The sequence below is a fragment of the Paludibacter sp. genome (assembly GCF_009712605.1).
Classification (GTDB): domain Bacteria; phylum Bacteroidota; class Bacteroidia; order Bacteroidales; family Paludibacteraceae; genus Microbacter.
This window is the reverse complement of sequence record NZ_WASO01000011.1, coordinates 57,672-159,301: the sequence shown is the minus strand read 5'-3', so window position 1 is coordinate 159,301 and position 101,630 is coordinate 57,672. Positions and strand designations below refer to the sequence as shown.

93 protein-coding genes and 1 pseudogene (1 of these 94 only partly in view) are annotated in these 101,630 nt (G+C 42.4%); 37 read left to right on the top strand and 57 right to left on the bottom strand.

What is annotated here, in order from left to right:
• Positions 1 to 346 precede the first annotated feature (346 nt).
• Positions 347 to 2,218: an NACHT domain-containing protein gene (locus F8N35_RS10240; protein WP_293052300.1), complete on the top strand. Its 1,872-nt coding sequence runs from the start codon at positions 347 to 349 to the stop codon at positions 2,216 to 2,218.
• A gap of 159 nt (positions 2,219 to 2,377) precedes the next feature.
• Here F8N35_RS10240 and F8N35_RS10235 read toward each other — a convergent pair whose 3' ends face one another.
• From F8N35_RS10235 to F8N35_RS10170, 14 genes are all read right to left on the bottom strand, one after another.
• Complete coding sequence (locus F8N35_RS10235; RefSeq protein ID WP_363928380.1) at positions 2,378 to 3,220, bottom strand: FAD/NAD(P)-binding protein; 843 nt, start codon at positions 3,218 to 3,220, stop codon at positions 2,378 to 2,380.
• 174 nt (positions 3,221 to 3,394) lie between these two features.
• Positions 3,395 to 3,643, bottom strand: a complete 249-nt coding sequence (locus F8N35_RS10230) for a four helix bundle protein (protein WP_293052295.1) — start codon at positions 3,641 to 3,643, stop codon at positions 3,395 to 3,397.
• 61 nt (positions 3,644 to 3,704) lie between these two features.
• Positions 3,705 to 4,703 (bottom strand): 4Fe-4S dicluster domain-containing protein, encoded by a 999-nt coding sequence (locus tag F8N35_RS10225; RefSeq protein ID WP_293052292.1) that lies wholly within the window; start codon positions 4,701 to 4,703, stop codon positions 3,705 to 3,707.
• Positions 4,704 to 4,869: 166 nt separating this feature from the next.
• Positions 4,870 to 5,670 carry a 4Fe-4S dicluster domain-containing protein gene (locus F8N35_RS10220; protein WP_293052289.1) on the bottom strand — a complete coding sequence of 267 codons (801 nt, stop codon included), beginning with the start codon at positions 5,668 to 5,670 and terminating at the stop codon, positions 4,870 to 4,872.
• Positions 5,671 to 5,767: 97 nt separating this feature from the next.
• Positions 5,768 to 6,247 (bottom strand): hydrogenase iron-sulfur subunit, encoded by a 480-nt coding sequence (locus F8N35_RS10215; RefSeq protein ID WP_293052286.1) that lies wholly within the window; start codon positions 6,245 to 6,247, stop codon positions 5,768 to 5,770.
• A gap of 166 nt (positions 6,248 to 6,413) precedes the next feature.
• The gene (locus F8N35_RS10210) at positions 6,414 to 8,414 is read right to left on the bottom strand and encodes a CoB--CoM heterodisulfide reductase iron-sulfur subunit A family protein (RefSeq protein ID WP_293052283.1); all 2,001 of its coding nucleotides are present in this window, start codon (positions 8,412 to 8,414) and stop codon (positions 6,414 to 6,416) included.
• 405 nt (positions 8,415 to 8,819) lie between these two features.
• Complete coding sequence (locus tag F8N35_RS10205) at positions 8,820 to 9,668, bottom strand: CoB--CoM heterodisulfide reductase iron-sulfur subunit B family protein (protein ID WP_293052281.1); 849 nt, start codon at positions 9,666 to 9,668, stop codon at positions 8,820 to 8,822.
• A gap of 130 nt (positions 9,669 to 9,798) precedes the next feature.
• A complete protein-coding gene (locus tag F8N35_RS10200) occupies positions 9,799 to 10,341 on the bottom strand; it encodes a 4Fe-4S dicluster domain-containing protein (protein ID WP_293052278.1) in 543 nt (180 codons plus the stop codon).
• Positions 10,342 to 10,704: 363 nt separating this feature from the next.
• A complete protein-coding gene (locus tag F8N35_RS10195) occupies positions 10,705 to 11,673 on the bottom strand; it encodes a hypothetical protein (protein WP_293052275.1) in 969 nt (322 codons plus the stop codon).
• A 19-nt stretch (positions 11,674 to 11,692) separates the two neighbouring features.
• Positions 11,693 to 12,145 (bottom strand): DUF6108 family protein, encoded by a 453-nt coding sequence (locus F8N35_RS10190; RefSeq protein WP_293052272.1) that lies wholly within the window; start codon positions 12,143 to 12,145, stop codon positions 11,693 to 11,695.
• Between the two features lie 15 nt (positions 12,146 to 12,160).
• Positions 12,161 to 12,640, bottom strand: a complete 480-nt coding sequence (locus F8N35_RS10185) for a hypothetical protein (protein ID WP_293052269.1) — start codon at positions 12,638 to 12,640, stop codon at positions 12,161 to 12,163.
• On the bottom strand, positions 12,640 to 13,137 hold the full coding sequence (locus tag F8N35_RS10180) for a sigma-70 family RNA polymerase sigma factor (RefSeq protein WP_293052266.1): 498 nt from the start codon (positions 13,135 to 13,137) through the stop codon (positions 12,640 to 12,642). The genes F8N35_RS10185 and F8N35_RS10180 overlap by 1 nt, the downstream gene beginning before the upstream one ends.
• A 180-nt stretch (positions 13,138 to 13,317) precedes the next feature.
• Positions 13,318 to 14,124 (bottom strand): helix-turn-helix transcriptional regulator, encoded by an 807-nt coding sequence (locus F8N35_RS10175; protein WP_293052263.1) that lies wholly within the window; start codon positions 14,122 to 14,124, stop codon positions 13,318 to 13,320.
• 73 nt (positions 14,125 to 14,197) lie between these two features.
• Positions 14,198 to 14,554 (bottom strand): VOC family protein, encoded by a 357-nt coding sequence (locus F8N35_RS10170; protein ID WP_293052260.1) that lies wholly within the window; start codon positions 14,552 to 14,554, stop codon positions 14,198 to 14,200.
• 184 nt (positions 14,555 to 14,738) lie between these two features.
• Here F8N35_RS10170 and F8N35_RS10165 point away from each other — a divergent pair, with 184 nt between their 5' ends.
• From F8N35_RS10165 to F8N35_RS10135, 7 genes are all read left to right on the top strand, one after another.
• The gene (locus F8N35_RS10165) at positions 14,739 to 15,560 is read left to right on the top strand and encodes a nitroreductase family protein (RefSeq protein WP_293052258.1); all 822 of its coding nucleotides are present in this window, start codon (positions 14,739 to 14,741) and stop codon (positions 15,558 to 15,560) included.
• Between the two features lie 6 nt (positions 15,561 to 15,566).
• Positions 15,567 to 16,106, top strand: coding sequence for a CDP-alcohol phosphatidyltransferase family protein (locus tag F8N35_RS10160; protein WP_293052255.1), 540 nt, complete (start codon positions 15,567 to 15,569; stop codon positions 16,104 to 16,106).
• Positions 16,107 to 16,184: 78 nt separating this feature from the next.
• Positions 16,185 to 16,799 carry a class I SAM-dependent methyltransferase gene (locus tag F8N35_RS10155; RefSeq protein ID WP_293052252.1) on the top strand — a complete coding sequence of 205 codons (615 nt, stop codon included), beginning with the start codon at positions 16,185 to 16,187 and terminating at the stop codon, positions 16,797 to 16,799.
• Positions 16,799 to 17,212 carry a DUF134 domain-containing protein gene (locus tag F8N35_RS10150; RefSeq protein ID WP_293052249.1) on the top strand — a complete coding sequence of 138 codons (414 nt, stop codon included), beginning with the start codon at positions 16,799 to 16,801 and terminating at the stop codon, positions 17,210 to 17,212. Before F8N35_RS10155 ends, F8N35_RS10150 begins: the two co-directional genes overlap by 1 nt.
• A gap of 33 nt (positions 17,213 to 17,245) precedes the next feature.
• On the top strand, positions 17,246 to 17,626 hold the full coding sequence (locus tag F8N35_RS10145; RefSeq protein WP_293052246.1) for a NifB/NifX family molybdenum-iron cluster-binding protein: 381 nt from the start codon (positions 17,246 to 17,248) through the stop codon (positions 17,624 to 17,626).
• Between the two features lie 235 nt (positions 17,627 to 17,861).
• A complete protein-coding gene (locus F8N35_RS10140) occupies positions 17,862 to 18,554 on the top strand; it encodes a TonB-dependent receptor plug domain-containing protein (RefSeq protein ID WP_293052243.1) in 693 nt (230 codons plus the stop codon).
• A gap of 220 nt (positions 18,555 to 18,774) precedes the next feature.
• Positions 18,775 to 19,179, top strand: coding sequence for a septal ring lytic transglycosylase RlpA family protein (locus F8N35_RS10135; RefSeq protein ID WP_293052241.1), 405 nt, complete (start codon positions 18,775 to 18,777; stop codon positions 19,177 to 19,179).
• Between the two features lie 10 nt (positions 19,180 to 19,189).
• On the opposite strand, the gene F8N35_RS10130 is transcribed toward F8N35_RS10135, so the two are convergent.
• From F8N35_RS10130 to F8N35_RS10115, 4 genes are read right to left on the bottom strand one after another with little or no spacing between them, the layout of a single operon-like run.
• Positions 19,190 to 19,825: a WbqC family protein gene (locus F8N35_RS10130; RefSeq protein WP_293052310.1), complete on the bottom strand. Its 636-nt coding sequence runs from the start codon at positions 19,823 to 19,825 to the stop codon at positions 19,190 to 19,192.
• Between the two features lie 28 nt (positions 19,826 to 19,853).
• Positions 19,854 to 21,320 carry an aminoacyl-histidine dipeptidase gene (locus tag F8N35_RS10125; protein WP_293052239.1) on the bottom strand — a complete coding sequence of 489 codons (1,467 nt, stop codon included), beginning with the start codon at positions 21,318 to 21,320 and terminating at the stop codon, positions 19,854 to 19,856.
• A gap of 17 nt (positions 21,321 to 21,337) precedes the next feature.
• Positions 21,338 to 22,378: a S41 family peptidase gene (locus F8N35_RS10120; protein ID WP_293052237.1), complete on the bottom strand. Its 1,041-nt coding sequence runs from the start codon at positions 22,376 to 22,378 to the stop codon at positions 21,338 to 21,340.
• 9 nt (positions 22,379 to 22,387) lie between these two features.
• Entirely contained in the window at positions 22,388 to 23,236 is an 849-nt protein-coding gene (locus tag F8N35_RS10115; RefSeq protein ID WP_293052235.1) for a DUF3316 domain-containing protein, read from the bottom strand.
• Between the two features lie 310 nt (positions 23,237 to 23,546).
• Here F8N35_RS10115 and mnmG point away from each other — a divergent pair, with 310 nt between their 5' ends.
• From mnmG to F8N35_RS10080, 7 genes are all read left to right on the top strand, one after another.
• On the top strand, positions 23,547 to 25,421 hold the full coding sequence (mnmG, locus tag F8N35_RS10110) for a tRNA uridine-5-carboxymethylaminomethyl(34) synthesis enzyme MnmG (RefSeq protein WP_293052233.1): 1,875 nt from the start codon (positions 23,547 to 23,549) through the stop codon (positions 25,419 to 25,421).
• A 105-nt stretch (positions 25,422 to 25,526) separates the two neighbouring features.
• On the top strand, positions 25,527 to 26,051 hold the full coding sequence (locus tag F8N35_RS10105) for an adenine phosphoribosyltransferase (protein WP_293052231.1): 525 nt from the start codon (positions 25,527 to 25,529) through the stop codon (positions 26,049 to 26,051).
• Positions 26,052 to 26,072: 21 nt separating this feature from the next.
• Positions 26,073 to 27,893 carry an excinuclease ABC subunit UvrC gene (gene uvrC / locus F8N35_RS10100; RefSeq protein ID WP_293052228.1) on the top strand — a complete coding sequence of 607 codons (1,821 nt, stop codon included), beginning with the start codon at positions 26,073 to 26,075 and terminating at the stop codon, positions 27,891 to 27,893.
• A gap of 193 nt (positions 27,894 to 28,086) precedes the next feature.
• Positions 28,087 to 29,031 (top strand): bifunctional riboflavin kinase/FAD synthetase, encoded by a 945-nt coding sequence (locus F8N35_RS10095; protein ID WP_293052225.1) that lies wholly within the window; start codon positions 28,087 to 28,089, stop codon positions 29,029 to 29,031.
• Between the two features lie 39 nt (positions 29,032 to 29,070).
• Positions 29,071 to 31,167 (top strand): M3 family metallopeptidase, encoded by a 2,097-nt coding sequence (locus F8N35_RS10090; protein WP_293052223.1) that lies wholly within the window; start codon positions 29,071 to 29,073, stop codon positions 31,165 to 31,167.
• 52 nt (positions 31,168 to 31,219) lie between these two features.
• Entirely contained in the window at positions 31,220 to 32,194 is a 975-nt protein-coding gene (locus F8N35_RS10085; protein WP_293052221.1) for a DUF6427 family protein, read from the top strand.
• The gene (locus F8N35_RS10080) at positions 32,178 to 32,621 is read left to right on the top strand and encodes a YqaA family protein (protein ID WP_293052219.1); all 444 of its coding nucleotides are present in this window, start codon (positions 32,178 to 32,180) and stop codon (positions 32,619 to 32,621) included. The genes F8N35_RS10085 and F8N35_RS10080 overlap by 17 nt, the downstream gene beginning before the upstream one ends.
• Here the strand turns inward: F8N35_RS10080 and dusB are convergent, their stop codons facing one another.
• Complete coding sequence (gene dusB / locus F8N35_RS10075) at positions 32,622 to 33,614, bottom strand: tRNA dihydrouridine synthase DusB (RefSeq protein WP_293052217.1); 993 nt, start codon at positions 33,612 to 33,614, stop codon at positions 32,622 to 32,624.
• A 197-nt stretch (positions 33,615 to 33,811) separates the two neighbouring features.
• On the opposite strand from dusB, the gene F8N35_RS10070 reads away from it, so the two are divergent.
• The gene (locus F8N35_RS10070; protein WP_293052215.1) at positions 33,812 to 34,834 is read left to right on the top strand and encodes an adenosine deaminase; all 1,023 of its coding nucleotides are present in this window, start codon (positions 33,812 to 33,814) and stop codon (positions 34,832 to 34,834) included.
• Between the two features lie 11 nt (positions 34,835 to 34,845).
• Positions 34,846 to 35,556, top strand: a complete 711-nt coding sequence (locus F8N35_RS10065; protein WP_293052212.1) for a type 1 glutamine amidotransferase — start codon at positions 34,846 to 34,848, stop codon at positions 35,554 to 35,556.
• A gap of 80 nt (positions 35,557 to 35,636) precedes the next feature.
• Here F8N35_RS10065 and F8N35_RS10060 read toward each other — a convergent pair whose 3' ends face one another.
• The 3 genes from F8N35_RS10060 to F8N35_RS10050 form a co-directional block, all read right to left on the bottom strand.
• Positions 35,637 to 36,413, bottom strand: a complete 777-nt coding sequence (locus tag F8N35_RS10060) for a TPM domain-containing protein (RefSeq protein WP_293052209.1) — start codon at positions 36,411 to 36,413, stop codon at positions 35,637 to 35,639.
• 2 nt (positions 36,414 to 36,415) lie between these two features.
• Complete coding sequence (locus F8N35_RS10055) at positions 36,416 to 36,856, bottom strand: TPM domain-containing protein (protein ID WP_293052207.1); 441 nt, start codon at positions 36,854 to 36,856, stop codon at positions 36,416 to 36,418.
• 72 nt (positions 36,857 to 36,928) lie between these two features.
• Positions 36,929 to 37,519, bottom strand: coding sequence for a LemA family protein (locus tag F8N35_RS10050; RefSeq protein ID WP_293052205.1), 591 nt, complete (start codon positions 37,517 to 37,519; stop codon positions 36,929 to 36,931).
• A 210-nt stretch (positions 37,520 to 37,729) separates the two neighbouring features.
• On the opposite strand from F8N35_RS10050, the gene mnmA reads away from it, so the two are divergent.
• From mnmA to F8N35_RS10035, 3 genes are all read left to right on the top strand, one after another.
• Positions 37,730 to 38,794, top strand: coding sequence for a tRNA 2-thiouridine(34) synthase MnmA (mnmA, locus tag F8N35_RS10045; RefSeq protein WP_293052202.1), 1,065 nt, complete (start codon positions 37,730 to 37,732; stop codon positions 38,792 to 38,794).
• A 64-nt stretch (positions 38,795 to 38,858) separates the two neighbouring features.
• The gene (locus F8N35_RS10040; protein WP_293052307.1) at positions 38,859 to 40,085 is read left to right on the top strand and encodes a peptidase U32 family protein; all 1,227 of its coding nucleotides are present in this window, start codon (positions 38,859 to 38,861) and stop codon (positions 40,083 to 40,085) included.
• A 17-nt stretch (positions 40,086 to 40,102) separates the two neighbouring features.
• Positions 40,103 to 41,494, top strand: a complete 1,392-nt coding sequence (locus F8N35_RS10035; RefSeq protein ID WP_293052199.1) for a DUF4403 family protein — start codon at positions 40,103 to 40,105, stop codon at positions 41,492 to 41,494.
• Here F8N35_RS10035 and F8N35_RS10030 read toward each other — a convergent pair.
• Together F8N35_RS10030 and nadA are read right to left on the bottom strand one after the other, a co-directional pair.
• Positions 41,491 to 42,120, bottom strand: coding sequence for a phosphatase PAP2 family protein (locus F8N35_RS10030; RefSeq protein WP_293052196.1), 630 nt, complete (start codon positions 42,118 to 42,120; stop codon positions 41,491 to 41,493). The genes F8N35_RS10035 and F8N35_RS10030 overlap by 4 nt on opposite strands.
• Before the next feature lie 19 nt (positions 42,121 to 42,139).
• Positions 42,140 to 43,120, bottom strand: coding sequence for a quinolinate synthase NadA (gene nadA / locus F8N35_RS10025; RefSeq protein ID WP_293052193.1), 981 nt, complete (start codon positions 43,118 to 43,120; stop codon positions 42,140 to 42,142).
• A 499-nt stretch (positions 43,121 to 43,619) separates the two neighbouring features.
• On the opposite strand from nadA, the gene F8N35_RS10020 reads away from it, so the two are divergent.
• Positions 43,620 to 44,099: an Lrp/AsnC ligand binding domain-containing protein gene (locus tag F8N35_RS10020; RefSeq protein ID WP_293052190.1), complete on the top strand. Its 480-nt coding sequence runs from the start codon at positions 43,620 to 43,622 to the stop codon at positions 44,097 to 44,099.
• Positions 44,100 to 44,128: 29 nt separating this feature from the next.
• Positions 44,129 to 44,947, top strand: coding sequence for a lysophospholipid acyltransferase family protein (locus tag F8N35_RS10015; protein ID WP_293052187.1), 819 nt, complete (start codon positions 44,129 to 44,131; stop codon positions 44,945 to 44,947).
• A gap of 62 nt (positions 44,948 to 45,009) precedes the next feature.
• Here F8N35_RS10015 and tsaE read toward each other — a convergent pair whose 3' ends face one another.
• Positions 45,010 to 45,423 carry a tRNA (adenosine(37)-N6)-threonylcarbamoyltransferase complex ATPase subunit type 1 TsaE gene (tsaE, locus tag F8N35_RS10010; RefSeq protein WP_293052184.1) on the bottom strand — a complete coding sequence of 138 codons (414 nt, stop codon included), beginning with the start codon at positions 45,421 to 45,423 and terminating at the stop codon, positions 45,010 to 45,012.
• Between the two features lie 13 nt (positions 45,424 to 45,436).
• The gene (locus F8N35_RS10005) at positions 45,437 to 46,432 is read right to left on the bottom strand and encodes a D-alanine--D-alanine ligase (protein ID WP_293052181.1); all 996 of its coding nucleotides are present in this window, start codon (positions 46,430 to 46,432) and stop codon (positions 45,437 to 45,439) included.
• A 139-nt stretch (positions 46,433 to 46,571) separates the two neighbouring features.
• Here F8N35_RS10005 and F8N35_RS10000 point away from each other — a divergent pair, with 139 nt between their 5' ends.
• Positions 46,572 to 47,006, top strand: a complete 435-nt coding sequence (locus tag F8N35_RS10000; protein ID WP_293052178.1) for a hypothetical protein — start codon at positions 46,572 to 46,574, stop codon at positions 47,004 to 47,006.
• Positions 47,007 to 47,705: 699 nt separating this feature from the next.
• Here F8N35_RS10000 and F8N35_RS09995 read toward each other — a convergent pair.
• From F8N35_RS09995 to menC, 12 genes and pseudogenes are all read right to left on the bottom strand, one after another.
• Positions 47,706 to 47,858: a DUF4295 domain-containing protein gene (locus F8N35_RS09995; RefSeq protein WP_084252236.1), complete on the bottom strand. Its 153-nt coding sequence runs from the start codon at positions 47,856 to 47,858 to the stop codon at positions 47,706 to 47,708.
• A 12-nt stretch (positions 47,859 to 47,870) separates the two neighbouring features.
• Complete coding sequence (gene rpmG / locus F8N35_RS09990) at positions 47,871 to 48,059, bottom strand: 50S ribosomal protein L33 (protein ID WP_068701964.1); 189 nt, start codon at positions 48,057 to 48,059, stop codon at positions 47,871 to 47,873.
• 18 nt (positions 48,060 to 48,077) lie between these two features.
• Complete coding sequence (gene rpmB, locus F8N35_RS09985; RefSeq protein ID WP_068701966.1) at positions 48,078 to 48,317, bottom strand: 50S ribosomal protein L28; 240 nt, start codon at positions 48,315 to 48,317, stop codon at positions 48,078 to 48,080.
• Between the two features lie 154 nt (positions 48,318 to 48,471).
• Positions 48,472 to 51,111: an AsmA-like C-terminal region-containing protein gene (locus F8N35_RS09980; protein ID WP_293052170.1), complete on the bottom strand. Its 2,640-nt coding sequence runs from the start codon at positions 51,109 to 51,111 to the stop codon at positions 48,472 to 48,474.
• A gap of 81 nt (positions 51,112 to 51,192) precedes the next feature.
• Positions 51,193 to 51,543 (bottom strand): aspartate 1-decarboxylase, encoded by a 351-nt coding sequence (gene panD, locus F8N35_RS09975; protein WP_068701969.1) that lies wholly within the window; start codon positions 51,541 to 51,543, stop codon positions 51,193 to 51,195.
• Between the two features lie 86 nt (positions 51,544 to 51,629).
• Entirely contained in the window at positions 51,630 to 52,472 is an 843-nt protein-coding gene (panC, locus tag F8N35_RS09970) for a pantoate--beta-alanine ligase (protein WP_293052165.1), read from the bottom strand.
• 88 nt (positions 52,473 to 52,560) lie between these two features.
• A complete protein-coding gene (pyrH, locus tag F8N35_RS09965; protein ID WP_293052162.1) occupies positions 52,561 to 53,271 on the bottom strand; it encodes a UMP kinase in 711 nt (236 codons plus the stop codon).
• A gap of 174 nt (positions 53,272 to 53,445) precedes the next feature.
• A complete protein-coding gene (locus tag F8N35_RS09960; protein ID WP_293052160.1) occupies positions 53,446 to 54,273 on the bottom strand; it encodes a metallophosphoesterase in 828 nt (275 codons plus the stop codon).
• 14 nt (positions 54,274 to 54,287) lie between these two features.
• Positions 54,288 to 55,535: a nucleoside permease gene (locus F8N35_RS09955; RefSeq protein ID WP_293052158.1), complete on the bottom strand. Its 1,248-nt coding sequence runs from the start codon at positions 55,533 to 55,535 to the stop codon at positions 54,288 to 54,290.
• A 147-nt stretch (positions 55,536 to 55,682) separates the two neighbouring features.
• On the bottom strand, positions 55,683 to 56,813 hold the full coding sequence (locus F8N35_RS09950) for an ATP-binding protein (RefSeq protein WP_293052155.1): 1,131 nt from the start codon (positions 56,811 to 56,813) through the stop codon (positions 55,683 to 55,685).
• A 135-nt stretch (positions 56,814 to 56,948) separates the two neighbouring features.
• Positions 56,949 to 57,968 (bottom strand): AMP-binding protein, encoded by a 1,020-nt coding sequence (locus F8N35_RS14575; RefSeq protein ID WP_363928379.1) that lies wholly within the window; start codon positions 57,966 to 57,968, stop codon positions 56,949 to 56,951.
• Positions 57,969 to 58,058: 90 nt separating this feature from the next.
• Positions 58,059 to 59,078, bottom strand: a pseudogene (gene menC / locus F8N35_RS14570) (o-succinylbenzoate synthase); the annotation flags it as partial.
• A gap of 155 nt (positions 59,079 to 59,233) precedes the next feature.
• Here menC and F8N35_RS09940 point away from each other — a divergent pair.
• Entirely contained in the window at positions 59,234 to 60,220 is a 987-nt protein-coding gene (locus tag F8N35_RS09940) for a histidine kinase (RefSeq protein ID WP_293052149.1), read from the top strand.
• A gap of 6 nt (positions 60,221 to 60,226) precedes the next feature.
• Positions 60,227 to 60,976, top strand: coding sequence for a response regulator (locus F8N35_RS09935; RefSeq protein WP_293052146.1), 750 nt, complete (start codon positions 60,227 to 60,229; stop codon positions 60,974 to 60,976).
• A gap of 3 nt (positions 60,977 to 60,979) precedes the next feature.
• Here F8N35_RS09935 and F8N35_RS09930 read toward each other — a convergent pair whose 3' ends face one another.
• From F8N35_RS09930 to F8N35_RS09875, 12 genes are all read right to left on the bottom strand, one after another.
• On the bottom strand, positions 60,980 to 63,157 hold the full coding sequence (locus F8N35_RS09930) for an ATP-binding protein (RefSeq protein WP_293052144.1): 2,178 nt from the start codon (positions 63,155 to 63,157) through the stop codon (positions 60,980 to 60,982).
• A gap of 739 nt (positions 63,158 to 63,896) precedes the next feature.
• Positions 63,897 to 64,721 (bottom strand): 1,4-dihydroxy-2-naphthoyl-CoA synthase, encoded by an 825-nt coding sequence (gene menB, locus F8N35_RS09925; RefSeq protein ID WP_293052141.1) that lies wholly within the window; start codon positions 64,719 to 64,721, stop codon positions 63,897 to 63,899.
• Between the two features lie 70 nt (positions 64,722 to 64,791).
• Entirely contained in the window at positions 64,792 to 65,625 is an 834-nt protein-coding gene (locus tag F8N35_RS09920; protein WP_293052138.1) for a hypothetical protein, read from the bottom strand.
• Positions 65,618 to 67,333: a 2-succinyl-5-enolpyruvyl-6-hydroxy-3-cyclohexene-1-carboxylic-acid synthase gene (menD, locus tag F8N35_RS09915; RefSeq protein ID WP_293052135.1), complete on the bottom strand. Its 1,716-nt coding sequence runs from the start codon at positions 67,331 to 67,333 to the stop codon at positions 65,618 to 65,620. The genes F8N35_RS09920 and menD overlap by 8 nt, the downstream gene beginning before the upstream one ends.
• A gap of 51 nt (positions 67,334 to 67,384) precedes the next feature.
• A complete protein-coding gene (locus tag F8N35_RS09910; RefSeq protein ID WP_293052132.1) occupies positions 67,385 to 68,503 on the bottom strand; it encodes an isochorismate synthase in 1,119 nt (372 codons plus the stop codon).
• Positions 68,500 to 68,919: a PaaI family thioesterase gene (locus F8N35_RS09905; protein ID WP_293052129.1), complete on the bottom strand. Its 420-nt coding sequence runs from the start codon at positions 68,917 to 68,919 to the stop codon at positions 68,500 to 68,502. The genes F8N35_RS09910 and F8N35_RS09905 overlap by 4 nt, the downstream gene beginning before the upstream one ends.
• Positions 68,920 to 69,505: 586 nt before the next feature.
• Positions 69,506 to 70,513, bottom strand: a complete 1,008-nt coding sequence (locus F8N35_RS09900; protein ID WP_293052126.1) for a glycosyl hydrolase 53 family protein — start codon at positions 70,511 to 70,513, stop codon at positions 69,506 to 69,508.
• Positions 70,514 to 70,869: 356 nt separating this feature from the next.
• Complete coding sequence (locus F8N35_RS09895) at positions 70,870 to 71,676, bottom strand: hypothetical protein (RefSeq protein ID WP_293052123.1); 807 nt, start codon at positions 71,674 to 71,676, stop codon at positions 70,870 to 70,872.
• Positions 71,673 to 73,274: an ATP-binding protein gene (locus tag F8N35_RS09890; RefSeq protein WP_293052120.1), complete on the bottom strand. Its 1,602-nt coding sequence runs from the start codon at positions 73,272 to 73,274 to the stop codon at positions 71,673 to 71,675. Before F8N35_RS09890 ends, F8N35_RS09895 begins: the two co-directional genes overlap by 4 nt.
• On the bottom strand, positions 73,271 to 74,833 hold the full coding sequence (locus tag F8N35_RS09885) for a restriction endonuclease subunit S (protein WP_293052118.1): 1,563 nt from the start codon (positions 74,831 to 74,833) through the stop codon (positions 73,271 to 73,273). The genes F8N35_RS09890 and F8N35_RS09885 overlap by 4 nt, the downstream gene beginning before the upstream one ends.
• Positions 74,830 to 76,239, bottom strand: a complete 1,410-nt coding sequence (locus tag F8N35_RS09880) for an N-6 DNA methylase (RefSeq protein WP_293052116.1) — start codon at positions 76,237 to 76,239, stop codon at positions 74,830 to 74,832. The genes F8N35_RS09885 and F8N35_RS09880 overlap by 4 nt, the downstream gene beginning before the upstream one ends.
• 117 nt (positions 76,240 to 76,356) lie before the next feature.
• The gene (locus tag F8N35_RS09875; protein WP_293052114.1) at positions 76,357 to 77,538 is read right to left on the bottom strand and encodes an MFS transporter; all 1,182 of its coding nucleotides are present in this window, start codon (positions 77,536 to 77,538) and stop codon (positions 76,357 to 76,359) included.
• A gap of 281 nt (positions 77,539 to 77,819) precedes the next feature.
• Between F8N35_RS09875 and F8N35_RS09870 the strand changes: the two genes are divergently transcribed.
• Together F8N35_RS09870 and F8N35_RS09865 are read left to right on the top strand one after the other, a co-directional pair.
• Positions 77,820 to 78,833 carry an aldo/keto reductase gene (locus F8N35_RS09870; RefSeq protein ID WP_293052111.1) on the top strand — a complete coding sequence of 338 codons (1,014 nt, stop codon included), beginning with the start codon at positions 77,820 to 77,822 and terminating at the stop codon, positions 78,831 to 78,833.
• A 168-nt stretch (positions 78,834 to 79,001) separates the two neighbouring features.
• The gene (locus tag F8N35_RS09865; protein WP_293052108.1) at positions 79,002 to 82,253 is read left to right on the top strand and encodes a S41 family peptidase; all 3,252 of its coding nucleotides are present in this window, start codon (positions 79,002 to 79,004) and stop codon (positions 82,251 to 82,253) included.
• A 62-nt stretch (positions 82,254 to 82,315) separates the two neighbouring features.
• Here the strand turns inward: F8N35_RS09865 and F8N35_RS09860 are convergent, their stop codons facing one another.
• Complete coding sequence (locus tag F8N35_RS09860) at positions 82,316 to 83,626, bottom strand: ATP-binding protein (protein WP_293052105.1); 1,311 nt, start codon at positions 83,624 to 83,626, stop codon at positions 82,316 to 82,318.
• 254 nt (positions 83,627 to 83,880) lie between these two features.
• Here F8N35_RS09860 and F8N35_RS09855 point away from each other — a divergent pair, with 254 nt between their 5' ends.
• From F8N35_RS09855 to F8N35_RS09830, 6 genes are all read left to right on the top strand, one after another.
• Complete coding sequence (locus F8N35_RS09855; protein WP_293052102.1) at positions 83,881 to 85,029, top strand: pyridoxal phosphate-dependent aminotransferase; 1,149 nt, start codon at positions 83,881 to 83,883, stop codon at positions 85,027 to 85,029.
• A 149-nt stretch (positions 85,030 to 85,178) separates the two neighbouring features.
• Positions 85,179 to 86,072 carry a phosphatidylglycerol lysyltransferase domain-containing protein gene (locus F8N35_RS09850; protein WP_293052099.1) on the top strand — a complete coding sequence of 298 codons (894 nt, stop codon included), beginning with the start codon at positions 85,179 to 85,181 and terminating at the stop codon, positions 86,070 to 86,072.
• A gap of 159 nt (positions 86,073 to 86,231) precedes the next feature.
• Entirely contained in the window at positions 86,232 to 86,906 is a 675-nt protein-coding gene (locus F8N35_RS09845; RefSeq protein ID WP_293052096.1) for a DUF3800 domain-containing protein, read from the top strand.
• Between the two features lie 8 nt (positions 86,907 to 86,914).
• A complete protein-coding gene (locus F8N35_RS09840) occupies positions 86,915 to 87,442 on the top strand; it encodes a hypothetical protein (RefSeq protein ID WP_293052093.1) in 528 nt (175 codons plus the stop codon).
• A 311-nt stretch (positions 87,443 to 87,753) separates the two neighbouring features.
• Positions 87,754 to 88,773: a phenylalanine--tRNA ligase subunit alpha gene (locus F8N35_RS09835; RefSeq protein WP_293052090.1), complete on the top strand. Its 1,020-nt coding sequence runs from the start codon at positions 87,754 to 87,756 to the stop codon at positions 88,771 to 88,773.
• Positions 88,774 to 88,955: 182 nt separating this feature from the next.
• A complete protein-coding gene (locus F8N35_RS09830) occupies positions 88,956 to 90,215 on the top strand; it encodes an MFS transporter (RefSeq protein ID WP_293052088.1) in 1,260 nt (419 codons plus the stop codon).
• 11 nt (positions 90,216 to 90,226) lie between these two features.
• Here F8N35_RS09830 and F8N35_RS09825 read toward each other — a convergent pair whose 3' ends face one another.
• A complete protein-coding gene (locus F8N35_RS09825) occupies positions 90,227 to 91,321 on the bottom strand; it encodes an acyltransferase family protein (RefSeq protein ID WP_293052085.1) in 1,095 nt (364 codons plus the stop codon).
• A gap of 148 nt (positions 91,322 to 91,469) precedes the next feature.
• Between F8N35_RS09825 and F8N35_RS09820 the strand changes: the two genes are divergently transcribed.
• The 3 genes from F8N35_RS09820 to F8N35_RS09810 all read left to right on the top strand — a co-directional run bounded on the left by F8N35_RS09820 (position 91,470) and on the right by F8N35_RS09810 (position 94,043).
• Positions 91,470 to 91,916: a MarR family transcriptional regulator gene (locus F8N35_RS09820; protein ID WP_293052082.1), complete on the top strand. Its 447-nt coding sequence runs from the start codon at positions 91,470 to 91,472 to the stop codon at positions 91,914 to 91,916.
• Positions 91,917 to 91,964: 48 nt separating this feature from the next.
• Positions 91,965 to 92,600, top strand: a complete 636-nt coding sequence (locus tag F8N35_RS09815; protein WP_293052079.1) for an NAD(P)H-dependent oxidoreductase — start codon at positions 91,965 to 91,967, stop codon at positions 92,598 to 92,600.
• 210 nt (positions 92,601 to 92,810) lie between these two features.
• Positions 92,811 to 94,043: a TCR/Tet family MFS transporter gene (locus tag F8N35_RS09810; protein ID WP_293052076.1), complete on the top strand. Its 1,233-nt coding sequence runs from the start codon at positions 92,811 to 92,813 to the stop codon at positions 94,041 to 94,043.
• Positions 94,044 to 94,092: 49 nt separating this feature from the next.
• Here F8N35_RS09810 and asnA read toward each other — a convergent pair whose 3' ends face one another.
• On the bottom strand, positions 94,093 to 95,130 hold the full coding sequence (asnA, locus tag F8N35_RS09805; protein ID WP_293052072.1) for an aspartate--ammonia ligase: 1,038 nt from the start codon (positions 95,128 to 95,130) through the stop codon (positions 94,093 to 94,095).
• 119 nt (positions 95,131 to 95,249) lie between these two features.
• Positions 95,250 to 96,485 (bottom strand): M48 family metallopeptidase, encoded by a 1,236-nt coding sequence (locus F8N35_RS09800; RefSeq protein ID WP_293052068.1) that lies wholly within the window; start codon positions 96,483 to 96,485, stop codon positions 95,250 to 95,252.
• Between the two features lie 336 nt (positions 96,486 to 96,821).
• Here F8N35_RS09800 and F8N35_RS09795 point away from each other — a divergent pair, with 336 nt between their 5' ends.
• The gene (locus tag F8N35_RS09795) at positions 96,822 to 98,603 is read left to right on the top strand and encodes an oxaloacetate decarboxylase (RefSeq protein ID WP_293052065.1); all 1,782 of its coding nucleotides are present in this window, start codon (positions 96,822 to 96,824) and stop codon (positions 98,601 to 98,603) included.
• A 175-nt stretch (positions 98,604 to 98,778) separates the two neighbouring features.
• Here the strand turns inward: F8N35_RS09795 and F8N35_RS09790 are convergent, their stop codons facing one another.
• The 3 genes in view from F8N35_RS09790 to F8N35_RS09780 are tightly spaced (at most 37 nt apart) and all read right to left on the bottom strand, a layout consistent with a single transcriptional unit that may run on beyond the window.
• Positions 98,779 to 100,323 (bottom strand): STN and carboxypeptidase regulatory-like domain-containing protein, encoded by a 1,545-nt coding sequence (locus F8N35_RS09790; protein ID WP_293052062.1) that lies wholly within the window; start codon positions 100,321 to 100,323, stop codon positions 98,779 to 98,781.
• Positions 100,324 to 100,360: 37 nt separating this feature from the next.
• Positions 100,361 to 101,218 (bottom strand): FecR family protein, encoded by an 858-nt coding sequence (locus F8N35_RS09785; RefSeq protein WP_293052059.1) that lies wholly within the window; start codon positions 101,216 to 101,218, stop codon positions 100,361 to 100,363.
• An 11-nt stretch (positions 101,219 to 101,229) separates the two neighbouring features.
• Positions 101,230 to 101,630 carry the 3' portion of an RNA polymerase sigma-70 factor gene (locus tag F8N35_RS09780; protein WP_293052056.1) on the bottom strand. It continues 160 nt past the right edge of the window, so only the last 401 of its 561 coding nucleotides appear in the window; its start codon lies off the right edge, out of view; the stop codon is at positions 101,230 to 101,232.

The window sequence follows — 101,630 nt, the reverse complement described above, 5'->3', positions numbered from 1 at the left end:
CAATCGGTTCTTGCATCAATTGCCCGACTTGACAATAACGTAGAAGTCAGAAAACTGGCGGTAACGCGATTGAAGTAATTCCACTAAAAACAGACAAACAAGCAGGGGTCAGGAGTCTCGCCCCTTTTGGAGCAAGACTTGGAAGGAAGCAGATCCCCGTTCAAGCTTAATGAAGTATAGCCTGGACGCAAACAACGTTCAGCGAAGCTAAAATAAAAGCAGTTTGGAGCTGATTGTAGATGAAATCCATTCTGGTTTTAGGTACAAGTTACGCTATTGCCAAACTTGCACCAGTTGGGATCAGGAGAGCCACGACAGCAAAGGAATATTTAAATTGATTGAAAATATGAATGAATTTCTAGAAAGTATAAAGGCAATTGATTATGCTGACATTATTGAAAAGAAAATTGTTCCTAAAGTAGTCGAAAAAGGAATTGTTAGTGTTAATAAATTATTCAAGTTAGCATCAAAGAAAATAATTGAAAAAGCAAGGAAAGAATTGCCAAAGGAAGATTATGAATATTTTTCTGATAATTATGATTTGGAAATTGAAGAATCATTTGTGCTAAGACGAATAGCAGATAATCTAAAAAAAACCAATAATTGGGCAAAAGAGATATATTTCAATACAGCATTAACGTCCAAAAGGTTAAATAAAGTATTTGTTGAAATTGACTTGTTTTTGTCTCCATTAAAGTTCCGGTTTGATGAATCTGAAAAAACAGAGAGAGTAAAAGGAACTACAATTATAAAAAGATATGATAAACATAAGATAATTTATGGAGGTGCCGGAGCAGGAAAGACTACATTTATTAAAAAGATATGTACTGAATTTCTAGAAAATCCAGATAAAAATCCATTTTCATGCCCAGTGGTGATTCGTTTTAGAGACATTGACTATAGTAATAACAATTATGGAAATCATTTTGGATTATTCCCAATTTTAATAGACATCTTGGGAATACAAATTAAGTTTCCAATTGACAAAATAGACCTTTTCTATAACGAATATCACAGCGTAATTAAACAAGCAGTTGTCAGCTTCTTAGATGATTGTAATATCTTATTAATAGCTGATGGTTTTGATGAAATTCCAAATACATCCTTAAAAAATAAAATTGAAAAAGAATTTCATGAATTGTCTCTATCTCTTGAAAGTGCCAGATTTATTTTAACATCCAGAAATAATGATTTCATACTTAAACTTCCTCAAACAGAAGAATATGAGATATGCCCACTTAACGACAATCAAATTAAGAAAATAATTAAAAATTGGTTAGGGGATAAGAAACAGTCAGAAGACTTATATGAACAAATAAGAAAATCTCCGTATTATGATACTACAATGAGACCTCTAACATTATCTCATTTATGTGCAATTTATGAAAGGAGAAAAACGATTCCGCCGAAACCAAGATACATTTATGATTTTGTGCTAAATCTACTTTTGGAATCTTGGGATCAACAGAGAAGTATTGTTAGACCATCTGAATATGCTGATTTTTATATTGAAAAGAAGAAAGAATTTTTAGCTCATTTATCTTATTGGTTTTCATATCATTTGGAGAAAAATGTTTTTTCAAGCGAGGATTTAAAAAAATGTTATAATAAGATTTATAAAACTCACAATCTTCCACCTTCGCAATCAAAGAAAGTCGTGATTGAACTTGAAAATCACACAGGGTTGTTAGTCCAGATTGGATATAATTCATATGAATTTTCTCATAAATCATTGCAGGAATTCTTGACAGCAAAATATATATATTCTTTGCCCAAAATTCCAGAATATTCAATTTTGAAAGAACTGCCAAATGAAACTGCAATTGCCATTTGTCTATCATCATCGCCTAATGCATATTTTGAAAATTTCATCAAAGACTATAAAAGATATGATGAAAATTTCTGGAATATATTCTTAGATAGATTAGTTGATGAAAGTCCTGATTTTAATGAGAATCCATCTGTTCTTGTATTTTTCTTTATAACAATAAAAGAAACAGAAATACCAATATTTAGAAGAACTCTTAAAGCTCTACTTGAACACACAAATTTGAAAATATCTATCTCAAATTTTAATAAGATTTACACAGAACGAATTGCATACAAAACTGAAACTAGATACACACATAAAAATATTAGTATATCAGTTGCTGACAGAAATAATTTTCCAGGAACTTTAATTATTGGAAATGATATTGTAGAACTGATTAATAAATAGTAAACTTCGTTTTCACTTCCTTGTTTATGTAGCATGTAATACAGTTATCATGGCCCGATTTTTTCCATCTAAAAAAAGGCGAGGCCACCATCAAACGACAGCAGCCTCATCCTAAACACAATAAATAATAAATAGAGCTTCTTTTAAAACAGAGAGTTGTTAATATTCAGGGGGTAAAGCCTGTAATTCAGCTCCGGTAAATACAGGCCCGTCTTTACACACGTATAATTTTCCCACGTTGCAGCGACCGCACTTCCCTACCCCGCATTTCATACGGTTTTCGAGCGTGGTGTAGATATTTTCGGGTTTGAAACCGAGTTTCTCCAGCACCGGGAAGGTAAACTTAATCATCACCGGAGGACCACACACAATGGCCACGGTATTTTCGCTCGATGGATTCATCTTTTCGAGTACGGAAGGCACAAAGCCCACTTCGCCTTTCCAATCAGGTGTTTCTCCACCCGGATCTACTGTTGTGATCAGCTTCACATCGGGACGATCTTCCCACTCTTTCAGTTCGTGTTTGTAGACCAGATCGGCTACCGATTTGGCACCATATAGGATGCTCACGTCCTTAAAATTCTCGCGGGTATCCAACGCATTCCAGATCACGCAACGCATGGGAGGAAGCGCAATACCACCGGCAATAAAGAGGAGGTTTTTACCTTTCCACTGGTCAATGGGGAAAGTATTTCCAAACGGACCACGGAAACCCATGGTATCACCTTCTTCGAGTCTGGCCAGTGACGAAGTTACCTTACCGGCTTCGCGGAAGGTACACTCGATATAGCCTTTGCGGGTTGGAGCCGAAGCAATACAAAAGGTGCTTTCGCCATCGCCAAACGCCGAGTATTCACCGAACTGACCGGCTTTGAACGAGAACTGTTCTGCTGCCTCCTCATCCTGAAACTTCAAACGGAAAGTCTTCACGCCGGGAGCTTCCTGCGTCACTTTCTCGACGGTCATCAGATAAGGCGTGTACAGATTTGAAGATGTGGAGATTTGGGGATTTGAGGATGTGGTAATACCGTTCTCCTCAATATGTTGTAAATTATCCATAAGCGTACGTCTTAATCAGTTCTTTTTTGATGTGATGATTATTTTTGAAATCACGTTGTGTATTGAGTTCAGTTTTTCTTTCAGAGATGAAGGATCGGGATAATTTTTTGATTTTTCTCAAAGAATCAGCCAATACTCCGTTTCGTCAGCTTCTTTTGCTGCTATTTTCAGTTTGTGAATAAAGTCAACCTTGCTTTCTGCATTTTGCGCTTCGCGAACATTAGCCCCAATGGACGTTCCAGACTTGAGCAATTGATTGGCAATGACAAATTTCCGATTCTCTTCAAACAATTCACAGTATTCAATTATTGCTAATGCAAATTCTACCGAAAGGTTGACTATCAAATTATCTTTGTCATTTTTCATTTTTCATAATCAATACAATCTAAGGCTGTTTCCATCTTCAAATTTCCACATTACCAAATCCTCAAATTGAGCTCAGATGCTCGGATAAATTCATATCCACCGGACAAGCCCGTGAACAGCGGCCGCAACCGGTACAACCGCGCACCGAAAGGCGGTCGGGCATGTAGGAGAATTTGTGCAAAAGACGTTGACGCCACCGTTGTGCCTGCGTTTGGCGGGGATTGTGTCCCGAGGTGTGCAGAGTAAACAGCGCGAAACCGCACGAATCCCAGCAACGGAGACGTTTTCCCTTGGTGCCGTGCGCGTCTTCCTGAATATCGAAACAGGCGCAGGTAGGACAAACGTAGGCACACGCTCCGCAACCGATACAGCGTTGCGACTGTGCTTTCCAGATCGGACTTTCGAAGGCGGTCTGCAACTTCTCCTGAACGGCTTTGACATCGAATTTCTCCGGTAGTTTCACCAAAAATTCTTCTTTTACATCTCCACGATCGGCTTCAAAAGCGGCCTCATCGGCTTTCATCAGGGCTTCGCCCTTTTCGGTCAGGATTTCGGCCAGAAAACCGTCCTTAACCGGTGTAAGCTGTATGTCGCTTCCGGCGGTATTTCCCGGGCCTCCGTTGACCGAAGTACAGAAACAGTACTCATCGGCTTTGGTACAGGCCAGCGTCACCACCACGGTGCGTTGCAGACGGGCATTGTATATTTCGTCTTTGTAATCCCAGTTGAAAATAGCTCCCAGCGGATTGAAACCGGCAGCATCGCAGGGATGCAGTCCGAACACCACCGTTTCGGGATAAGCGGTCAGATCGGCATTTTCGAGTTGTACCTTGCCTTTCTCTTTCTCGTACGAAAAGAGCACATCGGTACGGGGAAATGCCACCGACTTGGCCGATTGGGTGGTCTGGATATGATCGAATACGATGTCGTCGGCCGAAGTGGCACGCCCGAAATCAACGCGATCGCCCTTTTTTACCGGAGCATAGAGATGTTTCCCGTCGTTGACAATTTTTGTGAGCCAGCGGTTAATCGATGCCTGAGTAATGAAACGTTTTTCCATATTATCAACAACCCCCTAAATCCCCCTCAAGGGGGACTTAAAGAATCTGTATTTTAAATTGATTCTTGTTTATATATCCGTTCTATTTCTTTTTTCTATAAAAATGTCTGTTCTCACTAAAGCAGATTAACAAGTCCCCCTTGAGGGGATTTAGGGGGTTGCGGTTCTATCGTATAAAATTCTCCTTATCCTCCGGTTTGAAGGTTGAGAGGGCATTGTCGCCCGACACGGCCTGATTGACATCCAGCGCAAAGTTATCGGTCACCTCCTGCACAATCTGGTGGCTGAGCAGATGGATCGGCAACCCAAGCGGACAAGCGGCTCCACAGGCTCCACAGTCGGCACAACGGCCGGTCATGTGCATGGCGCGGTTGATGTGCCACTCGATATTGGCCAGCGTACTTGCCCACGGCTGTATCCATTGCGGACGGTTCTCTTCCACAATACATTTGGTACAGTAGCACATCGGACATGCAGCCCGACAAGCGTAGCACTTAAAACATTTCGAGAGTTCGGCCGACCAGAATTCCCAACGCTCTGCGGGACTCATGGCGTTGAGTTTCTCGATCAACGCTTTATCATCTTCGCGTGCAGGAACAGGTGCGGTTTGCAGGTAAGCCGTAATATCGTCGGTGGTAGCAAACTGAATCACCTCTTTCTCTGCCGAAACGGTGAGTACAACCAGCTTATCGAGTTGAATCTGATGTTCGGTCAACAATCGCAGGATGCTACGCAGGGCAAAATAGGATGCCGTGATGGCAATTTTTTGTCCGCCTATCAGCTCTTTGTGTGTCAGGTAAACAGCCAGATTGCCGGTGCAACGGTCGTCGTATATCAGTTTGGCGGCATCGTCTGCCGAAGAGATAAAGCAGGGGCGTGGATGACGGGTACCTTCTTCGTAACCGATCACCATCTGTACTTCGCCCGACTGCAGCAGCTCAGCAGCCTTTTTTCTCAGTTCTTCCATTGGAAATTTCTTTTTTTGCAAAATAACCTGTTCCCCTGTCAAACCGTTTTTACCGATTGCCCCTCTCTTGGGGAGAGGGGTTGGGGAGAGGTTGTATTTATTTTATTATCATCGCTTCCTGACCGTCAATAATACTCTGATCCTGTTGTGCCAGATAGTCGGCTGCCTTGCGGTATTGCGTATATGGTCCCAGTTCACGGACAGCGGTCACGGTGCTGTTCACCACGTCGGCCCATTTGGCTCCTTCGGCTGCCGACACCCACGAAAACTGGATGCGGTTCACATCGATGCCCATAAAATTGAGCAATCCGCGGAAAATCACCCAGCGGCGACGCGCGTGGAAGTTACCCGAGGTGTAGTGGCAATCGTTGGGGTGGCACCCCGACACGATAATACCGTCGGCACCTTCGGCAAAGGCTTTGAGCAGCAGCATGAAGTCGATGCGGCCGGTACACGGGAAACGGACAATCTTCACGTTGGAAGCGTATTTGATACGGCTCGTCCCCGTCAGGTCGGCACCCGCGTAGGTACACCAGTTGCAGACAAACGCAACGATCTTCGGTTCAAATTCTGACATCTTTTTATTTACAATTTATTCATTTACAATGTACTATTTTTCAACACAAAGTCACGAAGGCACAAAGACAAATTTCAGATTCTTCGGGACAAGCGACTTGGAAGTCGCTTGAAAAATATAATCTCAAATAAAGCGACTTGGAAGTCGCTTCACCTTTCACATCCTTTTACTCATTCAACAGCGCCATAACCTCGGCAAACATCTGTTCGTTTGAGAAGCCCTGCATGTCGATGGCTTTCGAGCGGCAGAAGGCCACACAGGTTCCGCATCCCTGGCACAACCCCGGGTTGACTTTCGCTACGGTTTTGATTACGCTGCCGTCTCGCCCTTTGATCTCTTCGCGTTCGATGGCGTTGTACGGACAGGCCGTCTGGCACATAAAACAACCCACACAGGTAGAGAATACCGGAGGAGCCGAACGGTTCACCACGGCGATCAACGGTTCGCGGGTCAGTTCGCTGTTCGAGAAAAGGCCAATCACCTTGGCAGCAGCACCAGAGGCCATTCCCACCGTTTCGGGAATATCTTTGGGAGCCTGACAGGCGCCACAAAGGAAAATACCTGCCGTGTTGGTTTCTACCGGTTTCAGTTTCGGATGCGCTTCGGCAAAGAACTTGTAAGCATCGTACGATACGTGCATTTTCTGTGCCAGTTCCTCGGCTCCAGGATTGGAAACGCCTGCGGTAGCAAGCACCACCATGTCGGCTTCAATCTCCACCGGTTTGGATCCGAGCAGAGTATCGGCACCTTTCACAATGTATTTGCCGTCTTTTTCGTAGATGCGGGCTACGCGTCCACGGATATAATTCACGCCGTCGTCTTCGATGGCACGGCGCACAAACTCTTCATAGTTTTTGCCGCCTGCACGAATGTCCATATAGAAGACATACGATTCGCCGTCATGCACTTTGTGCTGGTAAAGCATGGCATGTTTGGCGGTGTACATACAGCATATTTTGGAGCAGTAAGGAATGCCTTTGGCCGGGTCGCGCGATCCGGAGCAAGCGATGAATACGATCTTTTTAGGCACCTTGCCGTCTGACGGGCGACGAATCTCGCCCAGAGTTGGTCCCGATGCCGAAGCCAGACGTTCGAATTGCAATCCGGTAAGCACATCGGCATATTTGCCGTAACCGTATTCAGGGAAGAAGTCGGTTTTCAGTACGTTGAATCCAGTGGCAATTACCACGGCCCCGATATCTTCGGTAATAAACTGGTCGGGAAGGTCGTATTGAATAGCACCTGTGGGGCATACTTTTTCGCATACCTTACATTTGCCTTTTTGGTAGTAGGTACAATTAGCCCGGTCGATCACCGGTTTGTTGGGCACCGCCTGCGGAAACGGCGTGTAGATGGCCGTACGCATGCCCAATCCTTCGTTGAATTCGCTGGGAATTTTCTTGCTCGGACATTTGGTGGTACACAATCCGCAACCGGTACAAAGCTTATAGTCCACGCTTTTTGCCTTCAGGCGGATCGTCGCTTTGAAATTACCGATAAAACCGTCGAGATGCTCCAGTTCGGCGTAAGTGTAGAGGGTAATATTCGGATGTTGTGCCACCTCCACCATGCGGGGGGTAAGGATACACTGCGAACAGTCAAGCGTAGGGAATGTTTCGGAGAGCTGCGACATGTGGCCGCCGATGGAGGGTTCTTTCTCCACCATGATGACCTGCTGACCGGCATTGGCAATGTCGAGTGCCGCCTGGATTCCGGCAATACCACCACCGATCACCAGTGCTTTTTTGGTAATGGGCACCTTGATCGCATTCAGCGGTTTGTTTTTTTTCACCTTCTCCACCAGCATCTTCACTAAGTCGATCGCCTTTTCGGTGGTCTGCTCGTTCTTTTCGTGCACCCACGAGCAATGCTCGCGCAGGTTCGACATTTCGCAGAGGTAGGGATTCAATCCTGCTTCAGCACACGCTTTACGGAACGTCGGTTCGTGCATACGCGGCGAACAGGCGCCTACCACGACACCGGTCAGCCCTTTTTCCTTAATGGCGTTTTTAATGAGTGTTTGCCCCGGATCGGAACACATGTATTTGTAGTCGGTGGCAAATTCCACCCCGTCCATTTTTCCGGCTTCGGCGGCTACTTTTTCGCAATCGACTGTAGCGCTGATGTTTTCTCCGCAATGGCAAATAAATACTCCTATTTTCGACATGGATTCAATTTGAAAATTTGGGAATTTGAAAATTTGAAGATGAAACAGCAATCGGGTTTCACTCAGTTTTCGCAATCTCAGATAAATTTTTTTTTCAACACAAATTAATAGCAATACTTGTCATAGCCTTAGGCACATAAACAAGAATAACAGATATAAAACACATTGAAACACTATTTTCAGCGTTGTATCTTCTTTAATTAAATAACTGATTATTAATGTAATAACATAAAATACAGCAAAGAAAATTAATGTACCTAATGCGATCAGTGATCCAGCAAATTCGGCACTACCAGAAATGTATATGATTTTAAGAAACGTAATTAGCCCTCCAATAATTAGCCCCACAATTGCAAATGTAGAGCGAATAGGAGCTTCTTTAAATAAAAAATTCACGTTTTGGCTTCAATTAATTTCTACCGGTACAAAGTGTTTTTGCAAACCGACCTCTTTCGGATTCAGGCCCACAGCAAGGCCAATGGCCTGGGTAATGTACAATACCGGAATATCGATTTTTTGTTTCAGGTATTCGTTGATGGCAGGACGGCGCATATCGAGATTCGACTGGCACATGGGGCATGCCACTATAATGGCTTCGGCTCCACGGTCGGCAGCATCTTTCACGATGTTGCCCGAAAGTTTGGCCACCACATCGGTGCGCGATACGGAGAATCCGGCTCCGCAGCATTCTGTTTTGAAACCCCATTCGATGGGATTCGCTCCCGAACGTTTCATCAGAATATCCATCGATTGTGGATCTTCCAGACGGTCGAATTTGAGGATATTGTGCGGGCGAACCAGCAGACAACCATAGTAGCAGGCCACTTTGTTCCCGAACGGTGTCGTCACCTTCTCTTCAAGTCGGTCGGCCACGTATTTATCAATCAGCTGCATCACATTCAGTACTTGCAGGCTGCCACTAATCGGCATTTCGATAATATCGCAAACACGCTGTTTGAGGGCTTCGTCTTTGTTCAGTTCGTGCTGGGTAACCGTCAGGCGGTTGTAGCAAGCTGCACAAGGCACCACGATCTCCTCCATTCCCTGCTTTTCGGCCAATGCCAGAATACGAGCGGAAAGAGAGAGAGCCAGTTCCTTGTTCATGTTGTGAGCAGCAGTCGCGCCACAGCAGTTCCAGTCGTTGATCTCTTCCAACTCAATGTCGAAAGCTTTCGCCACGGCCAGCACCGATTGCGCATATTCCGAAGAAGAGCCCTTCAACGAACAGCCAGGATAAAATCCTAATTTCTTCATAATTAATCTGTATTAACCGCAAAAATAAAGTTTTACCATTAAGAAATTAAGGATTTAAGATTTCACTTCATCCTCTTAATGCCTTAATGGTTAGATCATAATCAGGCTACAAATGCCGTTTATTTTGCGGTTATATCTTTGTTTTTGAGAAAATTCCTTTGATATTTCGGGTTCCTTTAATCATCTCGGGCACCAACGGCAATTTACCTTTGGCATACATTTTCGGAGCCAGCTTTACATCCTGAGTCAGATGGAAGGTACGCGTCTTATAACCGGCTATCAGGCCGATTTCGTAAAGACGTCCGGTATATTTGATGGAATCGAGGAAGGCGCGATGGAAAGCGACGATGTCGCGGGATTGATGATTGATTTTGTGTTCGCCAGCCGATTTTTCGCGGAGATAATCCATGATCTGAGGTATGTCGATGGACATCGGGCAACGTTCGATACAGTTTTGACACGATACGCAAAGCCATATCGTTTTCGAATTCAACAGTTGCTGAAACAGCTCCTCATCTCTGGTTTGCAACATGTGCATTACCATGCTCGGAGGAAAATCCATTTCTTCGGCTAACTGACATCCGGCGGTACATTTGCCGCATTGATAACAACGGTTTACATTCACACCGGTGTGTTGCTGCAATTCCAGTATTGATTCTTGGTTGGTTATCATATTGGTTTTTGAAACATTATGCCATTTTACCGTGCACAATTGTACGAATTGTGAGCAATTCATGTGATTTTTTCATCAAAATGGCAACTCTACTTTTCACAAAACGATGCAATTTGCAATCTGTAGTTTGCAAACGGCAGCAAAATTAATCGTTTATCCTGATAGTTGTACCTGTTTTGGTTGACCAATTTTATGTTGTAAAACATATTTCCTGGTATAATCGTAAAAAACAGAGCTTTAAGCGCCCTTAATTTAGCTAGAAACTGCCCAAAATGGAATAAAATGTGTAATTTTTAACACAACAAAGGCCGAAACCACCCCAAAATGTGATGATTTCGGCCCTTGAATTAATTGTTTCGTATGCTAAAAGTGGAGCATCAAACCTAAAGATACAGCTCTGACATCAGGCCCTTTCCCGCTCTGAAAAATCTTAACCAAACCGTATTTTGCAAAAACGCTGAAATCGCCGTAACCAGCCTGTGCAATCAGATCGATAGAAACAGGATTTGTATTCAATCCTTTGTCTTCTACGCGATTAATGGTATTTCCTTCGGCATCATTATACTTCACTTTATACGAGCAGAACGTCTTAATGCCTCCCTCTAAACCGGCAGCAACATAGGATTTATGGTCGTGTCCGAAAGTAGGCTGCCATTCAAGCATCAACGGTAAAGTAAGATGCACGATTTTCAAACGGCTATATTGATACTTTATTCCGGCAGGAGCATTATAAACGCCCGTCACTCCATCAACATCCACCAAATGGGTATTGTTGTCGAGGCGGAATGTTTTCCAGTTCATTCCTAACCCTGTAGTGATACCGAAAGTATTGCGATAAATCGGCAAAATATGTTCGAACAGGTTGATAAACCATTCTGTCGATTGATCGGGTTTGATGGCCAACCCATTGACGTTGGTCAGTTTGGAGTGCGAATCATTGGTAATGTTTGCATAGGCAATCCCGAAACCTGCATAATGCGGTTGCATACTATAACTTTTACGATAATACTTCTCGCCATGTTTCTTGTTCAGGAAAGGCAATTGCAGGCCAACTTCTTCCATCACCGTCCATTTTTCATAACTTTTACCATCGCTGAATATGCCTTCGTAAAGTTGTTTGTATGGAACTGAGTCATTGCCCTGATCATAGACCTTTATCTTTACTTGCTCGGCATTATCCTCTATTTTCACTGTCTTGCTGTTAAAGTGGATAGTGGTATCGAGCGGCAAAACAGCTGCTTTTGCTCCGAAAGCCATTGAGACAATCAAAGCCAGTACGAATATGGTTCTCATTCGTACTACATTCGTTGATAATGAATAAAATCGTTTCATAGGATAGTTTATTTATGTGTTATTTCTTTTTCAATAATAGATTCAGGACATCATCTACTTCATCGCTACTCTCAAGATAGACCAGCGTAATTTTGTATCCTGACGAAGTAGCATTGTAAAGTATCAGACGATTGAGCCGACCTTTGCGGGGAAGTTGCAGAATTATCATGGAGAGGCTTCCGCTTGAAATTACCTGTTTCACCTTTTTGGCTCCTTCCTGATCTTTGGCCAGACACTTACGGATAAAATCTCCGGCAGCAGGATCATCATTGATCACAATGCTTTTGAACAACGAGAGGTTATAGTCACCCAGCATTTCGCCCGAAAGCTCTACCATGGTTACCCCCTTCTTTTTACCGTAAATATCGAACACCTTGCTGATTTGCAAATCTTTCTGTGCCGCCAGATGCTGTGGCAAAGCCAATGCCATCATCGCAAACAGAAGAAAACAAAGTTTAGTTGAGCGTCTCATTTTATTTTGGTTTTATTAGTTTCCTGAAAATACAGATAGTTGATCTTTTATAACTTGTTCGGTTTTGAACTGCTTTGTTGTTTGTTCCACTTCGTCGGGTCCGGAAGCAACCTCACTTATCGATTGCATTGCCTCAGCCTTCACGGCCGTCACATCGGTTACTTTTACGCCATCTACGTAGGCATAACATCGAGGTTGTTCCATCATCAGCGATTTTACCAAGAAGATACCTCCGACTAAAGCAGCTGCCACGCTTACCCAACGAATCATCGGTATAATTACAGGTTTTTTCGTTGGTTTGACCGCTTGCTTTTCGCCTGCAAAATAACCCATCATGGCACGGTCGGCCTCATACTGCACGGGCAAATTCGGTTGCGACAAAAACAGATGCAACTGCCGCTCTTCCTCAGCCGAAGTAAATCCCTCGTAGTATTTCTCCAGAAGCGCATCGGCCTCTGTAGCGCTGATTGTCTTATTTTTGCTGAATAGTTGCATTATTTTGTCCATTTTAAATACTCCTCTCTCACTTTTTTCCGTGCCCTCGACAGGTTCATCCGCACGGCTTCTATTTGTGTGCCGGTTATTTCGGCAATTTGTTCTACTTCGTATTCCTCAATATCTTTCATTCGTATAATTGCCTGTTGTAGCGGCGGAAGCCTGTCAATTATAAACCGAATGATCTCGTCACTGTTTTTCCGTTCCAGTTGCAGGTAGGGATTGTCGGGCCCGGCCTGCCGGTATATCTCATCGTCGAGTGATGTCTCTCTTCCCCTGATCCGGATTTTGTCAACACAGATGTTCTTGGTTACCGTGGTGGCAAAAGCCGGAATACTGTCATACTTGTCGAGCGAATCGCGAATGTGCCAGAGCTTGAGAAATACCTCTTGTACGGCATCCTCAGCATCTTGCTCTTCCTCAAGCATTTTCCATGCTATATGTAAGAGCTTTTCACGTAGCGGCACGACTTCCGCTTTAAATCGTTCGGGATTCATTTTACAATATGACGAAGCTATCACTCATTTATAACATTCCAACAATAAAAAAATTTCAAAAACACTCAAATACAGCACAAAAGTACTAATTCACAGCATAATGTATAAAATTACGGAGGACTGACCATTTTTGATCAGACAAAAACAACTACTTTTTTAGGACTGTCTGAAGTCCCAGCTTCAAAAATAATCAGAATAAGGAGCCTCACACTCAGAAAAATATTGACCGGGAGTAATGCCGGACAACTGACGAAAATCGTTGATCATGTGCGATTGGTCGAAATAGCCGCAACGATACGCCAGTTCGGTAAGTGTGTCGCCGGGAAATTGCTGATGGGCATAAAGAGCCGACTGAAACCGGATGACCTTCAGGTATTGTTTGGGAGATAACCCAACCATTTTTTTGAATTCCCGTTCTTGCTGTTTTCGGCTCATGCAGGCTGCATCTGCCAGTTCTGAAACAGAAATCACTCCTTTTGCATTATTAATCAGATGGATGGTATGGCAGATACGATTCCATTGGTAGGTCGTATTTCGAGAAAGAAGATGCAAAAGAAAACGCTCGATGTGTGCAACCCGCTCTTCGAGCGACGATAAATCTTGGAGCTGTTCTTCCAGTTCTCGGGCAACAGTTCCCACAGCATCCTCCAGATGAAGAGAATAATCAGCCAATTCGCTGACCGGAAACGGGAAGAAAAGGCCGGCGCTATGTGGGTAAAACTGTACAGAGAGCATTTCGGTCCGTCCGGTAGGGAGCACATCAAAGAAACCGGTCTTTTGTCCGCTGATAATGATTCCCGGCTGCATTTCGCAGGTTTCGCCAATCCTCATCAATCGATCGGAGAAATGAAACGTCATCTCCACAAAGCCATTCGGCACTACCCGCTCCGTTTTTTGCATCCCCTCCCGGGCATCCATCTCCAGATACCAGTATTGCCGGATGTAAGGAGCCAACAAAGGCGAGGGTTTTATCAGTCGGAACTGCATTGTAGCTAAATTGATTGTGTAAAGGTAAAGAAAAAAATGCCAGCCTGTCGACTGGCACTTAATGAGATGAATATTAATCTCCGTATAAGCCCAACCGGTTACCTTCGGTGTCGATAAAAAGGGCACAGTAGCCAAAACCTTCTGCCTGAATCTTCGTTTTAGGGAAGACGATTTTGCCGCCATTATTTTCAACATACCTGATGCGGTCGTCCATTTTTTTGCCCACATTCAAACTGATGATAGTTCCCTGTTCGGAGGGTTGGTATCCCGGAGCCGAGAAAACACACCCGACATTGCCCGGTAAACAGGCCATTTTTTCCGTTTCGTACACCGATTTTTCGAGTTGTACCTCCAACAATCCGCTGTAAAAGTCCACAGCTCGATCAAAGTCGGTCGAAGGAATCTCGACCCACGCAATTAATCTGTCCATAATAGTTTTATTTTTAATGATTTACGCGACAAAGGTAACAACATCAAAAATGACGGGATTGGAAAAAAGAGACATTCTGCACAGATGCCAATTTTCACCCCTTGATTTTTTAAAAACACTTCATACCTTTATTTCATTATTCAAGAGATAGTAAACCTCTCATTATCCACCTGAAAAATAATTTATGAGCCTACTGACGATCAACAACGCTGCGTGTAAAGGATGCGGCATTTGCGTGCAAGCATGTCCCGTTTCAATCATTGCCATGAGTAACAACAAAACTCCTTTTGTTTCTGCCGAAAAAGAGAAACGCTGCGTGCTTTGCGGCCATTGCGAATCGATCTGTCCCGACTCGGCTCTAAAGCATAATTATCTTCCGGAGATGACACCTATACGACGCGAAAAACTCAAAGAGGTAACGTCCGAAAATATTGCTGAATATTTCCGCAGCCGCCGATCAATTCGTGCATTTTTACCGAAGAAAGTAGACAAAGAGGTGTTGGAAGAAGTTATCGACATTGTGCGCTATGCCCCTACGGGAGTCAACCGGCAGATGAATCGCTGGGTTGTAGTGAGCGATCCACAAACCATCCGCCAACTGGGAGAAGGGGTTATTTCCTGGATGAAAACAATGATTCAGGCCAATCCCGAGCTGGCCAACCGGCTTAACTTTGTCGGGCTGGTTACCGCATTCGAACGGGGAAACGATGTAATTTGCCGCAATGCTCCACACTTGATAATCGGTTATACCGAAACAGCTTATTCCACCGGGGCAAAAGACAATACCATTGCCGCCTCTCATCTCGAACTGCTGCTTCCCGCTTTCGGATTAGGCGGATGCTGGGCCGGTTACCTGATGGTTGCCCTTCAGTATTCTCCCGACCTAAAAAAAGTGATCGGGCTCGACGATTCGTACACCGTGCACTCGGCTTTGATGGTAGGATACCCGAAATATCGCTATTTCAAAACGCCTCAACGCAAAGAAGCCCAGGTGAACTGGATGTAGATTGTAATGCAACTGAAACAAATTCCGAATATATTGTCGATTTGCCGTATTGGGTTTTCGGGGATGCTTCTGCTTTTCTCCGGGAACTCAATTCCTTTTCTGATAATCTATCTGCTGGCCGGAATCACCGACGTGGCAGACGGGTACATCGCCCGCAAATACGGATGGACCAGCCACACCGGTGCCCTACTCGACTCCCTGGCCGATGCAATCTTCTTTCTCTGCATTATGCTGATTGTCTGGCTAAACTACAAAACGGTAATTACTGATAATCTGTTTTGGCTAATCCTGATTCTGACCTTCAAATTGTGTTCTCTGATTACCGGGATAATCCGGTTTCGGAAAATAGTCTCTATTCATACCATTGCCAACAAAGTAATCGGACTACTGCTGTTTTTTTCTATTCCTCTCATTTTATTCTCTATTCCCGGTTTTTTCATCAAAGTCATTTTCATCATTTGCCTTCTACCTGCAATAGAAGAATTTTTCATTATCTTGTTTTGCAAAGAACTGAACCTGAACAGGAAGAGCATATTTAGTAAATAAAAAAATATCTATATAAAGCAAATATTTTGAGCATATGTTCAAAATAAAATATATATTTGCATTCAAAATTATTCAATTATGACAAACTTTGATTTGGCTGCTGCCGGATGGGATGGCAATTCTATTCATTGGGAACGTTCGCAGGCAATTGCCAACGATATAAAAACAATATTGCCCATTGATAACGACTGGCGGGTATTGGAATACGGAGCCGGCACGGGTATCCTGAGCTTCATGCTGAAAGATGATGTGAAAGAGATCGTTATGCTGGACAGTTCGGAAGAGATGGTAAAAGTGATGCAGCAAAAAGTTGCTGATAGCAATGCAAGTAATCTCCACCCTACGCTTTTCAACATGGAGAAAGATGATTTCGCCGGAGAAAAGGTCGATCTTATTGCAACACAAATGGTACTTCATCACGTTGCTAAAATAGAACCTTTGCTGGATAAATTTTACGCGTTACTGAATCCCGGTGGATATATCGCCATTGCCGATCTGTACACGGAAGACGGGTCTTTTCATGGCAAAGGATTTGACGGACATAACGGATTCGATCCGAAGGAAATGGGAGAAATGCTTGTTGCTGCCGGTTTCAAAAATCCGCAATATAAAACCTGTTTTGTGATGAGCAAACCCGTTGAAAGCGGAGAGATAAAAGCATTCCCGGTATTCTTTTTAACAGCACAAAAATAATGCCTCGCCCTAAATGTCAACGGCGGATCGGTTGTCCCCCAGCAATGGAGGGATTCAAACCGTTTGGAATTCACAGAAATGGAAAAGAGACGGTTACCCTGCTTTTTGAAGAATACGAAGCACTTCGCCTCACTGATTACGAAGGTTTAACTCAGGAACAGGCTGCCGAAAAGATGCAGGTTTCCCGTCCTACTTTTACCCGGATATACGAACAGGCCCGCAAAACAATCGCAAAAGCGTTTGTTGAAGGCTCAGCCATAATAATTCAAGGCGGAGATGTTCAGTTTGATAAGAAATGGTATCGATGCAGAACCTGTCATCGCCTTGTGGAGGGAATAGAAAATCATACTCGTTGTCACGGATGCACAAAATATAGTGATGACGAACTGAAGGAGATAACGAGTTATATATGATTTGTTTGTATTGTTAATTATAATTATTTACTAATGAAAAAAATAGCAGTTCCAACAAAAGAAAATCTGGTAGATGACCATTTCGGTCATTGCGATGCCTATACCGTTTTTTCTATCAATCAGCAAAACCAGATTGAAGGTGCTATTATTGTACCTTCGCCTGCAGGATGCGGTTGCAAAAGCAACATCGCATCGACTCTGCAGCAAATGGGAGTAACAACGATGCTGGCCGGAAATATGGGCGATGGCGCTTTGAACAAACTCAAAAGTCACGGCATTGATGTCCTGCGCGGATGCTCAGGGAATGTACGCGTTGTCGTGGAAAATTACATCAGCGGTAAAACGGTGGATTCTGGCATTGGATGCAATCATAATCACGAAGATGGAGAACACTCCTGCAACCACGGGAGCTAATCATTCATTCCCTTTCGCTTATTTCAAACAAAAAGGTCTCTGTTCAGGAGACCTTTTTTGATTTGAACCCAGCTTTATCATGAAGTCATCTTGACCTATTCTTTGATATGAGATTTTGTTTCATTTTTCCATTTCGCTCAATACCGGACTCGTAAAAAGAAAAATGGCGATTAATCATTTAAAATACATACATTTGTATTTCAGTGAATAAGCCACCTTTTAATCTATCTCCGTCATGAAAACAACATCGTTCCTTAAAGCCGTCGGTGTCACTACCCTATTGCTGACACTCATTACCTCTTACACATTTTGTCAGGAAATCACAGTCAGGGGTCTAATAAAAGATATCTTCAACAACCCGATTGAAGGTGTAAGCGTAAAAATAAAGGGAAGTTCGGTTGTAGCAGTGTCCGACACAAACGGCATTTATCAAATTGCGGCACCGGCAAAAGGGAAACTTATTTTCTCACGCAAAGGATATGTCACGCAAAAAGTGGCTGTAAATAATCAGAATACAATCACCATTTTCTTGCCGTATGACATGGATGATCCCGATAAAGAGATCAATATTGGTTACGGTAAGGTTCAAAAATCGAAGATGACCCAATCTGTAAGCTCTGTTGATGAGAAGCTAATTACACGAAATAACACTGGGGATATCGAGATGCTTTTCAAAACAGTTCCCGGTGTTGAGGTCGTTCACTCGGGCAGCGATATCAAACTGCGTATTCGCGGAATCTCGACCATTAACAACACTTCCGATCCTCTGATTATTCTGGATGATATCCCTTATTCCGGTGCTCTCAGCACATTAAATCCTAATGATATAAAATCAATCGACGTACTGAAAGATGCCGCAGCGACGGCCATTTACGGAGTACAGGGAGCTAACGGCGTGATTTTGATAACAACCAAAAAAAGTCGGTAAAAGAACGAAATAAGCCATATTTGTTTAACATATTTACCAAATAAACGATAATAAACCCTGAGAAACTGGAAATATAGAGGAGAAAATTGCCGGAAATCCGAATAAAATTGCTTAATTTGTAAATCTAAATCGTTTGGCTATTCTCTTTTGCCCGAAAAAAAGAGGTAATCAGGCAGTCTCTCTTACTTGTATCAGATGCTGCCAGTCACCCACCAAGACAATGAAACTAACCATACGACTACTGCTTCTTTTCATTCTATTCAGCGTAGGATTCTCATATGCCCAGGAGCACGGAAATGCAACTTATTACAACAAAAAAATGCATGGACGTAGAACTTCTGATGGTAGCAGATATAACAAAGACAGTCTGACATGCGCTCATCGCACTTACCCGCTGGGAACGTTATTAAAAGTGCGAAATCCAAAAAACAACAAAGAAGTAATAGTAAAAGTGACCGACCGTGGTCCTCATCGCCGTAATCTAATCATCGATCTCTCTTATGCAGCTGCAAAAGAGATAGATATCGTGCGTTTTGGCATTGCTCCCGTCGAAATATCCAAAATTGACGCTGCTGATGCTATGTCAACACCTAACGATTCTATCGCGTTGCACGAACGTAAATAGGTATCGGCAATTACAACACAATCATCTTTTTCAGGACTTCTTTCGACTCGGGGCCCATATTGAACAGTAAATCAACAATGCTCATGTTGGGAATAAATCCGAATTTCTGATCAAATACCTGATAGTAAGGAACAACTCTATATGCCGGATCTTCTGATTCCGGCATTTTTTTTGGGTGTATCCCTTCACGAAGATCCAACTCTCCTTCTCCGAACGCAGTTTTATAGTCGTCAGTAAATCCGACAGTAATTTCAGCATCAATCAGTTCCAGAATTTTTGACTGGATGCTGATATTGAAATCGAACAGGAAATCCCATTTTTTCTCATAAAACGGGAGAAGATCGTCTGTATAATATTCGAAAAACGGGGATGAATTGTAAGCTGCCACCAGCGAGCGCCAATGGAGTGTTTGCCAGTCGGTGTGAGAAGAAAGGCGAATGTCGCGGGAAAGACATTTCACACTCTCTCCTTTATCAACAGGAATGGAAAGTGGAATGACACCGTTTCCCGTTACGATTTGGCAACGGTTACGGTAAGTCTGTTTCAGATAGTTATCATGCTGCTCGATAAATACATTTCGTGCCGACAGCATTCGGGCATAATAATGCAAAGGAGCCAGATAAGCAACTGACATCCAGACGTTCATTCCACTTTCCATCAATTATTTTTCAAGATCATTTTGCGGGGATCGCTTTCAAAACAGCGGTCAGATAATCCCAGAACTTAGCTACAGTGGCAATGTTCACCTTTTCATCAGGTGAATGCGGGTGACGAATGGTTGGTCCGAATGAAATCATATCCAGTCCGGGAACGGCAGAACCGATAATTCCGCATTCCAATCCGGCATGAATTACTTTAATTTCGGGAGTATTCCCAAATTTATCGGCATAAACCTGCGACATCACCTTCAGGATCGGAGAATCGAAATGAGGTTGCCATCCGGGATAACCTCCTGAGAATTCAACTTTTGCTCCCGCCAGAGAGAAAACGCTCTCAATCATCGAGCAAAGTTCTTCTTTCATTGATTCTACCGAACTTCTTACCAGACAAGCTACTTCTACATGCGAACCATCCGATTTTACAATTGCAAGGTTAGTGGATGTTTCTACCACCTCAGGCATTTCGGGCACAAAGCGTAACACGCCGTTCGGACAAGCAGTTATACCGTTAATCAGGTCATCCTGAACAAATTCTGGTAACATTCCTTCCGGAAGTTCAACCTCTTCGGCAATAATCTTCAAATCAGGTTCAACCGAAGCATATTCCGATTTGAAAATCGCTTCCATTTCGGAAATAGCCTCCAGAAGATCGTCCTGACCTTCTTCCGGAACAGTCACCACGGCAAATGCCTCACGAGGAATGGCATTGCGGAGATTTCCTCCTTCTATCGATGCAAGACGCGCTTCGAACGAAGAAACTAAATATTTCAGTAAGCGGAAAAGCAATTTATTGGCGTTGGCACGGCCGAGATTAATATCCAATCCGGAGTGTCCGCCCTTCAGGCCTGTAAGACTGATCTTATAGGCTACATCGCCATGATAAACAGGCTCTTCTTTATATGCAAAAGAAATGTGAGCATTTATACCGCCTGCACAACCCACATACAGTTCACCTTCGTCTTCAGAGTCGAGATTAAGCAATACTTCGCCTTTCAAAGTTCCGTTTTTCAAACCTACAGCACCAAACATTCCGGTTTCTTCATCAGCTGTAATCAGCACTTCTACAGGGCCATGAGTTAAATCCTTCGCTTGTAGCACAGCTAATGCCGAAGCCACACCAATGCCATTGTCGGCTCCCAGTGTGGTCTGGTTGGCTCGTACCCACTCGCCATCAACAAATGCGTCGATAGGATCTTTCTCAAAATCATGCGCCACGGCTGCATTTTTCTGAGGAACCATATCCATGTGAGCCTGAAGCACAACACCTTTCAGTTTTTCCAAACCCGGAGTTGCCGGCTTACGGATAATGACATTTCCGGCTTCATCTTCAAAAGACTCTAACCCAAGATTTTTGCCAAAATCTACCAGATACTTTGTTATCAGATCACGCTTCCCCGAAGGACGTGGAATTTGAGTTAACGCTTTGAAATTTTGCCATACAGCTACCGGCTGTAACTGTTCGATGGCACGATTCTTTTCCATATTGTTTGAATAAATGGTTAATTTACTTTATGTTGTTTCAAATAAGTAATTGCAGATTCAATAATGGTGTCAATCCCTTTGGCAATATCTGCCGGGCTCATATCTACTTTAATATCCGGTGAAATCCCGAATTCGATATTATTCATGTCAGCATCGTACATCGGGCATGCCGAATATCTGACCATCCATCCGTTAGGCAGCTCACTATTCATCGGAAGTCCACCACCGCCGCCGGTCTGATCTCCGATAATCACCACATTAGGCAGTTGCTTCATAATACAAACAAAATCATTCGTTGCACTGTAACAAGAACGGTTTGTCAGAACCACCACTGGCTTTTTCACCCAATTCGTTGCTATTGAACTGGTTGAAAACGGAGTCAGGGTTTGAGCAATCGGGGATGAAAATTGGTCATGACCAGTACCTGTTTTATGCCGGATATAACCGTAAGTCAACGATTGTGTGGTAAACCTGGAAGCAATGTCCTCGGCATAGGTCAACATCCCTCCCCCATTGTTACGAACATCAATAATTAATCCCTGACAGTTCCCTAACATGCCAATTGCATATGAAAGATTGGCACCGGAAAACCCGTCAGAGAAATCGCCGTAATAAATATATCCGATGGCCGATTTCGGCAAAACATTGTACTTAAAACCACCTGCAATGTAATAATTCTTTCCCAGATAACGGTCGCTGTACAAAATAGTTGAACTGAAATTATCGGGATAATCTAAGTACCATTTCCAGTAACGTGCCACATCAAACGACGAGACCAGATTAACGTGCCCATCCTTCAATTCTGAAAGCATATTGCCACAAATTCTGAAGAACTGGATGTAATTGAGAGTATCTGAACGTTGAAGTTTGGCTCTGTAAACATTTCCAATAGAATCCCAGTTGATCTTTTTATACGTAAAATAGCAATAATGGTCGTCCATTATCTTCCAGAGAGCCTCAAAATTTGTCTTGTAATCGTTGATATTCGATGGTTCGTCTACCGACATCTTACAAGATGCAAAGCTAATGGCTATTATTAAAATCAGTATCTGTCGCATGACCGGAATTTACTTGTTTATATCGTTATATGAGGCTGGAGCTTTACGCTTTCCCCGGTCAAACGTCGAAAAATTTATCACAGTTCCTATCGAAAAAACATTTTGCATCGACTCAAAATGCAAAGAATTGGCGTGATGCTTTTCATAATCATGGGTATATGATAATCTTAGAATCATCCGCTTAAACATAAGGTCGGCAGATAAACTGCTATTCCACGCAAATGAATTGTTTAGCGATGCAAAATGGATGGCATTTCCAAGCTTACCCAACGTAAACATCTCATAATAAGAGGATCCGTATTCCGGCACAAACATCACTCCTGCCAGAGGAGACCGCGTTGAATATCGAAATATAACCTGAAATTTCTTGATATTCATGGTATATTGTGCTATTGCAGAAGCATTTAATTGAGTTGAAATATCGGCCGAATATGGATTATTCCCGTTATTAAAACTATACTTGCTGGCAAAGAAAACATCCCAAACACCCCCCACCAGAATCTTCAGATTCGTCACGGGACGAAAATGGTAATGAACACCAATTCCGGGGCGCAAAGCAAGATAAAAAATTGAGTTTGTCTTCGCCTCATTATCCGTCATTCCACCCGAAACCATAAGCGTCCGCTGCAAAGAAACCTTATTGTTCGAATCAGAGATAAAACGCATTGATTCGTAATCGGCTCTAAACAGAGTTCCCGTATAAACCAAAGGCGATAAATACTCATCATGAACACTTACACCTCCGATACCCAACGACCAGCCACCACTCGTAATCGTGTTTTTGGGTTCCTGGGCAAAAATGGATGTAAGCGACAATAAGACAAAAAACAGTATAGTCTTTGCTCTGAATTTCACCATATCGTTGGATTTCAAATTAGAAGAACAAAAGTACATGATTTTTTTTATTTTCATTTCGGCTTCAAAAGTTTTGGCAGTAAATATATCCAAATTATTATTTATTTGTAATACAGCTATTTAATTTCATAAAACTTCAAAAGAATAAAGCAAGAAGCCGCATTCCATGAACGATAAAAAGAGTTCATTATTATATAACACACTCATTTATTCAATTGTATATAGATAAACAAGAAAATGCCACTGAAAATAGTAACGCAGGGTGACGGTATATTTTTTGTAATTTTGCAGGTTATAACTGAATATAAATCAAATGACTTTACAATACGACGTTATCGTGGTAGGCGCCGGACATGCCGGTTGCGAAGCTGCTTGTGCGGCAGCCAATCTTGGTTCAAAAACATTGCTGATAACAATGGACATGAACAAAATAGCACAAATGAGTTGTAATCCTGCAGTTGGAGGAATAGCAAAAGGACAAATTGTAAGAGAGATTGATGCATTGGGAGGATTCACCGGTATCGTCGCCGACAAAACTGCGATCCAGTTCCGACTACTTAACCGTTCAAAAGGACCGGCCATGTGGAGCCCCCGCACGCAAAACGACCGCCAGCAATTTATCATAGAATGGAGAAATATCGTTGAAAACACAAAAAATCTTGACATCTGGCAGGATCAGGTTCTTGAAGTGATAACACAACAAGACCAGATTTGCGGCGTAAAAACGAGTTTGGGTGTTGAGATATTTGCAAAGAGTGTAGTGCTCACAAACGGAACTTTTCTCAACGGTCTGCTCCATTTCGGGGCAAAACAAATTCCCGGTGGACGCATTGCCGAACCGGCTGCGAAAGGATTAACCGAAAGTTTGGTGGAATTAGGCTTCACTGCCGGACGCATGAAGACCGGCACACCGGTCAGAATCGACGGTCGTTCCGTTGATTTTTCAAAAATGGGACAACAAGACGGCGACGATGATTTCCACAAATTTTCTTACCTTTCATCGTCAAAAAGAGAACTTCCGCAATGTAGTTGCTGGATTACCTACACCAATGAAAAAACGCACGACATTCTTCGTGGCGGATTAGAATTTTCTCCTCTTTTCAACGGACAAATAAAAAGTATCGGGCCACGCTATTGCCCCAGTATTGAAACAAAAATTGTCACTTTTGCAGATAAAGAACGTCACCAGCTATTTTTAGAACCGGAAGGAGCAAATACGCAGGAATATTACCTGAACGGTTTTTCGTCATCTCTTCCCATCGACGTTCAGATAAATGCACTGCACACCATTGAAGGTTTCGAAAATGTACGTATTTATCGGCCGGGTTATGCTATCGAGTACGATTTCTTCCCCCCTACCCAACTGAAACATTCGTTAGAAACGAAACTGATAAAAAACCTCTTTTTCGCCGGTCAAATCAATGGAACTACCGGATATGAGGAAGCTGCAGGACAAGGTTTGATTGCCGGCATTAATGCACATATTGCATGTCACGGCGGTGAACCGTTTGTATTAGGTAGAGACGAAGCCTACATTGGCGTTCTCATCGATGATTTGGTAACAAAAGGGGTAGATGAGCCCTACCGTATGTTCACTTCGCGTGCCGAATATCGCATTCTCCTTCGCCAGGACGATGCAGACATTCGCCTTACAGAAAAATCGTACCAGCTCGGACTTGCTTCCAAAGAACGATACTACGAACTCATCGAGAAAAAAGCGAACAGAGACAATCTTATCAGCTTTATTCGCGAAACATCAGTAAAGCCTGATGAAATCAACAATTATCTCGAACAAATCGGATCCTCGCCGGTACGACAAACAGTAAAATTGCTTGATCTTGTTTTAAGACCTCAAATAACTATTTCAGAACTTTCTGATCAGATTTCATCTCTAAAATCAAAGATTTCGGAAATAAAAAACCAGCAACAAGAGGTTGTAGAAGCTGCTGAAATAACACTAAAATATCAGGGCTATATCGAACGCGAAAAAACAATAGCAGAAAAGCTTCAACGCCTCGAACATATTAAAATCAAAGACAAATTCGATTATTCTACAATTTTGTCGCTTTCAACAGAAGCCAGGCAAAAGCTTGCGAAAATAAATCCCGAAACCATCGGACAAGCAAGCCGTATTTCAGGAATTTCGCCGAGCGACATCAATATTCTCCTGGTTCTTCTGGGAAGATAGCCATTTGTTCCACGTGGAACGGAAATTTCACGCGGACATTTGCAAAAAATCGGATCGCAAACTAAAAAATATAAATTGTTCCACGTGGAACACAACATAAATTTCATGAGTTTAGAAAGAATAAAAGCAGGAATCAGAGATGTGCCAGACTTTCCTCACCCTGGCATTATGTTCAAAGATCTAACAACAGTGTTCAAAAACGGCAACGATTTACAAGAAATTGCCAGCATGTTGTATGATAAATATAAAGAAACGGGTCTCACAAAGATTGTAGGAATTGAATCCAGAGGCTTTATTACTGGCCCAATTCTTGCAGAAAAATTGGGAGTAGGATTCGTCCCCGTTCGCAAAAAAGGAAAATTACCGGCAGATACAATTGAAGAAAGTTATTCAAAAGAATACGGAGTTGACATAATTCAGATCCACAAAGACGCTCTAAATGCCGACGACGTTGTCCTATTGCACGACGATTTGCTTGCTACGGGAGGAACAATGAAAGCCGCGTACAACCTGGTGAAAAAATTTGGAGTAAAAACTGTCTATGTAAATTGCCTTGTTGAGCTCGATTTTCTAAAAGGAAGAGATACACTGGAAGAAGCTGATGAAGTATATTCGCTCATACATTTCTAATTTCACACCCCTACCCTACGCATGGACGAACGCCTTAACATAAAAGAAAATCTCCAACTTATTCTTAGTACACTTCCGGAAAAACCGGGAGTGTACCAGTATTTCGATAAGGACGGTAAAATTATTTACGTAGGGAAAGCGAAGAATCTAAAAAAGCGAGTCTCTTCTTACTTTACAAAAAAACACGACAGCCCTAAAGTATCTGTCCTTGTAAAGCAAATTGCGACCCTAAAGTATATTGTAGTTGACACGGAAGAGGATGCTTTACTTTTGGAAAACAATTTAATCAAGGAGCACCAGCCCAGATACAACATAATGCTGAAGGATGACAAAAGTTATCCCTGGCTTTGTATCACAAACGAGCCGTTTCCAAGAGTTTTCAAAACACGCAAAATTTTCAAAAACGGAGCAAGATATTTTGGGCCTTTTAGTTCTCTATCTACCCTTCATGTCCTGCTTTCATTTATTGGCGAAATTTATCCGTTGCGTACCTGCAAGCTGAATTTATCGGACGAAAACATTAAATCCGGCAAGTTCAAAGTATGCCTGCAATATCACATTCACAAGTGCAAAGGGCCGTGTGAAGGCCTGCAGTCAGAAGCAGAGTATCTACAAATGATTTCGGAAGTAGCGGAAATTGCTAACGGAAATGTAAACGCAATTTCAACTTATTTGCAAAATCAAATGCAGGCTCTTGCTGCAGAATTAAAATTTGAGGAAGCGCAAATAATCAAGGAAAAATACGCTGCAATTGAAAATTATAAGTCAAAATCTATCGTAACTACCCTTACACAGGATGATTACGATGTGTTTGCTTACGACGAAGACGACAAATCAGCTTATATCAACATTTTACGCATTTCAAAAGGTTCTATCATTCAAGGATATACCATTGAGTATACGAAACGCCTGGATGAGCCGAAGGAAGAAATTCTGGCAATGGCCATCGTTGAGCTAAGAACAAAACTAAAGAGTAGGACAAAACAATTACTCGTACCATTTCTTCCCGATCTGGAATTAGCTAACGTAACATGTTCAATTCCTTCGCGTGGAGATAAAAAGAAATTGCTCGATCTTTCCATGCAAAATGTAAGGGAATATAAACTTGAAAAATTGAAGCAGGCAGAAAAGCTCAACCCTGACCATCGGATGATGCGCATTCTCAACACTTTGCAAAAAGATCTTAAAATGAGCAATTTACCAATGCATATCGAATGTTTCGATAATTCAAACATTCAGGGAACAAATCCGGTAGCTGCATGTGTCGTTTTCAAAAAGGCCAAACCTGCCAAAAAAGACTATCGCCATTTCAATATCAAAACGGTTGAAGGACCTAACGATTTTGCGTCGATGGAAGAGGTGGTGTACCGCCGTTACCGCAGGATGCTCGATGAAGGCACTCCCCTACCCCAACTGGTGGTGATCGATGGAGGCAAAGGTCAGCTTGGAATGGCGATGAGCGCTCTTCGTCAATTAGACATCTCGGCCCGGATTACAGTAATCGGCATTGCAAAACGGTTGGAAGAAATCTATTTCGCTGAAGATCCTATTCCGCTTTACCTGGACAAAAATTCAGAAAGCCTGAAATTGATTCAGCAACTTCGAGATGAAGCTCACCGATTCGGAATCACTCACCACCGAAACAGGAGAAGCAAAGCACAGGTGAGCTCGGAACTGGATTCGATACCCGGAATTGGAGAAAAAAGCAAAAAAGAGCTGCTGACTCATTTCAAAAGCGTAAAACGACTTAGATTGGCTTCAAATGATGAAATAACCGAAATTGTGGGAAGCAAAAGAGCTTCAATCATTTATAAGCATTTTCATCCTGATTTGAGCCTCTGAGAATTGAATATTTAATTTGCGACGAGTATTTGCCCGGCAAATATTCAATTCTGACACTGTTGAAGCACCATTTTTAATTCAGCTTCGGATAATCGAATCGAAAATTTCAAATCAATAAAAGATAATGAACGCCATTTGTTATTGTACTTCCATTTCGTAACTTTGCGCCGTTTATCATATCAAACTTTACTACGTGCAAATAATAACTAACATACAAAATGCTCCGGAAGAACAACTGGCCATCACGGTTGGTTTTTTTGATGGTGTTCACCGCGGCCACCGTTTCTTAATTGAGAACCTAAAACAGGTAGCGTCCGAAAAAGGACTCAAAACTGCAGTACTGACTTTTCGTGAACATCCCCGCAAAGCGCTGCACAGCGATTTCGTTCCGGAACTTCTGACTACTTGTGAAGAAAAAATGGCTCTACTGGCTCAAACCGGTCTAGACTATTGCATTCTTCTCGATTTTACTCCCGACATTCAGAATTTAACAGCTGAAGAGTTCATCAAGAATCTTTTGCATGATACCTTGCATGTAAAAGTGCTTCTAACTGGTTACGATAACAGAATCGGTAAAGGCCGTGTCGATGGATTTGAACAATATGTGGTTTATGGTCACGAAGTCGGGTTGCTTGTTCAAAAAGCAGAAGAATTTTCTTATAAAGGGAAACAAATAAGTTCTTCCGAAATAAGGCGTTTGATTGACGAAGGGGATATTGCAATTTCCAATCAATTAATGGGTTCCACATATAAGATTGATGGTAAAGTAGTTACTGGTCAACAAATTGGAAGAACCATCGGTTTTCCAACGGCCAATATTCATGTTTCCAATACAGAAAAAAAGATACCTCAACTGGGTGTTTATGCCTGCTGGGTGCAAATTGATGATGACCGCTATAAAGGGATGCTAAACATAGGTTTACGTCCTACATTAATACCTGAAAATCAGAGAGCTACCATTGAAGTAAACATCATAGACTTCGATCAGGATATTTATGGAGAACATATCACTCTTGAGATAATCAAAAAAGTGAGAGACGAAAAAAGGTTTCCGGATCTTGAAACGCTAAGAAAACAGATAGAAGAAGATAAACTGCAAATAATCAATATTTTAGATAAATTTACTCCTTATCAATAAATTCAATTTACTGGTTTTCAGATACAAACAAAACAACCAATGAAAAAATTATTTCTAACACTAATTTCTCTTATTATGCTTACATCCGGCGTATTAAAAGGAGAAAACAATCCTTTCTTCACTCCTTACAAAACAGCATTCGGCGTTCCGCCGTTCGATAAAATTAAAACCGAGCATTATCTTCCTGCCTTTATAGAAGGAATTAAACAGCATCAAAAAGAAATAGATGCCATTGCCAACAATCCTGCACCGGCAACCTTTGCCAATACAATGGCTGCAATGGAATATTCAGGCAAACTCCTGACAAAAGTTTCCATGGTATTCTTCAACCTTGAAGAATCGATGCACAGCGCTGAAATGCAGTCAATTGCTGAAAAAGTAACACCCATGCTTACAGAGCATTCGGACAATATTCTGTTGAATGAAAAGCTATTCAAACGCATTGAAACTTTGTATAACAACCGAGCAAAAATCCGCCTGACAGCAGAACAAAGACGTGTAATTGAAGAACAATACAAAAAATTCATACATAACGGGGCAGCACTGAATGAGCAACAAAAGAAAGAGCTAAGGGAAATCAATAAAAACCTGGCAATGTTGCAATTAAAGTTTGGTAATAACCTTCTTGCTGAAACAAACAATTTCAAAATGGTTATCGACAAAGCAGAAGACCTTGCCGGCTTGCCTGAAAGCGTGAAAGCTGCTGCTGCAGAAGATGCCAAAGCTGCCAACATGCCCGGAAAATGGGTTTTCACTGCTCAAAAAACAAGCTGGATTCCATTTCTGACTTATAGTACCCGTCGCGATCTTCGTGAAAAATTGTACAAAGGCTACTGGATGAGAGGCGATTACGGAAATGCTACCGACAACAAACAGGTTATTCTGGACATTATGAAAAACCGTATCGCTCTGGCCAATTTGCTTGGATTCAAAACTCCGGCCGATTATATTTTAGACAATACAATGGCTAAAACTCCGGCAAGAGTTGATGCGCTTCTTCAGTCTATCTGGACTCCGGCTGTTGCCAAAGCGAAAGATGAAGTGAAAGAAATGCAGTCGATTATCGACAGCGAAAACGGCGGTTTCAAGCTGGCAATGTGGGACTGGTGGTATTATGCCGAAAAAGTACGCAAAGCTAAATATGACCTGAATGAAGACGAATTAAAACCGTATTTCAAGCTTGAGAACGTTCGTAAAGGCGTGTTCGAAGTTGCTCATAAATTGTATGGACTAAACTTTGAAAAACTCAAAAATGTTCCTGTTTACCATCCTGATGTTGAAGCATTTAAAGTTTCAGATGCTGATGGAAAACTTATCGGAATTCTCTACACCGATTACTTCCCCCGCGCAAGTAAAACCGTAGGTGCCTGGATGAACAATATTCGCGATCAATACATCGAAAAAGGGGTAATGGTACGCCCTGTTATCGTAAATGTTGGTAACCTGGCGAAACCTACTGCGACTTCACCATCGCTCTTAAGCATGGATGATGTGGGAACTCTCTTCCACGAATTCGGACATGCTTTACACGGACTTTTATCTCAATGCACATATCCAAGCGTTAGCGGAACAAGTGTGCCCCGCGATTTTGTAGAATGTCCTTCTCAATTCATGGAAAACTTTGCTTTCCAGCCGGAAGTGATGAAAATGTATGCATTTCATTATAAAACAGGCGAATTGATGCCTGAATCTTTAATGAAAAAAATACAGAACTCTACCTATTTCAATCAGGGTTTTGAAATGACAGAACTGGTTGCTGCTTCTATTCTCGATATGAAATGGCATGAACTTACCAGCATAGACGGCATAGACGTTGACAAGTTTGAAAAAGAACAAATGGACAAAATCGGATTAATTCCGGAAATTTTGCCCCGCTATCGTTCAACTTACTTCAAACATATCTTTAATGACGGATATTCAGCTGGTTACTACAGCTATCAATGGGCATCTGTGTTTGAAAAAGATGCATTCGAATTGTTCAAGGACAAAGGCATTTTTGACCCTGCCACCGCAACATCGTTCCGCAAAAACATACTGGAACGCGGTAACAGCGATGACCCAATGAAATTCTACGTTAAATTCCGTGGTCATGAGCCGACTTCCGATGCACTCCTGAAAAGCAAGGGATTGAAATAAGAAACAGATAGGGCAAAGTTACAGCTTTGCCCTACATTTTAACTATCTAACTATGAGCGTTCGTTTTAAAGAATTGATACACCCGAACATTGTAAATTTTACACTTTCCTTTGTTGTTGCCGGATTGCTGTGGATTAAAGAATTTTTTCTACCAGTCCAGAGTACTCCCCTACTCCATCTTTTCAATGTTTCTCTTTTGCCTCAATATTCTGTCTGGTTTGGACTCCTATTGAGCCTGGGTGTAGCGTATCTTTTATTCCGTCTGTTGGAAACATATACTTTTTTACAGCAACGCACATTTCTTCCATTCTTGTTTTTTATCTTACTATCAGGGTCTTATCCTCTTTTTCATTATCTTACAAATGCCCTCATTGCTGCATTATTGCTGCTAATGTGTTTATGGCAGATATTCTCTGCCTTCCATAAAAATATTCCAATCAGAGAAGCTTTTAATGCCGGTATGTTCCTTTCATTGGGGTACTTCTATTGTTTCGATTTTATATTCCTTATCCCAATCATATTCATCACGTTACACATTGTAAACAACATGAATATCCGGGTATTTTTTTCTACAATGCTCGGATTACTGGCACCTGCGGCATTGGTTTTCGGAATCAGTTTCTTCATTGGAAAATTGAATAGTCAGACATACTATTTCATGAGCAATATCATCTTCCATTTTGAATACTGGACCTCAAATATTGCATTGATCGTACTTTTGGGAATATTCACCATCATATCGTGTATTGCCATCACCGGCTGTTTGCAAAATCGTTTCAGCTCGAGTATTGCCGAACGAAAAAATCTACAGGTATTGGTTTGGTTCTATTTTGGAATACTTACCATACTTTGGGTGAAAATGGGACATATCAGCGACTTGATGCTGCCGTTTTTAATGATTTGCAGTCTCATTTTTTCTATCTTCTTCTCCACCCGCGTTTCAAAACAAAATACCATCATCTTCTCCATTTTGATTGTATTCCAGATAGTAACGCTAATACTTGGCCTTAGTGGAACACTTCGCTGAATTTGGTTATATTGGCCTTTTTCTGGCTGCATTTCTGGCTGCAACAGTTCTTCCGTTAGGCTCGGAAGTTGTTTTTGCCACGCTCATTTATGCAGGCTGGGACATGTGGACATGCGTTGCCGTGGCTACGGTTGGCAATACCCTTGGAGGCATTACTTCCTACTGGATAGGACGCATGGGAAAGATTGAATGGATAGAAAAGTACCTGAAAATCAAGAAAGAAAAAATAGAAAAATTTGAAAAACGAATGTACAACCGGGGTGACTGGTTGGCGTTTTTCTCTTTTGTTCCGGGAGTTGGCGACATAATCGTAGTTGCTTGCGGATATTTCCGGTGCAACTTTCTGGGCACGGCAATAGCCATGACCATCGGTAAATTTTCACGCTACGTGTTGTGGATGTATGCTCAGGGAATGCTGATGAAATAATCACTCAGCATCCCCGAAATAAGTCGTTTTTACGTTGTCCAGAATTGCAAAAAGGTCTGTCAGGTTGTCGGTACGCAACATGGCAATACGGGTGTCTCTAAAGTGCGGTATACCCTTGAAAAGAGGTGTATTAGCCAGATGACGACGCGTGTGAACAATACCTCTCCGCTCATCCAGCCACTCTATACTGCTCAATATTTGCTTCTTAACAATGTCAAATTGTTCGGATACAGGCATTGACGGAAGCAATTCACCTGTTTGCAAATAGTGCTTCACTTCTTTGAATATCCAGGGTTTGCCAATTGATCCGCGGCCAATCATCACCGCATCCACGCCATATCTGTCGAAACATTCCTTTGCCTGTTCAGGAGTTGTCACATCACCGTTACCGATAATAGGAATCTTCATTCGGGGATTGTTCTTCACTTCGCCAATCAACGTCCAGTCGGCATCTCCGGTGTACATCTGAGCACGCGTACGACCGTGAATAGCCAACGCGGCAATGCCACAATCCTGCAACTGCTCGGCCAAATCGACTATTATTTTTGAATTATCGTCCCAACCAAGGCGGGTTTTTGCCGTAACGGGAACATTCACCGATTTTACCACTTCTTTTGTAATGGCCAGTAATTTTGGTACATCCCTCAAAAGGCCCGAACCGGCACCTTTACCAGCCACTTTTTTCACCGGACAACCGAAGTTCAGATCGATGATCTCAGGATTGGCAGTTTCGGCAATTTTAGCAGCCTCAGCCATGGCTTCAGGTTCACGCCCGTACAGCTGAATGGCAACCGGACGTTCGCCTTCAAAAATGGTCAATTTTTGTTCCGTCCGCTTCACGTTCCGAATCAACGCGTCGGCCGAAATAAATTCGGTATACACCAAATCGGCACCAAATTGCTTACAAAGCAGGCGGAAAGCCGGATCGGTTACGTCCTCCATTGGAGCCAAAAACAAAGGATATTCTGGAAATATAATGTTGCCTATCTGCATATTACAATCAATTTCAGTTCAAATAAAAAGAGATGCAAAGATACGGCTAATTTCTCTTTCGGTAAAAATCATAAAACACAGAATACATAACATTTAGATTTAATGAGAAATCCGATTTGCAATCACTTGCCAATTTGTCGTATTTTTGCAGGCAATAAATATTCAGAAACTAATTGTATCTGAAAAAACAATTGATTATGAGTGATCTGTCTATACACGATTTTATACGTCAAATTCCGAAAGCGGAACTTCACCTTCACATCGAAGGAACATTCGAGCCGGAGCTGATGTTTGAAATAGCCCGGCGAAATAAAGTTGCTATCCCCTATTCATCGGTAGAAGAGGTACGCAAAGCTTATCAGTTCGGCAATTTGCAGGATTTTCTGGACATCTATTATGCCGGAGCTGCCGTTTTACAAGAAGAGCAGGATTTTTATGACCTGACAATGGCCTACCTCCGGAAAGCAAAAGAAGAAAATATCGTTCATACCGAAATTTTCTTCGATCCTCAAACGCACACAGAGCGCGGAATTGCGTTCAAAACCGTAATCACAGGTATCCATAAGGCCCTTTTAGACGGCGAAAACAAGCTTGGAATCACTTCGGGGCTCATCTTATGCTTCCTGCGCCATTTAAGCGAAGAATCGGCCTTAAAAACGCTTGAGCAGGCGTTGCCGTACAAGGATTGGATCACGGCAGTCGGTCTGGACTCTTCTGAAGTGGGAAATCCGCCCTCAAAATTCCAAAAAGTGTTCGAAAAAGCCGCTGAAAACGGTCTTCTTAGTGTTGCTCACGCCGGCGAAGAAGGAAATGCCGAATATGTGAAGGAAGCCTTAGATGTCTTGAAAATTGACCGTATTGATCATGGAAACCGCTCACTTGAAGATCCAAATCTGGTAAAAGAGATCATTGAAAGAGGCTTGGCTTTGACTGTTTGTCCGCTCTCCAATCTTAAATTACAAGTAGTAAAATCACCTGATTTACACCCCCTTAAAAAGATGCTGGAGCTGGGTATGATGGCGACAGTCAACTCGGACGATCCTGCCTACTTCGGCGGTTATCTCAACGCAAATTTTATTGTAATGACCGACGCTCTTGGACTTTCCAAAGAAGAAATTGCCCGGTTAGCCAAAAATTCGTTTGCAGCCAGTTTTCTTTCCGAAGAGGAAAAACAGAAAAAAATAGCTGAAGTAGAAACCTTTTACAATAAAAATAATTGAATATCAACAATATGAAGAAAATACTGATTGTTAGAAACGAAAGCAGCGAAGGGGGCGGGTTGCTTTACGATGTACTCCGCGAAATGAACATTTCTGCCGATGAAATCGATCTTGCCGCCGGGATGCCCTTCCCTTCCCTACTCGATTACGCTGCTTTGATTGTTCTTGGTGGCCCGGACAGTGCCAATGACACGACAGAGAAGATGACCACCGAAATAGTCCGTATTCAGGAGGCACTACAAGCCGGGATTCCATACCTGGGAATCTGTCTCGGACTGCAAACTTTGGTGAAATCGGCCGGTGGAAAGGTGGTAAAAAGCCCCGTGAAAGAGACCGGTTTTCGCGGACCTGATGGTGAACTGTTCCGCATTGAACTGACCGAAGCAGGCAAAAACGATCCGCTTTTTGAAAACCTTGGAGACAATTTTCCAGTATTTCAACTACACGGAGAAACGGTAGAACCTATTGATTCAATGACAGTTTTGGGAACCGGAAAACTTTGCCGCAATCAAATTGTGAAGGTCGCAGATAAAGCCTATGGCATTCAGTGCCATTTTGAGCTGACCCGCGAAATGTTTGTAAACTGGATGGATGAAGTGGAAGATCTGAAAGCTATAGATCAGGAGAAATGTGTGGAAGATTTTTGCTCGTTCTTCGAAGAATACATGTTTACAGGAAAACAATTGTTCCGCAATTTTTTGAAAATAGCTGGATATAAATAAGATAGAACAAAGATAAAAGAGCAAAGAGTAAAGATGTGCTAAGCATGTCTTTACTCTTTGTTCTTTATTCTTTTCTCTTGTTACCAGCTTCCGCTGGCACCTCCGCCGCCGAAATCGCCGCCGCCAAAGCCACCGAAACCTCCAAAATCGGAGCCTCCGCTGTCGCCAAAACCACCTCCTCCACCACCAAATCCGGGGAAAAAGATGAAAGGTGCCCCACCACCGGAACCATTGGAACCATAGCTGGAATAACGGTTTCTACGAACAAACCCGATTATAAACAGAATAAAAAGAGGAATCAGAAAGAATATCCATGAGTAATTTTTATCCTTTTTCTTTATCTGATCGGCTTTGAATTTACCCGAACATATCCCGATTACAATGTCAACTCCTTTATTTACACCTCCATAAATATTATTATTGCGGAATTCCGGAATCATCACATCGTTGATGATTTTACTCGAAATGGCATCGGTAATGTGCTCTTCCAGTCCATAACCGACAGAAATCCGCACATGTCCCCTATCTCCGTTAGCGTGCTTGGGAACAATCAGAATCATCAACCCATTGTTGATTCCTTTTTGCCCCACTTTCCAGTCCATCGCCAAACGATCCGTAAAATCAGTAATATCATATCCTTTTATATCACTGATGGTTACAACAGCAATCTGTGTCGAAGTAGAATCATTGTAGGCTACTAATTTTCTTTCAAGAGCATCGGCTTGTTCAGGAGAAAAAAGGTTTGCCAAATCATTTACCAACCGTGGAGGATCAGGACGCTTCGGAAAATCCTGAGCAAATGACGTTTGCCCCAACAGCAAAAGCAATAAAATTGCTATATATTTTATAGTTCTCATATTCAATGTTTTCCAAATGAAATTTCGTCCGGCAATTCGTTAACATCATCACTTTGATAAGGAAAATATTCTTTCAATTTTTGACCGGTTGCAAGAATTCCTGATGTCAACCCCTCTTTGTAATGATTTTCTGCAAACATATCCAACATACTGGATTTCAGTTCATCCCAATATTGTTGCTTTACATGTTCGTGTATTCCGCTATCGCCCACAATTGCCAGTTTTTTGCTTTTAACAGCCAGATAAAACAACACACCATTATGCTGTGCCGTGTTAGTCATTCCAAGCTTCTTAAAAACTTTTGTGGCACGCTTCAATGCATTGCCAAAGCAATAATTTTCGAGATGAACACGTATTTCGCCGGATGTATTTTTTTCAGCTTCGGCAATCGCTTCCATGATTTCTCCCTGCTCGTGAAGAGAAAAAAATTCAGTAACATCCATATTTAATTGATTTATAGGTAAAAAAATGACACATAAGCACAATAAATATGCACTTATGTGTCAAAAAATATCTTAGAATTTAACCTGAGGTGCTTTTTCTGCGCCTTCAGAAGCTTTGAAATAACCCTTTTGTTCAAAGCTACCCATACCTGCAATTATGTTAGCAGGAAAACGACGGATAGAAGCGTTAAATGCCTGAGCTGCTTCGTTATATTTACGCCGTTCAACCGCAATACGGTTCTCTGTGCCTTCCAGTTGCGATTGCAAAGCAAGGAAGTTTTCATTTGCTTTCAGGTTAGGATACTGTTCCACACTTACCATCAAACGCGATAAAGCGCCAGAAAGACCATCCTGAGCTTTCTGAAAAGCAGCTATATTGCTTTCATTCAACTTTGTAGGATCAATAGTTACAGAAGTTGCTTTCGCACGTGCTTCAATTACTTCAGTCAACGTTTTTTCTTCGTGAGTGGCATAACCTTTCACGGTTGCTACCAGGTTCGGAATCAGGTCGGCACGACGCTGATACACGTTTTCCACATTCGACCACTGAGCTTTAACACCTTCTTCCTGAGATACAAAGCCATTGTATTTTCCTACTCCCCAAAAAATAAATATGGCAATTACAGCTACAACTGCCACCAAAATAATCAATCCTTTTTTCATACATTAATAATTTATTTTTCTGAATTAATTTTGACTTTCTATTTGTTACAAAGATACATCAAAACAATTCTAATACAACAAATTGTATACCAGTAAAAAAAAACTGACATACCGCATTTTTTGAGTATTTTTGCATCGTCGTTTCTTTGAAGTAAAAAAGAAAACAAATTATTAATAATCAATACATTACAATATTTTTAGAATTAAAGAATGAACATTGCCGCGTTAGTTTCAGGAGGAGTAGACAGTTCCGTGATGGTACATCTGCTCAAAGAAGCGGGCTATGACCCCACCATTTTTTACATCCGAATCGGAATGGAAGAAGAAGATGGTTTCATCGATTGCCCCTCAGAAGAAGACATTGAAATTACTACATACATTGCCAAAAAATATGGTTGTAAATACGAAGAAGTTTCTCTCCACGAAGAGTACTGGGAAAACGTTGTAAGTTATACAATTGAAGCCGTAAAACGCGGTTTGACTCCCAACCCCGACATGATGTGCAACAAGCTTATTAAGTTTGGTTGCTTTGAACAAAACTGGGGAAAAGAGTTCGATAAAACAGCTACCGGTCACTACGCCCGCACTGCCGAAATTGATGGAAAAACTTACCTCGCCACTGCTGCCGATCATGTAAAAGATCAGACCTATTTTTTGGGACAAATTGATTACCTGCAAGTTAGCAAACTGATGTTTCCTATTGGACATCTGCAAAAAAGCGAAGTACGCCAAATTGCCGCAGATGCCAAACTTCCAAGTGCCGAACGCAAAGATAGTCAGGGTATTTGCTTCCTTGGAAAAATAAATTACAACGATTTTATCCGTCGTTACCTTGGCGAAAAAAAGGGAAAAATCGTTGAACTGGAAACCGGAAAAATTCTGGGTACACACAATGGTTACTGGTTTCACACTATTGGCCAACGTAGAGGTTTACGATTGGGTGGAGGACCGTGGTTTGTGGTAAAAAAGAATGTAGAAGAAAATATCGTTTACGTTTCAAACGGATACGACCCTGAAACACAATATGGTAAAGTAATCAATTTACAAGGATTCCAGTTTATTACCGAAGATTGGTGGGGCAATTTTGAAGGCGAAAAAGATATTAATTTCAAAATTCGTCACACTCCCGAATTTACCAAAGGCAAACTGGTTAAAATAAACGATATCTACCGCATTTACTCTGAAGATAAAATTCAGGGCATTGCTTCAGGACAATTTGGCGTTATTTACGACAACGACGCTCAACTCTGTCTGGGAAGCGGTATGATTATCTGATTTTCAACATAATAATAATTATTCAGTGAACAACAATAAATTAAATATATCCGATTTTGAAGTAATGGCACCCGCCGGTTCTTGGGAATCGCTCACGGCAGCCATTCAGGGAGGAGCCGATGCGGTCTATTTTGGCATCGAAAAGCTGAACATGCGTTCGCGTTCATCCAACAATTTTACCACCGAAGATCTCAAAGAGATTGTAGCTACCTGCCAAAAGAACAACGTAAAAAGTTACCTGACTCTCAATACAATACTGTACGATGAAGATCTTCAACTGATGCGTGAAATAGTGGATACTGCCAAAGAAGCCGGTGTTTCGGCCATTATTGCATCCGATGTGGCAGCCATGACTTATGCCAATCGGGTAGGGGTGGAGGTGCATCTTTCAACGCAGTTAAATATTTCCAACGCAGAATCTTTACGTTTTTACGCTCAGTTTGCCGATGTGGTGGTACTGGCCCGCGAACTGAATATGGATCAGGTGAAAGCTATCCACAATAAAATCGTTGAAGAAAATATTTGCGGCACAAAAGGAGAACTGGTACGAATCGAAATGTTCTGTCACGGAGCACTTTGCATGGCTGTATCGGGTAAATGTTACCTGAGCCTCCACGAAATGAATGCATCGGCCAACCGGGGCGCTTGTATGCAGGTTTGCCGTCGTGGATATACCGTAAAAGATAAAGAATCGGACATTGAACTGGACATTGAAAACCAGTACATTATGTCGCCAAAAGATTTGAAAACTATCCATTTTCTGAACAAAATGATCGATTCGGGTGTGCGTGTTTTCAAAATCGAAGGACGTGCCCGCAGCGCCGAATATGTGAGAACGGTTGTGGAATGCTACAAACAGGCTATTCAGTCTTATTTGGACGATAGTTTCACCGATGAAAAGATTGCTGCCTGGGACGAACGGTTGAAAAAGGTATTTAACCGTGGTTTCTGGAATGGATATTACCTGGGACAACGGTTGGGCGAGTGGAGTAAAAATTACGGTTCGGAAGCCACCAAAAAGAAAATTTATGTAGGCAAGGTAACCAACTATTTTGCCAACATCGGTGTTGCCGAATGCCTGATAGAGACACAATCGGTAAAAATAGGAGATGAAATCATCATAACCGGACCTACAACAGGTTGCTATGAAGATACATTGTCCGAAATCCGGGTAGACCTAAAACCAGTAGATGAAGCTAAAAAGGGAGATTATTTCTCTATTGCCGTTAAAGATAAAGTAAGACGCAACGACAAACTTTTCAAATGGGAGGATAGTAAAATTACTAAATAATTAAATATCAATTAATCATGAGGAAATATAGTTATCTTTTTCTGTCTTTAATTTTATTTCTTTCAGCGTGTGGAAGTTCTCAGCTATTGATTGACAAACCAACTGAAAATTATATTCCTCCTACCATTGAAAACAAAACATCAACTATCGGCATTTCTCTCGATATTGATGTTCAGGATCTTGAAAAAAGCATCAACAGTTATCTCAAAAATATTATTTATGAAGATAACAACCTGTCTGATGATAATTTACGCCTGAAAGTATGGAAACAACAGGATATTCATTTTACTATCAGCGGAAATAAAATAAACTGTACCATTCCTTTGAAAATTTGGGTTGAAACCGGATTCAAGAAAACAATTCTTGGTGCTACCATTCAGCAATATTATCAGGCAACCGGTGGAATTACCATCAATTTAAGTTCTACTTACCAGCTTCAAAACGATTGGAAAATAACTACTTTCACGAAGATTAATAATTTTAACTGGACTGAAAGACCTACTGTGAAAGTTGCAGGAATTGAAATGCCGGTTACAATGATTGCCAACCTTACTCTTAAAGCTTTACAACAAAAAATAAATAAGTCAATTGATGCCGCCATCTCTAAAAATATGGATGTCCGTCAGATTATGACTAAAACCTGGACGGTTGCTCAAAAACCGATTCAGGTAAACAAAAACTACGACGTTTGGTTGAAGGTTACACCAAAAAGTATTCTTTCAACTCCAATGGTGGCCAACGGATCTCATGTAAATTTCAATCTTGGAATGAATGCCCAGATAGAAACATCGGTAGGAAGCCAGATTAAAAATAATGATGTAAATAATTTACCTGATTATCAATATGTTTCAGCTATAAAACCTGAATTTAATCTTCTTCTTAACGTCAATCTTGACTACAAAGAATTAACAGATATTGCATCCAAACAAATTGTTGGCAGAACTTTTAATCAGAGAAGTAAACACATAACCATTGATAAGGTTAAATTTTACGGACACAATGATTTATTGGTTGTTGAAACACATGTAATGGGTAGTGCAAATGGAACTGTTTATTGTGTGGGTAAACTCGCTTTCGACAATGTAAACCAAACATTGAGCGTTACCAATTTCGACTTTGATATGAAAACTAAAAATGTTTTAGTAAAAAGTGCCAATTGGTTAATGCACAATAGATTTTTGAAAATGATAGAGCCTTATCTGACTATTTCAATGAAAGATCAGATAAATGACATTGTGAAAACCAGTAACGAAATGCTTACAAATTACGAGTTGATTAAAGGAATAAATCTTAGCGGAAAACTTGTAAAAAGCAATTTCGACGCAATAACCATCACGCCGAATGCCATCGTTGTAAGCGGCCAACTCTCCGGAAATCTCAAATTAAAAGTGAACCAGCTTCAATTTTAATGTAGCCACTCCATAGAACGCTTTGTAACGCGTTCTATAGGTTTATTAAGCCATTGATTTGCCTTATAGGTTAACCAGGCGCTACCGGCTCCTAAAACAGCTCCTGCAGCCACATCCGAAGGATAATGCACTCCCAGATTCATTCTGGAATAACCTACCGATGTTGCCCACAACATTGAGGGAGCAATTACATACCATTTCGGATAGCTGATACTCAAAGATGTAGCAACAGAAAATGCCATAGAAGTGTGTCCCGATGGAAAAGAAGGACTTCCTTCAGTTCCATTTGGAATAATATAACCCGGATACGTTTTATACGGACGCGGACGGTTTATGCTGTATTTCAATGCCATTGTAAAAGCACTTGAAACAACTAACGATGAAGCTATATACCAGCCATTTTTTACCTCTTCTTCATTCTTCGACAGATAGCCGCTTGTAAGAATAAATAATGGTACACCTACTGCAATATAGGTGTTTGAATTAGATAAAAACTTACTGGAATTATTCAAAAAAGCACCCGATCCGGTGTTGATTGAATGCAGCCATTTGGTTTCAATAGTTTGAGCCTCTAATTGATCAGCTAAAACAAAAATGAAAATGAAACTAACTATTATAGCTCTCATACTATTGTAAATTAAAATATTAGCTCAATTCCAACATTCTTCTGATCGGTTTTTCGGCTTTCACTCTTATCGATTCATCAATTTCAATTTCAGGAAACTCATACTTGAGGCAATTGTAAACTTTTTGCATTGTATTGAGCTTCATAAAATTACAATCGTTGCAACCGCAAGTACTATCGATAGGAGGAGCAGGAATAAACGTTTTATCAGGACTGTATTTTCTCATTTCGTGGATAATTCCACTTTCAGTAGCCACAATAAATTCTTTAGCATCCGATGTTTTTGTGAAATTCAATAAAGCAAGAGTTGATCCTATCTCATCGGCCACTTTCAACACAACACTCTGACATTCAGGATGTGCTAAAATTAAAGCGTTCGGATGTTCTTTTTTCAACAAAAGAATTTTTTCCAACGAAAATTGTTCATGAACATGGCAAGCTCCATTCCATAAGAGCATTGAACGACCTGTCACACTGTTGATATAATTTCCAAGATTACGATCCGGACCAAAGATTAATTTCGCATCTTTGGGAAAGCTATCTACTATTTTACGGGCATTACTCGATGTCACAACCACATCTGTCAAAGTTTTAACAGCAGCAGTGGTATTTACATACGAAATAACCGTATGATCGGGATGAGCCTTTACAAACTCTTCAAATTTATCGGCAGGACAACTTTCAGCCAAAGAACAACCGGCATTCAAATCAGGCACTAAAACCTTTTTTTCAGGGCTTAGTATTTTTACAGTTTCACCCATGAAATGAACACCACACATCACAATAATATCAGCTTCAACCTTGGTTGCCCATTGGGCCAAAGCAAGGCTATCACCAATAACGTCTGCAATATCTTGTATATCACCAGTTTGGTAGTAGTGAGCCATAATAACGGCATTCTTTTCTTTTTTAAGACGGGCTATTTCGGCTACAAGATCTGTATTTTCGGGAATGGCTTCATTGGCAAATCCACTTTTCAACCAACATTCTTTTATATTCATATTTTTTTTTCAATTTAAAAACTTAGAAAGATGATGATTATTGATTGTTGATAATGCTCAAAACTTTTTTGGCAAAGTCTTTGATTTTTCCTTTTCAAATTTAATATTGGAGAAATGAACAATTTATTAGTTTTGTAAATACTTAGTTTTTAGAGGTATTTAAATGGTTATCAACAACCTGTTCATAAGTTGCAAAGTTAGCAAGTTTTTTATCCCTCTGCATATGTTTTGTGTGTAAAAAGTAGTTGAAGATGATTGTATAAAAATGGAAAAACGAATTTGATATTACAGAGGAATTGAATAACAGAATAAATTTATGTAAAAATGCAAGGGCAAAATTCAATTTGTTTTGAAAAAGAAATCACAAGTTATCCACAATGTTACTAACAACCTGTTGTAAAACTATTGTGAATAACTTCATTTTGAAACTTATGTAGCGACATAATTTGCTAACTTTCAATATTTACACTATATTTGCATCAAATTTAAATACTGTTATATGGCACACACATTAGATAAACTGGATCGTAAAATTTTGCATTATATATCTCAAAACGCAAGGACACCTTTCTTGGAAATAGCCAGAGAATGCAATGTGTCCGGTGCTGCCATTCACCAAAGGGTACAAAAACTTGTTAACCAGGGTGTAATACGTAATTCGGAATTTGTTATCGATCAATACAAAGTTGGTTATCAAACATGCGCTTACATAGGCATTGTGTTGAAAAACAATATTGAGTTCCAGACGGTAGTTGATCATATTAAAGAGATTCCTGAAATTGTAGAGTGTCATTACACTACCGGAAAATATGCGATGTTTATAAAGATGTATGCCAAAGACAATCGTCATTTATTACGATTGATTCTCGATAAAATATCTACCATTCCGGGCGTTGCCAATACAGAAACTTTCCAACTTTCGCTTGAAGAAATTTTCCGTCGCCAACTATCTACATTTGGTGTAGACGAAGAAAAATAAAACAGGTTAAACTTTAAGTTGATAACAGGGTGATAAGTTTTGAGGAGTTCAGTAGTCAGGTTCCTTTATTCAGGACGCTGATAGGAAGACCATTTGGTAAAATGGTTTATCATGTTTTGGGACTTGGAAAAGTTCATAAAGTATATGAAGCAGCAAAAAATAACTCTTCTGACGGAAACGGGTTTATTGACGAGGTTTACAAATTATTTGGTGTGGAAACGGTTGTTGACAACCCTGAAGCATTAAAATATTTTACTGAAAACGAGAAGTTTGTAACGGTTTCCAATCATCCTTACGGTACATATGACGGTATGTCGTTAGTGCGCGTCATTAGCAGTGTTCGTCCTGACATAAAAGGAATTACAAATTTTCTTCTGAGCAAGGTAGAACCTATATCTCACCATTTTATTCCTGTCAATCCTTTCGAAAAATCGACCAGCAATCGCTCCAGTCTACCTGGTTTGCGTGTAGCTATGAATCATTTGAACGAAGGTCATCCGCTTTTTTTCTTTCCTTCAGGACAGGTTTCTAAAATTGTAAAGTGGTTTCGGATTGGTGACCGTGAGTGGCAGTTGCCGACCGTAAAGCTTATTCAAAAGTCCGAAGTACCTGTTATTCCTGTCTATTTTGAGGGTCATAACAGCTGGCGGTTTTTATTGATAGGATTGATTCATCCGATATTAAGAACGGCTTTTATTCCTGCTGAATTGAACAATAAGAAAGGAAAGAAGATTCATCTCCGCATCGGCGAACCTATTAGTGTAGAAGAGCAAAAACAGTATAAGAAGCCGGAAGATTTAGGAAAATTCTTATACCGGAAAACATATGAATTGAAAAAAAATAACTGAAAAAAGCGGCATTTTTGCCGCTTTTTCTGTTTTATGTGATTATGAAATAGTACCCGGAGATTTTATTCCACTTCAATTTTTCGGCTTCCATCCGCTTGTTCTTCGATAGTTACTTTCACGCAATTTTCTGGTAAAAGTGCTTCTATTTTTTCGGGCCATTCGATGAAACAAATGCTTCCGCTGTAGAAATAGTCTTCATACCCGAAGTCGAAAGCCTCTTCAGGCTTGTTTATACGGTAAAAATCGAAGTGAAATATGGGTGCCTTACCTTCCACCTCATATTCGTTGATAATGGCAAATGTGGGGCTGTTTACAACGTCTTTCACGCCGAGCTCTTCGCATACGGCCTTCACAAAGGTTGTTTTTCCGGCTCCCATCGAACCATAGAAAGCAAAAACCGTGCGTTCACCCATGTTATTGATAAATTCACGGGCAGTTTCGCGGATCGTATCGAGTGATTTTATTTGAAAAGTCATAGAAAAGTTACTTTTAAGCCTTTTTGCGGGCAATAGCATCTTCAATAATTTCTGAAATTACCTCACCGATAACCAATCCTGCGTGAGGAATTTGTTGGGGAATGAAGCTGGTAGGAGTCATTCCCGGGGTGGTATTTACTTCCAGCAGATTGATTTTATCTCCTTCGGTGATGATGTAATCGATGCGTACAATGCCATTGCAACCTAAAGTATTATAAATAAATGCAGTTGTTTTTTGTACTTCCGCGGTCAGTTCAGCCGACAAACGGGCTGGTGTAATTTCCTGCGATTCGCCTTTGTATTTGGCGGCAAAATCGAAAAATTCGTTCGCCGGAACTACTTCAGTGATAGGAAGTACCACCTGGCGTTTAGCCGTGGAGAAGATTCCGTTGGTGATTTCAGTTCCCTGCATAAAACTTTCGATAATTACTTCCTGTGCTTCGGCAAAAGCTTTTGCAATAGCCGGTTCTACCTCTTCGACGGCTTTTACTTTGGTAACACCGAAACTGGAACCACCGAGATTAGGTTTTACAAAGCAGGGTAGACCCACTTTTTCGACCACCTGAGCGGCTGTAATTACATCGCTTTTTCTCAAACGGATAGATGGTGCCACATTTACTCCGAAACCTTTCAGGTAAGTGTTGCAAACGTATTTATTGTAGGTGATGGCAGAAGCCAGAACGTTGCAGGAAGTGTAAGGCATTCCGATCATTTCAAAGTAGCCCTGCAAGCGGCCATCTTCGCCAGGAATACCGTGAATGGTAATGTAGGCGCAGTCGAAAGTGATTTTTTGCCCGTTCAATACAAAGCTGAAGTCGTTTTTATCAATCGGTAAGGTCGAATCGTCTTCGAGCAAAACATGCCAGTTATCCTTTTCAATTACTGCGATATAGAGGTTGTAACCGGAATCTTGTAAGAAAGAAAAAATACCTTTCGCGCTTTTAATAGAAACAATAACTTCAGATTGTTCTCCACCGGCAACAATTGCAATAGTTTTATTAACTGACATTGTATTGAATGATAATAAGTTACTAAAAAATAGATGTCGTTTATTTGACAGCACAAAGGTACGTTTTTTTACTAATGTTGGCACAAAAAGCAGGAATAATCGAATCGTGATGTATTTTTGCAGGCTAATTCAAAAATCTATGAAACATTTCATTCATAAAATAACTCCCCGTATATCCCGGCACAATTTATTATTGGTGGCAGCCTGCATGTGGCTGTTTGCAGGAGGCATGTTGTTGTGGCGAAGTTGTACTTATTTCGAGCCGGTATCGGGCTGGCCGTGGTTATTAATCCTTTCTTTTACAGGAGGTTTATTGTTTTTCAGGGGTATGTTTCTCCGTATTTCAAATAAACACATCAACCGCATCCGGGAAATGAAAAACGAACGTCCTTGTCTTTTCTCGTTTTTCAATTTACGCTCTTACGGAATAATGGCGGTGATGATTAGTGGTGGGGTAGGGTTGCGGACTAGCCATTTGATTGCTTTGCCATATTTATCTCTTTTCTATCTGTTTATGAGCATTCCCTTGTTGTTGTCGGCCGTCAGATTTGTGAAAGCATGGCTTATTTATTAGGCACATCCAACTTTCGCAACTTCTGAACTACTTAATATAATACCTTTAATTTCGTTTTTGATATAGACCTCATGTTCTCTTTTTACTTTTTGTCTTGACACAAAAAGTAAACAAAAAGGTCAAGGCTATGCCCGCTTCGCTCAAAAAACTGACGTTCACCGACGAAAATCGCCCAAACTCGTTTCCTCCTTGCGTCAGAAACTTCAAACAAGGACGATTTTTGCGTCGCTTCACTTGTTTTTTGGCTCACCGCACAAGGCCACTCCAATCTGCATGAGCAAGTTAGATGAAAATAGCAGGATATTTTATCATCTTTGGTGAAATCAGTCCCGAAGGGATCAACAAAAATACCAAACTGACGGAAAGCTGTTTGAGTGAGTAGGCTACCTACAGAAGTTGGTTAATGAGAAAATGTTTCATAGCCGAGCGAACGAGTTCTTTCCGTCAATGTTTTTGCTTACTTTTTGCACCAAAAAGTAAGGCCTGCGGCAGGCAAAGAACAAATTTGAAATTTGGAAAAATATATGGTGCAAAACTTCAATTATAAATTTCTGTGCATTATAAATATCAATATTTTAAACATGTTATACAGGTAGAAAACAATGCTTACGAAAGTTGAATAAGGACAATTATAATGACAAACAAAAAGAGGTTACTTCGTATGAAACAACCTCTTTTCAGTTATAATGTAGCGCTAAATTATTTAGCGAAAAATCCTTTTACTTCATCGTTGTGAACGATTTCTTCTTTGAAGACATATGCACCAGTCTTAGGAGATTTAACCATTTTAATCACCTTAGCATAGGCACGACCTTCACCTGTTTGCAATGATGCAACCGCTTTCTTTGCCATAGTATATAGTTATTATTTGATTTCTTTATGAACCGTTACTCTTTTCAGAATAGGGTTATATTTTTTCAACTCCAAACGACCGGTTGTGTTTTTACGGTTTTTGGTTGTGATATAGCGAGATGTACCCGGCATACCGCTTTCTTTGTGCTCGGTGCATTCCAAAATCACCTGGATTCTGTTTTCTTTTGATTTCTTAGCCATTTCTCTGCCTCCTCTTGGTTATACGTATAAATACCCTTTTTCAGCTGCTTTCTTAATGGCAGCATTTAAACCGATTTTGTTAATCGTGCGCAGTCCGGCAGCCGATACTTTCAGGCTAATCCAGCAATCTTGTTCTACCCAATAGAACTTACGTGTAAACAGGTTTACATCAAAAACGCGTTTTGTGCGACGTTTCGAGTGAGAAACGTTGTTTCCTGTCATTGCTTTTTTTCCGGTAATTTGACAAGTCTTTGCCATATCTTATTCTATTTTTTATTGTTTATTCTTTCACAGAATGGGAGCGCAAAGGTACAGAAATTTTATCAACAACCAAAAAATTATCCACAAATTATTTCTATAATTGGATTTCTTTTCTGCTTTTTTAATCATTGTGCTGAATTTCAGCGCAATATTATTTTGACACTTGTAATTTTTGCGCCTCTTCGTCACCCTTTGCAATGATGTCGTTTGCTTTTTGCTGGGCTTTTTTCATGGTTTCGTCGGCAAGTTTTTTAGCAGCAATTTTAGCAAACGGGTTTTTTGCCTGATTGACGATGTTGTCAGCCTGGCTTTGTGCAGCCTGTAAAAGTGCATCGGCTTTGGCCTTGGCATCTGCCCTGATTTGATCCATTTTCTTCTGCGCTTCGGCTTTGGCTGCGTCCAGTTTCGGGGCTACAGCACTTTTGGCTGTGCTCAACGCGGTGTTGGCAATCGATTTGCCTAGTTCGGCAGTGCCTAATTTAATTTTCGGATTACTGAAAGTTCCCAGAATCTGGAACGGAATGTTGCTGAGATTGATTCCTAATGGAGAAGGAGTTCCCGGAGGCAAGGTTAGTTTCCCGTTGTAAAGAATGCTTTTGTCCAGACCGGTTTTTCCTCCCAAATTCAGGGTGTAATTAGCTATTTTTACATCAAATGGCTTCACATTCACTGCTTTTTCGGCGATGGTGAACGGGATTTTCAGATCTTTTGTTGAGAAGCTTTTGAGTTTGTCATTCTTAAGAGCCGTAGCCAGTGAATTAAGTGCCGATACTCCACCTACCTGAACATTATTCGACTGAAGCAAGCCATTTGCCAATAAAGAGTTATAGTCGATGTTCATTTTGTCGTCGAGCAACGATTTGAGCGACATCTTCACCGAATAGTTTCCTTTTACGTTCTCAAAAATAGGAACCAGTTTCTGCACCATATCGAGCGATACGAATGTTTTGGCAAATGAAGCAGTCTGAATGTTCAGATCGAAATCCACGGCCGGCTTTTTAGGATCGACGGTGCTGTAACTACCATTGGTTGTGATAGTTCCATCAAACATTCCCAATTGAACATTTTTCATCGAAGCAATACCGTCTTTCACAATGATTTGACCTGCCAGATTGTTGATATCGAATTTATTGTAAACCACCTTCTTTGCTTTGGCATTGAGTACAAAATCTATGTTCTTTGGCACTACAAATGCAGTTGTCTGAACTGATTTATTACTTGTTGTCGTGGTTGACGACGCCATCAATTCGTTAAAATTCAGATTATTGGAAGATACATTAAGTGTTCCCTTAATAGTCTGATTTTTCATCACGTAGGGAATGATGTTTTCCAGTTTTCCATCAGCTGAAATATCACTTTTGCCAATAATGATTTGAGTATTGCTCAGTTCGGCAAATTTGGGAGAGAACTGCAATTTTGCCTGTGGAATACGAACCGCCGGCATATCTTTGCCCTTGTAGTTCATGTTATTGATTTGCAACAACCCGTTGGCGTTGATGTTTTCGTACTGACCGCTTTGTACTTGTTCCATGGTGCCGGAGGCGGCCAGATTGGCTGTAATAAGTCCTGTGAGGCCAGTTCCGGCTTCGAGCGGATAGAAATCCTTAATTCCACCCAAATCGAGCCGTCCGGCGGCTTTCATTGCAAATGCCGTATTGCCAAGCAAATTACTAAAATTGCCACTCAAATCGAAGGGATTTCCGCCCATTTCGAAATGGAATTTCGGTACGTGCAGTTGTACCTGATCGAGGCGGTTGCCCGGATTTTCGGCAATAAGTTGCAGATTGATATTGGTGACTGATTTCGGGAGATTCGGGTATTTGAACCAGGCGTTGATTACATTCAATGCAATTTTGAATGATGGCATTACCGAATCGCTGTACTGGCCTTTTGCATAGCCTTCCAGAGAGACCTTACCATCAGCCTGAACGGACTTAAAGTCGTTGGCATAGATAGCAGGAACCAGCGAAAGAATGTTTTTGAAGGCAAGTGCCGGAGTTGACAGTTTGAGATCCATGCCGTAGCCTTTCGGAAGCATAGCAACCCAACCGTCGAGACTGGCTTCTAGGTCGTTGACCTTAATTTTGTTCTTTTTGAGCGTGTATTTGCTGTTCTTAAGATCGGCATTCAGGTTGGCTTCCAACTCGATGTTGGCATCGCGCAGATAGGGGATATTTCCCATGGTGAAGCTCACTTTTTCGGCCTTCATCTGCGTTTCGATGTCGGTTACGTCGGCCGTCATATCGCCCGAGAGCGTTCCTGAAAACTTGTTGAGCGTAAGCAATTGTCCGGCTTTACGGTCGTTATAGGTAATCCGACCTTCGTCGATAGCCAGCTTTTTAAGTTTGAGGTGAAATTTAGACGGGGTCGTGTCGGTTTTGGCAACAGTAGAATCCGGTTTCATAATGTCCCAGTTCATTTTGCCGTCTTTGCCCACAATGGCGTTTACCACCGGGCGATCGAGCACCACTTTGGAAACCTCGTAACCGCTGTTTCCAAAAAGGCTCAGGAGGTTGACCACCACCTGAAAAGATTTGGTGGAGACAAGTGTATCTTTGGCAAACTCACCTGCACCGACGATGGAAAGATCTTCGAGCTCGATGGTCGCCTTCGGGAAATTACGTAGCAAGCTGATACTTAACTTGCTGTAATTGAACGTTGCGTTAAGTTTTTTGTTGGTTTCAGACTTGACAATAGTGTCTACTTTGCCATTGAATGCCATAGGCAAAAAAAGGAGGATCAAGAAAAATCCTCCGAAAACAGAGCCAAAAATGATGAGTTGTTTCTTCATAAAGATTATTGGATATAAAATCAAAAACAAAGGAATCGACTCAGAGAGCTCTGTCAGCAAACGGCAAACGAATGCCGGAATTTATTTCAGCTTATTGGTAGCCGTGTCGGGAAAAATGATGGTTGGTTTCCAGGTTTTTGCTTCCTCGAAATCCATCGTTGCAAAAGACACAACCAACACAATATCACCCGGTTGAACCAGGCGTGCAGCTGCACCATTCAGGCATACGGTTCCAGAACCGCGTTCTCCCTTAATGATATAAGTTTCGAAGCGTGCACCGTTATTGTTGTTCAGAATGCTGACTTTTTCGTGCTCTATGAGATTGGCGGCATCCATTAAATCTTCGTCAAGAGTGATGCTGCCGATATAGTTCAAATTCGCGTCGGTAACAGTGACACGGTGGATCTTGGATTTTAAAACTTCAATTTGCATGAAAATGATTGGTTAGTGGGTGTTAATTATTGTCGACCGACAACTTTCAACAGGTGATTAATTTGCCTTAATTCAATAAAATAAAACTACTTATAACGAATATTGTCGATGAGGCGCACTTCGCCGCAAAATACGGTGATACATCCTACGATATAATCGGTTTGATTCCAATCCGATACTGCCTGAAGGGTATTGCCATCGACGATCTCAAAATATTCGACGCGCAACTCACTCTCTTTGTTGACGTTGTCAATTACCCAGTCGGTGAGTTCGGCAATCGGTTTTGAGGGTGCAAAATTACGACTTTCAAATAAAACTTTCGATATGGTTACCGCTTTTTTTCTCTGACTATCAGTTAAACGGGCATTTCTACTGCTCAATGCTAGGCCGTCGGCTTCGCGCACAATAGGGCAGGCAATGATTTCGAGCGCCAAACCGAGCTGTTTTACCATCTCGCGGATAATGGCCAGTTGCTGAAAGTCTTTTTCTCCAAAATAAGCCCTGTCGGGTGTCACGATGTCAAATAACTTGCTCACAATCTGAGCTACTCCGTTGAAATGCCCCGGACGATACTTGCCTTCCATCACTTTATCGAGCGGTGTGAAGTCGAAAACGCGGGTATCAGGTTCGGGGTAAATTTCATCTTCGCTTGGTGCAAAGATAAGGTTACATCCGACGCTTTGTAACAGTTCGGTATCTTTTTCGAGCGTACGCGGGTAGTTTTTCAGATCGTTTTTGTCGTTGAACTGAGTCGGGTTTACAAAAACACTAACTACGGTTACGTCATTTTCTGCAGCACATTTTTTCACGAGTGAAGCGTGTCCTGCGTGGAGGGCTCCCATGGTGGGAACCAGTCCGATAGTTTTGCCGGCTGCTTTTTGAGCTGCAATTTCAGCTTTCAGATCGGCAATGGTTGAAAAGACTTTCATTGTTTTAATTTGAGGATTTGAGGATTTGAAAATTTGGGGATGTAGGTTCATCCTCAAATCTTTACATCTTCAAATTTCCACATTTTGATTATAGTTTTACTAAAGTTCCGATTTTTTCGCCGCTCATCACCTTTTTGAGGTTGCCAACGGTGTCCATGTCAAAAACATAGATCGGCATTTTATTCTCTTTGCACATGGTGGTTGCGGTCAGGTCCATCACTTTGAGGCCACGGATATAGATTTCGTCGTATGTAATTTCGTCGAATTTGGTGGCGGTAGGATCTTTTTCGGGGTCGGCAGTGTAGATGCCATCCACACGAGTGCCTTTGAGCATCACGTCGGCTTCAATTTCGATGGCACGAAGTGAAGAGCCGGTGTCGGTGGTGAAGAACGGATTGCCGGTGCCGGCTGAGAAGATGGCTACTTCGCCGCGTTCCAGACTTTCAATAGCTTTTGCTTTGCTGTAGAATTCGCCGATCGGTTCCATGCGGATAGCCGTCAATACGCGCGTTTTTACGCCCAAAGCTTCGAGTGCAGAGCTGAGAGCTAAGCTGTTGATAACGGTAGCCAACATGCCCATTTGGTCGCCTTTTACACGGTCGAAACCTTTGGAAGCGCCACTCAAACCGCGAAAGATGTTGCCACCTCCGATAACGATTCCGATCTGAACGCCCATATCGGCTATTTCTTTAATTTGGGCAGCATACTCGCCGAGGCGGGTTTCGTCGATGCCGTACTGTTTTTCTCCCATCAGCGATTCACCGCTGATTTTTAGCAAAATGCGTTTGTAAATTGCCATAAAAATGTAGGGTTAAAATAGCGTTATATTTTGCGGCGCAAAGTTCGGCAAATTTATTGGTATGGCAATGAAAAAGGAATTTAAGATGTGGAAATAGTCGATTTAAATAGGGTTGATTTCCAGTTCAATTTAACTCATAACAAGTTAGGACCTGGAAAATAATTAAGAAAAAAGTTACGGATTTGATTCGGCAATTGTCTCGTTCTCTTTGTTCAGTGGCAATGTAAGCCAGAGATAGGATGAGGAAGTAAGAGGATTCCGTTCGTATACCTTTATTTGGTTGGCGATTTCAACTATCGAATAACCACATTTTCCGGATATAGTTTGTTGGAGAGTACGCGTAAGAATACCGGGAACACCATTATAGTCGAATACGGCATTGCGGTGATAGTGGCCGCCCAGTATAGCTTTGGTATTGTATTTCAATAGTGTATTTATTATTTTGGCTGAATCGTCCACCTGAACAGAGACGATAGGGAAATGAGTGATAGCAATTACAGGTTGGTGTAACGGAATTTTCGATAACTGGGCGTTGATCCAGTTGAGTTCATTCTGGTTTACACGTCCCCGGTTATTTCCATTGCCTTGTCCGGTATTGAATCCGATAAAGAAATATCCTTTGTGCATAAACGAAAAGTGGTGTTGAACAAATACTGAGTCGAAGGTGGAGGTAATTGTTTTGCAATGGCGGGTATCGTGGTTGCCCGGAATGGCATAGTAAGGTATTTTCAGACTGTCGAGCAGTTGTTTCGCCTTCAGTAGCGACGGTCGGTCGCCTTTATCAGCTACGTCGCCGGCCACAATCACAAAATCCAGATTTTTTTGCGCATTGAGATCCTTTACCGTTTGACGCAACGTCGCTTCGTTTCGCGGATCGGTTTGCTTGAGGTGGGTATCGGTAATCAGGGCAAACCGGAATGATCCGGTACCATTTTGCGCAAAGGCGGAAACCGAACAAACGATTTCCGCCCAGAGCAGGATAATTATTCCTAAACGTTTCACGTGTGTTCTCTTTTTTAGATCGAATTTGCTTTGTGTTTGTACTTGAAGAACAGCGCAAACAAGACTGCAATGACCATTGCATAACCTGCAAATATAAACCAGATGGTAGGCCAGTTGCGGCTAATCAGTACACCGCCTTCTCCATATTTGGAATACAAATCGACGATTGCTCCGCTAGCATATCCTCCCATAATGGCTCCCAACCCGTTGGTCATCATCATAAACAATCCCTGTGCACTGGCTCTGATTTCGGGTTTTGCCTCGGTCTCAACAAACAGTGAGCCAGAGATATTGAAGAAATCGAATGCCATGCCGTAAACGATCATCGAGAGGATGAGCAGTGTCAGTCCCGACCCGGGGTTGCCGATGCCGAAAAATCCGAAACGGAGCACCCAGGCCAGCATACTCATCAGCATCACCTGTTTGATTCCGAAGCGTTTCAGGAAGAATGGTATGGTCAAAATGAACAGTGTCTCAGACATTTGCGATAGCGAAAGCAGGATTACCGAATGTTTTACACCGAACGATTCGGCATATTCCGGAATCGATTTGAAACTGCCGATAAACAGGTCGCCGTACGAATTGGTTATTTGCAACGCAGCTCCCAAAAGCATGGCAAAGAAAAAGAAAACGGCCATTTTCCGTGTTTTGAACAGGACCAATGCATCAAGTCCCAACGCCGACATCAGCGATTTATGTTCGGTTTTGGCGGGCGTACAAGCCGGAAGTGTGAATGAATACAGGGCCATGAACAGCGAAGCAATGGAGCCTACGTAAAGCTGTGCGTTGGAGTTTTTGAAGCCAGACAGGTCGACCACCCACATGGCAACGATAAAACCGATGGTTCCGAACGTTCGAATTGGGGGAAAAGATTTGACAATGTCGTATTTATATTGCTCCAAAGCGTTGTAAGCTACCGTGTTATTCAGTGCAATGGTGGGCATGTAAAAGAACAGGTTGATTAGCATCGCCCAATACATGTGATCGTAGTCGGTAAGGGTGGAGGCATAAAACAGCGCTCCGGCTCCGAACAGGTGGCAAATGCCCATCAAACGTTCGGCATTGATCCATTTGTCGGCGATGATGCCGATGATTCCGGGCATTACCAGTGAGGCTATGCCCAGTGTTGCGAAAATCGATCCAATTTGGCCTCCTTCAAAGTTGAGGTTGCGGCCCAGATATCCACCGAGAGAAATCAACCACGATCCCCAGATAAAAAACTGGAGAAAACTCATCAGCGTCAGGCGGAATTTTATGTTCATAAGGCGATTTTAATTTAAGTTGATACAAAAGTACAAATTTGTCGGATGTTGGCAAAAATCGTGTGTGTTTTAATAAAATGTGATTTTAGTGATCGTAATCACTAAATATTATAATATTTTTCTATCGTAATCACCAAAAGTTGGATTTTATGGTTTTAGGAGCAAAAACTGGTCAAAATTATCCCTGTTAATCACTTTCAGGTCTGCTGTCGGATAGGCATTTGAAAACACTTTGGTAATTCTTGCTTTTTTAGCCGGGTTCCATTTGAATTCATAAGCGGTCATTTTACCATCAGCTTCCTCAATATAGTCTACCTCCTGTTGGGCGCTTGTTCTCCAAAACCATTTATTTGCCCATATTTCGTTGTATTGTAGTAATTTAATTCGTTCGCTAATCATGAAATTTTCCCATAAAGCTCCCTTATCTGTCCGCATTTCCATGTCAGAAAAGTTAGAAATCAAAGCATTACGAATTCCATTGTCATAAAAATATATTTTTCGGCTCATTTTCAGCTCATTTCTAAGATTCCGGCTTAATGACGACAAACGGAAAATGACCTTGGATTGTTCCAACAGGATGATATATTTTTCGACGGTAATTTTGTCAATTTCAACCAAATTGCTCAGTTCATTAAATGAGACCTGGCTACCAACCTGAAAAGCCAGAGCCTGCAACAGTTTCAGCAATTTATCAGGCTTTTTAATCCGTTCCCATTCCAGAATATCTTTGTACAGGTAGCTTTCGGTAAGCTGATGCAGGATTTGATTTTCGCTTCCGGGGTTGTTTACTACGTCAGGGTAATATCCGTAAATTAGCCTGACAGGCAAGTGCTTGTATTCTTCGAAATAGCCATGATGCGCTACCATTTCGCTAAAAGAGAGAGGATAGAGTTCGTATTCCCATTTGCGGCCGGTGAGTGGTTCGTTAATCTTGTTCGACAGCTCGAAAGCAGAACTTCCTGTAGCAATGAGTTGTATATCAGGGAGCTCGTCGGTAATGAGTTTGAGCTTAATTCCAATATTTTCGATGCGTTGTGCTTCATCGATAATTACAATTTTTGCATCGCCAAACAGCGTGCGGAAACGTTCGACCGAAACGTTTTCAAATAAATTTCTGACCGAGAACTCATCAGCATTGAACCACAATGCATTATCCTGATTAGATATAAGTTGCTTTAAAAGAGTAGTTTTACCTACCTGTCTGGCTCCGATGAGCAAAATGGCTTTGCCCGAAAAAAGTCGGCTGCTTATTACTTCGGAAAGTTTTCGCTGTATCATAATAGGATGATATTAAATCGCAAATATAGTGAATTTAGTGATTGTAATCACCAAATATTATAATAATTTTATATCGTAATCACCAAAATCATACATTTTGAGAGCAGAATTGACTTTCGAATCACTTTTTTCTTCTCACTCAACCATATCTTTTGCAGCTTTCCGGTCTATTTTTCCGTTGGGGGTCATTGGTATTTTATCTACCGCAATAATGTGTTTCGGAGTTTCATAAACACCTAAATGACAAGATATTTTATTTAGTAAATCTTGTTTCGAAATCTCTTTCGATTCGATTAGTAATACCAATTTTTCGCCCAACTTCGGATCGGGAGCGGAGGTAATGCAAAACGGGACATCAAGAATTTGAGCGAGTTTTCGTTCAATCTGTTCGGTTTGTAGTTTGATGCCCCCGCTGTTGATTACGTTGTCTTTGCGGCCCAGAATTTCAAAACTGCCATCGGGCAAGAGGCGGGCAATATCGTTGGTAACGATTTTTTCGGGACAGATCCGGGGAGCATCGATTGTCAGCGTTTCGTCTTCGGAAAGGGAGATGTTGACGTTATTGACCGGGCGATAAGTTTCCGACCGTGTTGTGCCGTTGAGGCGGCGCAGTGCGATGTGCGACAGCGTTTCGGTCATGCCGTAGGTGGAGTACCAGGCATTGGGCAGTTCGGCAACTTTCATTTCCATTTCCGGATCAATGGCGGCACCTCCAATAATGCCGTTTTTGATGGTTCCTAATGCTGTTTTATCGTTCAACAAGGAATTGAATACCTGCAGTGGAACCATGGCGGCAAAGTCAAATATCAGATCGTTCGGAATAGTTGCTAACGGGTGGCCATTCGGTGCAACCGTGTAGAGATCGAGTCCGGCAACGAGTGAGCGTACTACCATCATTTTGCCCGCGATGTAGCGTACCGGCAGGCATAGCAGCGCTTTATCCCCGTGTTGCAATCCCAAAGCGGTGCAGGTGGTGATGGCACTTTGCATCATCCGTTCTTTTTCCACCACAATGTTTTTGGGTGTTCCGGTCGAGCCGGAGGTGTGAACCGTAAGGGTGGGGGAATCGTTCCACCATGCTTGTAAAAAGGCGAACAGTTCGCGTTCCCATTCGGGTGTTTCCGGTTCGGTCAGCTTGGTATCTGCCAGAATCAATGCCAGTTCTTTGGAATAGGGAATGCCGTTGAGGGTTATCGATTGGTGGTTTCTATCGAGACAGTAGGGTGCGTTTTCTTCCGTTTCAGCCTGTTTATTCCAGAGTTGGTCTCCTATTACTTCCAGCGGCATGTCGATGTTGTCGGTAAAAAGAGCCCCGGTGCCCAATCCTTGCGGCAGAGAAGGATTGAGAGTGGCGCACCATTGCGCAATGGCATTCAGGCCGATATTCGACTCCAGCGCCGAGGTGATCCACCAGCCGATGGAACGTTTTTCGGCTTCGGCAATCCATTCGGTGCAACCCTGAATCCCGCCGTGAAGCGATGGTTTCAGAATAATATATTGAGGATGAATGGTATCCAGCAAGCGTTGTTTCTCTGCCGGATTGTTGATGCCAATCAGTTCTTCGTCCAAAGCGATGGGAAGAGGAGTCTCTTTTACCAGTTTTGCCATCGTTTCCCATTGTCCCTGCCGGATGGGTTGTTCGATGGAGTGAAGTTGCAATTCGGCTAGCCGGTGCAGTTTTTCCAGTGCATTGTCGGGCGAAAAAGCGCCGTTGGCATCCACGCGGATTTCGATCTGGTCGGGCGAGAAGTGGCTGCGGATATGGCGGATCAGCGCTAGTTCTTCTTCAAAATCGATGGCACCGATTTTCAGTTTGATACAGCGGAACCCTTTCTCCATTTTTTGTTCTATTTGACTGAACATTTTATCCTTATCACCCATCCAGATAAGGCCGTTGATGGTGATGCCTTTTTCAACTCGCGAAAACGGGGTATCCCAGAGCCAGAAAGATCCGGTTTCGAGGTGACGGAGTGCCGTCTCCAGTCCAAACAACATCGAGGGATAGGGGCGTAAAGCGATGTAATCCAGTTTTCCGTTGACAATGAGCTCTTGGCAAAACCGGTCTAAAATTTCTGCGTAACCGGGCAGAGCGTCGCAACTCAGATCGGGTAGGGGGGCACACTCGCCAATGCCGATGCGGAGCGGTTGTTCGGTGTGCCACAACTGCACGTACCACGACTGCCGGGTGCGGTAAACGCCGCGCGAAGTGCCCGCCGGTTGTTTGAAATGCAATGTGTAGGGAAGTATGCGGTAAGCAAGTGCCATATTGTTCGGTTTTGTATGTAAGCTTGCAAAGTTACTGATTTTGGAACTAAGATGGAGTTTAACCACAAGTCGTTATTCCTCTTAAAAGATGGTATCAAAGAATTTTAGTATTTTTGCTAGGAGAACACGTAACTCAACAAAATAAATTGCACAAGGTGAGAAACAACAACATTTCCCTGCATTCGGGTATTATAGTGACATTTTTAATGTACATATTATTGATTGTTAATATGTTGTGTGGGGAGGTTACGTGGAAAAACTATATTGCGGCAGGGTTATGGATTGCATTGGTGGCAGCGCTTAATTATGGGCTATGTGTCATTTATAAGAAATTGACTTCCAATAACTATAAATTGCTGATAATCGCCATATTGTTTGTTATTCTGATAGGTATCACCACTGCGGTAACGATGAGAATCAGTGCTGCTTTTGTTGGATCGGAAAAAGCCTGGGAAAACAAGTGGAGCTATTTGGTAGTTCTATGTTTTCTGAGTGGAGGCTGGTTGTTTTCGTATATAACGATCAGTGCTTTGAAAAAAAATAATCAAAAGATAATCAACGAGTTGGCTTTTAAGCAACAAGAACTTGACTTGCTAAAAATGCAAATGAATCCGCATTTTCTGTTCAATACGCTAAACAATTTGGCTGCTACGATCATGGTGGACAGAGAAATATCGCTCGATTATACATACAAACTGTCGGAACTTCTTCGTTTCCGAGAGAATATTTCCAAACGGGAAACAATTGAAATACAGGAAGAGGTGTCGATGATACAGAGCTTTCTCGATATTGAGAAACTGAGGTTGGGAGCTCGATGCAATATTGTATTTACTCAGGATATTGCCGATGCTTCTGCAAAAATACCTTCACTGCTTCTTTATCCTTTGGTAGAGGCTGCTATAAAAAGGAGTAAGAATCATCATCTTAAACCGTCTGTTGATGTGACAATTGTAGCAAACAAGGCTAAAATCTCTTTGTTGATAAAGAACACCATATCGCCTGATATGGATGCGAAAAAAGTTGAAAATGAATGTTTTCAGTTAATAAATAAGCGTTTGAACGCTCTCTTTCCGGGGAAAAATTTGTTGAAATTTGAAGAAAGGGATCATGTGCAAACGACAAGAATGGAAATTAAATTATAGGCAATAATGATGGAAATGAGCAGTCGTAAACTTAAGTGTGTGATTGTGGAAGATGAACAACCTGCTCAATGGGTTCTTAGTTCATACATCAGTCAGGTTGACCAACTTGAATTGGTCGGGTGTGCCTTTGATGCTACCGAGGCTTTTCAGCTTCTGGAGCAGCATCCGGTTGATGTTTTGTTTCTGGACATTAACTTGCCCGGGCTTACAGGATTTGATATGCTTAATACGCTGAAATACCAACCGATGGTTGTATTTACAACTGCTTTTTCGCAATATGCCCTGAATAGCTTCGAATACAATGTGGTTGACTATTTAGTGAAGCCGATTACGCGGCAGCAGTTCAACAGAGCCGTGGAACGTGTTATTGAGAGAGCCGACCTGCTTAATCTGAAGACTCAAATGAGTGAACCTGAAGATTTCGAAGATGTTGAAATAAAAATGGGGATGTCATCCGAATGGGTTAATCCGACGCAAATTGTTTATTTACAGAGCTATGGAAACTATGTTAAGGTAATCCTTGAAGGACATTCGTTGATGGCGACTTCCAGTACCCGTAAAATGATGGAAACTCTCCCTGCTTCTATCTTTCTACAAATTCATAAATCATTTATAGTCAACAAAAAATACATTTCTTCCTATACAAACAACGATGTTCTTGTCCTTGAGAAGCGCCTCCCAATAGGCATTTCATACAAACAAGCCGTAATGTCTGCTATTGATTCTTCGCTTAACGAAGACAACCGGAAGAAGTAATTATCAGAATTGCTTCACAATCAGGCTAAACAAATCATTCTGCTGATACGGTTTTAGCAGATATCCGTTGATGCCGGCTTCCATTATTTCTTTCGTTATTTCAGGAGAAATATTTCCCGACAGAACAATCATCGGAATGTTTTTGACTGTTGCATTTTGATGTGCACGGATTCTTTTTGCCAGCTCAATTCCATTCATAACAGGCATATACAAGTCGCTGAGCAGAATATCATACTTTTGGGAGCAGAGTTTGTCGAATGCAATCTGACCGTTTTCCGCAACGTCAACAACGGCATTGGTTCTTTCGAAAACAGACTTTAGTAAAGAGATATTGAGATAATTGTCGTCTGCTACCAGAATTTTCAGGTTGTCCGGCAGTACAGCGGTTTTTGTGTCGGCGGTCTGCTTCGCTTTGAGTGTGCCCAAGTAGGGTTGGAAAGGTATTTTTACCGTGAATTCAGATCCTTTGTTCAATTCACTTTTCACCGTTATTGTTCCTCCCATTCTTTCAACCAGCTGGCGGGTAACCGATAATCCCAAGCCGGTGCCGATAATCCAGTTTGACGAAGAGGAATCGTGCACTCTTTGGTATTCATCGAAAACTTGTCCCAGTTTATCTGCCGGAATGCCTATACCGGTATCGGCAATCTTCAGTTCAAGAGTCATTTTTCCATTGGTCGGCACAAGTGCTGAAGAAACAGAAACGGAACCCTGTTTGGTGTACTTGATTGCGTTGCTCAACAGGTTGTTAATGATCTGACGCAGACGAATCTCGTCGCCGACTACCAGTGCGGCATTATCTGTCCGGTTGTATTTGAGCTGAAGATTTTTCTCTTTTGCCTGTTGCTGGAATGTTGCAATCGCTTTATTCAAAGCTTCTTCAGGGCTAAACGGTTCCGAGAGCAAAACCATTTGTCCGGCGCGCAAAGTCGACAGGTCGAGAATATCGTTTACAGTTGATAAAAGGATTTCGGAAGACGATTTCAGATTGGACAAATATTTCGCCTGCTCGGCAGACAAGCCGGTTTGTTCCAGTTGTTCGGTATATCCCAATACCAGCGACACCGGACAGCGGAACTCATGACTCATATAGGCCAGAAACTTACTCTTTTCCGATGCTTCTTCAACAGCTTTCTTTTCCGATGCTTTAATAATTTCATTATCAATGGATTTTCTTCTTAGCATATAAACAACAGCCAGTGCCAGCAGGAAAATTCCGATAATAGTAATCAATAAAACAGTATGCAGTACGGAAGATGATTGGTAGATTGTAGTGGTCGATTTGCCGCGGACATGATAATCTTTGTTCTGGAAAGTGAGTTGCATGTCATCCAACATTCCTTTAATCTCGTTCATCAGCGAATTATTCATTTGTACAAGTTTCAATTCGCTTGCACGTTGCTCCATGCGCTTGCGGAGCATGGTTTTCATTTGCTTTTGATAGAACGTATTTCCTCTGTCTATAAGCAAGTTGGCCAATTGACGTATGCTGTTTGTCGGGGATGCGACGGTGTCAGTCTTAGTGGTTTTATTGGTTTTGACCACCATTTTGGTTTTTGTCACCTGTTGCGTTTCTTTTTCCCCTACAAGAAACGACTTGATTTTTCCGAACAGCCCTTTCTTCTTGGTCTTTGTCGTATTCGACATCCCAATAGTATCGATATTGATGTTACTGTCTTCGATTGTAAATGACCGGAGAGCAATTTTGTCGTTGGCGTTTTTGAGAGGTACAGAATCGAATACAGACAAAACAACCATTAAAGAATCAGTCAGTCTGTTGAGCCGTAGATATTTTCCGGCTTCTTTATTGCGCGATAAGAGAGTCTGCTGAACCCGGTCTTTGCTTTCATCGTTATCAAGCTGTAAAGACATTTGCTGAAGGGTATCAATATGTGCTTTCAGGTCAACGATACTTTTTCTGTAGTTTTCAAGGTGGGCTTTATCGTATGTAAGAGTATATTCTCTGAATTTATTTTCAGACTGATAGAGTATTTCAAGAGTAGCTTCAACCTGTTTCACCGGCTGGTTACTGTCCTGCAAAATTTTCAGTGCAGTGTTGATCCTGTTTTTTTGTTGCTGGCGAACTACAATGGCAATAACAGTTGCGGCTACAATTAGCGCCAAAAGCGACAAGGTGATCCACGAAAAGGGTGTGATTTTTTGTAGTTGGAGTTTTCTCATAGCCCGAATTTTATTTACACAACCATCTTTGACAGCTGGTTGTATTCTCTTTTGATTATCTGGTTGATGTGATTTATTTCAGCGTGCAAAGATAGCTAAATTCTGTTAGTCAATAAATTGGCTATACAAACTGAAGCTCAACTGAATCAATTTGCTTTCTTGCTTTTCCTGAAACATAAATATTTACAGTGAATAAATGCATCTTAATTGTTAGATATTCAATGATATAATGTGTTTGTATCAATGAATGACAATCCCAAAATGACGAATTGAATTCATCATTTTATCTGTTTAACTATTTTGTTGCGTTGCGATAAAAAATCAGAAAATGATGAAGTTATAGCCACGGTATTCGGGATCATGAACCAGCAATAGAATGATGAATTGAATAGGTCATTTTAGCCTCTTTCAGGTGCTCGTCGACAGAAAATATGGTACTAACTTTGTTCGAAAATTCAGCAATGCTACGAGCAAAACTCTTAATAATTCAATCATCAATAATCTAAAGAGATAATTATATTTTTCCATCCCGGCGGCGACGTGATGTCGGCAAAAGGATATAAATCAGTTGAGAAACGCAACTCCCACAAATGGATTTTGCCCATGTTTGATGAATAAGAGACCGTCCGGTGGATCCTCACGTCATTCAGGAATCAAATTTGTGTAGTTGCATTGGTTAGCAGAAAGGGGGAACGATGTGATGTCGTTCCCCCTTTCGTGGTTTTCAGTTGGCTGATTATCAGGGAAATTTCGGGAATTTCTTGAAATCGGGTTTGCGTTTTTCGAGGAATGCGGTTTTGCCTTCCTGCGCTTCATCGGTGAGGTAGTAGAGCAGGGTGGCATTGCCGGCCAGTTCCTGAATACCTGCCTGTCCGTCGAGTTCGGCGTTGAGTCCCATCTTGATCATGCGCATCGCCATTGGACTGTGCTGCATCATTTCGTGCGCCCATTTCACCATTTCGTCTTCCAGTTGGTCGAATGGAACGACGGTATTCACGAGCCCCATTTCGAGCGCCTGTTGAGCGTTGTACTGGCGGCAAAGGAACCAGATTTCACGCGCTTTCTTTTGGCCAACGATGCGAGCCAGATAGGACGAGCCAAAGCCTGCATCAAAGCTTCCCACGCGCGGACCGGTCTGTCCGAAAATGGCGTTGTCGGAAGCGATGGAGAGGTCGCATACCACCTGCAGCACGTGTCCGCCACCGATAGCATAGCCGTTTACCATGGCAATGACCGGTTTGGGGAGCGAACGGATTTGCTTTTGCACCTCCAGCACCTGCAAGCGTGGAACGCCATCTTTACCGATGTAACCGCCTTTTCCTTTCACGTTCTGGTCGCCGCCAGCACAAAATGCCTTATCGCCGGCTCCGGTCAGCACCACAACGTAAATATCCTGATTTTCGTGGCAAATGCGCAATGCATCACTTATTTCCATGGTTGTGGTTGGTGTGAACGCATTGCGGTAACGCGGACGGTTAATGGTAATTTTTCCAATTCCTTCGAAATATTCGAACAGAATTTCTTCGTATTCTTTAATGGTTTCCCATTGACGTGTTGTTGACATAACTATTTTATTTACAATTTAGTAATTTGCGATTTACAATTTGAATCGGGAGATAAATTTCTGGTCCAGATTAGTTTACCCTAAGGGAAAATGATTTACTTTCGCCAGTTTCATTATCTGTGACGGTTAAAACAGAAACTCCGGAAGCCATGGCCTTATAATAAACAACCGCAGGGTTATTTTGAGATAAGGTTGCAGCTATTGGATATGGTCGGAGTTCTGTGGAAATGACACCTGAGGTTGATGTGCTAAGGCTATACGATCCACTTCCGGAGATGATATATAGCTCACCGTCTTTGCCGTTATTTACTGAGATGTTTGAAGAACCCGGACTTATTGAAAATGGATAATGTTCTATGATTTGCACGTTATATATCTGTGCGGGCCAAAAATCTTCAAAGTAGTATAAAGTGGCGGTTCCAAGTGATAACCCGCTTATCATTACCTTATTGCCGCTTTCTTTTACCTGAATAGAATTGCTTCCGGATTCTATAGCAAAAACGGCATTGGCTTTTGTGACCTCAATAGATTTTGTATCTCCCTTTTTTAGAAAGATAACTGTAGATAAAGGAACTATTCGGGGGATATAATTTTTTACTTCTATTTTAATTTTGACGCTATTTCCTTCTCCATCGCTGAGGGTAACAGTCGCATTTCCCATTGCGTTCCCGGAAATATATAAGGTGTTTTCCAGTAACAGATATACAGCAACGGATTCGTTGGATGAGGAAACAGAATAATTGCCGGAGCCCTTTATTATTTGGATGGCAGCATAAGGATTATCAGTCGAAAGCACAACCGATGATTTATCGACTTGCAGTGGGCCAATCTGTTCTTCCTCGTTTTTAGAACAGGAGACGATGGCCACCAGAGCGAGTAAAAGAAAGAGAAATTTTTTAATCATATCCAATGAAGTCATGGGTCATTAAATTTTCTTTCAAGGCATCAAATAAACGGCTGAAAACGTATGCATTGGTTTCGGTATGGGTAAAAACCTCGAGTACCAACGGGTAGTCTTCGTCCGGGTTGCAGAAATAGGGCAGGCATCGATCGAGTTCATCAAAATTGGTGGCCGAAAGGTAGTGTAACCCGAAAGCCAGCACCCGATCTTTGGCCGATTCGCTATGATGACAGGCAATGTAACCTTCCATGGCTTCCGATTGCTGCGGTCCGTTAATCAGGTGGAACATGTTGCCGCCTCCGTTGTTTACCAGCAATATCCGCAGGTTTTTACTGATCTGTTTGTTCCACAAGGCGTTGATATCGTAGAAGAAGCTCAGATCACCGATCAGCAGGAAAGTCATTCCTTCGTTGGCCGTAGCATACCCTACCGCAGTAGACATCGATCCGTCGATGCCATTGGTGCCCCGGTTGGAGAGAACCGAAACCGTCGGATTCAGGTTGCAGATCTGAGCATAACGGATAGGCGCACTGCTACTCAAATGGAGCGAGGATTGCTGTGGCAAACTTTGTATAAACGCATTGATGACAGTGAGATCGGAGAAGGGAGACTCTTTCATAAAACGGGCAACTTCCTGATCTACCTTCATTGATTTATCTTGCCACAACTTGCTGAAATTATTCTCTTTATCTTTCTCAGTAATGATGTTTTCAGCTAACTGTTGCAAAAAATCCCCTGCATCAGTCGGAATCAAGTCGGTGAGTGTCTGGAACGTATCTTTTACCTTGCCATCGGGACGAATATCCCAGTGATGCTGTGGTTTGTGCTTGCGCAACAGCTGTTTCAACCGTTTGGAGGTGAGATGTCCGCCCAGGGTAATCAGCAAATCGGGAGCATAATTATTCAACTCTTCCTCCGACAATAATGCCAGCACCAAATCGAAATTGCCGATCTGTTGCGAAGTGTGTACATTGCCGATCTGTTCTGCCAGTATGACCACATCGCCCTTTTGCAAAAGGGAAGCGAGTATGTTGTCCAGACCGTTTTCGGGCGGTAACTGACCCACCACAATCATTCGTTTGGATGAGGTGCTCCAGACCGATTTAACATGCTCAATTTCAAAAGATGGTTTGGCAGCATGAAATGTGATTTGTCGCGCTTCCGGTAAAGCTGGTGTTGTAAACTGGTAGAGCGGTTCCGAAAGCGGCACGTTGATATGCACCGGACCGTTTCCGTTGGCTGTCAGTTGAATCAACGATTCGTTAATCAGACGGTTGCAGTACCATTCGTCGGTATCGTTTGTTGGTTCCGGCAATTGAACGCTCTTTTTGGTGATAGCGGCAAATGCTCCGTTTTGCGGAATGGTTTGCCCGTCGGCCTGACCGATCCACGCTTCGGGGCGGTCCGCAGAGATAACCAGCAACGGAATCTCCTGATAAAACGCCTCGGCAATGGCCGGACCGTAGTTGAGCAGTGCCGTTCCCGAGGTGCAGCAAGCAGCCACCGGTTGTTGCAGCTTTTGGCTCAATCCCAGAGCAAAAAAAGCGGCAGAGCGCTCGTCGACTACGGTGTAGCACGTAAAATCGGGGTGCTGCGTAAAGGTGTGAATCAGCGGCGCATTTCGCGATCCGGGTGAAAGCACCACGTGACGAATGCCGTATTGCAGCATCAGCGAGGCAAGTTGTAATATGTTGGGTTTATTGGAAAACATTGTTCAATGGGTCAATGTATAAAATATGCCGATATGCCAATGAAAATTTCTTTAAGAGACCTCGATGATTTGTTTCATCGTTTTCAGCTTCTCTTCCGTTTCTTTCCACTCCGTTTCGCGGGAGGAAGAGGGGAGCAGGCCGCCGCCGGCAAAGAGTTTCAGCTCTTCGGCTTCGATCTTCATGCAGCGCAAATTTACGTATAAATCCGTTTGATTTTTAGCCGACAGGTAGCCGGTAAATCCGGAGTAATATTCGCGATCGTAACCCTCTTCGGCCAGAATAAAGCGGTAGGCTTCCTCTTTCGGTAAGCCGCAAACGGCCGGTGTGGGATGCAATTGCTGCAACAAACTGCCCAGTTTATCGGTTGATGGATAGGCGAAAGAAAATCCGGTTTTGAGGTGAACCACGTTACCGGCAGTCAACGTTTCGGTCTTCTCTTCGCTCCAGCTTTCAGCATTGCGCGCGAGTACCTCCCGCAGGTAGAGAGCTACCAGCGACTGCTCGTTCTTGTTTTTGTGATCCCAGCGGGTGGCGGTGGTGCAGTCGGTTTTGGCCTTGCGGGTTCCAGCCAGCGCAACCGTTTGATAGGCGGCATGGCTTCCTTTCAGTAACACCTCCGGCGTGCTTCCCATCCAGGTGCCTGAAACGGGCGTGTGGCAGAGGTAGACAAAAGCTCCGGGGTATTTCGCGCAGGCACGGAGAAATGCTTCGGCAGGCGAAAATTCCGGTTGGCGGGCAATGGCTGTGCAGCGTGAAAGCACTAATTTATTGAACCTGCCCGATTGCAACGCTCCGATAAATTTATCAAAAGCAGCAAGATAGGTGGACTTTGTGTTTTTTTGTGGCGAATGGGCCAAAATTTCTCCGGAAGCGTTCTCTTTATCGTTGATGGCCAACGCTGAAAGGAATGCTCCGATGGCTTCCCAACCGGCAAGATGTTTTTCCGGGTTGATGAGTAGCAGCGGATGCTTGTCTGTGATTTGGAACGGGGCAAAGACAAACCCTTCGCGGTAGTTCAGTTCGGAAATCGAGCGGATAAGCGTGGGTTGCCCCGATGTCTGATAAACAAGGCGGACGCTCTCCTTTCCCGGAAGCCGGTAAAGCGCGAAACAGGAACCAGCCAGCGTGAGTTTGTTTATCAGTTCGATATGTATCAATTGATCTGTCAAGAAACTTTCTTTTTGATAATCATATTGGTAACGGTAATCACCGAAACCAGTTTGTTGTCGGCCGCGAAGACCTCTACCTGCCAGATGTGGCTTTTTTTGCCCTGATGCAGGATTACGGCTACTGCTTTCACTTCGCCTTTGCGGGGCGATGAGATGTGGTTGACGCTCAGTTGCATCCCCACGGCATGTTCTTCGGGCGAACAGAGATAATAAGATCCAACGCCCGCTACTGACTCAGCCAAAGCGATGGTGGCGCCGCCGTGCAGGATTCCTACCGGTTGAACGGTGCGCCGGTCGATGGGCATGGTAGCTTCCACGCGACCCTCTTCCACCACGGTAATTTTCATCCCTAAGTGTTCCATCAGCGTGCCTTTGCACAACTCATTGTACTGATCTATAGTGAGATTCTTGTTCATGATTTTCGTTAAAACGCCGGTTTTAAGCGGACACAAAGATAACAAAAAAGTAGGGGAAAGGTGATGTCTGCAATGTTGGTACCAGAGATATGTATTTAAAAAGCATGATGATAATGTCCAAGTTGTTATAGCAGATTTGGCTCGGCCTTGTCCGGTGAGCCAAAAAACAAGTGAGACGAGCGTAAAATCGCCCATTGTTTGAAGCTTCTGACGAAAGGAAGAAGCAAGTTTGGGCGGTTTAGCTTGGCGAACGCCAGTTTTTTGAGTGAAGCGGGCATAGCCTTGACTTTTTTGCCTACTTTTTGCGTCAAGGCAATAAAGTAGGTAGGGGGCAGGGGCGGAAGCCCCTAACATAAAAAAGAGGAAGTATCAAAAGTCAATGTTGTTATTGATAAACTTATAAACTATTCCATACTTTCCGCCCCTAATTAGCTTCGCTGATCTTCGATTCCCCTTAAGGGGACTTTTGCACCAATAAAAATCGCAGATTTATAGCCCCTTCAGGGGTTTGGGGTATAAGAACAAAAATCTACTTTCGATTCGTAAGTTATTATAAATCAATATCTATTTTGTGACATCCTCTTTTCTATTTTTTGAAAGCATCCAGCGCCGGTGAGGGTTTTCCGTCGTCTTGCCAGCAGCCGAGGGCGTAGTGGCTCCAGCTACGGGCTCCTTCCGGTTCCCAGTAGATGACACCCAATCCCCGTTTGCCGGGAATGGATCTGACGGCTTTGATCACTGCCGTGAGCATATTGTAGGTTTCGTCCACCAGCCGGTCCTCTTCACCGATCTCCACAATCATTACATCCTTGTTGTAGCGGGCAATCATGTTGTTCATGTTGGCGACCAGATCGCCGAGGGTGGCCTTGTAACTTTTGTTGATCCAGTAGGGGTAGTACGACATGCCGATAATGTCGTAGCGCACCCCGTGTTGTGTGGCATTATCGAAAAAAGTGCGGTATTTTGCGTTGTTGTTGCCTTCGTCGAGGTGCACAATCACCTTGATCTTCGGATCGATGGCTTTGGTGGCATCGTACCCTTTGTTAAGCAGCTGCGCCAGTTGCGGCCAGTTGGAGGTGCTACCCTCGGGCCAGAGCATACCGCCGGGAATTTCGTTGCCCACCTGCACCCACTCGGGCGTGATGCCGACCGATTTCAGCGTGTCGAGCACCTCAAACGTATGTTTGTACACGTCGTTGCACAATTCCGGGAACGAATGCTTTTCCCAGGCAGCCGGTTTCTTCTGTTTGGCAGGATCGGCCCACGAGTCACTGTAGTGAAAATCGATCATCAGGCGCATGCCCAGTTTCTGAGCCCGTTGCGCCATTTCCACCGTCTCTTTTTTGCCGCAATGGCCGCTCCCTCTGTCGTTGGAAGGATTGACCCACACCCGCAGGCGGATGGTGTTGATGCCGCGCTCCTTGAGCAACAGCAGGCAATCTTTGGCATTGCCGTCGCTGTCGTAAAATTTAAACCCGGTAGCCTCCATCTGGGGCAACCAACCCACATCGGCACCTTTGGCAAATTGCGCCTTACACGGCCGGATGGCTCCGGCAAGCAGTAAAAGCAGGGTGATTTTATAGATGAGTTTCATAGGGGGATGAGTTTGATTATTGGACACAATTATTGCACTATCAGAATATAAATATGAACGAGCGCAAATTTAGGGGCGATAGCTCCGTAGTCTTTGTAGAAAGAGCATAGAAAAATGAAGCCGGAGGAGCGTAGCTCTGATCTATTTCCTCTGATGAGTCGTTTAGATATCAGGGCTACGCCCCTCTTTTACAATTTCCCGGTTTGTGCTACCAAGACGATAGGGCTAACGCCCCTGATGCTATTGCCGAATATGATGAGCAAGAGTCAGGAGACTCGCGCTAGCGGCGTGCTGTCCTTTTTGAACGACTTGGCAATGTGTATGGATGTTAGGGATTGGCATTAGATTCAAATTCATTATGCCGCCCTTTCTAACAGTCCATTAACCCATGCCAAACCCGCACTTCTCATGCAATACTTCACTGCAGCTGAATATTCAGATTCAGAAGAAGCCAATTCTAAAATAAGCTTCATGTTATCTATTATCTTTTGCTTTCTTGCAGGACAAAAAGCTTTTTCTTGTTGAGCCACTAAGTTTTGTGTCGCTTTGATTAAATTCTGAGTTTTTACGAATTTATCTTTTCGTGTATCGATCATTTCAGTTTTGTTCAGATTCATCCTCCTAATGGTATATTCGGCTTGTATATAATTCCTTGAATTCTTTTCAGAAGCTCTAGGCTCAACAAATCCTTCGTTTGTGAATGCAAGCTTGTCTGGATCTTCTATATCCGTTGGATCTAAGAAACGAATATCCTCCATTAAAATTGAATCATCAGGAGTATTGGCTTTATGATTATTTACATGGAAATAACTGTTTTTTCTCACATTCTCAGCAGGTGCAGAATATCTATAATTTAACCAATCAAAAGCTAGCCACCAATACCCTCCTTTATCATCTCCATTTTCATCGATTGCTTTTTTCTTAGGTCGAAAATGATCTACATGACAGTGAGCACTATCATTTTTTGATTCTGAATACCAACATTTATTATTACTTAACCCTCTTAAATGATCTTTTAGTTCAGTCCACATTCCTTGGTTTGCATCGATAATTGCATTTCTATCATCCTGAGTTGTGGCATTAATCAATTGTTGAGTTATAGCATCAGCTCTATCAATCCAATCTTGTGGAGGTGGATTGTTTTCTAAATCAATATATCTCATAAATCTTCTTCTTTAAAAAGTTCATCCAATATTTCCAGAGCTATTTCATCTTGCTTTCTTTTATCTTCTTTTGTTGGCTTCTCAATTTTGAATTCATCTCTTTGAGAAACTAGAGTTAAAAATTTTTGATACAATGGATCTCGATCCGTTGTATTTATCCCTAATCCACTTAGTTTTAAGAATATGTCATTAAGTTGTTCCAGTTCATCATCATCAAGACCTTTATTAGACTGCTTAGTTATAAGCTCATTTCTATCATTTAATAGCTTTAAAGTCGCTTCATCCAAAGTACTTGGCAAATTAAAAAACTCACTTGTTAATATTCCTGCTACACCCAATCCTCTTGGATCAAAATCTGGTTGAAAAGTTGATATTCTTTTAATTTCTTTACCATTCTCAACTTTCTGTATTTGTGCATGGAATATTCTAATTTCTTCTTTGGTTAAGCCTCCAATTACTAAAGGATCATGAGTTGTCATTAATATTTGGCTGGATTCAGGTTCTTGTGCTATTTTTTCAATCAGATTTAAGTATTTCCACTTCCAAAGTGGATTCAGATGAGTGTCAGGCTCATCTAGAAGAATTAACGATTCTTCTTCTTTTGTAAATCGAAGTAAACCTAAAACAGTTAAAAGCTGTTGTTCTCCTTCAGAAAGTTCTTTAAATGTAATATCACCATTAACATTTCTTTTCTTGACTTTTATTCGAACCTCTTGAATTAAATCAGAAATATATGTACTCTCTAAACTTTTAAAAAACTCAGTATTAGTACCATATTTCCCAGCCAGACTTTGTAACTTATCTTGATTTGATACATATAAATAGAGCTGCTCCTGTTCTGGGTATTTATTAAAATCTTCACGGATTGTTGCAGTGGATTTTATTGGAGCCATAGATGCTTCCCATAAATCATTTAGAAAGTCTTTTACTACACCTTTAGCATACCAAAATTTTGGATCTCCCGTTTTTTTATCACCAGACCAATTTGGTTTTTTAAGCACAAAAAGAATTGACTCAAGGCCAATAATATCAAGATATTCTGCTAAAAAATTATTTACTTCTTCATCTTGGAATGCATAGAATGCCATCAATACAAAATGACTGTGAATTAATCTAGCATAAAAAAGAGGTCTCTGAGGAGCATTAACTCCCTTTAATAAATCATCATAAAACCTTTTTTGGTGTTTATCGAAATGTTCCAACAAACGGTTACTTAAACCAGAATAATATGAGAATACATATTTTGGCAAATACTCTTCTTTGTGTTCTCTTATCTCTTTTTTTGAAACTGTGCGTGACGAATATTCAATTTTACCATCTTTTCGTTCACCCAGATACATCTGAAACTTACCTTTTATATTGGGGCCTCCTTCCACTTTTATAAGATTGCCTTTGCATTGATATTCGATAATATAATCGAAGACAGTTTGATCATCCAAATCCAAATCCCTAAAGATTATAACGATTGCTTCTAGTAAATTAGATTTACCTGCTGCGTTTTCACCAATAAATACAGTATGCATTTTGGTTTCATCTAAATCAACACAGAATTGATTCAAATTTTTAAACTCTTCGATATATATCTTATCTATTCTCATACTAGTTCAAGATAACCTTTTTCGTTTTCAACTTCTTTTATTGATTTTTTAACCTCAATTTGATGCTTTAATTCTGCATAGAAGTCATCAATACTTTCAGGAAACTTTGACATTTTCCAAAGATCTTCAGCATGTAGTTTTCCATGATCCTTTAATAACTCAACTAAATCCATATGCGTAGTTTTACTATCAAATTTAATTATTCTCTTTTTTTGAACATTTTCTTTCGTCTTATCGACACTCTGAAATGTAATTAAGTCTTCTCCTAATATTTCCATCAAGGAAGAATCAAATATCATTTTCGCATTCAAAATGTTTTTATTGGCCTCAACTTCAAGCTCCTTACAAATATTGTTTAGCCTATTTACTTCGGTAACAATTTTACATTGTTCTTCAATGGGCGGCAATGGAATTGGAGCTTTTTGTATAAGAGCTTGATTTATTTTTGGCATACTAGTGGATGCTCCACTTGCATTGCTTCTAAAATAAGTTCTTATATACTGTGAATTTAAGCATATATGAATATATTCTTGCATATTCAAAACCACTTGTATTTTTACCATTAAGTCAGGATAAACAAACTCATCATCTGCACCATGGTAAATAGCGCTAATTCCGACATATTCTAAAGAGTTGCTCCTTTGGATTAAAATATCACCGTTTTTAAGCCATAAGTGTGAATCTTTAGGTATTTCTTCTTCAATATATTTAATTTGAGTATCATCAAATATTCCCTTAGTGGTGGCACTTAATTTCAGTGATTTTGTTTGAGTTTCGTAATTAACACCTTTGGGTGAATAACCATTCTTCGGTTTATCAATGATTATCTGACTAAGATTGCACCAAATCCAAGAATCTGGAATTATGAAGGGTTCTTCATTCTCATTTAAACGATTATTCTCAGGTTCAAATTGGAAACTCTTATTTATTTGTTTTAGAAGTTCACTAGCGTGCTTTTTATTTAAATTGTTTTTCCTCCATTCTTCACTCAATTTGCCTGTAACAGCATCAGAGAATATTGTTTGTTTTAATTGTTTTACATGTTCAATCTGTTTTTTGAACTCAATATCAGCTTGCTCATATTTTTTCGTAAGATTAATGGCTTTGGCTAACAACTTCTTTTGTTCTTCAATGGAAGGAATTAAAATATCCAGATTGAAAATTTGACTCGGATTTATTCTCTTAGAACCAACACCTTTTGCTATTGGTTCGAGCTTTAAATAAAAGTTTCCTTTTTTAAAAAAGTAATAAATCCATTCAGGTAGACATGATTTATCAACATCAAACGCAGGGATGTCAGCACTCGATTCAAAACCATCTAATTCGTCAGGAACAATACCAAACGCCCCTTTATGTAGATTTTGACGACCATAAATAAATTGCCCTTTTGAACGAATATAATATTTGGTAGCTCCCTTTTTATCCTTTGAGTATGGTCGCTTTTCAATACCTTCTGTATGTAATCTTACAGTCAATCGTTTATTTGCATCTGGTTTTTCTGATACAATCTTTGATTCCGTAAGTAAATCGCCAAGTTTTACTTTTTTCCAATCTCTCATAAAAGCGATGCTTTTAATTCTTCAATCAATTTTTGACTTCTAGAAAAAGACTCTTCGATTAACTCAATCAATTCTTTACTTGAATAGGTTGATGTTGACTCTTGTGTAGAAGGATTTTTTATATCTAAATCGAAATTTCTTTGTTGTATTTCCTTCATTGAAATTTTCCATGCATATTCATTTTCTTTTCGATTAACCCACCAAGTTTTAATGTCATCAAAATGATTTATCTCTATAGGCCTGCTCCTATTAAAACTTTTTATTCCTTCTGGTAATGGCATTTCATAATACCAAATATCTTTTGTCTTTTTACCCTTTTCAAAAAAAAGGATATTGGTTTTTATGGCTGTATATGGGTTAAAAACACCTCCCGGCAATCGAATAATCGTATGTAGATTACATGTTTCCAACAGTTGTTCTTTAATTCTGGTTTTTACCCCATTCCCAAATAGTATTCCGTCAGGAAGAACAACTCCGGCACGTCCTTTCTTTTTTAAAATCTTTATAATCAGAGCTAGAAAAAGATCAGCAGTTTCCTTTGTTTGAAAATCTTTCGGGAAATTTTTATCTACTTCTTCCTCTTCTATGCCTCCAAAAGGCGGATTTGAAAGTACTATATCAACAAGTGTATCATTTTTCCAACTATCATAAGGCTTATTAAGCATATTTCCCCTAACAACAGAAGGTTCATCTAATCCATGCAACATTAAATTAGTTGTACACAGTAAATGTGGTAAAGACTTTTTCTCAACACCTCTTATCGCCTTATTTAAAATTGCAGATTCATCATTTGTAATATCTTTTTTTACAATGTAGTCAATACTACATGTCAAAAAACCGCCTGTACCACATGCAGGATCCAAAATTGTTTCCCCAAGTTTGGGCTGAATCATATCAACAATAAACTGAGTCACGGCTCTTGGAGTATAAAACTCTCCTGATGATCCTGCATTTTGCAGCTCTTTTAGAATTGTTTCGTAGATCTCATTAAAGGTATGCTTATCACCTGAAAAATTGATTGTATTGATTTCATCTACAACCTGCCTAAAAAGATTGCCATTTTTCATGAAATTAAAAGTGTCTTCAAATACAGACCTCACAATTTCAAATCGTTTCGATTCTCCTTCAATTTCTTTCAGAGTCGGGAATAGCTTATCATTAATAAATAATATCAATTCGTCTCCAGAAAGTTTATTCTTTACAACCCAATTCTCCCATTTTAATTCACTTGGTATTGGACTAATATAGTCATCAATTGTTTTTTGCCATTCATTCTCTTTGTCAGAGAATATTTTCATAAATAGCATCCAAACTAATTGAGATATTCTTTGAGCATCCCCATCCAATCCAGCATCTTTTCTCATTATATCCCTTATGGATTTTACTATTGATGTAATATTTCTCATTTAATTTTCTGTCAATTATTTTTTTTAACTCACAAAGATATATGAATATGACGATATAATCTTTTCATGTGTCGGCAAAATTTGGCTATTTTACAAATTGACACATATATTTGTTTATCAGTGTTTTTTCGTCCGGAACCCCATCAAAATCAGCAGGATCATCACTGCCCAGGTGAGCATTTGCAGCGTTACCCAGAGCCAGCCGCCGGCTTGCCAGCAGAGCAGTCCTACGAAGGTGCCGAGCGCGCCGCCGGTGAAAAAGGTGGTCATGTAGATGGTGTTGATGCGGCTGTGCGACGACTCGTCGAGGGTGTAGACCAGTGCCACGTTGGTCACCTGCATGGCCTGCGCCCCGATGTCGAGCAGAAGCACGGCAGCCACCAGCATTATCACCGACTGGCCGAGAAAGAGCATCAGCAGTACGGCGCCAATCATCATCGCAATGGCGTAGAGCTGCACGCGGTTGGTGTTTCCCCGGTCGGACTGTTTCCCGAAAAGCGGGGCCATCAATGCTCCGGCTATGGCCACCAATCCGAAGAGACCGATGGTGTCGGTATGGAAATTGAAAGGTTCCCCGCTGAGGTGAAACGTGAGAGTGGTCCAGAAGGAGCAGAAGATGCCGAACTGGAAAGCGCCTATCAGTGCCACTTTGCGCAACAGCGGATAGCGTGGCAACATGCCGAGTGCTGAGCCAAGCAGTTTCAGGTAACTGCCCTTGAACGGGGTTTCCACTTCGGGCAGATAGGTTTTAAGCAGTATGGTAACTGCCAATACCGCCATCGCCGAAAAGCCGTAAACCCATCGCCACGTGAGCCATTCGGCAATAGCACCGCTGAACACCCGCGCGGCAAGGATGCCGATGAGGATTCCGGTGAAGATGGTGCCCACCGTTTTGCCCCGGTTAACGCTGTCGAGACCGGCCGCCATGGGCAGAATCACCTGCACGGCTACCGACAGGATGCCGATGAGTACGCTGAGCACCCACACCTGTAGGATGCTGGACGCGAAAATCATCAGCAACAACGAGAGAAACAACAGCATCAATAGGTTTACAATCAGCGATTTTTTGTTCACCTTGTCACCCAGTGGCGTTATAAAAAAGAGTCCGAGTCCGTAACCGATCTGTGCAAGCATGGAGGTGAGTCCGGCCTGCGCTTCGGTGCATCCGAAGGTGAGGGACAGATCTTTCAGAATAGGCTGATTGTAATAGATATTGGCAACCGAAATGCCGGCTGCCACCGCCATCAGCATTACCTGAAAGCGCGAAAGAGATTTATTGGGAGTATCGGTTGGAGTCATTGTGATGAAAGCGAATGGAACTGCAAAGGTAGATATTTCGCAGGCAGATACAATTGGGTGATGCGAGCTCCGACTCGCATTATTTTTTACAGCGACTCGGAGGTCGCTGCACCCAGTGGTGTGCCGGCAGATCCGTTCTTTCACATCTTTTAATGGGACAAAGAGTACCATTTCCCACTTTGTTCAACGACATTTGTAATCGCAAATTGGTTAAGAATAAGTGAGGGGATCGCTCCAAGCGACCCCCTCACTAAAACAACAATTCTAAAAGAAGAAAATATATGAAGTATAAACAATTCGGAAATACAGGATTGATGGTGTCCGAACTCTGCCTTGGCACGATGACTTTCGGCGGCAAAGGCTACTGGACAGCCATCGGAACGCTGCCTCAGGAGGAGGTGAATGGATTGGTAAAACAGGCGGTCGATGCAGGCATCAACTTTATCGATACGGCCAACGTGTACAGTCTGGATCTGAGCGAAGAGATGACCGGACAGGCCATCCGTGATTTGGGTCTGAAACGCGATGATTTGGTAATCGCCACTAAGGTGTGCGGCATGATGGGCGAGGGTCCCAACCAAACTGGATTGAGCCGCAAACATATCCTGCAACAGGCCGACGAGAGTCTGAAACGCCTGAATATGGACTATATCGACCTGTATCAGATTCACGGCTTCGATCCGTTGACACCGTTTGAAGAGACGCTGGAAGCACTTGATGTGTTGGTAAAAAGCGGCAAGGTTCGCTATATCGGTTGCTCCAACCTGGCGGCCTGGCAAATTATGAAATCGCAGGGTATCTCGGCACAAAACCGACTGGCAAAATATGTGTCGTTGCAGGCCTATTACACCATCGCCGGGCGTGATCTGGAACGCGAGTTAGTGCCATTGTTGCTCGACCAGAAGATGGGGCTGATGGTTTGGAGCCCGCTGGCCGGAGGCTTTCTAAGCGGGAAATACAGTCGTAACGCATCTACCGAAGAGGGCCGTCGCGTCAACTTCGATTTTCCTCCTATTGACAAGGAGAAAGCGTTCGACATTATCGACGTGATGCAGGAGATAGCAGCGTCGAAAGAAATCTCCGTAGCACAGATTGCGTTAGCCTGGTTGCTTCATCAACCGGTCGTTACTTCGGTAATTGTGGGAGCAAAGAAGCCGGAGCAGTTGGCAGACAACCTCAAAGCAATTGAGGTAAAATTTACCGACGATGAACTAAGCCGTCTGGATGAAGTGAGCAAACTGACACCCGAATATCCTGGTTGGATGATCGAACGTCAGAGTCGGTATCGGGAATAAAATTGTGGTATTTTTTTAGTAGTTGAAGGCAGTTTCGGTTCTCCGGGGCTGCCTTTTTTGCATGAATATAGATTCGATTTTTTTCCTTAATTTTGAACCCCTTCTAATCTACCATTCTCAAAGAGTGATGACTACGTTGTTTCAAGGAATCATTTATAAATTTCATATATGCTAAAGAAAACCTTTATTCTGCTATTTTGTGTGATGACGGTCGGTATGCTATGGGCGCAAAATCCGGCCAAATGGTTGCGCTATCCGGCCATTTCGCCCGACGGCAGCAAAATTGCTTTCTCCTACCAGGGAGATATTTATGTGGTTGACAACCAGGGAGGAACTGCTCGTCAGCTTACCAGTAATCCTGCCTATGATTATCGTCCTGTTTGGTCACCCGACGGCAGCAAAATTGCTTTTGCCTCCAATCGAAAGGGCAACTTCGACGTTTACGTGATGGATGCCGACGGTGGCAATCCCGTTCGTTGGACGACCCATTCGTCCAACGAAGCACCTTATTGCTTTACGCCCGACGGGAAAGAGATTATTTACAGCGGGTTGATTCAGGATCCGGCTGCCAGCCTCACTTTCCGCAGCTATGGCGAGTTGTACAAGGTCTCTGTGAAAGGCGGTCGTCCCGAACAGATCTTCGCGGTGCCTGCCGATGAGGCAACGATGAGTCAGGATGGGAAATTCATCTATTACAACGACATCAAAGGTGTTGAAAACCGCTGGAGAAAACACCACACCTCGTCGGTCGTGCGGGATATTTGGATGTTTGACACCCAGAATAAAAAATACACCAAACTGACTGCCACCAACGGTGAGAGCCGCACTCCGGTGCTTTCTCCCGACGGCAAAACCCTCTATTTTCTGGGCGAACGGGGCGGCAGCTTCAACGTGTTCAAATTTCCGGTTGCCGATCCGAAAAACGTGACTCAGGTTACGTCGTTCAAAAAAGATCCGTTGCGTTTCCTTTCGGCATCACGTAACGGAACGCTGTGTTATACTTTCCAAGGAGAAATATATACACAGCAACCAAACGGTAAGCCACAGAAAATCAGCGTCAACGTAAAACGTGACGACTCAGCCGAAGAGACGGAAGTGCTCAAATCGGGAAAAGACGCTTCCGAAGCGGTAGTTTCGTCCGACGGCAAGCAGATGGCTTTTATCTTCCGTGGCGATGTCTTTGTCTCTTCGGTAGATTACGGAACGACCAAGCAAATCACCAATACCCCGGAACAGGAGCGTCAGGTGAATTTTAGCCCCGATGGCAAAAAACTGGTTTATTCCGGTGAACGCAATGGTAGCTGGAATCTTTACGTGGCATCCATCGCCGATGCGAAAGAGCCCAACTTCCCGAATGCAACCATCATCAACGAAGAGTGTGTTTATAGCACTCCCCGCAATGCGATGTATCCCAAATTTTCGCCCGACGGTAAAGAGATCGCTTTCTACGAAAATCGTTGCGAATTGAAAATCATTACCCTCGCCGATAAGAAAGTGCGTCAGATCACCGACGGCAAAACCACCTTCTCGAGCTCCGATGGCGATCTCGATTTTAACTGGTCGCCCGACGGCAAGTGGATCACATTCGACTACACGCCCAATAAACACTGGCCTTACAATGACATAGGCATCGTCAGCACCAAGGGTGGCGAACCCATTATCGACCTGGTGGCGAGCGGCTATACCAACCGCAATCCGAAATTTGTGATGGGAGGTGATGCCATTCTCTTCTTCTGCGACCGTTACGGGATGCGCAGTCACGCTTCGTGGGGCTCGCTCGACGATGCTTTTCTGGTCTTCCTCAACAAAGAGGCGTACGACAAGTTCAAACTCTCTAAAGAAGAGGCCGAATTGTTGAAGGATAGCTCTGATAAAAAGAAAGAAGATGACAAAAAAACGGAGGGTGCTGACAAGAAAGAAGATAAAAAAGCTGATGCAAAAGAGAAAGTAAAGGAGATAAAGCTGGAACTCGATAATATTGAGGATCGCATCGTGCGGGTTACCATCAACTCGTCGAAAATGGGCGATGCCGTTATCTCGAAAGATGGCGAAAAACTCTATTACCTTTCGGCTTTTGAAAACGGATACGACCTCTGGACAAATGAGTTGCGCAAGCAGGAGACCAAACTGATGATGAAGCTCAATGCCAAAGAGGCAACGCTCGCTTTCGACAAAGACGAGAAGAACCTCTTTGTGCTCTCGCCCGTTGCACCGCAAAAGATAACGCTGGCAGGAGAAAAGAAAACGCCGATTGCCTACAACGCGCAAAAAGTGCTCGATCGTCCTGCCGAACGCCAGTATATGTTCGACCACGTGGTGAAACAGGTGCGCGAGAAGATTTTTCGCGAAGATATTTTCGGTGTCGACTGGAATTATTATGCCAAAGAATATGCCCAATATCTGCCTTACATCAACAATAACTTCGATTTTGAAGAGTTGTTGAGCGAACTGTTGGGGGAGTTGAACGTATCACATACCGGAGGTCGCTATCGTCCCGAAGCCTCGGGAGACGAAACTGCAGAACTGGGTCTTTTCTTCGACTGGAATTACAAGGGGGACGGACTGCAGGTGACCGAAGTGCTCGAAAAAGGACCGTTCAACAAGGCAACATCGAAAGTGAAAGAGGGTGTTATCCTTGAAAAAATCAACGAACAGCAGATCAGCAAAGGAGAAGATTATTTCCCGATGCTTAACCTGTTGGCGAATAAAAATGTGAAGGTGTCTTTCTACAATCCTTCGACCAAAGAACGGTGGGATGAAACAATAAAACCGGTTACCCGCACCAAATACAACGATCTGCTCTACGATCGTTGGGTGAAACGCAATGCCGAACTGGTTGACAAACTCTCGAAAGGGCGTTTGGGTTACGTGCATTTGCAGGCAATGAACGACGGTAGTTTCCGCGAAATCTATAACGACCTGTTGGGCAAATACAACGATCGTGATGGTATCGTGATCGATACCCGTTACAATGGCGGTGGCCGTCTGCACGAGGATATCGAGGTGCTTTTCAGTGGCAAGAAATATTTCTCGCAGGTAATGCGTGGCAAAGAGGCGTGCGACATGCCGAGTCGTCGCTGGAACAAACCATCGATCATGCTCGTTTGCGAAGCCAACTACTCAAATGCACACGGTACTCCGTATGTTTACAAGCATGTAGGTATCGGCGATTTGGTAGGGATGCCCGTGCCGGGAACCATGAGCAGTGTGTGGTGGGAAACTTTGCAGGACAAAACCCTCATTTTCGGAATTCCTATCGTGGGAATGCGCGATAACGACGGCAACTATTTAGAAAACATGCAGCTGGAAGCCGATTATAAAGTGGCCCAACGTCCCGAACTGATTCAGCAGGGAGAAGACGAACAGATTGAAAAAGCGGTGGAAGTGCTGCTGAAACAGGTCGATAGTAAGAAGAAATAACGCATTGCTTTTGATGAAATATTCAAAGGGTCGCAACTGAAAAGTTGCGACCCTTTGTCGTATTATGCGAGAAATTGCTTTGTATTATCCACCATAAAGAGAGGAATATTCAACAGGTTGCCATCTTGTTTCAGGTTTTTCAACGAATAACGAAGTCTCCGCTTTGGAGAGAACTGTTTATCATAGACATTCAGGCTTTTGCCTGCAACATTTTCGTCCGCTTTTACTTCTACCGGGACAATTTCATTCCCAACCTGAATAATGAAATCAACCTCTGCCTGATTCCCCGATGTCCAGTAGCGGGGAGTTACTTCAAACTGCGTTAACAAGCTTTGTAGCACATAATTTTCGGTCAACGCCCCTTTGAATTCTGTGAAAAGCCTGTTGCCTTCGCGGATTGCAACAGGATCGAGTGCGGAGAAACGGCGCAGCAAGCCTACGTCTGACATGTATATTTTGAAAGCAGAAAGATCGTCGTAAGCCGATAGCGGCAATCCCGGCTTTTTGCAACAAAAGATTTTATGAATTAATCCCGCCTGCAAAAGCCACGAAAGCGCATCCTCGTATTCACGGGTACGGGCTCCCTGTTTCACCGTCTGATAAATAAACTTCTTATTTTCACGTGAAAGTTGTGACGGAATAGAATTCCATAGTAGAGCAATCTTTGGAATGGTGGCTTTATCTGCATGTTTTGAAAAATCAAGGCTGTAGGCATCGAGTATATTTTTCAAAACTCTTTGTGTCAACTCCACATCTTTGTGATCGAGAAGAGCAAGAATTGCTTCCGGCATTCCTCCCGACAGAAAATACATTTTGTAATGGTCGATCAACTGGTTGAAAAACAAGTCGGGAATAGGTTCGATGGTTCGGATGGATGCAAGATAATCGGCAAGGCGAGGATCGGCTGACTGCAAAAACTCAGAAAAAGTGAACGGGTAGATTGTCATAAATTCCACTTTTCCGACAGGGAATGAGGCTCCCCTCGCAAGGGTAACGCCCAGTAACGAACCGGCACAGACAACAGCATATTCGGGAGCATTTTCGCAAAAATATTTCAAGCTGTTCAGAGCATCGTTGCACTCCTGAATTTCGTCGAAAAAAACAAGCGTTTTTTGCGGTTCGATTGGTTTTCCGTTTATCAGGGTGAGATTCGACAACAGCCTTTGTATATCTTTCGTTTGTTCGAAAAATTGCTTCAGTTCGGGTTGCTCGTCAAAGTTGAAATAGGCGATATTCTCGAAGCAGAGAGCCCCGAATTTTTTCAATAACCATGTTTTCCCTACCTGACGTGCTCCTTGAAGAATCAGAGGCTTCCTTGTTTTTGAATTAAGCCAGGTCTGTAATTGTGATAAGGCAGAACGGTTTATTTCCATACGGCAGTGGAGTTTTGATGGTGCAAATATACACTTTCTTTGGTTCAGTTCGACAAGTAATCACACATTTCGTGCCAATTATGTGATTTTTCTCACACTTTCGGCACGAAATATGTGATTTCGGCTTTTATGGCCGTACATGGCAGATTCATATTTTATTCCTAATTTTGAGCTATCAAATTCCTTCGTAGCCTCGCTTATCCCGATTGCTTCTGCCATCGGATGAGGCTTTTGAATATTAAACTTTGAACTGCATGTTTCTGAATCCCGATGCCGAAAAGATGACCCCTTTTATTGTGATGGAGGTGCTGGAACGGGCATCCGAACTTGAAAAACAGGGTATTCCCATCATCCACATGGAGGTGGGAGAGCCCGATTTTGATGTACCGCAATGCGTTGCCGAAGCTGCCGAAAAGGCGCAACAGAGCGGCAAAACTCACTATACCCACTCGCTTGGCGATCTCGCTTTGCGCGAAGCCATCTGCCGTTTTTACAAAAAGGAGTACGGAGTAACGGTAACACCCGGCCGTGTACTGGTTACTTCGGGCAGTTCGCCTGCTATCCTGATGATATTGATGGCGATGTGTAATGCCGGCGATGAGGTGATTATGACTAATCCGGGCTATCCCTGCTACCGCAATTTTGCGCTGGCCTGCCGGGCTGTTCCTGTCGATGTGGAGGTGCGCGCCGAAACGGGATTTCAGTACGAAGCCGAATCGTTGCAAAAGGCCATCACGCCACGCACCCGGACGCTCTTTTTCAATTCACCCATGAATCCTTCGGGAACATTGGCCGACGAATCGGTTTTCCGGATGTTGGCACAATTACAGTTCCCGGTTATCTCAGACGAAATTTATCACGGTTTGGTCTACAACGGGAGGGCGCACTCCATCCTTGAATTTACAGATAATGCTTTTGTGGTGAATGGCTTTTCTAAGCGTTTTGCCATGACCGGACTACGGTTGGGTTACGTGATTGCACCGCAGGAGTATATGCGCATGTTGCAGATTCTTCAGCAAAATCTCTTTATCTGTGCCCCTTCTACGGCTCAGGCTGCAGGAATTGCCGCACTCGAAGAGTCCGACGCAGATGTGGTGAAAATGCGGGCTGTGTATGACGAACGCCGTCGGTTTATGATTCACCGTTTGCGCGAAATCGGGTTTGAAATAAAGGTTGAGCCTCAGGGAGCTTTTTACGTATTAGCCGATGCACGAAAATTTACTTCCGATTCGTACAAATTTGCTTTCGATGTGCTCGAAAATGCACATGTCGGCATTACGTCTGGAGTCGATTTCGGAACCAAAGGCGAGGGATTCGTCCGTTTTTCGTACGCCAATTCGCTCGAAAACATTGCGGAAGGACTAAATCGGTTGGAACGATATTTGCAGGAGAGGATGATGTGAGAAGGTGGAGATTTGAGGATGTGGAAATAATCCACTGTTTATTTCTCTGCGTCCTTTGCGTCTATCTTAACGCTTTCTGCGGTTTTCGAACAGATTCAATCGTAAATTGTAACCCCGATAACTATCGGGAAAAATCGTAAATCAATTTTATGCTTTCATTCAGACCGGTAACATTATCGGACAAAGATTTAATAAATAGCTATTTAAAGCAACAGCATACACGGCTTTTCACCTATTCATTCGAGGTGCTTTTTCTGTGGCGGAATGTCTACGATTTTCAGATTGCCGAATTTGACAATCACCTGTTAATCAAAACCTATGTTGACGGATGCCACTATTTTCTCTTCCCCGTTGGCAACGACGATTTGATCCCGACCCTTGAGGCGATGCTCGATCACTCTTTTTGTCTCGATTGCGCTCCGGTGATCGGGCAAATTACTCCTGAAAACAAGGAAGTGATGGAGCGACTGATGCCCGGCAAGTTCAAATTTATCCCTTCGCGCAATGAGTACGAATATCTTTACGAGTCGGAAAAACTGGCATCTTTGAGCGGTAAGGCCTTGCAGCCCAAGAGAAATCATATCAACTTCGTTGAAAAGAACTACTCGTGGCAATTTGAGCCCATCACGTCCGATAATATCGGCGAATGCATTGCGTTCAACGATGCCTGGGATTACCACTACAACGACAATCCTGAGTCGAAGCGTTTTATTGAAAACAAGGCCATCAACGACTATTTTCTCTATTATGACAAAATGCCACTTGATGGCGGCTGCATCCGTTTGGATGGTAAAGTGGCCGGTATCTCTGTCGGTACTCCGCTCAACGATGAGGTCTATCTTTGCCTTTTTGAAAAGGCATCACACATTCATCGTGGATCTTATACGTTGATAAACAGAGAAATGATTCGTCATTACGCCACCGGTTACAAATATGTGAACCGGGCGGAGGATGGTGGCGTGGAGGGTTTGCGTCAGGCCAAACTGTCGTACAATCCGGCTATTTTGCAGGAAGTCTTTCTGGCCGAGCTTGCTGAACAATAAGTTGCGAGGTATCTTTCTTGACGTTCTATACTTATAGTTATGAGAAGGTGAATATTTTTCCTAGAAGCTCAATTCTCGGGTCTGCAATATATCAAGAAAAGAGTGATATATTTGCTATTAAAAGTGGAATGAAATTTTTACAAGAATATTAGTATTGCCATGATTAATAAAACTTTTAATTTTTATTGTGATGAAAGTTGTCATCTCGAAAATGACCACTTCCCCTTTATGCTTATTTCATACGTTAGCTCTTCATACAATCAGGTAAAAATACATTCTCGGAATATACGGGCTTTGAAGGAGAAATATTTTTTTAAAGGAGAAGTAAAATGGAGTGCACTTTCAAAATCTCAATATCCTTTTTATAAAGAGCTTATTGAATATTTTTTTGCTACTGATTTGCAATTCAGGGCTATTGTCATTGATAAATCACAACTTAAACATGAACTTTTTCATCAAACCCATGATGATTTTTACGACAAAATGTATTTTCAATTATTGAGCAAGAAAATATTTCCCGAATATAATTACAATATCTACATTGACATTAAAGACACTCATAGTTATGAGAAGGCCGCAAGCCTAATGAATTATTTAAATAGGAATTTCGTATCGGTTAGAACTTTGCAGGTGATCCGTTCTTATGAAAGCGAGTTGATGCAACTTACTGATGTACTTATGGGGGCTATTGCCTATCATCTAAGAAATGAAAAGAGGGTTATTGCTAAAAATAAGATCATAGATCGAATCCAATCGCATTGTCCATTGCCGATCACTCAAAGTACTCCTAAGGCTATTGAGAAGTTTAATCTGTTTTATATTGATTTAAAATAAGCTGCGTTATGGATTTTAATATTCTCAAAATTTATCCGCAGTTACTTGACTTAGCTTGCTTGACAGTTTCTCAAAGGAATGAGTCTTTGAAGGCTGTCTTCAAGCGAGATATAGAAGATAACCCGAAATTTCAATTCCGCAGTAAATGGATTCGACCGATCAAGAAAGATGGGCAAGTATCAATGGAGATACTTTTGAATCATTTAATAACAAAGGAAGATAAAGATGAAAAGGGGAAGAAGATTGGCTCTAGAAGTTTTGATATGGCGCGCTCGCAACGATTACACTGGGTGAAATTCCATATTGAAGAATCAAGATCTGATGTCATAGATGTTTTTAGTTTCATTGACCGAGTTAAGGGTAGATCTGTGACTCGCACTTATATTTATGATATAGAGCAAGAGTATGTTATAATTCTTGAACCTCAACGGAGTGGAACTGACTATTACCTGCTTACAGCTTATTATTTGAATGAACCTGGAGGTAAGAAGCAAATTGAGAACAAACAGAAGAAAAAATTACCGGATGTTTATTAAAACGCAAGGCTCGGTAACAATCTTGTGTTATCGAGCCTCGAAACTCTTTTCTCCTAATATGGCAGAATGAGCACTACAAAGGTACAACATTTTCTAATTTTCAACATCAAACATGATGTATATTTTTATTTTTTAACTATAAGTGGCCTATTATAAACTTGTTACAATCTATTTATCCTCTTTTGTTGTTTTGCCAGGAATCTCTAATTTTCAACATTAATAAATGATTAATCGGTGAGGATTGGAAATGGTTTCTCATCGCTTTCTCGTAAAAAATCAATACCTTTGCACTCTGAAAAATTCATATCGTTATGATTGATAAGATAAACCAGCTGAAGGCAGAAGTGGAAAGCCTGACAGCCGCCACACAAGAAAAAGCCGAAGAATTACGTATAAAATATCTCAGCAAAAAGGGAGAAATCACCTCTTTGTTCAATGCATTTCGCGAAGTGCCCAACGACCAGAAACGTCAGGTGGGTCAGTTGCTTAACGAATTGAAAGAGGCGGCTACCGCCAAGATCAACGACCTGAAAGAGTCGCTCGAAAACAGCGCATCTACCGGTAGCGAAACCGATCTGACCCGTTCGGCTGATCCTATTCTGTTGGGAACACGCCATCCGCTCTCTATCGTTAAAAACGAAATCGTCGATATTTTTGCCCGCATCGGCTTCACCATTGCCGAAGGTCCCGAGGTAGAAGACGACTGGCACGTTTTCGGTGCGCTCAACTTTCCGCCCGAACACCCGGCCCGCGATATGCAGGATACTTTCTTTATCGAAAAAGATCCCGATGTGTTGCTCCGCACCCACACTTCGTCGGTTCAGTCGCGTGTGATGCTCAACCAGCAACCTCCGATCCGTGTTATTTGTCCGGGTCGTGTTTATCGTAACGAAGCGATTTCCTATCGTGCACACTGCTTCTTCCATCAGGTGGAAGGTCTTTATATCGACAAAGACGTATCGTTTGCCGACCTGAAACAGGCGTTGCTCTATTTTGCCAAAGAGATGTTCGGCGAAGACACCAAAATCCGTTTGCGTCCGTCTTATTTCCCGTTCACCGAACCATCGGCCGAAATGGATATTTCCTGCAATCTTTGCCACGGCGAGGGCTGTCCTTTCTGTAAATATACCGGTTGGGTGGAAATCCTCGGTTGCGGTATGGTTGACCCGAATGTGCTTGAAGCTTGCGGAATCGACAGCAAAGTTTATTCCGGCTACGCTTTCGGGATGGGTATCGAACGTATCACCAACCTGAAGTATCAGGTGAAAGACCTCCGGATGTTCTCCGAGAACGATGTCCGCTTCCTGCGACAATTTGAGTCGGCAAATTAATTGATATTTAAGTGATTATTATATGGGCTGTTTCATTTTGGAACAGCCTTCATTATTGCATCCAGCACACGGAATTCACGGATTGTACAGAAAAACACAGATTTTTTTGAAGTTATTTCAATTAAATACTTAGTGGGTTTCCGTCTTTTCCGTTTATTCCGTGTGCTGCTTTTATTTTTGAGATGAATCCGAAGAAACTCTTTTCCAATGAAGCATTCGATGTGCTGAAGATCGATAACGTTCGTTACTTCCTGACTTATCGGTTTGTGATGACCTGTGCCACCATGATGCAGTCGATTGTGATTGGTTGGCAGGTATACAGCCTGACTAAAAATGTGCTGTTGCTGGGCGTGATTGGATTGGTAGAGGCAGTTCCGCAGGTGGGGATCGCTTTGTTTGCAGGCCACTTTGCCGATATCTGGGATCGGAAGAAAATCATACAATATACTACCATTCTGCTGCTTTTGGGAGCAGGTATTCTGTTGGCATACAGCGTCCCAGAACTCGATTGCTATACCCGCTTCGGTATTTTCCCCATGTTTATCACTATTTTCCTCACCGGTTTTGTGAGGGGAGTACTAATGCCGGCGCATACCGCATTTCTGGGGCAAATCGTTCCAAGGGATAAGCTTACCAGTGCGGCAACATGGAACAGTACCAACTGGCAGTTGGCTGCCGTTATCGGACCTGCTTTCGGGGGATTGTTGTACGGATTTTCAGGGGTTGTTCCGGCTTACACAGGGGTATTTATCCTGTACGCCTTTGCAATCTACCTCATTAGCCGCGTGAAGAGTCAAAGAGTTGCTCCTGTTATCAATACCGACGAAAATATCTTTGAACGTATCAGCGTTGGAGTTCGGTATGTGTTCAAAAACCAGATTCTTCTTGGCGCTTTCAGCCTTGATATGTTTGCCGTACTGTTTGGTGATGCGGTGGCGTTGTTGCCGGTTTTTGCTTCCGATATTCTGAAAACAGGACCCGAGGGGCTGGGTGTTTTGCGTGCTGCTCCGGCAGTGGGCGCCATCCTGATGTCGGTTTATCTGGCCTTTAATCCTCCGGTTAACCGTTCGGGGCGTAAATTGCTCTGGTGTGTGGTCGGATTTGGTCTGGCTATTATTGCTTTTGCTCTCTCCAAAAATTTCTATCTATCGGCTTTCCTGTTGCTTTTGAGCGGGTCGTTCGATAATATGAGCGTGGTGGTGCGCGGAAGTATTCTTCAGCTCTATACTCCCGATGAGGTTCGCGGGCGCGTGGCGGCGGTCAACAGCATCTTTATAGGCTCTTCCAACGAAATTGGTACCTTCGAATCGGGGCTGACTGCAAAATACATGGGCACCATTCCGTCCGTTATTTTCGGTGGTTGCATGACTTTGCTTATTGTGGGCATTGCCGCGCGTAAAGCGCCTAAACTGCGGAAGCTGGAATTGAAAGATGCAGTATGATCCCTAATTTGTCATCCTGAAACATGCTTTACCAGAGGAATTTTCGACAAGAGGAAGGTGACTATAAATGAAGCCAACAAGCAAACAATTGTCACACACGGAATCCCGATCAACGGATTGATAAACGAAGCTGTAAAACCGGCATCCGACAATTGGGTAAGGATGAAAACATGTGACAGATAGATGCCAAAACTGTATTTGCCAATTAGATTGGTCACCAGTCTGAACTTCCCCAGCGGAAGATAATAGTGCTTTATAAACACAAATATACCTGAAGATGTGATAATCACATTGGGACTTAGATAGGTATAAAAATATCCGTTAAAATTGCCGTCATTTTCCGACGACAGATAAGTACCGATCATGGTGATGATCACTCCGATAATGAAGAGCAGAAGTCCCATTGTTTTTACTCTTTTCCCCTCAATTTTATAAGCTAACAGGTAACCGAGGATGGGATAACCAAGATAGCCCGAAAAATAAGTAAAATCGATATTGGGAACCGAAGGGTTGATTCCCGGCAAATTGAACAGTAAGACGCAGATCCATACGATGATATAGTAGAATATCTCTTTCCCGGAACTATTGACAATCCACTTGCTTACCAATGGAATAATGAGATAGATTCCAATCAGCATGTACACATACCACAGATGATACGAGGCGCCGGTTTTGAGTTGATAGACCATGTAACTGTAGGTTTGCCAAAAGTCCATTTCGATTCCGTGCTCTCTTTTCAGATAGATTTTGTAAGCAATGTAAATCAGGCTCCAAAAGAGGAAGGGCAGTAGGATTCTGGTAATGCGTTTTTTGAAAAATTCTCCTAACTTGTAAGTCTTTGGCAGAATTAAAGCCCCGGTTAGCATCAGGAATACAGGCACGCAAAAGCGGACAAGGCTGTCGAATACATTCCCGATCCACCACTCCGATTGAGGAACATCTCCATATTTATTCACTATTTCGGAAGAAACATGCAAAATGATAACACTCACAGTTGCAAGTGCTCTGAGGTCGTTTGCCCAAACAAACTTCTTTTTGAGGTGATGCATGTTGATGCTTTGTTGGTCGTTAAGCCCCGATAAATGGAATAGTAATATGCGGCGCAAAATTACACTTTTTTTACAGATCAGGCTACTTTATCCGCTGATGCCGGTTCTTTCTTTTTATTTGTATTAATACAGTTTAATATATTATGCGAAATAATATTGCGCACAATGTATTATCTTTGCACCCGAATTTTAATATTATCAGGAAGTGTTACAATTAGACAATCAGGCATGTTTTCCGCTATATGCCCTTTCACGGGAAATTATTAATCATTATCGTCCGTTACTGGACGAACTTGATCTGACTTACCCTCAATATCTTGTAATGATGGTTTTATGGGAGTCCCAGCCACAGACGGTGAATCAGTTGGGAGGACGGTTGTTGCTCGATTCGGGCACGCTGACTCCATTGTTGAAACGGCTTGAACAAAAGGGATTGATTTCCAGAACCAGGCGTTCATCTGATGAACGTGTAGTGGAAATTTCGCTGACAATAGACGGGGTTGATCTTAAGTCTTCGGCTATAGATATTCCCGGCAAAGTGATGCAAAGCATGAATGTGACTCTGGAAGAATTGACCGAGCTGCGCAATGTTGCCCGTAAATTATTGGCAAAAACCAACCGGGGATGTACTTCTGCCGGCAAAACCGAATAATCGGACGCTTCCTGTTTGTTTTATCTCAAAACTGTAAACGACATTATTATGACATTATTAGAAAATCTTCAGTGGCGTTATGCTACAAAACAGTATGATCCTACCCGAAAAGTTGCTCAGGAGGATGTCGATAAAATTATTGAAGCAGCTCGTTTTGCGCCCACTTCGTCGGGGTTGCAACAATTCAGAGTATTGGTTATTACTAATCAGGAGTTGAAAGAAAAAATAGTTCCCATCGCCTGGGATCAGCAAATAGTGGCCGACTGTTCGCACTTGCTGGTTTTTGCAGCCTGGGATCGCTATACCGAAGAGCGTATCGATACAATTTACGATTACACTACGGATGAACGCGGCTTGCCTCGTGGTCGTTTCGGGTCGTACACCGACAAAATCAAGGCGCTTTATCTGCAACAAACCGCCGAGCAAAACTTCGTACATACTGCACGTCAGGCCTATATCGGTTTTGCGATGGCTATTGCTCAGGCAGCTGAACTCAAAGTGGATGCAACGCCAATGGAAGGCTTTTCTCCCGATGAGCTGGACGAATTACTCGATTTGAAGTCGAAAGGATTGAAAAGTGTGCTTCTGCTCCCCTTGGGCTATCGCGATGCTACCAAAGACTGGTTGGTAAATATGAAGAAGGTGCGGAATCCCAAAGAAGAGTTTGTTATCGAATACAAATAAGATAATTTTTGAACGATACGGAAGGGCTATTTCTCTAAGGGAAATGGTCCTTTGCTTTTAACTGGATAGTAATATCTGACAAAGAGGAGACTCAATTTACAAGGTCAAATCCTTCATTCGTCCCCCGGAAACGACCGCTTCGTCGATTTTTGATAGTATAACTAAGGAATAAGCTATTCCTTTGCAGCCGAAATCAAACTACATAAAGTTATGTCAGACAATCGCAAACCTGCATTAGGTTTTATTTTCATTACACTTTTACTCGATGTTATCGGTTTCGGTATCATCATTCCGGTTATTCCAAAATATATCAGTCACCTTATTGGAAGTGACCTGAGTCATGCCTCCATTTACAGTGGTTGGCTGATGTTTTCATTTTCGGTGATGCAATTCCTTTTCTCTCCGGTTATCGGTAGTCTGAGCGACCGTTTCGGGCGGCGTCCTGTATTGCTGATTGCACTTTTCGGCTTTGGGCTCAATTACCTGATTATAGCTTTTGCGCCTTCTATCGGGTGGCTCTTTTTGGGGCGAATTCTGGCAGGAATCACGGGAGCAAGTTTTAGTACGGCAACCGCTTATGTAGCCGACATCAGTACTCCTGAAAAACGGGCTCAAAACTTCGGATTGATCGGGGCTGCCTTTGGGTTGGGATTTATCATCGGTCCGGTGTTGGGCGGCGTACTCGGACAGTACAGTCTGCAACTGCCTTTTTTGGTGGCTGCCGGCCTTACCTTTTTGAACTGGATTTACGGCTATTTCGTTTTACCTGAGTCGTTGCCGAAAGAGAACCGTCGTAAATTTGATATTCGGCGGGCCAATCCGATAGGTTCACTGATGTTGTTGCGCAAATATCCGATTGTGTCGGGGATGGTCGGGTCGTTGATTTGTGTCATGGTGGCCAGTTTTGCAACTCAAAGTACATGGACCTATTTTACAATGGAGGCTTTCCACTGGAACGAATCGTTAGTGGGTTATTCACTGGGCTTGATTGGTCTTTTGATGGCAATTGTACAAGGCGGTCTGGTGCGTATTGTCAATCCGAAATTAGGGCCGGTAAAATCGATCTACATCGGACTTGCTTTTTATGGATTGGGATTCCTGCTGATTGCATTTGTGCCGCAGGGCTGGATGTTATTCCCGTTAATGATTCCTTTCAGTCTGGGTGGTATTGCCGATCCGGCAGCTCAAAGCATTATTTCCAACGAAGTTCCGTCCAATGAGCAGGGAGAGTTGCAAGGTGCACTCACCAGCTTGCGTAGTGTTACATCCATTGTGGGACCGGTGTTGATGACTACGCTTTTTGCTCATTTTACGGCAAAAGGAACGTCGGTTTATTTTCCGGGGGCTCCTTTTGTGATGGCATCGCTACTGGTTGTACTGAGTATTCTACTTGCTCGGAATACCCTGAGTACAATCAGAGTGCGAAACCGCAACGATAAATAGCCGCTTTGCAAAAACAAAAAAGAGAGCCGTTTTGGCTCTCTTTTTTTGATTATATCAAATTGATATTTAATTTTTTACATTGCTCATACATCTCTTCCGGCCAGATGCTTGCCTGAATTTCTCCGATATGGGCTTTGCGCAGAAAAAACATGCAAAGGCGTGATTGCCCGATACCGCCACCTACCGAAAGAGGCAACGAATCTTCCATCAGTCGTTTGTGGAAATACATTTGGAGGCGTTCCGTTTTTCCTTCCATCTCAAGCTGTTTCAGCAGAGCTGCCTTGTCTACGCGGATTCCCATGGAAGAGACTTCGAACGGAATTTCAAGAACCGGATTCCAGAGAATGATATCCCCGTTAAGTCCCGGGAGCCCTTTTTCGCCGGCAGTAGTCCAGTCGTCATAGTCCGGTGCACGACCGTCGTGTTTTTCTCCGTCGCCAAGTGGACCGCCAATGCCTATTATAAATACAGCGCCGTATTGTTTGGCTACATTATATTCACGTTCTTTCGGGGAAAGATCCGGATAGAGCTTGCGCAGTTCTTCAGAATGGATAAAGGTAATCTCGGATGGTAACGAAGGGCGTATTTCAGGGAAGCTTTCCGAAACCAGGTATTCGGTGCGAAGAAGCGTGCTGTATATTCTTCTTACAATCGATTTCAGAAAGTCAATATTGCGTTCTTCGGCCGACATAACGCGTTCCCAGTCCCACTGATCCACGTAAAGCGAGTGCAGGTTGCCCAGTTCTTCGTCGGCACGGATGGCGTTCATGTCGGTGTAGATGCCGTAGCCTTGTTCGATATTATAATCGGCAAGTGTCACCCGTTTCCATTTAGCCAGCGAATGCACCACTTCTGCGCGGGCATCATTCATATCTTTAATGGGGAAATTTACGGCACGTTCCACTCCGTTCAGGTCGTCGTTGATACCAGTGCCCTGAAGCACGAAAAGAGGAGCCGTGACGCGGCGTAAACGTAATTCGGCAGAAAGATTGGCCTGAAAGAAATCTTTGATTTTAGTGATTCCCAATTCTGTTTGTTGAAGATTCAGAATGGGCGTGTAGTTTTTCGGTTCAATTAGATAACTCATAGAAATGTGATTTTTTATAGATCAGACAAAAAGAGTAACAAAGTTAATCAAATTGCTATAAAAATCCCCGATAAAATTACAAATCTATTGTTTTTAACTAACAAAAAGTCAGAAATATGCTATTCGCGATTCTGAATCCGCTCCATCCGTTGCAACAATGTGGGATGCGAATAATGAACAAAAACGTAGGCGGGGTGGGGATTGAGGTTACTCAGCGCCTGCACGGAGATTTTCTGCAATCCGCTTATGAGAGCATCTCCCAGTCCGTAGTCTGCTGCAAAAGCATCGGCTTCATATTCATGCTTCCGGGAGAATACATTCATTATAAGGCCAAGAATAATAGATATGGGTTGATAGAGCAGACCGAATACCACTATGCCAATATGGAATGAAGGTTGCGAGGCTCCCAGCACTTCAGCAGAAATCGGCAAACGAAGAAATAATGATAGTATATATAAAAGGATAAATGATTGGACAAAGGATGAGATAAGAGACGAAATGACATGTTTCTTTTTGTAGTGCCCGACTTCATGTGCCAGCACGGCAACAACTTCTTGTGTGGCTAGCTGTTCAATCAGTGTATCGTAAAGCACCACCCGTTTCTTGCTCCCAAAGCCTGTAAAATAGGCATTGGCCTTGGTGCTACGTTTCGATCCGTCAATGACAAATATATTTTTCAGGCTGAACCCTGCTTTTTGGGCAAACGCTTCAATTGCGGTGCGGAGCTCTCCTTCCTCAAGCGGTTTTTGCTTATTGAACAATGGCACAATCCATTCGGAATAGAAAAGCAGCATGACAAGCGAGAACAGCGAAATTGCAGCCCAGGTTGCCAGCCAGAAATTGTCTCCTAATTGCTGATACAACCAAAGGATCAATGCCAGAATCCCTCCGGCTAAAACAATCGTCAACAAAAGTGATTTGAGTGAATCGAGGATAAATGTTTTTGCGGAGGTTTTATTGAAGCCGAAACGTTCTTCGATCACAAAAGTGCCGTAAATACTGAAAGGCAGAGTGAGCAGTTCGTTACCGACGAACAGAATGCCGAAAAAGAGTAACGAGGTTACAATGCTGTTGTCGCTGATGCTGCGGGCAATGTCGTCGATCCATGCAAAACCACCCAGCAATAGCATTCCCAATTCCAGTGTTAATGCAAATAAGCGGGTATAATCTTCAAACCGGCTGTTTGCCAAGGCATAGTTTTGCTGTTTGGCATATTTTTCTTCATCGTATATTCCGATTAATTTTTGAGGAATAACCGGGGAAAGCCGTCTGCGGTTGAGGATGGAAAGTATTTGTTCGAGCAGGTAATCGCCTGCCACAAAAATGATAATCAGGATAAATAGGTGTAAAGCCATAGAATTTAATTTTGAGAGGCAAATTTAGCTATTAAGAGGGTATTCGGACGAAGCCTTTACAATAAAAATGTAATGACTGTTCTTTTCGTTTTTGATGCACTACAATGCAATGTACGAAATCCCGTTTTTAAGATTTTTCAACGCCCGCAAAGGGAGAAAAATAGTTTCACTCTGAAACTATCCGTTTCTTGCTTCAAATGCCTAAAAATCATGCACAAATACTATACAAGTGTGCAATTTGATTAGGTGTTTTTTAAGAAAAAATAAACATCAAAAATACATGCCAAAACTGGTTTTTTGGTTAACTTTGTGGCAAAACAAACATCACTTACTTATATGTCACGCGAAATAAAATTCAGTTTAGTGTACCGCGACATGTGGCAAGCTTCTGGAAAGTATGTGCCACGTGTTGACCAACTTACAAAAATTGCACCGGTAATTATCGATATGGGCTGTTTTGCCCGTGTTGAGACCAATGGTGGTGCTTTCGAGCAGGTTAACCTGCTTTTTGGTGAAAACCCTAACAAAGCCGTTCGTGAATGGACAAAGCCTTTCAACGATGTCGGTATCCAGACACACATGCTGGAACGTGGTCTTAACGGCCTCCGCATGTTCCCTGTACCTGCCGATGTACGTCAGCTGTTCTTCAAAGTGAAGCATGCTCAGGGCACCAACATTTCACGTTCATTCTGCGGCTTGAATGATACCCGTAACCTCGAATTGTCGGTAAAATATGCAAAAGAAGCCGGTATGATTTCGCAGGTTGCCTGCTGTATCACCAACTCGCCGATCCATACTGTGGATTATTACATGGCAATGGTGGACAAAGTGGTTGAATTCGGTTGCGACGAAATCTGTCTGAAAGACATGGCCGGTATCGGTCGTCCGGCTTTCCTTGGCGAACTGACAGCCGCTATCAAAAAACGTCATCCGCACATTAAGATCCAGTATCACGGTCACACAGGACCTGGTTTCTCTGTAGCTTCAATGCTTGAAGTGGCTCGTGCCGGTGCTGATTACCTTGACGTAGCAATGGAACCGCTCTCATGGGGTATGGTTCACCCTGACGTAATTACTATTCAGGCTATGTTGAAAAATGCAGGCTTTACAGTTCCTGACATCAACATGGAAGCTTACATGGAAGCACGCTCGTTGACACAATCATTCATCGACGACTTCCTCGGTTACTTCATCGATCCGGGTAACAAGGTGATGACCTCTCTCTTGGTAGGTTGCGGCTTGCCTGGTGGTATGATGGGTTCTATGATGGCCGACCTGAAAGGTATGCATGGTGCTATCAATATGGCTCTCCGTTCTCAGAAAAAACGCGAAGTAACAATCAACGAACTGGTTGTCCTATTGTTCCAGGAAGTTGAATACATTTGGCCACGTTTGGGTTATCCTCCTTTGGTAACTCCGTTCAGCCAGTATGTGAAGAACATCGCCCTGATGAACGTAATGCACATCCTGAAAGGCGAACCTCGCTGGAGCACCATCGACAAAAATGCATGGGACATGATTCTGGGTAAAACGGGTAACCTTCCAGGCGAACTGGCTCCCGAAATCAAAGAACTGGTTAAGAAAAACGGCTTCGAATTCTATACAGGCAATCCTCAGGATGCATTCCCCAACGAACTGGACAAATACCGTGCCGAAATGAAAGAAAACGGCTGGGATGTTGGTCAGGACGAAGAAGAACTGTTCGAATTTGCAATGCACGAACGTCAATACCGCGACTACAAAAACGGTAGCGCTAAAAAACGTTTCGAAGCTGAACTTGAAGCTGAAAAAGCAAAAGCAGGTGCTCCGATTATTATTACACGTCCGGTCGTTGAAGTTCCGAAAATCGACGTTACAACCGTTCAGGAACAATATCCGAATGCGAAAGCCGTTCAGGCTCCTGCAAAAGGACAAATGTTGTGGGAATACGATGTGGTTGACGCATCGAAAGCTCCTAACATCGGCGATGCAGTGAAAGAAGGCGATACAGTTGGTTATATCCAGACCATTTACGGTATTGAGCCGGTTAAGGCTGCTTTTGCCGGTAAAATTGTCGCTACTTATCCAAAACAGGGCGATATCATCGAAAAAGGCGAAATCCTTGCTTTTGTTGACTAACAACAATCGATAATTCATAATGAACCCCATGATCCGGAAACAGATTATGGGGTTCATTTTTTGGTAATGCCTGACAAAAGAAGAAGCAACCATCCCGAAGGATAGGTTGCTCCCATTGGTTTTGCGCCTCAATGCGCTGCACTCTACATACAATCTTTATTTGCCCGGTCTTTGGTCAGTTCCCATCAGCAGAAGCTTCCACCTTGGCCGAAATCTTCTCAATGGCTTCATTCAGCTTTTCTTGTGGAAGTATGATATTGAAATCTCCCCAGAAGGAGGTGTCGTAAACATATTGTGTATCGGCAAATATCTTATTCAGAGGTACCCGTTCTATTTTTGGGAAAGGTTTTACATCCACCGTATCAATTTTACAGGTAGCTGATTCGAAAAAGATGTGCATCGGGCTATAGAATAGTTGCCGTTTTTGCTTCATTTTGAAAAAGAGATCGCCTCTCAGGTGGCTGACGTAATATTTGCCATTCCATTGCTTGTAGGCCACGCTGTAGTAGATTTGCTGCGGTTTGATCTGTACATCACGACTACGTTTTACGATAAAAAGGGATGCAGCCTGATCGATATGCCGCGGATCAACTTCAAATTCAGCACGCAGCAGGGCTGAATTATTGGCATCGATATAAAGCCTGCCGCGATACATAGGGTCACTTATATCCGATTTGGGTTCAAAAGCTACCACATGAGCCAGATGCGAATCATATTCCACCATGTCGATTTTATTGTAATTGAATGGTGTGTTGTCGCTAATATCCATAAAATCGGGAAGATTTTTCATCAAATCAATCAGCAACGAAGCTTCGGGACCGGCTTTCATTTTAAGCACAAGCGTGTCTTTGTTTGCCTCATTGGTTATTTTCCGCATTTTCAAAAGCTTTATCTGTCCTTCGGAAAGCGATTCGTATGAGGGTTTGAAAACCTTGAAAACGGCCTCGGAAAGGTATAGCAGGTCTTTTCTTTTTTCAATTCCTTCGCGATAAAATGAAGTCAGGTACGATGGTTCCTGAGGATAGTTTCTGGAGCGGAAATCAACCACCTCCTGTACTATTTTCTTTGGGTTGACCATTCGGACGATAACTTCCTGCAGAGGAACAATGCGTTGGTTCATGTAGATGGTGCGCGAATTGCCCCCAAAAAGAGCGATAGGAATCTGTTTTGCTTCGTATCCGAGGTGAGATACATGCAGCATGGCATCCTTGTATTTTATCGGAATTTTCAAGGCAAAACGTCCGTCGGCATTTGCAATCGTACCAATACTGGTGCCATCTATCCCGATAGTACAATCGGAAATGGGGTCGTTGTTTAGTTTATCGTAAACGGCGCCATTAACGTTGATTGAAGTAACCGAATCGGGCTTTGGATAATCAGGAACAATTGCACGGACGACAGGAGTTGCTTGCTTTTTGTCGATAAGGATGTAACGGTCGACAACGGAAAGTGTATAGTTGCTGTTTCCCAGAACCCGGAGGATGGCGTCGCGAAGGGTGTAAGTGCCGGCTGGTAGCTTTACTTTCCGCTCGTTGTCAGTCACTTTGCTGTCATAGATAAAACTGTAACCCGAAAGCTCTCCTATTTTGTTTAGCAACTCGTAAACGGAACTTTTTTGTTTTGGTATAGACAACAAACGCTGTAGCGGTTCCTGAGAATGAACTGCCGACAGCGTGAGTGTAAAGAACAAAATATGAAGAAACAAAAAGCGTTTAGTCATACATAACAGAGATTTAAGGCTTTAATAACAGAATGCGTTACGGCTGTGAAATGAAAATCGAATCCTGAGTTACTTCTCTTTTGAGGTGAAGAGCCAGGCTGATTACCTTCGTCATTCCTTCAACATCGTTGTTGTAAAACTGCACATTCAGCTTATGGGTTTTAATAGCTTCGCCCTGCAGAGCAACTTTACGTTGTGAATACCGGTTGATGACCTGAACGATTTTTTCAAGAGGTTCATCTTTGAATTTCATGTGTTTGGTGAAGCTTTCCAACAGATTGTTGTCTGTATATTTGGTTTTTTGCCAGTGATTATCAACAATTGTTGCCTGTTCGCCTGCTACAACATAAGCAAACTCGCCGTTCGATTTTTGGGTTACTTTTACCTTACCTCTGAGCACAGCCAGTTCAAAACTCCCTTTGGCATCGCTTTTTACATTAAAAGCAGTACCTAATACCTCAACGATAATCTTTTTTGTTTCAATGCGGAAGGGCTTCTCGGGATTTTTGGCAATGTCGAACAGGGCATTTCCCTGCATAACCACTTCGCGGGAGTCTTTAGCAAAGCGCGATGGATAGAATAGAGAGCTACTACCTGCCAGATAAACCGTCGATCCATCCTCCAGTGTCTTTACAAGAGTATTGTCAGCGTCATTGTTGCGCATCGAAAGCAATGGAGTTTTATGCCGATCGGGGACAAAATAGCGGATAACCACCGTGGTGAGGCAAAGAGCAAGCATGGCGGCTACTGCCCAACGGAAGACCGGCATAGCAAAAATGCTGCGCTCTTTCTCGGCAATTGGGATGAGATTGTCCTCTTGCAGCCTTGCATGCAGGTTATTCCATGCTTTGTCGATGTCAATCTGCTGTATATTGTTGTTATAATTATCGGTCATTGTAGTAGGTATTATGCGGACGTTTGAGTATTGGAGAAATGCTTTAAATCTTTTCGGAGGAGAGCCAGAGCCTTTGTCATTTCGGCCTCAACTGTTTTTACCGATACGGACAATTCCTGAGCAATTTCGCTATATTTTTTGCCGTCGAAACGACTCATGCAAAAGATTTTGCGTTGCCTTTCGGGCATACGTTTCAACGAAAGCGAAAACTGTGCTTCAAGTTCTTTGTACTCCAGTTCATCAACAGGAGTAGGATTGCCGTGTTCAATAAATCCTCCCATTGCTTTCTCGCGATAGTTCTCTTCAATTTGCGCATGTTTCAGATAATGGAAAGCCCGGTTTCGGGTAGCCTGATAGAGATACGATTTTAATGACAGCCGGATTTGTAACTCTTCACGCTCTTTCCATAACA

Coding starts and splice junctions, on each gene's coding strand:
- rpmG (WP_068701964.1), bottom strand. CDS start 48,059: ATGGCTAAGAAATCAAAAGAAAACAGAATCCAGGTGATTTTGGAATGC.
- F8N35_RS09930 (WP_293052144.1), bottom strand. CDS start 63,157: ATGAGAAAACTCCAACTACAAAAAATCACACCCTTTTCGTGGATCACC.
- F8N35_RS09880 (WP_293052116.1), bottom strand. CDS start 76,239: ATGAGAAATATTACATCAATAGTAAAATCCATAAGGGATATAATGAGA.
- rpmB (WP_068701966.1), bottom strand. CDS start 48,317: ATGGCAAAGACTTGTCAAATTACCGGAAAAAAAGCAATGACAGGAAAC.
- F8N35_RS09895 (WP_293052123.1), bottom strand. CDS start 71,676: ATGAGATATATTGATTTAGAAAACAATCCACCTCCACAAGATTGGATT.
- F8N35_RS09790 (WP_293052062.1), bottom strand. CDS start 100,323: ATGACTAAACGCTTTTTGTTTCTTCATATTTTGTTCTTTACACTCACG.
- F8N35_RS09950 (WP_293052155.1), bottom strand. CDS start 56,813: ATGATACAGCGAAAACTTTCCGAAGTAATAAGCAGCCGACTTTTTTCG.
- F8N35_RS10105 (WP_293052231.1), top strand. CDS start 25,527: ATGAGTTTAGAAAGAATAAAAGCAGGAATCAGAGATGTGCCAGACTTT.
- panD (WP_068701969.1), bottom strand. CDS start 51,543: ATGCAAATTGAAGTTTTAAAATCCAAGATCCACCGTGTCACTGTTACC.
- panC (WP_293052165.1), bottom strand. CDS start 52,472: ATGAAAGTCTTTTCAACCATTGCCGATCTGAAAGCTGAAATTGCAGCT.
- F8N35_RS10225 (WP_293052292.1), bottom strand. CDS start 4,703: ATGGAAAAACGTTTCATTACTCAGGCATCGATTAACCGCTGGCTCACA.
- F8N35_RS10115 (WP_293052235.1), bottom strand. CDS start 23,236: ATGGTGAAATTCAGAGCAAAGACTATACTGTTTTTTGTCTTATTGTCG.
- F8N35_RS10205 (WP_293052281.1), bottom strand. CDS start 9,668: ATGAAGAAATTAGGATTTTATCCTGGCTGTTCGTTGAAGGGCTCTTCT.
- F8N35_RS10175 (WP_293052263.1), bottom strand. CDS start 14,124: ATGCAGTTCCGACTGATAAAACCCTCGCCTTTGTTGGCTCCTTACATC.
- menD (WP_293052135.1), bottom strand. CDS start 67,333: ATGTTTTCCAATAAACCCAACATATTACAACTTGCCTCGCTGATGCTG.
- F8N35_RS09905 (WP_293052129.1), bottom strand. CDS start 68,919: ATGAACAAGAATCTCACTATAGATCAGTACAATGAGTTGTGCAAAGGC.
- F8N35_RS10140 (WP_293052243.1), top strand. CDS start 17,862: ATGAAAACAACATCGTTCCTTAAAGCCGTCGGTGTCACTACCCTATTG.
- F8N35_RS10040 (WP_293052307.1), top strand. CDS start 38,859: ATGGCACCCGCCGGTTCTTGGGAATCGCTCACGGCAGCCATTCAGGGA.
- F8N35_RS10170 (WP_293052260.1), bottom strand. CDS start 14,554: ATGGACAGATTAATTGCGTGGGTCGAGATTCCTTCGACCGACTTTGAT.
- F8N35_RS09860 (WP_293052105.1), bottom strand. CDS start 83,626: ATGGAAATAAACCGTTCTGCCTTATCACAATTACAGACCTGGCTTAAT.
- F8N35_RS09935 (WP_293052146.1), top strand. CDS start 60,227: ATGATGGAAATGAGCAGTCGTAAACTTAAGTGTGTGATTGTGGAAGAT.
- F8N35_RS10050 (WP_293052205.1), bottom strand. CDS start 37,519: ATGAAAAAAGGATTGATTATTTTGGTGGCAGTTGTAGCTGTAATTGCC.
- F8N35_RS10155 (WP_293052252.1), top strand. CDS start 16,185: ATGACAAACTTTGATTTGGCTGCTGCCGGATGGGATGGCAATTCTATT.
- F8N35_RS09920 (WP_293052138.1), bottom strand. CDS start 65,625: ATGATTAAAAAATTTCTCTTTCTTTTACTCGCTCTGGTGGCCATCGTC.
- F8N35_RS10125 (WP_293052239.1), bottom strand. CDS start 21,320: ATGGAAAAGAATCGTGCCATCGAACAGTTACAGCCGGTAGCTGTATGG.
- asnA (WP_293052072.1), bottom strand. CDS start 95,130: ATGAGTTATCTAATTGAACCGAAAAACTACACGCCCATTCTGAATCTT.
- F8N35_RS10230 (WP_293052295.1), bottom strand. CDS start 3,643: ATGAAAAATGACAAAGATAATTTGATAGTCAACCTTTCGGTAGAATTT.
- F8N35_RS09845 (WP_293052096.1), top strand. CDS start 86,232: ATGATTAATAAAACTTTTAATTTTTATTGTGATGAAAGTTGTCATCTC.
- F8N35_RS10000 (WP_293052178.1), top strand. CDS start 46,572: ATGAAACATTTCATTCATAAAATAACTCCCCGTATATCCCGGCACAAT.
- F8N35_RS09870 (WP_293052111.1), top strand. CDS start 77,820: ATGAAGTATAAACAATTCGGAAATACAGGATTGATGGTGTCCGAACTC.
- F8N35_RS09850 (WP_293052099.1), top strand. CDS start 85,179: ATGCTTTCATTCAGACCGGTAACATTATCGGACAAAGATTTAATAAAT.
- F8N35_RS09900 (WP_293052126.1), bottom strand. CDS start 70,513: ATGAAACTCATCTATAAAATCACCCTGCTTTTACTGCTTGCCGGAGCC.
- F8N35_RS10185 (WP_293052269.1), bottom strand. CDS start 12,640: ATGCAACTATTCAGCAAAAATAAGACAATCAGCGCTACAGAGGCCGAT.
- F8N35_RS10020 (WP_293052190.1), top strand. CDS start 43,620: ATGGCACACACATTAGATAAACTGGATCGTAAAATTTTGCATTATATA.
- F8N35_RS09815 (WP_293052079.1), top strand. CDS start 91,965: ATGACATTATTAGAAAATCTTCAGTGGCGTTATGCTACAAAACAGTAT.
- F8N35_RS10060 (WP_293052209.1), bottom strand. CDS start 36,413: ATGAGAACTATAAAATATATAGCAATTTTATTGCTTTTGCTGTTGGGG.
- F8N35_RS09800 (WP_293052068.1), bottom strand. CDS start 96,485: ATGGCTTTACACCTATTTATCCTGATTATCATTTTTGTGGCAGGCGAT.
- F8N35_RS09890 (WP_293052120.1), bottom strand. CDS start 73,274: ATGAGAATAGATAAGATATATATCGAAGAGTTTAAAAATTTGAATCAA.
- F8N35_RS10030 (WP_293052196.1), bottom strand. CDS start 42,120: ATGAGAGCTATAATAGTTAGTTTCATTTTCATTTTTGTTTTAGCTGAT.
- F8N35_RS09785 (WP_293052059.1), bottom strand. CDS start 101,218: ATGACCGATAATTATAACAACAATATACAGCAGATTGACATCGACAAA.
- F8N35_RS10065 (WP_293052212.1), top strand. CDS start 34,846: ATGAAGAAAATACTGATTGTTAGAAACGAAAGCAGCGAAGGGGGCGGG.
- dusB (WP_293052217.1), bottom strand. CDS start 33,614: ATGCAGATAGGCAACATTATATTTCCAGAATATCCTTTGTTTTTGGCT.
- menB (WP_293052141.1), bottom strand. CDS start 64,721: ATGTCAACAACACGTCAATGGGAAACCATTAAAGAATACGAAGAAATT.
- F8N35_RS10055 (WP_293052207.1), bottom strand. CDS start 36,856: ATGGATGTTACTGAATTTTTTTCTCTTCACGAGCAGGGAGAAATCATG.
- F8N35_RS10210 (WP_293052283.1), bottom strand. CDS start 8,414: ATGTCGAAAATAGGAGTATTTATTTGCCATTGCGGAGAAAACATCAGC.
- uvrC (WP_293052228.1), top strand. CDS start 26,073: ATGGACGAACGCCTTAACATAAAAGAAAATCTCCAACTTATTCTTAGT.
- F8N35_RS10165 (WP_293052258.1), top strand. CDS start 14,739: ATGAGCCTACTGACGATCAACAACGCTGCGTGTAAAGGATGCGGCATT.
- F8N35_RS10215 (WP_293052286.1), bottom strand. CDS start 6,247: ATGTCAGAATTTGAACCGAAGATCGTTGCGTTTGTCTGCAACTGGTGT.
- F8N35_RS10090 (WP_293052223.1), top strand. CDS start 29,071: ATGAAAAAATTATTTCTAACACTAATTTCTCTTATTATGCTTACATCC.
- F8N35_RS09955 (WP_293052158.1), bottom strand. CDS start 55,535: ATGAACATAAAATTCCGCCTGACGCTGATGAGTTTTCTCCAGTTTTTT.
- F8N35_RS10120 (WP_293052237.1), bottom strand. CDS start 22,378: ATGCGACAGATACTGATTTTAATAATAGCCATTAGCTTTGCATCTTGT.
- mnmG (WP_293052233.1), top strand. CDS start 23,547: ATGACTTTACAATACGACGTTATCGTGGTAGGCGCCGGACATGCCGGT.
- F8N35_RS09840 (WP_293052093.1), top strand. CDS start 86,915: ATGGATTTTAATATTCTCAAAATTTATCCGCAGTTACTTGACTTAGCT.
- F8N35_RS10005 (WP_293052181.1), bottom strand. CDS start 46,432: ATGTCAGTTAATAAAACTATTGCAATTGTTGCCGGTGGAGAACAATCT.
- F8N35_RS09865 (WP_293052108.1), top strand. CDS start 79,002: ATGCTAAAGAAAACCTTTATTCTGCTATTTTGTGTGATGACGGTCGGT.
- mnmA (WP_293052202.1), top strand. CDS start 37,730: ATGAACATTGCCGCGTTAGTTTCAGGAGGAGTAGACAGTTCCGTGATG.
- F8N35_RS10085 (WP_293052221.1), top strand. CDS start 31,220: ATGAGCGTTCGTTTTAAAGAATTGATACACCCGAACATTGTAAATTTT.
- F8N35_RS09980 (WP_293052170.1), bottom strand. CDS start 51,111: ATGAAGAAACAACTCATCATTTTTGGCTCTGTTTTCGGAGGATTTTTC.
- F8N35_RS09835 (WP_293052090.1), top strand. CDS start 87,754: ATGATTGATAAGATAAACCAGCTGAAGGCAGAAGTGGAAAGCCTGACA.
- F8N35_RS09885 (WP_293052118.1), bottom strand. CDS start 74,833: ATGAGAGATTGGAAAAAAGTAAAACTTGGCGATTTACTTACGGAATCA.
- tsaE (WP_293052184.1), bottom strand. CDS start 45,423: ATGACTTTTCAAATAAAATCACTCGATACGATCCGCGAAACTGCCCGT.
- F8N35_RS09830 (WP_293052088.1), top strand. CDS start 88,956: ATGAATCCGAAGAAACTCTTTTCCAATGAAGCATTCGATGTGCTGAAG.
- F8N35_RS10160 (WP_293052255.1), top strand. CDS start 15,567: ATGCAACTGAAACAAATTCCGAATATATTGTCGATTTGCCGTATTGGG.
- F8N35_RS09795 (WP_293052065.1), top strand. CDS start 96,822: ATGTCACGCGAAATAAAATTCAGTTTAGTGTACCGCGACATGTGGCAA.
- pyrH (WP_293052162.1), bottom strand. CDS start 53,271: ATGGCAATTTACAAACGCATTTTGCTAAAAATCAGCGGTGAATCGCTG.
- F8N35_RS10240 (WP_293052300.1), top strand. CDS start 347: ATGAATGAATTTCTAGAAAGTATAAAGGCAATTGATTATGCTGACATT.
- F8N35_RS10180 (WP_293052266.1), bottom strand. CDS start 13,137: ATGAATCCCGAACGATTTAAAGCGGAAGTCGTGCCGCTACGTGAAAAG.
- F8N35_RS10070 (WP_293052215.1), top strand. CDS start 33,812: ATGAGTGATCTGTCTATACACGATTTTATACGTCAAATTCCGAAAGCG.
- F8N35_RS10145 (WP_293052246.1), top strand. CDS start 17,246: ATGAAAAAAATAGCAGTTCCAACAAAAGAAAATCTGGTAGATGACCAT.
- F8N35_RS10150 (WP_293052249.1), top strand. CDS start 16,799: ATGCCTCGCCCTAAATGTCAACGGCGGATCGGTTGTCCCCCAGCAATG.
- F8N35_RS09875 (WP_293052114.1), bottom strand. CDS start 77,538: ATGACTCCAACCGATACTCCCAATAAATCTCTTTCGCGCTTTCAGGTA.
- F8N35_RS10190 (WP_293052272.1), bottom strand. CDS start 12,145: ATGAGACGCTCAACTAAACTTTGTTTTCTTCTGTTTGCGATGATGGCA.
- nadA (WP_293052193.1), bottom strand. CDS start 43,120: ATGAATATAAAAGAATGTTGGTTGAAAAGTGGATTTGCCAATGAAGCC.
- F8N35_RS10200 (WP_293052278.1), bottom strand. CDS start 10,341: ATGATAACCAACCAAGAATCAATACTGGAATTGCAGCAACACACCGGT.
- F8N35_RS10195 (WP_293052275.1), bottom strand. CDS start 11,673: ATGAAACGATTTTATTCATTATCAACGAATGTAGTACGAATGAGAACC.
- F8N35_RS10035 (WP_293052199.1), top strand. CDS start 40,103: ATGAGGAAATATAGTTATCTTTTTCTGTCTTTAATTTTATTTCTTTCA.
- F8N35_RS09810 (WP_293052076.1), top strand. CDS start 92,811: ATGTCAGACAATCGCAAACCTGCATTAGGTTTTATTTTCATTACACTT.
- F8N35_RS09995 (WP_084252236.1), bottom strand. CDS start 47,858: ATGGCAAAGAAAGCGGTTGCATCATTGCAAACAGGTGAAGGTCGTGCC.
- F8N35_RS10130 (WP_293052310.1), bottom strand. CDS start 19,825: ATGAACGTCTGGATGTCAGTTGCTTATCTGGCTCCTTTGCATTATTAT.
- F8N35_RS10220 (WP_293052289.1), bottom strand. CDS start 5,670: ATGGAAGAACTGAGAAAAAAGGCTGCTGAGCTGCTGCAGTCGGGCGAA.
- F8N35_RS10135 (WP_293052241.1), top strand. CDS start 18,775: ATGAAACTAACCATACGACTACTGCTTCTTTTCATTCTATTCAGCGTA.
- F8N35_RS09855 (WP_293052102.1), top strand. CDS start 83,881: ATGTTTCTGAATCCCGATGCCGAAAAGATGACCCCTTTTATTGTGATG.